Consider the following 111,319-nt stretch of genomic DNA (forward strand, 5'->3'; position numbering starts at 1 on the left):
GCGGCAGGAAGCTGTCGATCACGGCGAGCTCCTTGCGCTCCTGTTCGGCAAGCTCCGGCCGGTTACCGTCAACATACATGGTTATCGACTCGCGGCGCTGCTTGGCCATTTTCTGCAGCACGTCGACCGTGGTGGCGTCGTCGTCGGGCTGGGTCGAGGCGGTGCGCAGCTCGATGTCGCGGTCCTTCAGCTTGGCGAGGATCAGGCGCACCGCGGCGAGGCGTTCCTTGTCGCCGCCTTTCATCGCGTCGATCTGGGCCTGCTTGATGGTATCGCGGATCATTGGGATAAGCCTTTCGAATGTCGTCGGCGCGCCCTTAGCGCGGGTTGACGCTGCAAGGAACCGGGCCTAGCGGCTGGGACTTAGCGACATCGCCGGAAAACACCTGACTCGGAGGGCTCATGCCTGATCCTGCCACTACGCCTGCGCAACCCGAGGGAGCGACTGGCGTATTGGTGCTGGGCGACGGCACGGTGATCTGGGGCAAAGGCTTCGGCGCCGCGGGCGAGGCGGTGGGCGAGGTGTGCTTCAACACCGCGATGACCGGCTACCAGGAGGTGATGACCGATCCCTCCTATGCTGCGCAGATCGTCACCTTCACCTTCCCGCACATCGGCAACGTCGGCGCGAACGCCGAGGACATCGAGTCGATCGTCGAGGGCGCGGTGGGCTGCGTCGTGCGCCAGACGGTCACCCCGCACTCGAACTTCCGGGCCGAGCAGGAGTTCGGCGAGTGGCTCGCTGCCAAGGGCAAGATCGGCCTGTCGGGCGTCGACACCCGCGCGCTCACCCGTCGTATCCGCTTGGCCGGCGCGCCCAACGCGGTGATCGCTCATCATCCGAAGGGCAAGTTCGATCTCGCCAAGCTGGTGAAGCGCGCCCGCGAGTGGCCGGGGCTGGAGGGCATGGACCTCGCCCCGCGGGTCAGCCGCGAGAAGCAGGAGCAGTGGGGCGGGGGCTACTGGGAGCTCGGCAAGGGCTACGGCCGCGCGAGCTGGGACGGCAAGCCGCACGTGGTTGCGATCGACTATGGCAGCAAGGACAACATCTTCCGCAACTTGGCGCGCGCCGGGGCGCGAGTGACGGTGGTCCCGGCCAAGACCTCGCTTGCCGAGATCGAGGCATTGAAGCCCGACGGCGTGTTCCTCTCCAACGGCCCCGGCGATCCCGCCGCGACCGGCGAATACGCGGTGCCGACCATCCGCGCGCTGCTCGAGCGTGACGTGCCGATCTTCGGCATCTGCCTCGGCCACCAGATGCTCGGCCTCGCCGCCGGCGCCCGCACGAGCAAGATGCACCAGGGCCACCGCGGCGCGAACCACCCGGTCAAGCGGCTCGCCGACGGCGTGGTCGAGATCACCTCGATGAACCACGGCTTCGCGGTCGACAACACCGCGCTCCCCGAAGGCGTCGAGGAAACCCACGTCAGCCTGTTCGACGGCTCCAACTGCGGCATTTCGCTGAGGGGGAAACAGGCATTCGGCGTGCAGTATCACCCCGAGGCGAGCCCGGGACCGCAGGACAGCTTCTACCTGTTCGAGAAGTTCGTGGGGATGTTGGGGTGAGACTGAGTTTCCTCAAAATCAAAGACTTTGTACTCGCGGCAGCCTGCGAAGTTTTATATTTTGAATCACAGTATGAAGAGTTTTACGCGGGCCAAGTCCAGAAAAGGCTCGAGGGCGTATGTTCGGAAGGGCTCGTTCGGCGCGCTTTGAGAGCGCTATCAGAGGACGGACTGGTAACCATATCCCAGTTTGATGAAAGTTCGGACACAGCCTACTCCCTAACTGATCAAGGTCTAAAAGAGGCGGAGAAGTTTCCTTCCCTGGCCATGATGCTCAACGAACCACTTACCGACTTGGTGGAAGTTCCAGCCTCGGACCGCATTGTCACACGCAGCGATAATCTACCTGAGGTTCAGGCAATTGAGGAAGCGCTGGACGCGCTCTCAAATGAGATTGTCCAGAGTAACGAAGTCGGAGAGTCTCTGGGTGATGAGCGTGAAGTCATCAGAGAGGATATAGCTTTCGCTAGAGACGCTGTGCACCGCGAAAGGTTTAGACTCTCAAGTCTTTTAGGATGGCTCAAACCGATTTTGAAATTCTTATCGGAACGTTTTGCAGGCAAGTCAATCGATGAAATCGTAATTCGGCTAGCCCAAGCGCTGGACAAGTTAAGCTAATGCCCAAACGCACTGACATCTCCTCAATCCTCGTCATCGGTGCTGGGCCGATCGTCATCGGGCAGGCGTGCGAGTTCGACTATTCGGGCACGCAGGCGATCAAGGCGTTGAAGGAGGAGGGGTACCGGGTGATCCTGGTCAACTCCAACCCGGCGACGATCATGACCGATCCCGAGTTCGCCGACGCGACCTATGTCGAGCCGATCACGCCGGAGATCGTCGCCAGGATCATCGAGAAGGAGCGGCCCGACGCGCTGCTGCCGACGATGGGCGGCCAGACCGCGCTCAACACCGCGCTGGCGCTGTTCGAGGACGGCACGCTCGACAAGTTTGGCGTTACGATGATCGGCGCCGATGCTGACGCGATCGACAAGGCGGAGAACCGCCAGCGCTTCCGCGAGGCGATGGACAAGATCGGCCTGGAGAGCGCGCGCAGCGGCGTTGCAACCACGGTGCAGCAGGCTTTCAGTGTGCTTGAACGTACCGGTTTACCGTCGATCATCCGCCCCAGCTTCACCCTCGGCGGCACCGGTGGCGGCATCGCCTACAACAAGGCCGAGTTCGAGCGGATCGTCCGCGAAGGCCTCGACGCCAGCCCCACCACCGAGGTGCTGATCGAGGAATCGCTGCTCGGCTGGAAAGAGTACGAGATGGAAGTCGTCCGCGACCGGAACGACAACTGCATCATCATCTGCTCGATCGAGAACGTCGACCCGATGGGGGTCCACACCGGGGATTCGATCACCGTCGCCCCGGCGCTGACCCTGACCGACAAGGAATACCAGATCATGCGCTCGGCGAGCATCGCCGTGCTGCGCGAAATCGGTGTCGAAACAGGCGGTTCGAACGTGCAGTTTGCAGTCGATCCGAAGTCCGGCCGGTTGATCGTGATCGAGATGAACCCGCGCGTCTCGCGCTCCTCCGCGCTGGCCTCGAAGGCCACCGGCTTCCCGATCGCCCGCGTCGCGGCGAAGCTGGCAGTTGGTTACACGCTCGACGAGATCACCAACGAGATCACCGGCGCCACCCCCGCGGCGTTCGAGCCGACGATCGATTACGTCGTCACCAAGATCCCGCGCTTCGCGTTCGAGAAGTTCAAGGGATCGAAGAACGAGCTCTCGACCGCGATGAAGTCGGTCGGCGAGGTGATGGCCATCGGCCGCAACTTCCAGGAATCCCTCCAGAAAGCGCTGCGCGGGCTCGAGACCGGGCTCGACGGCTTCAACCGCGTGGTCGAGCTCGAAGGGGCAGGGCACGACGCGATTACCGCCGCCTTATCCAAGCGCACCCCGGACCGGCTGCTCTACGTCGGCCAGGCTTTCCGCGAAGGCTTCTCGGTCGAGGACATCAACCGCCTGACCGGCTACGACCCGTGGTTCCTGCGCCAGATCGAAGAGATCATCGCCTGCGAGCGGGTGGTGCAGGATCGCGGCCTTCCCGCCGATGCGGCGCAGCTCCGCCGCCTCAAGGCGATGGGCTTCTCTGACAAGCGCCTCGCCACGCTGGCGGTACGTTCGGTTGGCGTGGCCGGCGGCATGGGCGAAACCCAGGCCAAGCGCGCCGGCCTTCTCCATGACACCCTGCGCGCGATGGCCGGCGCCACCAGCGAGGCCGAAGTGCGCGCGCTGCGCCGCAAGCTCGGCGTGCTGCCGGTGTTCAAGCGCATCGACAGCTGCGCCGCCGAGTTCGAGGCGATCACGCCCTACATGTACTCGACCTACGAGGCGCCAACCTTCGGTGAGCCCGAGGACGAGGCCGCGCCCAGCGACCGGCGCAAGATCGTCATCCTCGGCGGCGGTCCCAACCGGATCGGGCAGGGCATCGAGTTCGACTATTGCTGCGTTCACGCCTGCTTCGCGCTGAGCGAAGCCGGGTTCGAGACCATCATGGTCAACTGCAACCCGGAGACGGTCAGCACCGACTACGACACCTCGGATCGCTTATATTTCGAGCCGCTAACCGCCGAGGATGTCCTGGAAATCCTCCGCGTCGAGCAACAGAATGGCGAACTGGTCGGCGTCATCGTCCAGTTCGGGGGCCAGACCCCGCTTAAGCTGGCGCAAGCGCTGGAGGACGAGGGCATCCCGATCCTCGGCACCTCGCCCGACGCGATCGACCTGGCCGAAGACCGCGAGCGGTTCGCCAAGCTGGTGAACGATCTCAAGCTCAAGCAGCCCGCCAACGGCCTCGCCCGCACCCGCGACGAGGCGGCGGCGATTGCCAACCGGGTCGGCTATCCGGTCCTGCTACGCCCCAGCTACGTGCTCGGCGGCCGGGCGATGGAGATCGTCGACAGCGAAGCGCAACTCGACAACTACATCGCGACAGCGGTCAACGTCTCCGGCGACAGCCCTGTGCTGGTCGACCAGTACCTGCGCGACGCGATCGAGTGCGACGTCGACGCGCTGTGCGACGGCACCGAGGTGCGGATCGCCGGTGTGATGCAGCACATCGAGGAGGCCGGCGTGCACTCGGGCGACAGCGCGTGCACCCTGCCGCCGTACTCGCTGCCGCCTGAGATTGTCGCAGAGATGGAACGCCAGGCCGAAGCGCTGGCGATGGCGCTCGGTGTGCGCGGGTTGATGAACGTACAGTTCGCGGTCAAGGACGGCGAAGTGTACCTCATCGAGGTCAACCCGCGCGCCAGCCGCACGGTGCCGTTCGTCGCCAAGGCAATCGGCCAGCCAGTCGCCAAGATCGCCGCGCGGGTGATGGCGGGCGAACCGCTGGCAAGCTTCCCGCCGTTCAAGCGCGATCTCGATTACATGGCGGTCAAGGAGGCGGTGTTCCCCTTCGCCCGGTTCCCCGGCGCCGACCCGGTGCTGACGCCGGAGATGAAATCGACCGGCGAAGTGATGGGGATCGACCGCGACTTCTCCACCGCGTTCCTCAAATCGCAGATGGGCGCCGGCGACACGCTGCCGGAGAAGGGCGTGCTGTTCGTCTCGGTCAAGGACGGCGACAAGGCGGCGATTGTGCCGGCGGTCCGCGCGCTGATCGAGCACGGCTTCACCGCGATCGCCACTGGTGGCACCCAGCGCTACCTTGCCGAGCAGGGCTTGCCGGTGGAACGGGTCAACAAGGTCGCCGAGGGGCAACCGCATATCGTCGACCGGATCATCGACGAAAACGTGGCGCTGATCTTCAACACCACCGAGGGCTGGCAGTCGCTGCAGGACAGCCAATCGATCCGCGCGAGCGCGCTTTCAGCCAAGGTTCCCTACTACACCACCGCCGCCGCCAGCCTCGCCGTTACGCGTGCGATAACGGAGGTTAAGGCGAGCCAGCTTGAAGTGCGGCCGCTGCAAGACTATCATAGCTGAAACACACGAGGCGTTTCCCCCCGACATCGCAACCGGAACGGGGCCGTCCCTAGGACGGCAGGCGACGGTTTTTGTCGGCGGACAGAGAGAAAGAAGAATACGGGATGGCTACGATAGAAAAGGTGCCGATGCTGGCCGAAGGTTACGAGCGGTTGACCGCCGACCTCAAGGTCCTGCGCGCCGAGCGCCCGAAGATCGTCGACGCGATCGAGGAAGCGCGCGCGCACGGCGACCTGTCGGAGAACGCCGAGTATCATGCCGCCAAGGAGCGTCAGGGTCAGGTCGAAGCCCAGATCGCGGACATCGAGGACCGCATAAGCCGTGCGCAGATCATCGACCCGGCGTCGCTCTCGGGCGACCGTATCGTGTTCGGCGCGACCGTCACGTTGAAAGACGACGACGACAAGCCGGTGAAGTACCAGATTGTCGGCCAGACCGAAGCGGACGCCAAGGTCGGCCGGATCAGCTACAACTCGCCGCTCGGCCGGGCGCTGATCACCAAGCAGGTGGGCGACGAGATCGAGGTCACCGTCCCCTCGGGCGACAAGTTCTACCTCGTCGAAAAGATCGAGTTCATCTAAACAGCTTCGCGCCCGGTTGGCGGGCGGGGAGTCGAATGATGGCCGTTCCAGCCCGCGCGATCGCAGAACGGCGAGTTGCCGAACACTTCCTGCGCGAAGACGCGGTCCGCCCGGATGGCGCGATCGATTATGCGCCCGAGCGGCTCGTGCGGGCGCGAGCGTTCGAGCGGCTCAAGGATTTGGGCGTGCTGCGTGAAGGGCAGGGCGGGCGCTACTATCTCGACGCGCCGGCGTGGATTGAACGGCGCGACGAGCGGCGCAAGCGGATCGCGGTGATCGCTGCGGTGGCGGTGGCCGTCGGAGCGGTCGCCTCGATCCTCTAGCGCGCGGTTACTTTCCCTCGGCGCCGGGGTCGAGCAGCCGGTGGAGGTGAACGATCACGTATTTCATTTCCGCGTCATCGACCGTGCGCTGCGCGGCACCGCGCCAAGCTTCCAGAGCGGTCGGGTAGTCGGGGAAGATCCCCACGACTTCGATCGCGTTGAGGTCCTGGAATTGCATCGTCTGCGGGTCGGTCACGCGTCCACCCATGACGAGGTGGAGCAACTGCTTCTTGTCGGTCATTGTCGGTCCTTGGGGAGGAGATGGCGCGCCCCATAAGCAAAGCGGCGCGGCAGGGAAACCCCGCCGCGCCGCTGCTTGTGTCTATCTGCGCGCTCAGTTGGCCATGCGCGAGCGCAGGTCGCGGAAGGTCTTTAGCGCGCGCTTGCCGGCATCGCGGCTCATCGACCCAGCGTCGTCTGCCGCATCGCCGGCGTTGCGGCGCAGGCTACGCGCACCGTCACCGAGCGCTTCACCGAGATCGCCGAGCTTGTCCTGACCGGTACGTGCGGCCTTGCCCGCGCCATCGAGCGCCTGGCTGCCGTAGGTGATCGCCAGATCGGCCAGCACGCCCGCCAGTACCGCGCCGCGCTTGGTCGCCTGCTTGCGCAGACGGCGGCCCGGACCAGGCACAATCGAGGCGATCAGGATGCCGAGCGCGGCGGCGCCCGCCAGCGTAGTGATCGGGTGTTCTTTGACGAACGAAGTGGCGCCGCTGCCGGCGTCGCGGGCATAGTCGCCGAAGCTGCGTTCTTCGCGCGTCTTGTTGCGCTTCTGCGCGGCGTCGACCTTGCTCTTGAGCTCGGTGCGCTTCGGGGACTTCTTCTCGGTGGCAGCCATCGCAGGCGACTCCTAGTGCGTGGGGTTTGATTGCCGCTCTAACGATTGTTAGCGGGTTCGCGTTCCGGCTTACTCGGTCCGCTCGGCGATGAAATCGAAGATCGGATGACGGGCAAACCACAGCACGATCGCGGCAAGCAACGTGACGATCACGCCCTTGTTGTCCTCGGCGACCGCGACCGCCTCTTCCAGCACGACGGCCGCGCCGTCCTCGAGCCGGTCCTTCACCCGATCGCCGATCCCGCGCGCCGCGTAGTTAGCCCTCAGATTGGCGATATCCGCATCGACCAGCGCGCGGGCGGCATCGCGCAGCATGCGGTCCTCGATCATGGCCTTTTCGATCGCGTCGGTCACTTGCGCCCCTCGTTGAAAGCCGACGACATCCCTGCGAAGCGCTTCTTCGCGGCGAGGCCGAGGACCAAGCCGGCTACGAGCAGCACGCCAACCACGAGTGCGGTGGCGCCCCACGCGGTGATCAACGGGGCCAGCGCGATGATCAGGCCGAACGCCAGCGCGACCAGCGCAAGGTGGACGAGCAGCAGTGCTGCCACTCCATATATGGCACCCGACCGGCCGCGATCGGCGATGAAAGCCGCGCGGCTCCTTTGGAATTGCAGTTCGGCTTCGACGTAAGTCTTGCCGTCCTCGATCAGCGCTTTGATGTCGTCTGACAGCGACAGGTCGGGAGGCGCAGAGGCACCTTCCGACACAGCCGCGTCGGGATCGTCAAAACCGGGGTCCTGCTCGCTCAAATGCCCCTCCTGGACAGGAGGGTTCAGTCGTTAGAGCCGCGGAACAGCCGTGCCAACAGGAACCCGCCGACCGCGGCGATGCCGACCGCAAGGCCGGGGCTCTTGCGGACAAACTCGCGCGCGTCCTCGCCGATTTCCTCGACCGTCTTGGCGTCGAGGCGGGTCGAGGCGTCCTGCAGCGATTGCGAGGCGGAGCGGGCATAGTCGCCATACCTGGCACCCAGCTTGTCATCGACGGTGGGGGCGGTGTCGAACACCGCTCGGCCGAGCGCCGCGATCGCTTCGGCAAGCTTGCCCTTGCCGTCGGCCGCAAGTTCTCCAGCCTTGCCGCGCGCCTGTTCGCCGTAGTTGCGCGCTTCGGCAACCCAGTCCTCGCTCTGCGCGCGGGCCTGGTTGCGGTACGCGGCGGCGCGGTCCGAAGCCTCGCTGCGCAGCGCGGCGGCACCGGCCTTGGCTTCCTGCAGCGCGGCGTTGAAACGGCCCTTCGCCTCGGCGCGGTTGTCGGTCGCGGCTGCGCCCGAAGCGGCGGCGCCGCTTTTGCGCGCGCCGCCCGTAGCGGTCCCGGATTTGGCGGCGGTCTTGCGCGGGGACTTCGGCTTGGGGGTCTGGGTCGGTTCGGCCATGGCTTCTTGTCCTTCTTGCCCTCGATAAAGATCACGCCCGGGCGTGCCGGGCAGTCTCGTCGTGAACGCAACTTGCGTCGCATAGTTCCGCCGCATAGGAGCGCGGCGACCTCGATATGGGACTGTCTTAGTCCATTACAACACTCAGCGTTATCCGGAGCCCAGCATGACCGCGATCATCGACATCCACGGCCGCGAAATTCTCGACAGCCGGGGCAACCCGACGGTCGAGGTCGACGTGCTGCTGGAGGACGGCAGCTTCGGCCGCGCGGCAGTCCCATCGGGTGCGTCGACCGGCGCGCACGAGGCGGTCGAACTGCGCGACGGTGATGCCGGACGCTATCTCGGCAAGGGCGTCGCCAAGGCGGTTGAGGCAGTGAACGGCGAACTGACCGAGCTGCTCGACGGGATCGACGCCGAAGACCAGCGCGAGATCGACCTCGCGATGATCGCCGCCGACGGGACCGACAATAAGAGCCGGCTCGGCGCGAATGCAATCCTTGGAGTGAGCCTCGCGGTCGCCAAGGCGGCGGCCAGCGCACGCGGGCTGCCGCTGTACAGCTATGTCGGCGGCGTTTCGGCGCACGTGCTACCGGTGCCGATGATGAACATCGTTAACGGTGGCGAACATGCCGACAACCCGATCGACATCCAGGAATTCATGATCATGCCGGTCGGGGCGCCGACGCTGGCGGAAGGTGTGCGCTGGGGTGCGGAGGTGTTTCACACGCTCAAGAAGGCGCTTCACGCCAAGGGGCTCTCGACCGCGGTCGGCGATGAAGGCGGTTTCGCACCGGACCTCGCGAGCACGCGCGCCGCGCTCGACTTCATCATGACTTCGATCGAACAGGCCGGGTTCAAGCCGGGCGAGGACATCGTTCTCGCGCTCGACTGCGCCGCCACCGAGTACTTCAAGGGTGGCAAGTACGAGATGACGGGGGAGGGCGTCTCGCTGTCGCCCGAGCAGAACGCCGTGTTCCTCGCCGACCTGTGCGACGCCTACCCGATCCGCTCGATCGAGGACGGCATGAGCGAGGACGATTTCGAAGGCTGGCACGCGCTGACCGAACGCCTCGGCGGCAGCGTGCAGCTCGTCGGTGACGATCTGTTCGTCACCAATCCCAAGCGGCTGCAGATGGGCATTGGCAAGGGCCTCGCGAACTCGCTGCTGGTCAAGGTCAACCAGATCGGCACCCTGACCGAGACGCTTGAGGCCGTCACCCTGGCGCAGCGCAACGGCTACACCGCGGTGATGAGCCACCGCTCAGGCGAGACCGAGGACGCGACTATCGCCGACCTCGCGGTCGCGACCAACTGCGGGCAGATCAAGACCGGCAGCCTCGCGCGGTCGGACCGGCTGGCGAAGTACAACCAGCTGATCCGGATCGAGGAAGAGCTGGGCGACAGCGCGCTCTATGCCGGCAAAGGCTGCTTCGGGCGCCTCGCCGGCTGAGCTTTTCGACGAACGGCGATCTAACGCAGATCAAGCCTGTTCCACTCACGCTTCGACGCTCCTAGACGGTTGCGCCTGTAACCGTTTTCCCGGGAGAGTCGTCGCATGAAAACCCGTCTCGTCGCAGCGCTGCTGCTCGGCGTCGCCACCGCCACCATGGGCCCGGTGGCCTGCAACATGACCGGTACCGACACCGCGGCTTCGACTCCCGGAACCGAGCTCGGCATCCGCAAGGACTGGATGGATACCTCGGTCAAGCCGGGCGACGACTGGTACCAGTATGCCAACGGCGGCTGGATGGCGAAGACCGAGATCCCGGCGGACCGGTCGAGCGTGGGCGGCTTCTGGATCGCCGACCAGCAGACCGAGAAGAACCTCGAGGCGCTGATCGCCGAGATCGTCAAGTCGAACCCCGACGAGGGCAGCGAGGCCGCCAAGGTCAAGGCGTTCTACACCAGCTACCTCGACAGCAAGGCGATCGACGCCGCGGGCATGCAGCCGGTGCAGGCCGATCTCGCCCGGTTCGATCATATTCAGGACAAGACCGCGCTCGCGACGGTCCTCGGCAGCCAGACGCGGGCCGACGTCGATCCGCTCAACTCGACCGACTTCGAGACCGAGAACCTGTTCGGCGTATTTGTCACCCAGGCGCTCAAGGGCGGTGAGGTGGTCCCGTACATCCTCCAGGGCGGCCTCGGCATGCCTGAGCGCGAGTACTACCTATCGTCCGACCCCAAGATGGCCGGCCTGCGCACCGCCTATCGCAAATACATCGCCGACCTGCTCAAGGCCGCGAACGTCGCCGATGCCGACGCCAAGGCGCAGCGCATCTTCGATCTCGAAATGAAGATCGCCAAGGCGCACGTCAGCCGCGAGGAAAGCGACGACTGGGCAACCGCGAGCAGCCTGTGGTCGCAGGCCGATTTCGCCTCCAAGGCGCCGGGCCTCGACTGGGCCGCGTTCTTCAAGGGCGCCAATCTGGCAGGATACAAGACCTTCGACGCCTACCATCCGGGCGCGATCACCGGCCTGTCGGCGCTTGTCGCCAGCGAGCCGCTCGATGCGTGGAAGGACTGGCTGGCGTTCCACCAGATCAACAGCCACGCCGATGTGCTGCCGAGCGCGATCGATAACCTGCACTTCGCCTTCTACGGCAAGCAGCTGTTCGGCCAGGAAGCGCAGCGTCCGCGCGAGAAGCGCGCGCTCGCGGCGCTGAACGACTACATGGGTGACGCGCTCGGCAAGCTCTACACCCAGAAGTACTTCCCCGCCTCGGCCAAGACCGAGATCCAGGGCATGGTCGACAACATCAAGGCCGCGTTCGGCAAGCGGATCGATGCGCTCGACTGGATGGCGCCCGCGACCAAGGCCGAAGCCAAGAAGAAGGTCGAGACGATGGCGGTCGGGGTAGGCTACCCTGACACCTGGGTCGATTATGGCAACCTGACGATCGATCCACAGAGCCCCTACGCCAGTGCAGTGGCGGCGGAGACGGCGCGCTACCAGCAACAGCTCGCCAAGATCGGCAAGCCGCTCGACAAGAACGAGTGGTGGATGAACGCGCAGCTGGTCAACGCGGTCAATCTGCCGGTGCAGAACGCATTGAACTTCCCGGCCGCTATTCTGCAGCCGCCGTTCTTCGATCCCAAGGCGGATCCGGCGTTCAACTACGGCGCGATCGGTGCCGTCATTGGGCACGAGATCAGCCACAGCTTCGACAACAATGGCGCGGCGTTCGATTCCTCGGGCGCGATGCGCAACTGGTGGACCGATGCCGACAAGGCGAAGTTCGAAGCAGCTGGCAAGGCGCTGGCGGCGCAGTTCGATACCTACGAGCCGTTCCCTGGCCTGCACGTGAAGGGCGAACTGACGCTGGGCGAGAACATCGCCGACATCGCGGGGCTGCAAGCGGCGTACGATGCCTATCACGCCTCGCTCGGCGGCAAGGAAGCGCCGGTGATCGACGGCTTCACCGGCGACCAGCGTTTCTTCATCGCGTTCGCGCAGACCTGGGCCACCAAGATGCGCGAGGAGGCGCTGCGCCAACGGATCGCCACTGACGGCCACGCGCCGGGCAACTACCGCGCGATGACCGTGCGCAACATGGACGAATGGTACAAGGCGTTCGACGTGAAGGAGGGCGACAAGCTCTACCTCGCGCCCGACAAGCGCGTGAAGGTCTGGTGATCGCAGGCGGGGAGGGGGCTAGGCCTTCTCCTCCGCCTCCACCTGCTGCTCGATCCTTTCCGCCACCGGCTCCAGCCGATCCATGACCTTGCGGTTCTTGGGGCTGAGCAGGTATTGCCACACGCCATAGGCGTTGATCAGCAGCAGCACGCCGTTCATCGCTGCGATCGGCAGCGCGTCGCTGGTCAGGCCCGATATCACCCATGTCAGCGCGACAGCGCAGAACAGCACGAAGCCAAACCCCGTGACACGCCGCCCCAGGTCGGCCGCCACCAGCCCAGCCGCGATCATCGTGCCGATCGCGGCGATCCATTCGAGCGGTCCGTTCACGCTGCCTCCCTGCTTGCAATTGTCATAAGCCGCGGCACCGCTTAGCGTTCCTCTGGGAGAAGGGAGAGGGCGTGAGCGGATTTCCGACGCATCCGGAGGCGGTTACCGCCGAATGGCTCACCGAGCGCCTGCGCGCGGCCGGTGAACTGGGCGAGGGCGAGGTCGCTTCGGTAAGCTGGCAGCCGATTGGCACCGGGCAGGTCGGCGACAGTGCGCGGTTCTCGCTGACCTATCGCGGGGAGGCTGGACCTTCAACCTTGGCCGGCAAGTTTCCTGCTGCGGACCCTACCAGCCGGGGCACCGCCGCCTCGTTCGGGCTCTACACAAAGGAAGTCAGCTTTTACCGCGAACTCGCGCCGCACCTGGATGTGCGCGTGCCTAGGACTTACGCCGCCAAGGTGGACGAGACGGGAGCGGAGTTCGTCCTGCTGTTCGAGGACATGGGTCCGTGCCGACAAGGCAACCAGCTCGCGAGTTGTTCGCTGGAGGACGCTCGCCAAGGCATTCGGCAGGCTGCGGCGATCCACGCGCCGAGCTGGAACGACGCTGCGCTGATCGATCGCGACTGGCTGCACACGCGGCCCGAAGCGCTGGCGCAGATCAAGGCGCTGTACCCGCAGGCGCAGGCGATCTTCGCCGAACGCTATGCCGACACGCTCGAGCCCGAGCTGATGCGGGTTTGTGCGGAGCTTAACGAGGCAAGCGAGCACTGGTTCGGGCGAGAGGGCGGGGACCGCTGCCTGATCCACGGCGACTTCCGGCTCGACAACATGCTGTTCGACATTCGTAGCGGTGCAGAACCGATTGCGGTGCTCGACTGGCAGACGGTCGCGGTGGGCAGCGGCTTGACCGACATCGGCTATTTCCTCGGCTGCGGGATCGGCAATGCGCTGCGGCGTGAGGCGGAGAGCGAGCTGATCGATCTCTACTGCGCCGAGATGACCGAACGCGGCGTGCCCCTCGAGCGCGAAGCGGTGTGGGACGACTATCGCCTCGGCGCGCTGCATGGGGTTTCGACCGCCGTCTTCAGCGCCGCATTCGTCGAACGGACCGAGCGCGGCGACGCCAACTTCCTGTCGATGGCGCGCGGCGCGTGCTCGCTGGCGCGCGAACACGATTCCATCGGCTTGCTGACCGGAAAGGCCTGACATGCTGTCCAAGGGTGACGACTATCCGCTGCACCAGACCGCCGAGCCGGTCGCCTACGCCGGCACCGACCGCAATTTCTACGACCGCTATTTCTTCAACGGCTACGCGCCCGACGGCAGCGGTTTTTTCGCGGTGGCGTTCGGGGTCTATCCGCACCTCGACGTGTGCGATGCGCACTTCAACGTGATTCGTGGCGGTACTCAACATTGCCTGCACGCGAGCCGGAAACTGGGCATGGAACGCCTCGATCTCACGTGCGGACCGGTCCGCATCGAGATCGTCGAGCCGCTGCACAAGCTGCGCGTGATCGTGGAGGGGGAGGGCATCGCCGCGGACATTACCTTCACCGGCCGCGCTTTTCCCATCGAGGAGCCGCGCTTCACCTGGCGCGTCGGCCCGCGCACGGTGATGGATTACACTCGGCTCACCCAAAACGGCCATTACGAGGGCTGGATCGAGGTCGACGGGAAGCGCGAGACGCTCGCGAGCGGCACAGCGGGAACGCGCGACCGGAGTTGGGGGGTGCGTCCGGTCGGCGCCTCCGATCCGCAAGCGGCGGGTGGAGGCATCCGCCAGTTCTTCTGGCAGTGGACCCCGGTCAATTTGTCGAGCCGCAGCCTGTTCTTCCACCTCAACGCGCACCAGGACGGCACGCCATGGAACACGCGCGCAGTGATCGCGCCGGACGGTAATGGGGCTGAAGCGTTCAGCGAGTTCGAGCACGCGAGCATGGACGCACCGCCCGCGGTCGGCACGCGCTGGCCTTCGCATGGATCACTGTCGATCGGCGACGAGGAGTTCGAGTTCGAGCCGCTCGGCCGGTTCCAGATGCGCGGGCTTGGCTACACCTCACCCAACTGGAATCACGGCCTCGACCACGGCACGCTGGAGGTCGAACGTGAGGACATCGACCTCGACAGTGTGGATCCGGTGCGGCCCGACAACCTGCACGTGCAACTGATCTGCCGCGTCACCGGACCCGATGGCGAGACGGGCGTCGGCGCGTTCGAGCAGCTCGCGATCGGACCCTACGATCCGCTCGGACTGCAGGGCCTCGCCGACCCGGCTTAGGCCGCGGCGGTCAGGCGGGCGACCTGATCGTCCGAAAGCTCGACCTTGGTGAATTCGAGCAGTTCGTGAAGCTGTTCGACCGTGCGCGCACTGGCGATCGGGGCGGGGATGCCGGGCTGTCGCACCAACCATGCCAGCGCGATTGCAGGCAGGCTCGCGCCAGTTTCGGCAGCGACCTCATCCATCGCCGCGAGCACCTGCGGCCCGTTTGCACCGGCGAGTTGCTTTGCGCGTCCGCCACGCTGTGATTTCGCGTAGTCGTCCTCGGTCCGGTACTTGCCGGTGAGGTAACCGGATGCGAGCCCGAAGAACGGCAGCATGGCGATGCCGTTGTCGGCAACGATCTGCTGCAAATCCGCACCATATGCGTCGCGGGCAACGAGGTTGTACTCGTTCTGCAACGCCTCGAACTGGGCAGCTCCGCTCGCCCTTGCCTCAGCCAGAGCGGCCGAAAGCCGCGCGGCATCGAAATTGGAGGCTCCCACGCTGCCGACCTTCCCGGACTTCACCGCGCCATCGAACGCCGCGACGATTTGCGCGATGTCGAGCTCAGGGTAGTCCTTGTGCGCGTAGTAGAGGTCGATGCGGTCGGTCCGGAGCCGCTCCAGCGAAGCGTCGAGCGACTGCAGCACCCGCGCGGGTTCGTATAGCTCCGCGCCGCCGAGCATCCCGGTCTTGGTGTGGATGCGCATCTCGCTGCGCACGCCGCTCTTCTCGAACCACTGGCCGAGCACGGTTTCCGATTCGCCGCCCTTGTGACCCGGGATCCACGCCGAATAAACGTCGGCGGTGTCGATCATCCTCCCGCCGGCTTCGTAGAAGGCGTCGAGGACCTCGAACGCCTCGTCGCCCTTTGACGACCAGCCGAACACATTGCCGCCGAGGACCAGCGGGATGCCGGCGATGAAACCGTGCTGGCTCATGCGTACTGCTCCTTGATCGTCAGCAGCGCCATCGCCGCCTTGGCCGCATCTCCGCCCTTGTCGCTTTGCTTGGGATCGGCGCGAACGATCGCCTGCGCTTCGTTCTCGACCGTCAAGATGCCGTTGCCGATCGGCACCCCGTCCATCGTCAGAGCCATGATCCCGCGCGCGCTTTCGCCGGCGACGATTTCGAAGTGATAAGTCTCGCCGCGGATCACCACCCCGATGGCGACAAAGCCATTGTAGTCGCCACCTTCCGACGCCATCGCGATCGCACCCGGAATCTCGAGCGCGCCCGGTACGACCATCACCTCATACTCATGCCCGTTCGCCTTCAGCCGCGCGCCCGCGCCAGCGACGAGCATGTCATTGAGATGGTCGTAGAAGCGCGCCTCGACGATCAGAAACTTGGCCATCAGTCCTCCGGAATACCTTGCTGGGCGAGAGCGCCGCATTGCCACTGCGCCAAATGCGTGACCTCGCGCAACACCCAAGAGGGTGGCAAAAGCAATGCCAAGGCGTCGGCGTCATCGGCCTCGCATTCGACGATTTCCAGACCGGCGAGCGCTCCTTCGAACAGGTCGAGGCTCCACCAACGGTCCTCATGTCTGAAATGCAGGCGCCGCTTCACTACCTCGTCCGCCGGCAAACCTAGGAGCAAGTCGTGTTCGCCCGCGGTCAGATAGAAGCTGGTGATCGGCCGGGCACTGGCATCATCAGCTTCGTACTTGCGCGTGAGTTTGAACTGGATTTCGCCGAGGTCGCGGCGTTCCATCCGCCGCAACCGCATTCGCGTGCCGCGGATGTAACGGTCTCTAATATTGGTGACGAAAGCACCGTTCAGCTGCGGTCGTGCGTGCCGATCGACCAGCCATCGCCGCTCGAACTCGTGGCGCGCATACTTCGGAATATCCGCGTCCATCGTGCCGCCAATGCAATTCACGAAAGTCTGGCGGACAGGGTGGGATTCGAACCCACGGTGAGCGTGAACCCACGGCGGTTTTCAAGACCGCTGCCTTAAACCACTCGGCCACCTGTCCTTGGGGCCAGTCGGCTAGCGCCGAACGGCGGTATTGTCACCTGCGGCGACGCCTCCGCGGCCTTTCGGCCGCTCCGGCTCCAAGACCGCTGCCTTAAACCACTCGGCCACCTGTCCGGCGAGTGGCTCGGCTAGCGCGACGAATTGCACCTGTCACGAACCGTTTGCGGTTTGCCCCGTTGATAGCGGTATGCGACAACGCCTCATGCGCCTGACACTGCTTGCTATTCTCGCCTCGCTTGCCGCCGCCTGCACTTCCGCCCCTTCGGTGGCGCAGGACATGTCGTTCAACTCCTATCTGCAAGTGCTGATCGCCCGTGCCCGCGCCGAGGGCGTGAGCGAGGCGACGATCCAGCGGATGACCTACGACCTGACCCCTAACCAGCGGGTCATCGAACTCGATCGTGCACAGCCCGGGACGCCATCGAGCAGCGGGAGCTTCTCACCGATCCAGCGCTATCTCGACCAGCACGTCGATGCCGCGCGGATCGGCGGTGGCAGGCGCAACTACCAGGCTTTGGGGTCACTCGCCGGCCAAATCGAGGCGCGTTACGGCGTTCCGGCGCCGATCGTGATCGCGATCTGGGGGCACGAGACCAATTACGGCAGCTACACCGGTGACTTCGATCTCGCGCGCAGCCTGGCGACGCTGGCGTGGGAAGGGCGCCGGCGCGAGCTGTTCGCAACCGAGTTCGTCGACCTGCTCAAGATCGCCGATCTTGGTGTCCAGCGTAGCACGTTGAAGGGAAGTTGGGCTGGTGCGTTCGGCTATCCGCAATTCCTGCCAAGCATCTACCTGCGTCTCGCCCAGGACGGCGACGGGGACGGTCACCGCGACATCTGGAACAGCCGCGCGGACACGCTCGCCTCGATCGCGAACTATTTCCGTGATGCCGGCTGGCGGCGTGGACAGCCTTGGGGCGTGCAGGCAACGGTCCCGCCCGGCTTCAACTGGAGCGCGCTCCGCTCCGAGATGAACGCGCCGGTCTGCCCCCGAGTGCATGAGCGGCATGGGCAATGGCGCACCGTCCGCGAGTGGCGCGCACTCGGTGTGCAGCCGCAGGTTTACCTTGCTGATGATACGATGACCGCCCTGTTCCAGCCCGACGGGGCGGGCACGCGGGCTTGGCTCTTAACCGCAAATTATAGGGTCATCCTCGAATATAACTGCTCGAACTACTATGCGATGAGCGTGGGGTTGCTTGCAGATGAGATTGCCCGCTGACGCCGAAAAACGGCTACTCGCACCGCTGATTGGCGTTGTCCTGACCGCCGGCCTTGCCGGGTGCGGGATGATCGGCGGTGGCGATCGCCTGGCAACCACCGAAGGCACACCCGTCGCGGCGGCACTCGGCCCGGCGGCGGATTATCCGATCGTGTTGGGCGACCCCTTTACGGCCGACGGCGAGCTGTTCACGCCCGCGGACACGCTGAACTACGATTCAGTCGGTTTTGCAGGCTTGGATGACGGCGCGGGTGTGACGATCGCCCATCGCACCTTGCCGCTCCCGAGCTATGCCGAGGTTACCTCTCTGGATACCGGCAAGACCGTCCTCGTGCGGGTTGAACGGCGCGGGCCGATGGCCGGCAAGAACCTTGTGTCGCTGTCGGCGGCTGCCGCCGCACAGTTGGGCGTCGGCGAGGGTGCTGCGATCCGGCTGCGGCGGGTCAATCCGACCGAGCCTGAGCGCGCTGAGCTGCGCGCGGGCCGCTCGGCGCCCGACCGGATCGAGACGCCGAAGTCGCTCGTTGAGGTCTTGCGGCGCAAACTACCTGCCAGCGGTGCCGCAAGCTTGCGCGCACCTGCGCCGGTGCAAGCCGCCGCGTCGGTTCGCGCGACACCCGCGCCTGCCGCTCCTGTAGTGCCTGCGATCGCTGCTTCGGGACCGCCGGCGGCGGTCTCCGCTTATCCGTTGCCGCTGCTCTCAGGCCCGGCTCCTGTGGCGCGTCCTGTCGTGGTTGCCCGCGCAGAGACTGCCGCGGTCACGCCGATCAACCCAATTAAGGCCGCTGCGCCTGGGGTTGCGGTCAAGCCCACGCCCAAACCGGCTCCGCACGTCGACGCACCCGCAGCAAAAGGCGATTTCGTCGTGCAGGCAGGGACGTTCGCGAGCCGCGCGAACGCACAAGCTCTCGCCAAGATACTCGGCGGTCACGTAAGCCGCGCTGGCGCGCTGTTCCGCGTCCGGACCGGTCCGTTCGCCACCCGGGGACAGGCCGAGGCCGCCCTCGCCAAGGTGCGAGCCGCCGGTTATAGCGACGCGCGAGTCTATACCGCAGGTTGAACCGCCGGGCGCTCCGCCAGGCGGCGGGAGCGCACTTGATCCATCGTACGAAGTTCTTGCTCGCGGCGCCGGCGCTGCTGGTGAGCACCCTCGCCGCCAGCGCCGACGCGCCGACCCCCTATCCCACGTTCGCGCCGCCTCCGCCCGAAGTTCCGATCGCGCTGCTGGTCGATCTGTCGAGCGGCCAGACGCTCTATTTGCGCGAGCCCGACCGGCGCTTCATGCCCGCCTCGATCACCAAGGTGATGACCGCGTTCACGGCGTTCGAGCTGATCGATGCGGGCAAGATCTCCCCCGACCAACTGGTCCTCAATGATCCCGAACTGTGGACCGACTGGCATGGGGTCGGCTCGACGATGTTCCTCGAGCTCAACCAGCGGGTTAGCGTGGACGCGCTGCTCCATGGTGTGACCACGGTGTCCGCCAACGATGGCGCCGCGGCGTTGGGCAAAGGGATCGCGGGTTCTCTGCCGAAGTGGACGGAGATGATGAACGCCAAGGCGCGTGAGATCGGCATGCGCGACAGTCATTTCGGGACGCCCAATGGCTGGATGGACGAAGGGCGCACGTTCGTTACCGCGCGCGATCTGGCGACGCTCGCCTCGGCGATGATCACCCGGCACCCGGACCTGTATGCGCGCTACTTCGGCAAGCGGCTGTTGAGCTTTAACGGGTTCCAGCAGCGCAACCATGATCCGGTGACCGGAGTCGTCGAGGGTGCGGACGGGATCAAGACCGGCTTCACGAACCAGGCGGGTTACGGCTTCCTCGGTAGTGCCTCGCGTAACGGGCGGCGCCTGGTGATGGTGATCGGTGGCGCACCCTCGTCGCGCATTCAGCACCAGGCAAGCCGGGAGTTCCTGGAATGGGGATTCCAGGCGTTTGCTGGCGCCCCGCTTTTCGCGCGCGATGCGCCGATCGGTGAAGCAGAAGTGCAGGGCGGGGCCAGCCGGACGGTCGCGCTCGCAGCGCCGATTGCGGTTGGCTACGACCTGCCGGTGGGGCAGACCGGCAAGGTGACGCTCTCGATCCACTACGAAGGTCCGCTGCGCGCCCCGATTGCCAAGGGCGAGCAAGTGGCGGAGCTTGAGATTTCCGTCGAAGGCATGCGGCCGTCGCGCGTGCCGCTGGCCGCGGCCGCCGACGTGCCGGTGGCGAACTGGTATCAGCGGCTGATCAACGGCGTCGCCGGGATTTTCTGATGGCGCGGGGTCGGTTCATCGCGTTCGAAGGCGGGGAGGGGAGCGGCAAGTCTACCCAGGCACGCCTCCTCGCCGACGCCCTTGCCGCGCGGGGATTTGCAATTGAACTCACCCGTGAGCCGGGTGGGACGCCGGGCGCCGAAGCGATCCGCGGCCTGCTACTCGATCCGCCGGGAGAGGGATGGGGCGCGCAAGCCGAGGCGCTGTTGTTCGCCGCCGCGCGCGCGGATCATGTCGCGAGACGGATCCGGCCCGCGCTCGATGCAGGGCGCTGGGTGGTGTGCGATCGCTTCGTTGATTCGAGCCGCGCGTATCAGGGAGGCGCCGGCGGGGTGGGGGACAACGCTGTGCGCGCGCTCCATGCCATCGGCAGCGGCGGACTGCGACCGGACCTAACGCTGCTGATCGCGATCGATCCTGGGCTCGCTGCCGAGCGGCTAGAGGTGCGTGATGGTGGAGCTGCCGATGCGATTGGGGGGCGAGGGCAGAGCTATCACGGCAAGGTCGCCGAGGCCTTCGCGCGCTTCGCCGAAGACGAGTCCGCGAGCATCGTCACTATCGATGGCAGCGGCTCGCCGGACGAGGTTCACACGCGGGTTCTTGAGGCGCTCGCGCCGCTGATCGGCAGCGTATGACGCTCCTCGGTCACAACGACGCATGGCGCGAATGGCGCGAGGCTATGGCTGGCGCACGGATGCACCATGCCTGGCTGCTCGCTGGCAAGAAAGGCCTCGGCAAGTCTGCCTTCGCGCTGGCGGCCGCGCGGGAACTGGTCGCTGAAGCCGGCGTGCCGCAACCCGATGGGCCGCATCCCGATGTGATCGTCCTCACGCACCTTCCCAAGGACGACAAGGAAGAGAAGAAGCGCGAGGCGGGCCAGGATTACGAACTCGCGCGGAACATCAAGGTCAGCCAGGTGCGCGAGATGCAGCGCCGGCTTGCGACCCGTCCGACGCTGGGAAGCCGCCGTGCGATCGTGATCGACCCGGCCGACGACCTCGAAACTTCGGCCTCCAACGCGCTGCTGAAGTCGCTCGAGGAGCCGCCGGCGGGGACGTTTTTCCTGCTGGTAGCGCATCGATCTGCGCGTCTGCTGCCGACGATCCGCTCACGGTGCCGGGTCTTGCGGTTCGCGCCGCTGCCAGACGAAGCGGTCGCATGTCTGATCGCCGAGCAAGCGCCCGAAGCGGACGGCGCGACCCGCCAGGCAGCCGTTACGGCGGCGGCGGGTTCACCAGGGGCAGCGCTCGATTTCGTGGCGCAGGGCCTCGGCCCGCTCGACACGCTGATGCGGCGGATCGTCGCCGAGGGGGATCCACAGTTCACCTTGCGCGGCAAGCTGGCGGAAGAGATCGGCGCCCGGCCGGACCGCGCGCGGATCGCCGCAACGCTCGATCTGGCGCGCGCAAACCTCGCACAAATGGTTCAACATGCCCCGAAGGACCGGCTTCCAGCGATCGTCGAGGCGCATGCCGATCTGGTGCGGCTGACTGCCCAGGCGCCGACCTACAACTTCGATCCCGCGCTGCTGGTAATGCAAATCGGCGGGTTGCTCGCTTCGGCCGCCGCCGCTAGCCAGCGCGCCGATGCCTGAGCCCTACTACCTCACCACCGCGATCAGCTATCCCAACGGCAAGCCGCACATCGGCCACGCCTATGAGGCGATCGCGGCAGACGTCATCGCCCGCTTCAAGAAGGCGCAGGGGTTTGACGTGCGGCTCGTCACCGGGACCGACGAGCACGGGCTGAAGATGGACAAGACCGCGCGCGAATCGGGGCGCGACACGCTCGAGTTCGCGAGCGAGATGTCGAGTTATTTCCGTGATATGTGCGCGACTCTTCACATCGATTACAGCGCCTTCCGGCGGACCACCGAGGCACAGCACCACGCCGCCAGTGTGGCGATCTGGGAGGCGATGGCGGCGGCTGGCGATCTTTATCTCGATCGATACGAAGGCTGGTATTCGATCCGCGACGAGGCGTTCTACGACGAGAGCGAACTGGTCGAGGGCGAGGGCGGGAAGAAGCTCTCTCCTCAGGGTACCGCGGTCGAATGGAATGTCGAGGAAAGCTGGTTCTTCCGGCTTTCGAAGTATCGCGACTATCTGATTGAATTGAACGAATCTCCCGGCTTCCTCGAACCCGAGAGCCGGCGGAATGAGGTGCTCGCGTTCCTCAAGGGACAAGAACTGCGCGACCTTTCAGTTTCGCGCACCAGCTTCGACTGGGGCGTGCCGGTGCCGGGCAGCCCGGGGCACGTCATGTACGTGTGGGTCGATGCATTGACGACCTACCTCACCGGTATCGGTTTTCCGGAGCGGGAAGGGGAGTTCGATCGCTTCTGGCCTGCCGACTTGCACTTGATCGGCAAGGACATCGTCCGCTTCCATACGGTGTATTGGCCGGCGTTCCTCAAAAGCGCGGGACTGCCCGCGCCCAAGTCGGTATTCGGGCACGGCTTCCTGCTCCACCGGGGCGAGAAGATGTCGAAGTCGCTCGGCAATGTGGTCGATCCGCTGGAACTGGCGGAGCGGTTCGGGGTCGATCAACTGCGTTATTTCCTGCTCGCCGAAGTGCCGTTCGGCAAGGACGGCGGCTTTTCGTCCGAGGCGATCGTGACGCGCTGCAACGCCGAGCTCGCCAACAGCTTCGGCAACCTGGCGCAGCGGGTGCTGTCGATGATCTTCAAGAACCTCGAAGGCGAGCTCACGCCATACGCGCGCGCGGATGTCGATGAAGCGCTTCATTCGGCGGTGAACAGCGCTGGAACAGGCGACCTGACAGCCGCGTTCGAGGCGCTCGATTTCTCGGTCGGGATCGAGGCGTGGATGCGCGCGGTGTTCGCGTGCAACCAGTATGTCGACGAGCAGGCGCCTTGGACCTTGCGCAAGACCGATTCCGAGCGGATGCGGGCGGTGCTGCTGACGTTGTTCGAGGCGGTGCGTAACCTGGCGATTGCGATCCGTCCGGTGGTGCCGACTTCGGCCGACCGCCTGCTCGACCAGATGGGCATCCCGGCGGACGAGCGGGACTATGCCGCTTTGGCGGATGCCGGGTGGTACGAGCGCCTGGTTGCCTCGGGCTTCCGCCTGTCGCAGCCGGTGGGCGTGTTCCCGCGGCTCGAGTTGCCGGACGAGGATGGCGCGTGAGGCTAATCGACAGCCACTGTCACCTCGAATACGAGCGCCTGGTCGAAGACCAGCCTGCCGTCCTCCAGCGCGCCCGCGATGCCGGGGTCACCGGCATGCTGAACATCTCGACCCGGCGGAGCGAGTGGGACCGGGTGATCGCCACAGCCGAACGCGAGCCCGACGTGTGGGCGAGCGTGGGCATCCATCCGCATGAGGCCGATGCCCACGCGGACCTTGGCCGCGAGGCGCTGTTTGTTGCGGCTGGACACCCCAAGGTAATCGGCATCGGCGAGACCGGGCTCGACTACTACTACGACAAGTCCGACCGCGCGGTGCAGCGTGACCTGTTCCGCGTGCACATCGGCGTGGCGCGCGAAACCGGGCTACCGATCATCATCCATACCCGCGATGCGGAGGACGATACCGCTGCGATCCTGGCCGATGAAATGGAGCAGGGGGCCTTCCCCGCGCTCATCCACTGCTTCACCGCCTCGGCCGATTTCGCGCGCAAGGTGCTGGATCTCGGCGTGACGATTTCGCTGTCGGGGATCGTCACTTTCAAGAACGCGACCGAACTACAGGCGGTGGCGAAGGACGTACCGTCCGATCGCCTGCTGGTCGAGACCGACAGCCCCTTCCTCGCCCCCGTGCCGCACCGCGGCAAGCCGTGCGAGCCGGCGTTCGTGCGCGACACCGCGGCGTTCGTCGCCAACCTGCGCGGTGTCGAGACTGAAGAGCTCGCGGAAACAACATCCGCCAACTTCTTCGCGTTGTTCGGAAAAGCTGCGTGAAGCTGATCATGCTCGGGTCGGGTACCTCGACCGGGGTGCCGCGGATCGGCGACGATTGGGGCGAGTGTGATCCGGCGGAACCGAGGAACCGCCGGACGCGCGTATCGATCATCGTCGAAAGCCGCGAAGGCAAGCGCCTGCTGGTCGATACCTCGCCGGATCTGCGCCAGCAGCTGCTCGCCAACCGCATCGGCAGCGTGGACGGCGTGTTCTGGACACACGATCACGCCGATCATTGCCACGGCATCGATGACCTTCGGGTGATGCGCTACGATCGCTCGGGTCCGTTGCCGGGGTTCGCCGGCGAAGAGACCGCGCGCCGGCTACGCGCGCGCTTCAGCTATGTGTTCGCGGGCGAGCACGGATATCCGACCATCTGCGAACTCAGCACGCTGGAGCGGCTGCGGATTTTCGCCGGGTTCGGCATCGGCCACTGCCTGATGCCGCATGGACCCGCGCGTTCGACGGGATTCCGATTCGATGCAGACGGAAAATCAATCGGTTACGCGACGGACTTCAGTGAAATCGTGCCGGCCATGGTCGAGCTGTTCAAAGGAGTCGACCTGTTAGTCTGCGATTGCCTTCGCCGCCGGCCACATCCGACACATGCGCATCTCGAGATGGCGCTCGATCTCGCCAAGCGCTGCGGCGTGCGGCGCATGGTGCTGACGCATCTCGACAAGAGCATGAATTACGCGACGCTCAGCGCGGAGCTGCCGGCGGGCGTCGAGGCCGGCTACGACGGCCTGGAGATCGTGCTGTGAATGAATTCACGGCGGTGCACATCGTAGCGTTGATCGGCTGCCTGATCCTGGCCGGCAGCGCATTTGCGTCATATCGATTGGGCTGGAAGGAAAACATCCGTCTCGCGCTGACGTGGGTCGGCATTTTCGTCGCGGTCTCGTTAGTGTTTTCGCTGGCGACGGGGTGAGTGGCTCCGCTACCGCGCTAGATACTACTTTACATAATATATATTATCATCCTGATATGTCCGGACAGCTAGACCGTCTCCTCGCCATCATGGCCACCCTGCGCGACCCCAAACGCGGTTGCGAATGGGATCGCGCGCAGCGGTTCGAGACGATCGTCCCGCACACGATCGAGGAAGCTTACGAAGTCGCGGACGCGGTGGCGCGCGGCGATATTGACGATATCCGCGACGAGCTTGGCGACTTGCTGTTCCAAGTCGTGTTCCAGGCGCGGATCGCCGAGGAAAGCGGCCAGTTCGATTTCGACGCCGTTGCCCGCTCGATCGCCGATAAGCTGGAGGCGCGGCACCCGCATATCTTCGCCGGCGAGACCCTTGAGCCCGGCGGCCGCGACGAGCGTTGGGAGGCGCTCAAGGCGGCGGAGCGCGCTTCCAAGGGCGCGCAAAGCGCCCTCGATGGTGTCGCCGCAGCGCTGCCGGCATTGATGCGCGCGGACAAGCTGCAGAAACGAGCGGCCCGGACGGGGTTCGATTGGCCCGACCGCGAAGGTCCGGCTGAGAAGCTCGCCGAGGAGATGCGCGAACTCGCCGAAGCGCCGACGGATGAGCAATTCGAGGAAGCGGGCGACCTACTGTTCGCCGCGGTCAATTTGGTGCGCGCCTATGGCGTCGCGCCGGAGGATGCACTGCGAGCCGCGAACGCCAAGTTCGAACGTCGCTTCCGGGCGATGGAATCATTGGTTGGCAAAGGCTTCGCCGACCTGTCGCTCGACCAGCAGGAAGCGCTCTGGCAACAGGTCAAGGCCAGCGAGCGCTCATAGCGTTTCGAACTGGCCGAGCTCCTTGGGATTGAGCCGCACCGCCAGCCGCCGCAGCGGGCCGTCGGGACCAGAGCCCGCCTCTTCCTCCTCGAGCACTTCGCCATGCGCGTGGAGCCATGCGATCCGCCGTCCGGCGCTCGCCGGCAGCACGAACTCATGGACACGCGCCTGCTGCGTCAGCAACTCGCCGAGGCGGTCGAGCAACTCAGGCACCCCTTCCCCCGTTACCGCGGATATCACGATCGTGCTGTCGTCCGCCGCCTGCATCAGTTCCGCGACCTGATCGGCCGGCAGCAGGTCGATCTTGTTCCACACTTCGACGATCGGGATCGAGGCGCCCTCCTCCCCCTCGGTCACGCCGAGGTCGCCGAGCACTTCAAGCACCTGCGATTTCTGCGCCGCGGTCGATGGATTGGCGATGTCGCGCACGTGAAGGATCAGGTCGGCGCCGGTCACTTCCTCCAGCGTCGCGCGGAAGGCGGCGACGAGTTGGGTCGGCAGGTCGGAAATGAAGCCAACCGTATCCGACAGGATCGCCTTCTCGACCCCTGGCAGGCCGATCGCGCGCATCGTCGGGTCGAGCGTAGCGAACAGCAGGTCTTCCGCCATCACTTCGGCGCCGGTCAGGCGATTGAACAGCGTGGACTTTCCGGCGTTGGTGTAGCCGACGAGCGCGACCACTGGCCACGGCGCCCTCCCCCGCCGTTCGCGGTGGAGCGCGCGGGTCTTGCGCACCCCTTCCAGTTCCTTGCGCAGGCGGCCCATGCGCTGGCGGATCATTCGCCGGTCGGCCTCGATCTGCGTCTCGCCCGGGCCGCCGAGGAAGCCGAAGCCACCGCGCTGGCGCTCGAGGTGAGTCCACGACCGCACCAGCCGGCTCTGCTGGTAATCGAGATGCGCCAGTTCGACTTGCAGCCGCCCTTCCGCGGTGGCGGCGCGCTCGCCGAAGATTTCGAGGATCAAGCCGGTGCGGTCGATCACCTTGCGCTTGAGCCGGTCTTCCAGATTGCGCTGCTGGATCGGACTGAGCGCGCCGTCGACCACCACCAGTTCGGCCTCGTTCTGCTCGCAGGCGGTGGCGATGTTATCGACCTGGCCCGATCCGAATAGCGTGCCCGGCCGAACCTCGCGCACCGGCACCACGAACGCGTCGGCGACGACGATCCCGATCGCCAGCGCCAGGCCGCACGCCTCCTCCAGCCGCGCCTCGGGCTCGAGGTCATGATGCCGCCCGCGAACGTCGGGACACACGACCACGGCCCGCGCGCCGCGCGAGACCTCACCCATCAGATCATCGTCGAAGCTCAGTCGTTATCGCCTTCGAATTCGTCGCTCAGGTCGACGTTGGTCGCCGGCTGGATGGTCGACACGGCGTGCTTGTAGGCGAGCTGGACGTAGCCCTCGCGCTCCAAGAGCATGCAGAACAGATCGTACGCGGCGATCTTGCCTTGCAGCATCACGCCGTTGACCAGAAACATGGTCACCTGAACCTCAGCGTCGCTCACCCGGCTGAGGAACACATCCTGCAGCAGGCGCTGCTTGGTGCTGGCGCGCTGGCTGGCGAACTGGGTCGCGTCCACCGGCTGGCTCGGCATGATGGTCGAGACCGCGTGCTTGTAGACCAGCTGCGACTGCCCGTCGCGCCGCAGCAGGATCGAAAAGTTGTCGAACCAGGTGACGATGCCCTGCAACTTGACACCCTTGACCAGGAACATGGTCACCGGCGTCTTGTTCTTGCGCAGCAGGTTGAGGAACGCGTCCTGCAGGCTCTGCTGCTTGCCGTTGGCGCCGGCGGACGCGTCGGTTTCCTTGGCGGGACGTTCCTTGGCGGGCACAGGACGCGCGGACAGCGTGCGGGATGTGGACACTTGAGTGGTCTCCGTTTCTTGGCGCCCGCTTTCCTGCGGTTACGCGATCTGGCGCACGATTGGGAAACCGTGCACCGGGTATCGCGACCGATTATGGGGCGTCCGCCTCAATTCGCAAATGCTTTTGCTGCATCTGCGTTCCGGCGCAGGTGAGAGACTATTCGTCGTCGCGGCGTTCGCCCATGCCGAGAAGCTTGAGCTTCCGATGCAAGGCGGAGCGTTCCATGCCGATGAAGCTGGCGGTCTTGGAAATATTGCCGGAGAAACGGCGAATCTGGATGGTCAGGTATTCGCGCTCGAAGCTTTCGCGCGCCTCACGCAGCGGCACCCCCATCATCGCGGAGATGCCCCCTCCCCCGCCCAGGCGTCCGCCGGTCACTTCGGTCGGCAGCATGTCGGCCTCGACCGTCACCAGCCGCTCGCGCGGGGTGAGGATGACCGTGCGCTCGACCACGTTGCGCAGTTGGCGCACGTTTCCCGGCCAGTCGTAGGCCTGCAGCGCAGCGATCGCCTCTTCGGAAAGCTCTGGCGCGGTGATGCCCTGTTCGGCGGCGTAGCGGGTGAAGAAGTGCTCAGCGAGCGCGGGAATGTCATCGCGCCGCTCGGCAAGCGAGGGGATCGTCACCGGCACCACGTTGAGGCGGTAGAACAGGTCCTCGCGGAAGTTCTTCTCCTCCATCTCGCCGGCGAGATCGCGCGAGGTCGAGGACACCACCCGGACATCCACCGCGATCTGCCGGTTACCGCCGACGCGCACGAAGCTCTGCTCGGTCAGCACGCGGAGGATGCGGGCCTGGGTCGACAGCGGCATGTCGGCCACTTCGTCGAGATAGAGCGTGCCGCCGTCCGCGAGCTCGAGCAGTCCTGGCCGCAGAAGCTTGCCGTCCGCTTCCTCGCCGAACAGCTCCTGCTCGAAGCGTTCCGGCGTGATGCGGGCGGAATTGACGATCACGAAGGCGTTGTCGGCGCGGTTGCTCCAGGCGTGGAGCAGGCGCGCGGCGACTTCCTTGCCCGATCCGCCCGGGCCGCTGATCATCACCCGGCTGCCGGTGCTGGCGACCCGCTTCAAGGTAGCGCGCACCGTGTTGATCGCGGCGGAGTTACCGGTGAACTCCTCGCCCCGCGCGAACCCTTCGCGCAGGCGGGTGTTCTCGCGCCGCAAGCGTTCGGTCTCCGTTGCGCGCTGCACCAGCAGCAGCAGCTTTTCGGCCTCGAACGGCTTTTCGATGAAGTCCATTGCACCGCGGCCGACCGCGGAGACCGCCGTGTCGATGTTGCCATGGCCGGAGAAGATGATCACCGGCAGCTCAGGCTCGCGCTTCTTGATCTCGTCGAGCACTTCCAACCCGTCCATCTGGCTGCCGTGGAGCCACACGTCGAGCAGGACCAGGCTCGGCCGCCGGGCATCGACCGCCGCGAGCGCGGAGGTGCTGTCGCCGGCGGTGCGGCATTCGTAGCCTTCGTCGCTGAGGACCCCCGCGACGAGCTCGCGGATGTCGCGCTCGTCGTCGACGATCAGAATATCGAGGGCCATCTAGGGTAAGTCCTTTCCAGAATTCATTCGGCCGCTACCGCGCCCGCGGCGAGCGGGTCGCGGGCAAAGCGCAGCACCACGCGGGTGCCGCCGTCGGGCGCCCCCGCAAACGTCATTTCGCCCCCATGCTCCTCGACGATCTTGTTGACGATCGCGAGGCCCAGCCCGGTCCCCTTTTCCCGGGTGGTCACGTACGGCTCGACGATCCGCTCGCGGTCCTGCGGCAGGCCGACGCCGTTGTCCTCGACGGTGACGGAGAGCATCTCGGCGGTGGTCTCGAGCGTGACGCGGATGCGGCCGCGATAGTCCACGTCGGCCCCCCGTCCGCGTGCATCGATCGCCTCGACCGCGTTCTTGAGCACGTTGGTCATTGCCTGGCCGAACTGATGCCGGTCGCATGCGATCACGATGCTGCTCTCGCTGTCCGAGATCAGGCGGAAATCGATCTCCGGATGCGCCACTTCCTGCAGGAACAGCGCCTGCTTGACGAGGTCGTGCGCGTCTTCCGGCCGGAACACCGGCTTGGGCAGGCGGGCGAAGCTGGAGAATTCGTCGACCATCTTGCGAAGGTCACCGACCTGGCGAACGATGGTGCTGGTCAGCTCGTCGAACAGCTCGCCGTCGCTGTCGATCTGCTTGCGATAGCGTCGTTTCAACCGCTCGGTGGCGAGCTGGATCGGCGTGAGCGGGTTCTTGATCTCGTGTGCGATGCGGCGCGCGACGTCGGACCACGCGGCCTGGCGCTGGTCGAGGATCTGGCGGGTGATGTCTTCGAACGTGATCACCCGGCCTTCGGGCGCAGCGCCGACCTTGACCGCGAGCGTCAAAAGCTCGCCCCCCTTGCTCCAGTTGACGATCCCGCCGGCGAGACTGGCGTCGGACATATCGGCGAACTGCGGGGCCAATTCCGCCAAGGTCGAGCCGGCGGGCACCGGTCCCTTCTCGCCCAGCAGCAGCTCCTGCGCGGAGCTATTCATCAGCAGCACGCGCCCGTCCGGATCCACGGTGACGATGCCGGCGGTAATCGATTCCACCACCGCTTCGATAAAGGCGCGCCGTTCCTCGAGCTGGCGGTTGGCTCCGACCAGCGCAGTGGTTTGCTGCTCAATCTGGCCAGCCATGCGGTTGAACGCGCGATTGAGCATACCGATCTCGTCGGGCCCGGTGCGCCCTTCGACGCGAACGGCGAAGTTCCCGGCGCCGACCTTGCGCGCGGCGGTGACCAGCTCGGTCAACGGCTTGACCTGGCGGTCGGCGAAGCGCAGCGCGAACCACACGGCGAGCCCCACCAGCGCCAGGCTGACGAAGAACAGTGCGAGGTTGAACCGCAACTGCAACGCCCTCGCTCGTTTGGCGAGCATGTCGTAAGACGCGACCACCGACTGCGCGCGCGACCACTGGCTGAAGCTCGTCGCCTCGGTATTGCGCGCGGCATAGAGGAATATCCCGGCTTTCAGGTCGATCGCCGCTACCGCTTCGATCCGCACTGAATTGCCGGTGACGTAGATGGGGTTGCCGGCCTTGAGTTCCGGCAAGGCGGCAGCCGCGACCTTGGTGACACGATCATCCGAGCTGATGTTGCTGAGGACGGCGACGCGGAACGAACCGTCAGGGACCTGTTGCAGGATCGCCGACTCATTCAGTTCGAGCTGCCTGACCTGCTGGATGTAGACATCGGTCACAGCCGGTTCGGTCAGCGGGTAACGCTGCAGGTAATACTGCATCACGTTGGCCATCGAGACGGTGTTGTCGGCGACCTGCACCTGGTTCTGCTCGTAGTAGCCGCGCGCCAGCGCGTTGGCGTTCTGCATCACCCCGCGTGAGCTGTCGGAGAACCAGAAGTCGACGCCCGACTGGAACAGGAAGGCGGCAAAGCCCACCACCAGCAGCGTCGGGATCGCGGCGATCAGCGAGAAGAAGAACACCAGGCGGACGTGCAGCCGGGCGGTGCCGCCCTCCGCCCGCCTGAGCGCCAGGCGGCGTCCCATCAGAACCAGCAGCGTCATCGCCGGCACCAACGTGCCCAGCAGCAGCAAGGCAACCTGTTGCGAGGACATCAGCTGCCCTTCGGCCGGCGGAGTGGCGAAGGTGTACCACGTCGTCCACACCATCGGCAGGAAGGTGAGCGTGGCGATGATTTCGAGGATCAGGTAGAAATTTGCCCGCCGGCTCGCGACCACGAACTTGCGCCACCAGCGCGGACTGCGCCGGGCGGGCCGGTCGGCCGCGGTTGCAAGCGGATGCGAAGCCATCGTTGCGCGGTTACAACTGGGCTGTTGCAGATTTGCAAGTGCTTTTCGGCGGCCCGCCGAAGCAATCAGTCACGCCGTGCGCACGCCTCGGGGTCGAGGCCGAGATCGGTCAGCCGTTTGCGCAGCGTGTTGCGGTTAATGCCGAGCAGGCGCGCGGCGCGCAGCTGGTTGCCGCCAGTCTCCGCCAGTGCGTGGGCGAACAGGGGGCGCTCGAGTTCTGCGATGGCGCTGTCGTAAAGCCGTCCCTCGGGCGGACGGGTCTCGCGCAGCCACAGGTCGAGCGCTTCGGCGAGACCGACCGGCGAGGCAGCGGTCGTTGCGTCGCGCGCGGCGCCGAGCACGGCCTCCACCGCATCGCCATCGATCGTATCTTCGCGGGCGAGCAGTGCGAGGCGGTACACCGCGTTGCGCAACTCGCGGACATTGCCGCGCCACGGGCGGCGCTCCAGAGCCGCCGCACCCTCGGCGTCGATCCGTCTGCGTGGCAACCCCTCACCCGCCGCCTGTGTCAGGAAGTGCCGCGCGAGCGCGGGAACGTCGCCGCTGCGCTCACGCAACGGCGGCAACTCAATCGGCACTACCGCGAGGCGATAATAGAGGTCTTCGCGGAAAGTGCCGGCCGCAATCATGGGGCCGAGGTCACGATTGGTCGCCGCAAGGATGCGCACGTTGACCGCGATTTCCTGCCGCCCCCCGACCCGGCGGATGCGCCCCGATTGCAGCGCGCGCAGCAGCCGGGTTTGCGCATCGGCGGGCATGTCGCCGATCTCGTCGAGGAACAGGGTGCCGCCGTTGGCTTGCTCGAACTTGCCGATCGCTTGGGAGGTCGCGCCGGTGAAGGCGCCCTTCTCGTGCCCGAACAGCTCGCTTTCGAGCAGGTCGCGCGGGATGGCGGCGGCGTTGACCGCGACGAAGGGACCCGTCCGGCGATGACCGAGCTGGTGGATCGCTTCGGCCACCAGCTCCTTGCCGGTACCCGATTCGCCCAGGATCAGCACCGTCAGGTCGTTGCGCAAGACGCGCGTGATCATCCGGTACACGCCCTGCATCGCCTGGCTGCGGCCAACCAGCGGCAGTGCGTCGCTTGCGTCTTCAACGCTTTGGGCAACCTCGCCGCGTTGGCCCGCGGCCTGCACCACTGCTCGCACGAGTTCTTCGAGGTCGAACGGCTTGGGGAAGTACTCGAACGCCGCGATCTCGGTCGCGCGCACCGCGGTATCGAGTGTATTCTGCGCCGACAGGACGATAACCGGCAAGTCGGGATGCCTGGCACGCGCCGCCGCAAGCGTGGCGATCCCGTCGCCATCCGGTAGTACGACGTCGGTCAGCATCACCGCATAGGTGTTGCCGGCCAGCAACTGATCGCGCTCGGCGATCGAGGCAGCGCGGTCGAGCGCGAACCCTTCATCCTTGAGCGCGGTGGAAATGACCGTCGCGATCGCCGCGTCGTCTTCCACCAGCAGTATTCTCGCCGTCACCGCCGTCCCTCCTGCTTCGCCACCGGCAGGTGGACGCGGAAATGGGTCAGGCCCGCACGCTCATCGCGTTCGTGGGCAATGCGGCCCTCCATGTCGCGGACCAGGCGGTGCACCAGCGCCAAGCCGAGGCCCTGCCCGCCTTGCTTATTGCTGACAAATGGCTCGAATACGTGATCGCGCAGCTTGGGGTCGATGCCCGCCCCGTTGTCGCTGACCGTCAACTCGATCGGCAGTCGCACCGAGCGGCCGGGCCGCATCGCATTGTAGATCAGACCGCTGACGTAGCGCGTGCGCACCGTGATCCGCGCGCCTTCGCGCCCTGCACTCGCATCGCGTGCATTGGCGAGCAAGTTGATCACCACCTGCTCCAGCGCCTCCGCGTTGCCCGCCACCGGCGGGAGCGACGGATCGAATTCCTCGACCAGCTCTACGTCCCCCAGCCCCGCTCCGCGCACGGTGGCGATGGCGCGGCGTACGGCCTCGTGGAGGTTGAGCGCTGTGTTCGGTTCCGCATTGCGCGCGCCGATCCGCTGCATCCGGTCGATCAGCGCGGCGATCCGGGTCACCTCGGTGGCGATCAAATCGGCGAGCGGGCGGTCGTCGTCGCTCAGCTTGCGCGCGATCAGTTGGCCGGCACCTCGGATGGCGGCGAGCGGGTTCTTGATCTCGTGGGCGAGTACCGAGGGTGCGCTGAGCGCGGCTTCGCCCCGGTCGCCATCGGGGGTGTCATCCTGGCCGGCGTCGGACAAGGTGACAACGCGCCAGCCCGGATGCGTCGGCAAGGGTGACATCGTGAGGTTGACCTTGCGCTCTTCCCCGCCCGCGCGGATGACTACCCCTCGAGCCACGAGCGGCGCGTCGTCGTCGCGCGAATGGACCGTGATCCGCGCGTCGTCGACCTGGACGACATCGAATAGCGGAGAGCCCACCAGCCGATGCGCGCTGCGGCCGAGCATGTCCTCGCTCGCCGGGTTGGCCTCGGCAATGACGAGATCGGGGTCGATCAGCAGGAGTGCGAAGACGAGGCCGGCGAGTTGCTCGCGCGGTCCTGGCGCCCCGCCCTCTCCGGTCACGCCGCCTTCCGGCGCAGCAGCGGCTCGTAGAAACGGTCGATCTCGCCCAGCACCTGGTCGGCCTTGTCGATGAAGTTGACCTTGTTGCGGAAGTCGGCCGAGCCGTGGAGGCCCTTGGTATACCAGCCGATGTGCTTGCGGGCCATCTTGACGCCGGTGTCTTCGCCGTAGTGATTCAGCATCGCGCGGTAGTGCTCGACGATCACCGCGTGCTGTTCGTCGATATCGGGATCGGCCAGCCTCTCGCCCGTCCTCCACCAGTGCATGACCTGGCCGAGCAACCACGGGCGGCCATAGGCGCCGCGGCCGATCATGACGCCGTCGGCGCCCGATTGCGCCAGCGCCTGCGCCGCGTCGTCGATCGAGCAGATGTCGCCGTTGACGATCACCGGGATCGACACCGCGTCCTTGACCTTGCGCACGAACGCCCAGTCGGCGCTGCCCTTGTACATCTGGTTGCGGGTGCGGCCGTGGATCGCGACCATCTTGACGCCGAGATCCTCGGCCATGCGGGCGAGTTCTGGTGCGTTGAGGCTGTCGTGATCCCAGCCCATCCGCATCTTGACGGTAACCGGCACGTCGACCGCGTTGACCACGGCCTCCATCAGCCGGACCGCCAGCGGCACTTCGCGCATCAGCGCGGAGCCGGCGTACTGGCCGACCACCTTGCGCACCGGGCAGCCGAAGTTGATGTCGATGATTGCCGCGCCTCGATCGGCGCTGAGCTTGGCCGCTTCGGCCATCGAGACCGGATCGCAGCCGACGAGTTGCATCGAGACCGGATCCTCGATGGGGGCCCACGCCGCCTTCTGGATCGACTGGCGCGTCTCGCGGATGGCCGCCTCGCTCGCCACCATCTCGGTCACATTGAGGCCCGAGCCGTAGCGGCGCACGAGCGCGCGGAACGGCATGTCGGTGACTCCCGTCATCGGCGCGAGGACCACCGGCGTGGCGACCGTCACCGGGCCGACCTGGATCGGCTGGGGGGCAGAAGGATGGGGGGCTTGGGACATGGTGCCTAAAATTTGGGCAGCGCATAGTGGATTGAAGGGGTGCGCGCAAGGCGGTAGCGGCGCGCAGGCCCATGAGCACCCTCCCCGCCTTTGCCGCCATCGTCGTCGCCGCGGGTCAAGGGCTGCGCGCGGGCCAGCCGGTGCCGAAGCAGTTCGCCTTCTGGCGCGGGAAGCCGGTAGTGCGGCACTCGGTTGAGACGCTGCTGACGGTCGGAGCAGCGCCAGTGGTGGTGGCGATTCCTGCTGGTGCTGAAGAGGTTGCGGGAGTAGCGCTGGCGGGGCTCGACGTTACCTTCGTGACAGGCGGGGCCACGCGGCAGGAGTCGGTGGCGCGGGCGCTGGAGGCGGTGGCGGGGAGCGAGCGGGTGCTGATCCACGATGCCGCCCGGCCGAACATCCCGCACCTGTCAATCAAGCGCTTGATCGAGGCGCTGAACACCTGTTCGGGGGCGATTCCGGTGCTGCCGATCACCGACAGCCTCGCGATCGCCGAGAATGGCCTGATGGCCGGCTCGGCCGACCGCGACGCCTTGCGCCGGGTACAGACGCCGCAAGCCTTTCGCACCGCCGACATCGTTGCCGCCCATCGGGCGTCGACCGGAGATCCAACCGCAGGTGACGACGCGCAAGTGTTGCGGGCCGCCGGGGGTGAAGTGGCGCTGGTCGAGGGCGACGAAACGCTCGCCAAGCTGACTTTTGCGCATGACTTTGAGGAGGCGTCGATGACATTGCGGGTCGGCACGGGTTTCGATGTCCATCGTCTCGCGCCCGGCGAAGAGCTGTGGCTGTGCGGGGTGCGGGTCGAGCATGACCTTGGTCTGGCCGGTCACAGCGACGCCGATGTCGGGCTACATGCCGTCGTCGACGCGTTGCTCGGCGCGGTCGGCGCGGGGGACATCGGCCAGCACTTTCCGCCCACCGACCCGCAATGGAAGGGCGCGCCGTCCTCGCGGTTCGTCCAGCATGCGGTGTCACTGGTCGCACAGGCCGGGTACCGGGTCGGCAACATCGACCTCACGCTCATTTGCGAGGCGCCCAAGATTGGAACGCACCGAGAAGTCATGCAGGCGAAACTCGCCGAGCTTGCGGGCGTGGATTTAGGCGCTGTAAATGTGAAGGCCACTACCACCGAGCGGCTCGGCTTCACGGGACGCGGCGAAGGGATTGCCGCGCAGGCCGTGGCCACAGTGGTTCGTATCTAGAGGGGATTTTCGAATGAAAAAGCTTGCCGCCATCGCCGCCGCCGCGGCGCTGTTTCTGCCCGCCACCGCGCAGGCGGAAGAAATGTCGCCTGCCGCGGTGCAGGCCGCGGTACGTTACTCGCTGCCGCACCTCCTTTCGGGCGTGCGGGCGAGCTGCGGTCCCAAGCTCTCCGCGAACGGGTATCTGGCGACGCAGGGTGATGCGCTGCTCGCCCGGTTCTCGCAAGGGTCCGAGGCCGCCTGGCCGGCCGCCAAGACCGCGCTGATGCAGCTCGGTGCGAAGGAAGAAAAGGGCATGGGCGCGATGCTCGGCCAGATGCCGGACTCCGCGCTCAAGCCGTTCGTCGACGCGACGATCTCGACCATGGTCGCGACCAAGCTCAAGCCGGAGAATTGCGGCGATGTCGAGCGCGGGCTGGAGCTGCTGGCGCCGCTGCCGCCGGAGAACATCGCGGGCCTGGTCGGGTTCGTGATCGAGATGGCCGAGCGCGACGACAAGAAGAAGGACGCCAAGGGTGGCTGACAGCCTCCTGCCTGACGACATCGTCGCGCTCGCGCGGCGGGTCGTCGAGGAGAACGCGGCGGCGGGGCGCAAGGTGGCGGTGGCGGAAAGCTGCACCGGCGGCCTTGTCGCCGCGGCGCTGACCGAGATCGCCGGCTCGTCCGCGGTGCTCGACTCAGGCTTCGTGACCTATTCGAACGAGGCCAAGCAGCAGATGCTCGGCGTTTCGGGCGACATCATCGAGACGTTCGGCGCGGTGTCGATCGCGTGCGTGTGGGCGATGGCCAAAGGCGCGATCGACCGCAGCGAGGCCGATGTCGCGGTCTCGATCAGCGGGATCGCCGGGCCTGGTGGTGGCAGCGAACAGAAGCCGGTCGGCACGGTCGTGTTCGCCCGCTCGCGGCGCGACGAGAATGGCGAACCCGAGGGCGAGATGCGCCATTTCGGCGATCTGGGGCGGAGCGAGATCCGCCGTCAGGCGGCGCTGGTCGCGCTGGAACTGCTGCTGCCGTAGAGGTCGTTCGCCCGGTCCTCGAACGCCGCCATCATCTTGCGGAACGCGCGGTCGAAGTACTGGCCCGCGAGCGCTTCGAACACGCTGCTTCGGAAGGTGAAATCGACGCAGAAGTCGATCTCGCACCCGCCGTCATCGGTGGGCGTGAACAGCCAGCGATTGTCGAGATCCTTCATCGGCCCATCGAGATAGAACACTTCGATCCGCCGCGGGCGGTCCTTCTCGACCCGCGAAGTGAACTTCTCGCGCAAGTGCTTGAAGCCGACCAGCATGTCGGCGACCAGTTCGGTCTCGCTGTCCGAACGCACCCGCGTCGCCACAACCCACGGCAGGAATTCGCCGTAGCGGCCTACATCGGCGACCAGGTCGAACATCTGCTCGGCGCTGTAGGGCAGCCGGCGGACTTCGTGGATGCCGGGCATCAGGCGCCTTGGCGGGCGAGTTTCGCTTCGCGCGCGGCGCGCATCTGGGCGAAATCGTCGCCGGCGTGATAGCTTGAGCGGGTCAGCGGGCTCGCCGCGACCTGTAGGAAGCCCTTGGCCCGGGCGATCGCACCGTAGGCGGCGAATGCTTTGGGGGTGACGAACTCCTCGACCTTCGCATGGCGCGGGGTCGGCTGGAGGTATTGGCCCATGGTGATGAAATCGACATCCGCGCTGCGCATGTCGTCCATCACCTGGTGCACTTCGAGCCGCTGCTCGCCGAGCCCGAGCATCACGCCGGACTTGGTGAAGATCAGCGGGTTGTGCGCCTTCACTTCCTCGAGCAACCGCAGAGAGGCGTAGTACCGCGCACCCGGCCGGATCGTCGGATAGAGCCGCGGAACCGTCTCGAGGTTGTGGTTGTACACGTCCGGCCCCGCCGCGACGATCGCTTCGACCGCGGGCCGCATCTTGTTGCGGAAATCAGGCGTGAGAATCTCGATCGTGGTGTTCGGCGTCTCCCGCCGCAGTGCCTCGATCACCTTGACGAACTGCCCCGCCCCGCCGTCGGCGAGGTCGTCGCGGTCAACCGAGGTCACCACGATGTGCTCCAGCCCCAGCTTGGCGGCGGCGGTCGCGACGTGCTCCGGCTCGAGCGGATCGACCATCCGCGGCATGCCGGTCTTGACGTTGCAGAACGCGCAGGCGCGGGTGCAGACGTCGCCCAGGATCATCACCGTCGCATGCTTCTTGGTCCAGCACTCGCCGATGTTGGGGCACGCCGCTTCCTCGCATACGGTGTTGAGCGAGAGATCGCGCATCAGCTGGCGCGTTTCGTGGTAGCCCTTGCTGACGGGGGCCTTGACGCGGATCCAGTCGGGCTTGCGCTGGCGGGGAGCGATGGGCGCGGACGCGAGGTCGTTCATGCCGCGCACTTAGTGCCGGGGGTTGTCAGGCGCAATGCCGTGCGGCAACGGCGCGACATGGCTATTCAACCCTCGCTCGAACTCGCCGGCCTGATCGAAGGCTACCGCCGCTTCCGCGAAACCGGCTGGGAGCCGCGCCGCGAACGCTGGGCGGCTCTGCGTGAGGGGCAGGAGCCAAAGGTCATGGTGATCGCCTGCGCCGATAGCCGCACCGATCCCGCGCTGGTGTTCGACACCGATCCGGGCGAGATTTTCACCGTCCGCAACATCGCCGCGATGGTGCCGCCGTTCGAGACCACTCCCGGCCATCACGGTGTCTCCGCCGCGCTCGAGTTCGCGGTCCAATTCCTCAAGGTGCGCGAGATCGTGGTCATGGGCCACGGCATGTGCGGCGGCTGCAAGGCCGCGCTGACCCAGAGCGTCCACGGCACTGAGCCCGGCAACGGCGGCTTCATCGCCGACTGGATCGACCTGCTGGACGAGGCGCGCACGGAAGTCGTCGCCAAGCACGGTACCGAGGGCCGCGAGGCCGAGCGGGCGATGGAGGAGGCCGGAGTCAAGGTCAGCCTCGCCAACCTGCGAACCTTCCCGTGCGTCAATGAGCTGGAAAGCCAGGGCCGCCTCAAGCTGCGCGGCGCCTTTTTTGCGATCTCCGACGGCGTCCTGCACCTGCTCGATGAGGAAACCGGCGAGTTCGCCCCGGTTGCCTAAGTCTGCCGCGCGGCCCATCTAGCCGCGCATGGAAAACAACGAAAACCTCAAGAACATCGCGTTGCTGATCGACGCGGACAATATCACTCCGACCGCCATCGACCCGGTGCTGACGGTCATGGCCGAACTGGGCCAGGTCAACATCCGCCGCGCGTACGGCAACTTCGCCAAGCAGGGTCTGGCGAAGTGGGACACGATCACCAATCGCTACGGCATCCGCCCGCAACAGCAGTTCGACGTGTCCAAAGGCAAGAACGCCACCGACATGGCGATGACGATCGACGCGATCGACCTGCTCTACCAGGGCAAGGTGGATGGCTTCGGGATCATGAGCAGCGACAGCGATTTCACCCCCTTGGTCACCCGGCTGCGGCAGGACGGGATCGTCGTGTACGGCTTCGGCAGCGCCAAGACCCCGCAGGCCTTCAAGTCGGTCTGCACCCGCTTCATCGACGTCGACCAGCTGATCAAGACCAGCCAGGCGCAGGAAGCCGCGCCCACTGCTACGTCGCAAAACGACGCCGCGCAGAACCTGGCGGCGGATACCGAGCTGATGGAGCTGATCGGCGCCGCCTACAAGGAAGCCAAGCGGGACGAGGAAGGCTGGGCTCGGGTCCAGCAGGTCGGCCAGATCGCCGGCAACCGCTCGAGCTTCGACGTGCGCAACTACGGCTTCAGCAGCCTGTCGTCGATGTTCCGCTCCCTGCCCAACTTCAAGGTCGAGCGCCGCGAGGGCGCCGAGTTATGGGTCAAGCGACTGCGCTGAAAAAAAGGGGCGCGAACCCAGCTGGATCCGCGCCCCGTTTTGTAGTCGGATTCGATGCTTACTGCGTCGGCGCCTTGCCGCCCTGCGCGGCGTAGAGCGCCCACAACTGCGCGATCGGCTGGCGCGGGCCTTGCACCTTGGCGAACGTCGCCTGCGCCTCGGCATACTTGCCCTGATCAGCCTGCGCGATGCCGAGGCGGGTCAGCACTCGTCCGGTATCGACGCCCGGCTTGGCGAGCGCGAGCGTGTAGAATTGCTCCGCATCGACCGGCTTCTGGTAGCTGAGGAACGCGTCACCCGCCGCCATCAGCGTCGCCGCGGTCGCGCTCGCCGCCTTGGCATCGGCCGCCAGCTTGGGCAGGTCCGCGGTATCGGCTGCCACCCGGCCCGCCGAAATCTTGTCCGCTTCGGACACGAACACGTCGCTCTTCTGCAGCTTGCCGGCGTCGATCCCCGCCTTGATGATCCGCTGGGTCTCACCCGGCAGGCGGCGCGCATCGACCGCCGAGATGTAGTCGACATAGTCGCGTTCGGTCTGCAGCGTGCCGGTACGGTCTGCCAGGCGGAGCACGTCGAGCAGTTCCTGACCGTCGAAGCCGCCGATGTTGCGCTGCACCGAAATTGCGTTGGTCCAGCTCGCACGGGTCGGATAGAGCTGCGCGTAGAGCAAGGCGAACTTGCCGGCCTGAGCGTCGAGATTGGCGTTGTAGGCCTTGCTGAAGCCGTACTTCAGCCAGTCTTCCGGGACGGTCTGGCCCGCGGCAACCTTCTTGGCGATCGCCTTGTCCAGCACGTCGATGCCGCCCGGGACCTGGTTGTCGTTGAAGAACGCATTGGCGAGCAGCCAGTCGGTGTCACCGGTGAAGCCCGCCGCGATCGCCTGCTGGGTGAAGGTGCGCGCGGCGGCGTAGTCCTTCGAATTATAGGCGAGCTCGGCCGAGGCGTAGAGCAAAGTGCCCTTGTCGTTGATCAGCACGCTGTTGCTGGCGATCATCTGGGCGACGCCCTCGCGCTGCATCGCAAGGTCCTTCGACGCGAGACCGATGTTGTACATCGTCTGGCCGGCGGTGAACTTGTCGTCGGCGGTCTGCGCGGCGGCCTGCAGCGCGGGCAGATTCGCCTTCATCGTGGTGATGTCGCCCTTCGCCTTGATGACGTCGTAGAACGGCTTGTAGGCGGCCTGGAACGGCTTGGAGAATTCGGTCTTCGGACCGGCCGGCTGCTCCTGCTTCTTGGCGGCCTGGGCGGGCGCGGCGAGCGTCAGCGCGGCGCCGGTCGACAGCGCGATCGCGAGGGCGAAGCGCGACACGGCGCCAGGCTTGCGGAAAAAGGTCATCGAGTGGTCTCCCATGAGTGGATGGACGGCCAGGTCATTACGGCCCTTTGCCGGACAAGCGCGCCAATACGCCTCGCGCCGGACAATGCAATTGTCTCTAGAGATCGGGCCGTGAACGCGCTTTGAACGGGGCTGTCAGCCGCCGCTCAGCGGTTGCTTTGAGCCACCCGCATTCTTATGTGGAAAAGACCGTCCGGATCGCCGGCTTGGTACCCTCCAAACTGGCAGTTCCGGCCCCCTTCCCCTAGGCTTTTTGCCGTCCGCAGCGCGATGTTCCGCGCGCCACATAGAAAACGAAAACATTGGCTGACGATACCGAAACCCTGACCCCGCCGAACCCGGCTGAATACGCTCGCATCGACATCGTCGACGAGATGAAGACGAGTTACCTCGATTACGCGATGAGCGTAATCGTGGCGCGCGCGCTGCCCGACGTGCGCGACGGTTTGAAGCCGGTCCACCGGCGCATCCTGTTCGCCAGCAACGAAGGCGGCTTCGTCGCCGGCCGGCCCTATCGTAAGAGCGCCAAGATCGTCGGCGACGTGATGGGCAACTACCACCCGCACGGCGACAGCGCGATCTACGACGCGCTCGCCCGCATGGTGCAGCCGTGGTCACTGCGCGTGCCGCTGATCGACGGCCAGGGCAACTTCGGGTCGATGGACCCCGATCCCCCGGCGAGCATGCGCTATACCGAAGCGCGGCTGGCGCGGGTGGCGAACAGCCTGCTCGACGATCTCGACAAGGACACCGTCGATTTCACCGACAACTACGACGGTTCGCGCAAAGAGCCGACAGTGCTGCCGGCGCGCTTCCCCAACCTGCTGGTCAACGGCGCGGGCGGCATCGCGGTCGGCATGGCGACCAACATCCCGCCGCATAACCTCGGTGAAGTGATCGACGGCTGCCTCGCGCTGATCGACAATCCCTTGATGGCGCCGGATGAGCTGATGGAGATCATCCCGGGGCCGGACTTCCCGACGGCGCCGTTGATCCTCGGCAAATCGGGCGCGCGCAACGCTTACATGACCGGGCGTGGATCGATCCTCATGCGCGCCCGGCATGAGATCGAGCGCGGCAGGGGTGATCGCGAGTCGATCGTGTTCACCTCGATCCCCTATCAGGTCGGCAAGGCGGGCCTGGTCGAGAAGATCGCCGAGGCTGCGAAGGACAAGCGGATCGAGGGCATCTCCGACATCCGCGATGAATCGAACCGCCAGGGCGTGCGCGTGGTCATCGACCTCAAGCGCGATGCCACGGCGGAAGTCGTGCTCAACCAGATCTGGCGGCACACCCCGGCGCAGGCGAGCTTCCCGGCCAACATGCTGGCGATCCGCGGCGGGCGGCCGGAAACGCTGGGCCTCAAGGACATCTTGCAGGCGTTCATCACCTTCCGCGAGGAGGTGATCACCCGCCGCACCAAGTTCGAGCTCAACAAGGCGCGCGAGCGGGCGCACATCTTGCTCGGCCTGGTGATCGCGGTCAGCAACATGGACGAAGTGGTCGCGATGATCCGCGGCTCGCGCAATCCAGCCGAGGCGCGCGCCGCGCTGCTCGCCAAGGAATGGCCGATCGGCGACATCGCGCAGTACATCGCATTGGTCGAGGCGATCGAGCCGAGCGCTGAAGAGCACGGCGGCACCTACCGCCTGTCCGAGCGCCAGGTGCGTGCGATCCTCGAGCTGCGCCTCCACCGCCTCACTGCGCTCGGCCGCGACGAGATCGGCGACGAGCTCAAGGCACTGGCCGAAGCGATCGAGGGTTATCTCGCCATCCTCGGCGACCGCGCGAAGCTGTACGACGTGATGCGCGGCGAGCTCATCGAGATCCGCGATCTCTACGCCACTCCGCGCCTCAGCGAGATCGCGCCCGCGTGGGACGGTCTCGAAGACGAAGACCTAATCGAGCGCGATGAGATGGTCGTGACCGTCACCCTCGACGGGTACATCAAGCGCACGCCGCTCTCGACTTTCCGCGCGCAGAACCGCGGCGGCAAGGGCCGCGCCGGGATGGCGACAAAGCAGGAAGACGCGGTGTCGAACATGTTCGTCACCAGCACGCACAATCCGGTGCTGTTCTTCTCGACCGCGGGCAAGGTCTATCGCTTGAAGGTCTGGCGTCTGCCCGAGGGCGGGCCCGCCACACGCGGCCGGCCGATCGTCAACCTGCTGCCCGCGCTCGACGACGGCGAGACGATCGCCGCAGTGTTGCCGCTGCCCGAGGATGAAAGCACCTGGGGCGCGCTCACCGTGGTGTTCGCGACCGCCAAGGGTAATGTCCGGCGCAACAGCATGGATGCGTTCGCCAACATCCCGTCGAACGGCAAGTATGCGATGCGGTTTGAGGACGGCAGCGCGGACCGTCTGATCGGGGTCGCGCTGCTGGAAGCGGGCGACGATGTGCTGCTCGCGACCAAGTGCGGCAAGGCGATCCGCTTCGATGGCGAGGACGTGCGCGAATTCGTCAGCCGCACCAGCACCGGCGTGCGCGGGATGCGGCTGCTGGGCGAGGACGAGGTCGTCTCGCTGTCGATCCTGCACAAGGTCGGCACCGCGGCCGAGGAGCGCGAGCAGTACCTGCGGTTCGCGCCGTGGAAGGCGGAGAAGGAAGGTGACCCTGATCTGTCGTCCGAGCGCTTCGCCGAACTAGCCGAGAAGGAGCAGTTCATCCTCACCGTCTGCGCCAACGGCTACGGCAAGCTGTCCTCGGCCTACGAGTACCGGCGTACCGGCCGCGGCGGCCAGGGCATCACCAACATCGACAACATCGACCGCAACGGTCCGGTGGTCGCGAGCTTCACCGCGACGCAGGCCGACCAGCTCATGCTGGTGACCGACCAGGCTAAGCTCATCCGCATCGGCCTCGATTCGCTGCGAGTGATCGGCCGTGCGAGCGCGGGCGTGCGGCTGTTCAACGTCGCGGACAACGAACACGTGGTCAGCGCGGTGCGCCTCGACGAGGAAGCCGAGCCTGAGAACGAAGCCGAAGAGGCGATCGTCGAGGAGATGCTCGCGCGCGATGCCGAGGAGACCCGGCCCGAGACGACGCCGCAAAGCGACGCCGACATGACCGGCGAGCCCGACGAGGAATGATGCGGGTCGAGCCCTCCGGCGAGGCATGCGGCGCGGTGGTCACCGGCGTCGACATCGCCGAGGAGCTCACCGCTGACCTCGTTGCCCAAATCCGCGCCGCATGGCTCGAGCACCGCGTGCTCGCCTTCCGCGACCAGGCGATGGACGACGACGCGCTCGAGCGCTTCACCATCGCCATGGGCGGGTTCGGCGAGGACCCGTTCTTCGCCCCGATCGAGGGCCACAGTCACATCGCCGCCATTCGCCGCGAGGCCGACGAGACCAGCCCGCTCTTCGCGGAGAACTGGCACAGCGACTGGAGCTTTCTCGCCCAACCGCCCGCCGGCACCTGCCTGCTGGCGGTCGATATCCCGCCGGTGGGCGGTGACACGCTATTCGCCGATCAGCACTCCGCGTGGGAAGCCCTCCCTGCCGAGCGCCGACGCCAGCTCGAAGGCCTGACCGCGATCCACAGCGCGCGGTATGCCTACGCGCCCAAGGGCACCTATGGCGAGGGCGACAAGGGGCGTTCGATGGACATCCGCCCCAGCGAAACCGCGATGGCGATGCAGAGCCATCCGCTGATCGCCACGCACCCCGAGACCGGCCGCCGCGGGTTCTTCAGCGCGCTCGGCTATATCATCGGCATTGAGGGCATGCCCGAGGACGACGCGATGCCGCTACTTCGCGAGCTCTACGCGTGGCAGACGCGCGACGAGTTCGTCCATCGCCGCACCTGGGAGCCGGGCATGCTGGTCATCTGGGACAACCGCGCCGTCCTCCACCGGGCCACCGGCGGCTACGAAGGCCACCGCCGGGAATTGCACCGCACGACGATCGCGGCGCAAGCCTAGGCGCGGTGATCCCGCCGCACAGTGCGTATGACGCCCGTGCAGATGAGAAGCTGGCCCGCGTAATACAGCGGCCAGACCAGCCAGCCGGTCACGCTTTCATCGAGCACGCCGCCGAGGCGGGCGAAAATCAGCAGGTCGCTCACCACGAACATCAGCGCGCCGATGCCGACGTTGTAGCGGCTGAACCGGCTGAGCCACGCGGTCGCCGCCATCCCGCCGAGCGCGGTGGCGTAGATCACCGCCATCGGATCTCGCGCGAGCAGCCACGCAGAGAGCGGCACGCCGACGAATAGCGCCGCCGCTGCGGCCTTTTGCGTCGACGAGGTCTGCGGCCGCCGGTTGCTGAGGTAAAGCGCGATGGCGATCAGGTGGGACAGCAGGAAAAACGCGCCGCCCGCGACCGTGCTCAGCTCCAGTGCCACGTCGCCGGTCGCTCCAGCGGCCATCACCGCGGCGATCATCCGCGCATCGCGCGCGTTGCTGCGCGACAGCGCGTAGCCCGCGAGCGCCGCCACCGACGCACCCTTGAGCACGATTTTGAAAGTGCCGCCCGGTGCGCCATCGGCGACCAGCCAGAAGGCGATGGCGAGCGCGATGCCCGCCACCAGCCACGGCCGGCTCTCGATCAATGCACGTTTCGGCATGGCTTCCCCTTCCCCGGTGCGCGCAACTGCCCTTGAACAGCACGGGGTGCAAGTTCTAGGCGGCGCGGAATGGCGCATGACATCCACATCATCGGCGGCGGCCTCGCGGGCAGCGAAGCGGCTTGGCAGCTCGGCCGACGCGGTTTTCGCGTGCGGCTGTCGGAAATGCGCGGCGGCGGCGACACGACGCCGGCGCATCAGGGCGCCGGGCTGGCGGAACTGGTGTGCTCGAACTCGTTCCGCTCAGACGACAGCGAGAAGAACGCGGTCGGCCTGTTGCACTACGAAATGCGCGCGCTCGACAGCCTGATCATGCGCGCGGGCGAGGTGGCCCGCGTGCCGGCCGGATCGGCGATGGCGGTCGACCGCGATGTGCTGTCGGCCGAAGTCGAACGCGAACTGGCGGCGTTGCCGAACGTGGAGATCGTGCGCGAGCGGATCGATGCCCTCCCCGACGCTGGCATGACGATCGTAGCCACGGGTCCGCTCACCGCCGCCTCGCTCGCGCAGAGCATCGCCGGAGCCACCGCGCAGGACAGCCTCGCGTTCTTCGATGCGATCGCGCCGATCGTGCATCGCGACAGTATCGACATGGACGTCTGCTGGATGGCCGCGCGCTGGGACAAGGGCGGCAAGGACTACGTCAACTGTCCGCTGAACCGCGAGCAGTACGACGCATTCGTCCAGGGCTTGCTCGACGGCGAGAAGACCGAATTTCGCGAATGGGAAGCCAGCACCCCCTACTTCGAAGGCTGCATGCCGATCGAGGTCATGGCGGCGCGTGGTCCGGAAACGCTGCGCTTCGGGCCAATGAAGCCGGTCGGCCTTGACAACCCCCACTGGGCGACGGCCGAGCATCCGAACGGGCGCTGGCCCTACGCCGTTGTGCAACTGCGGCAGGACAACAAGCTCGGCACCTTGTGGAACATGGTCGGCTTCCAGACCAAGCTGAAGCACGCCGAGCAGGTGCGGCTGTTCCGCACCATTCCGGGGCTGGAGAATGCCGAGTTCGCGCGGCTCGGCGGGCTGCATCGCAATACCTTCCTCAATTCGCCGACCGTGCTCGACCGCCAGTTGCGGCTGAAGGGCGCGGAGCACGTTCGCTTCGCCGGGCAGATCACCGGCTGCGAGGGTTACGTCGAAAGTGCCGCGGTCGGTCTGATGGCGGGAATGATGGCTGCGTCCGAGCTGGCGGGAGACGAATGGCGCTCGCCCCCGCGCACCACCGCGCTGGGCGCGCTCCTCGCCCACATTACCGGCGATGCCGAGGCGGAGACCTTCCAGCCAATGAACGTGAACTTCGGCCTGTTTCCCCCGCTGCCCGACGTCCGCAAGAAGGCGCGCAAGGAGGCGTACACCGAGCGCGCGAAGGCCGACCTGGCCGAATGGATCGGTGAGCGCGTGGCCGAACTCGCCTAACAGCTACAGCCGGGCTTGCGTTTCGCGGGTTTGGGCGCGGTCGTGGCAAATTCGGCCAGGTCAAGCTCGCGATTGCGGTTTCTGTCGGCCTGATCGAAGCGCTGCGCGGTCGCGACCGCCCACTCCTCGAAATCGAGCAGGTTGTTGCCGTCCTTGTCGAGCTTGCGGAACGCGTCGCTGCGGGTGGACAGCATCTCGTTTCGCGTAATTCGCCGGTCACGATTGCGGTCGTAGCGGAAGAAGCGCTGCTCTTCCTTGCTGAGCTCCGTCGCTTGCGGCGGCGCAGGACCGCGCAGATTCTGTGCGGCGCCGGTCGGCAAGTCGTCCGGTGAAGGCTTGGCCGGCTGCGCCATCGGCGGCGGCGCGCCTTGCTCGACCTCGGCCCGGCCCTGCCACCAGAACAGGCCGATCCCGACCAGGACGAGCGTAATGAATCCGCCCAGAATCAACCGGTTCATGCGCTGCGACCTCGCCCCATGCGCCCGTCATAAGCTAACCGCCGAACAAGCCAAGCCGCATCGCGGTCAGCGCGGCGCCGCGCCCCTCCAGCAACGGCTCCCCGCGATCGAGGGCAAGGCGCGACAGCCCGCCGAGGACCGCGAGCCCGCGCAGACTTCGTGGTCGGATCGGCGCGAGCGGCTCCTGGCGGCCGAGTGACCGGGCGAGTTCGCGCTCCTGCGCGTCCGAACTGCGCGAAGCCCGATCCGCGAACGCCCAGCACCGTCCGGCCGCCAACACGGCGAAGGAATGCGCGTCAGCTCCGACCAACTCCGCAAACGCGGCAAGCGCCCTGCCCCGCCCGTCGGCGAACCCGCTCAGCGCCGGTTCTCCCAGGGGCGCCTCACCGAGAAGCCCCTCCCAGCCATCGATCAGCGGCGTCAGTTTCGCGGCGCCGCTCCCCCACCGCGAAGCCAAGTCGGTCAACAAAGGTTCGCCCGCGGTGCCGAGTGAGGTGTCCTCGCCCAGCCGTTCGCGCCACCAGGCCAGCCGGACTTGCGCGAGCATCGGCTCGCGAGCGCGCGCCACCACGCCAGCCATCCGGCGGTCGAATTCGAACAGCGAAGCCAGCGCCGCCCGCGTCGCGCGGGGCTGCCAGGCGAGCGCGATCGCATGAGCAGGGTCGGTTTGCTGCGGGTCACTCACGGCACTCGGATGTCCGATTGCGGCACCCTTCGCAAGCGTCAGCCGGTCGGGCGCGAAGGAGGCAAGGTTCTATTAACCATGAAGTTTGGCGAAGCGCTTACCCTGCCTTCGCTATGGCGTGCCCGGACCGGCCATTTTTCTTCGCGAGGACAGCCTGATGCGGGCGATCTCCCAGTTCTTCAAGCGCTTGCGGCGCAACGAAAGCGGCAACGCGCTCATGATCGTCGCCGCCGGGGTTCCGGCGCTTATCGGCGGAGCGGGCTTTGCGGTCGACATGTCGCAGTGGTACATGTGGAAGTCGGAGCTGCAGTACGCGGTCGACCAGGCGGCGATTGCCGGCGCCTATGCGCGCACCAGCAGCGAAACCGAGGCGGACTACGCCACCCGCGCGCAGCAGGAATACACGGCCAACCTGTCGCAGACCTCCACCTTCGCGTCCGCCCCTAGCGTGACGCTCGCCAACTGGGCCACCGGTACATCGAACAGCGTCGTGGTCACTGCTTCGGCGACCAAGTCGCTGCCGTTCTCGAGCTTCCTGACCGGATCGGCGACAACCGTTCGCGTCCGTTCGCAGGCGGCTTTCGAGAAGGGCGTGACTTACACGAGCTGCCTGATCGCGGTCGATGAGGACGCCTCGGGGGCAGTGACTATCGGCGGCAGTGCGCAGTTCATTGCCGGCTGCGGCATCGCCGCGCTGTCGGACGCCGCGGAGGCGATCTCGGTCGACGGCAATCCCACGATCGATGCCGGTTGGTTGATCGCCGCGGGCGGGATCGACGAATGGTTCAAGAATAACACCGACGACAAGGTGCTGGAGAACCAAACCGGCCTGGTCGACCCGTTCAAGGATCTGGTGCCGCCGACCAACAACACGCCGCGCAGTGCGACTTGCCCCAAGGGCAAGACAACGACGACTCCGTCGACCACGACCTATGTCGCGGACAAGATCACCACGCGGACGCAGATTACGTACGTTTACTACAAGAAGAGCGGCAACAGCTACTCGACGATTACCTACAACGGATCGTTCAAGAAGACGAACGTCGATACCACCGCGACCCAGACGAACGTCACGCTGGCGTCCCTGCCGACTTCCAACACCGTCGTCACCGGACCGACCAAGTCGGACTACGACTGGATCGACGGCTCGGGCAACAGCAAGGTCTACCAACAGTCGACCACGACGACGACGGTCACCTACACCAACCCCCACGCCGTGACCACGGAGGGGACCACCACGACCGACCCCGCCCCGGCCGGCGCGCTGGTGCTGCTGCCCGGCACCTACAGCGACATGACCTTCAAGTGCGACGTCGTGTACACGAGCGGCATTTACGTGATCGACGGTGGTACGCTCACCGTCCACGCCCAATACAACCAGACCGGTTCGGGCGTGATGTTCGTGCTCAAGAACGGTGCGGGGCTCGTGATCAACGGCGGTGCGAACGTGAACCTAACCGCCATGAGCGTGTCGCAGCTCGAAGCAGCCGGCGTGACCCACGACCAGGCGGTCAAGCTCGCCGGAATGCTGATCTTCGAAGATCCCAACTCGCAAGGGAACACCGGCAACAAGTTCAACGGCAACGCCGAGACGATCCTCAACGGCACCGTCTACCTGCCCAAGAGCTCGCTCGACATCAAAGGCACCGCGGGGGTCACCGCGCAGTGTCTGATGCTGGTGGCGTCCACCATCACCATCAGCGGCAACGCCGCCATGGAGAGCTTCTGCCCGCCCAATACGGAAGCATCCGAAGACGACGCGGTGTTGAAGCTGAGGGACCGGGTGCGGCTCGTTTCGTGACGCGCATTCAAGCCTTTCTCCAGCGCCTCCGCGCGCGCGAAGACGGCACGGCCCTGATCGAGACCGCGATCGTGGCGCCGGTGCTTATCGTCCTCGCGGTCGGTGGGTTCGAAACCAGCGCGATGGTCGCCCGCCAGAGCGAGCTGCAGTCTGCCGCCGAGCAGGCGACCGAGATCGCGCTCGCGACGGTGCCGGACACGGACGCGGAGAAGACTCTGGTTCAGGAAAAGGTGGCGGCCAGCGCGGGCCTTCCGCTCCAGCACGTGGACCTCAGCTGGAAGTATCGCTGCGGCTCAGGTGCGCTCGTCGACGGCCCGACCGCGCCGTCGTGCAGCGAGGATTCGCTCAACACCTACATCGCAATCCACCTGAGCGACGAATATCAGCCGGTGTGGACCGAATGGGGCTTCGGCACGAGTTTCGAGTACCACGTGCGCCGCACGGTGCAGATTTCGTGATGCGCGGGCGCAGCCTCTTAAAGGATCGGACTGGCTCGGCGGCGATCGAGTTCGGCCTGATCGCGCCTGTCTTCCTGACCATGCTGCTCGGCGTGTTCCAGGTGGGCGTATGGATGCAATCGTATAACGCGATGCGCAATGCGATTACCGAGACTGCCCGCAGCGTGGCTGTCGAGTATCAGACCGATAACAAGCTGACAGACGTGCAGATCGAAAACACGGGCCTCGCCGTGGCGACCACCAGCCCATACCTGCTCGACCGGGACAGCATCGATATCGCTGTCGACAGCCCCACTGCGCAGTCCTTTCCCGGCGCGCGCGAATTGACGCTGACGATGACCTATCAGTTGCCGACGTTCCTCGATTTTGCCGGCATCTCGGGCCCGGAAATCTCGTATTCACGCTCCCTTTTCGTGGTCAACGAATAGCGCCCCACCCACCCGCCATTCTTAGCAGGTTAACCACTCCGCTAAGGGAAACCCACACGCCGCCCCGGCTATCCGGACAGCGTGACGGATTGCGCCCGCCCTCCCCGTACCAAGCCCCGCGGTTTTTTCGCGCGGCTGGCGCGCGACCGCGCGGGCAACACGCTGGCGATGATCGCGGCGGCGATCGCGCCGATCATGGCGATGGTCGGCGGCGGGGTCGACATGGGCCGCTCCTACCTCGCCCAGGCGCGGCTGCAGCAAGCCTGCGACGCGGGCGTGCTGGCGGCGCGCAAACGGCTTGGCTCGGAAGCGGCGGTGACCGGCACGATTCCTGAATCCACCGGCGAGATCGGCCAGCGGTTCTTCAACATCAACTTCCGCGACGGCGCCTACGGATCGACCGACCGGCGGTTCAGCATGACGCTGGACGAAGACTACTCTATTGCCGGGACCGCCAGCGTCACCGTCCCGACCACGATCATGCGCATCTTCGGCTTCAACGAAGTGCCGATCGCGGTCGATTGCCAGGCGCAAATCAACTTCAGCAACACCGACGTGATGATGGTGCTCGATGTCACCGGGTCGATGGCGCAGACCAACCCCGGAGACAGCCTGAGCAAGATCAATACGCTCAAGCAGACCGTGAAGAGCTTCTATCTCCAGCTGCAGGCGGCGAAGCAGGCCGGGACGCGGATCCGTTATGGCTTCGTGCCTTATTCGACCAACGTGAACGTCGGCGGTTTGCTGGAGGACGACTGGGTCGTCAGCACCTGGGGTTATCAATCGCGCAAGCTCTCGCCCTCCGACGTGAGCGCCAAGTGGCAGTACAAGCGGTATTCGTACGACGTGTCCAACTGGCGCGCCGACAGCAACGGCTGCATGGAAGAACGCGATACGTATGAGATCACCGACTACGACAACGTCAGTTTGACGAAGGCGCTCGATCTAGACATCGATCTGGTGCCGACAGCCGGCAAGCCGAGCACCCAGTGGCGGCCGATGTACCCGCGGCTGATCTACGCCCGGGCGCTGGAATGGAGCGGGAGCGGCAGTCTGACGAGCAACGTCGTCAACTCCGACAAGGATTTCGTTTCGGTCAGCGCGCTCGGCACTGCCGCATGCCCACCGCCGGCGATGAAGCTCACCGAGCTCGACGAAGGCGACATCGACCATTACCTTGCGACCCTCAAAGCCAGCGGAAGCACTTACCACGATATCGGCATGATCTGGGGCGGCCGGCTGATCTCGCCCACCGGGCTGTTCTCTGAGGAGAACGCTGATGTCAGCGCGAACTCGCCGACCAACCGCAACCTCATCTTCCTGACCGACGGCGAAACAGCGCCCAACGACCTCAGCTACTCGAGTTACGGTTTCGAGCCGATCGACAAGCGCCGATGGTCGAGCAATTCCTCGCTAAGCCTTACCCAACACGTCGAGCGCCGGTTCGCTTTCGTCTGCGACGAGGTGAAAAAGCGCAACGTCACCGTGTGGGTGATCGGCTTCGGTACCTCGCTCAATCCGATCATGAAAGACTGCGCGGGGCCAGGTCACTACTTCGAAGCCGCCGACGCCGTGGAGCTCAACGCAAGCTTCGCCACCATCGCCAAGAACATGAGCCGGTTGAGGATCGAGCGGTGAGCGCGCACCTCACCCGGGACGAGCGCGGCACGACGCTCGTCGAGTTCGCGCTGATCGCGCCGGTGCTGCTGATGCTGCTGCTCGGCATGTTCGAGATGGGCTACAACTATTACATGCAGTCGCAGCTGCAGGGCGCGGTGCAGAAGGCGGCGCGCGATTCCACCGTGCAGGCGGTCGCCGGCAACACCGCCGCGATCGACGCCAAAGTGAGCGCGGCGGTGCACGCGATCGTCCCTGATGCCCGTCTGACGTTCTCGCGCCGCGCATACTCCAGCTTCAGCGACGTGCACCGGGCTGAGGATTATACCGACATCGACAAGAACGGCGCGTGCAACGACGGCGAGCCGTTCGAAGACGCCAACGGTAACGGCCAGTGGGATGAGGATCGCGGCTCAGCAGGCGGCGGGGGCGCGCGCGACGCGATCCTCTACGTGGTCCAGGTCAGCTACCACCGCGCCTTCGCGGCCGCGGAGATTGTTGGGCTATCGGACACCTACACCACCGAAGCGGTGACGGTGCTGCGGAACCAGCCGTGGGACGCGCAGGAAGTGCACAGCGCGGTGGGCAATTGCCCATGACCGGGTTTCTCCGCTCCTTCCGGCGCCTGCTATGTCACCGCTCCGGCGTGGCGATGACCGAGTTTGCGCTCTCCGCGCCGCTACTGATGACGGCGGGCCTGTGGGGCGTGGAAACCGCCAACCAGGCGATCGTGCAGATGCGGATCAACCAGATCGCGGTGCTGATCGCCGACAATGCCTCGCGCGTCGGTGAGAACTCGCTGCTTGGCAAGGCGGAGATCTACGAGAGCGATATCAACGACGTGCTCTACGGCGCGCACGTCCAGGGTGGCGACGCGTTCGAGTTCTACGATCACGGCCGGGTGATCCTGTCGAGCCTCGAGGTCGTGCCCGACACCGAGAATCAACAGTACATCCACTGGCAGCGCTGCATGGGCCAACTGCACCAGTTGTCGACCTATGGCCATGCCGGCGACGGCCTCGACGGCAGCCTCGCCGGCATGGGCCCGCCGGGCGAGGAGATCGTGGCGTTCGACGACGAGGCGGTGATGTTCGTCGAGGTCGCCTATGTCTACCAGCCGCTCATCTCGAGCGCCTTCACCAGCGCCGGCACGCTAAAGGCGACCGCCGCCTTCAACGTGCGCGAGAACCGCGACCTGACAGACATTCACCAGCGCGACCCGGCCGATCCCGACCCGATCGCGAGCTGCGACAAGTACGAAGGCGTCGCCGACTACTACCAGTAGGCGTCAGCCGCGGTAGCAGACCTTCTTCGCGGCGGCGACGATCCGGTCGCTGTCGATCAACGCCAGCGCCTCGAGGTTAGCAGCATAGGGCAACGGCACGTCCTCGTCGGTCACTCGCAAGACGGGCGCGTCGAGGTGGTCGAAGCCCTCCTCCATCGCGATGGCGATGATTTCGGACGAGATCGAGCAGGTCGGCCAGCCTTCTTCCGCCACGATCATGCGGTTGGTCTTGGCCAGGCTCTCGAGCACAGTCGCCTTATCGAGCGGGCGCAGGGTTCTGAGGTCGATGACTTCGGCATCGATGCCCTCGACGACGAGCTTCTCCGCCGCTTCGAGCGAGAGACCGACGCCGATCGAGTAGCTGACGATGGTCACGTCCTTGCCGGGCTTCACGACCCGCGCCTTGCCGATCGGCAGGACGTGGTCGTCGAGGTCGGGGATGTCGAACGTGCGGCCATAGACCAGCTCGTTCTCGAGGAAGACCACCGGGTCTTCGCTACGGATCGCGGCCTTGAGCAGGCCCTTGGCGTCGGCCGCGTCGTACGGCGCGATGACGATCAGGCCGGGGACGCTGGCGTACCACGGACCGTAGTTCTGGCTGTGCTGCGCGCCGACCCGGCTCGCCGCTCCGTTGGGGCCGCGGAACACGATCGGGCAGCGCATCTGGCCGCCCGACATGTAGTTGGTCTTGCCGGCCGAGTTCACGATGTGGTCGATCGCCTGCATCGCGAAGTTGAAGGTCATGAACTCGACAATCGGGCGCAGGCCGCCCATCGCGGCGCCGCTGCCGATGCCGGCGAAGCCGTACTCGGTGATCGGGGTGTCGATCACCCGCTTGGGGCCGAATTCGTCGAGCAGGCCTTGGGTGACCTTGTAGGCGCCCTGATACTGCGCGACTTCCTCGCCCATCACGAACACGCGCTCGTCGCGGCGCATTTCCTCGGCCATCGCGTCGCGCAGGGCTTCGCGGACGGTGACGGTTTTCATCGCCGTGCCTTCGGGCACCTCCGGATCGCGCGCCGGGCCCTTGTTGTGGAACTGGTGCTCGATCTCGGCGCGGTGCGCGGTGGCGGTGGGCGAAGGTTCAGGCGCTTCGGACTCCGCGGCCTTTTGCTCGACGGCAGGCTGCGCCGGGGCTTCGTGAGCGGGAGCGGGAGCGGGTGCTTCCCCGCCCTCACCTGCCATCGTTGCGATGACTTCACCGACCTTTACGTTCTCGGTGCCCTCGGGAACGAGGATCTTGCCGATCGTGCCTTCGTCGACCGCCTCGAATTCCATCGTTGCCTTGTCGGTCTCGATCTCGGCGATCACGTCGCCCGAGTGGACCTCGTCGCCTTCCTTGACCAACCACTTGGCGAGCGTGCCCTCTTCCATCGTCGGCGAGAGCGCGGGCATCTTGAGTTCGAGCGCCATCAGTAGCTCTCCACCAGCACGTCGGTGTAGAGTTCGGCCGGCGCCGGCTCGGTCGAGCTTTCTGAGAAGTCGGCCGCTTCCGACACCTGGGCGCGGATGCGCTTGTCGATGTCCTTCAACTCGTCCTCGCTGCGGCCGCGGTCCATCAGTTCCTTCTTCGCCCGCTCGATCGGGTCGTTGTGTTCGCGCTGGTCCTGCACCTCCTCGCGGGTGCGATACTTCGCCGGGTCGGACATCGAGTGGCCGCGGTAGCGATAGGTGTTGAGCTCCATCAGCACCGGGCCGTTACCCTCGCGCACGTGCTTGAAGGCGACTTCGGCCGCCTGACGCACCTCGAGTACGTCCATCCCGTTCACGTCCATGCCGGGGATGCGGAACGCGGTGCCGCGGCGATAGAACTCGGTCTCCGCGCTCGAACGCGCTGTGCTGGTGCCCATCGCGTACTGGTTGTTCTCGATCGCGAAGACGATCGGCAGCTTCCACAGCGATGCCATGTTGAAGGTCTCGTAGACCTGGCCCTGGTTCGCTGCGCCGTCGCCGAAGTAGGCGAGGCACAGCCCACCATCGTTCCGATACTGGTGCGCCAGCGCCAGCCCGCCGCCGAGCGCGACCTGCGCGCCGACGATGCCGTGGCCGCCGTAGAACTTATGCTCGGTCGAGAACATGTGCATCGACCCGCCCTTGCCCTTGCTGATCCCGGCCTCGCGCCCGGTCAGCTCGGCCATGATGACCTTGGGGTCGATGCCGTAGGCGAGCATGTGGCCGTGATCGCGGTAGCCGGTGATCACGCTGTCCTTGTCCGCGTCGAGCGCGCTCTGCAGCCCGATCGCGACCGCTTCCTGTCCAATGTAGAGGTGGCAGAAGCCGCCGATCAGGCCGAGGCCATAGAGCTGGCCGGCGCGTTCCTCGAACCGGCGGATCAGCAGCATCTGCTCGTAGAATTTCAGCAGTTCGTCGTCGCTCGCCTGATAGCGCGGCGCCTTCGCGTGCGTCTGCTGGAGCGAATGGAGCACGAAATCGGCGTTGCCCGAAACGTCGGCGGTCGGCGTGGCGGCTGACGGCGCGCTGGCTTTGCCCTTGCTGGCTGGTTTGGCCAAGGTTGATCCTCGTTGTCTTCTCGCCGGGGAGGTGGCGTGCGGGCTTGCCTATGGCGCATGCCCCCAGCCCGCGCAATCCGCGTGGAGATGAAATTGCCGTAGCGGAATTTGGTGCCCGAAGGCGGCGATCAGCCGCCGGGCTTGAGGATCAGCACGACCTCGTCCGGGTGCAGGACGTTGAGGTTCTTGCGGATCAGTTCGCTGCTGAGATCCGGGTCGGCGTGGTTCGGATCGAGCAGGTTGACCTGCTGCTTGAGCTCGTTGCGCTGGTGGGTCAGCTTGGCGATCTCGGCCCGGCGCTGGTCGAGCAGGCGCAGATTCTCGCCCCAGGCGAGGAAACCGCTCGGCCCGGCGATGGCCAGACCGCCCAAAAGCAGCAGCGCCGACAGGGCGATCCCCTGCGTGAGCCGTTCCTTGGGAGAGGTGATCGTGTGGCCTTCGCGTGTCACGAAGCGACAGAATCACAGTTAACCGCGCGATTCAAGTGTATTGTGCCCGCGAATTGCGAAATCGGTTGAAGACTCGCCAATTGTGCTGTCCGCACGGCGCTGAGCGGTTAGAAATGGGGTCATGAAGTCACGCCGGATAGTTCGCTGGGTCGTATCGGCACTGGGTGTCGTCGTAGCGGTCCTACTGATTCGCCAGTTCGGAGGCAGCGAAACTGTCGAGCATGATGGCCTGACGTTCGCTGCGCCGGAGCTTGCCGAAGCTTTGGAGCTAGGAGCGGAAAGCAACGATCTGAGAGTATTGGCGAAGTTTGCCAACACCGACGGCGCACCATGCCGCGCGTTCCTGGCAGCGGACATCTCAGGCATCGCCTGCAAGGAGCGCGGCGGTTGGCACATGCGGGTCACCCGCGGCGGCGTGTCGCTCGACGATCCGGCCGCCGTTGCCGCAACCGAGGAGGCGCTTCGCCAAAGGGCTGCGGAAATCGCCGCTCAATAGCTCCGCGGCAATCCGAGCACGTGCTCGGCTAGATAGGACAGGATCAGGTTCGTGCTGATCGGCGCCACGGTGTAGAGCCGGGCCTCGCGGAACTTGCGCTCGACATCGTACTCCTCGGCGAAGCCGAAGCCGCCGAAGGTCTGGACGCACATGTCGGCCGCTTCCCAGCTCGCTTCGCTCGCCAGCAGCTTTGCCATGTTGGCTTCGGCGCCGGGATTGCCACCCGCGTCGTACACCTGTGCGGCGTGGTGGACCATCAGCTCAGCCGCTCGCATCCGCGCATAACACCGCGCGATAGGGAACTGAATTCCCTGGTTTTGTCCGATCGGCCGGCCGAATACCTGGCGGTCGCTGGCATAGCCGGTCGCCTTCTCGATGAACCACTTGGCATCGCCGACGCACTCGGCCGCGATCAGGATGCGCTCGGCGTTCATGCCTGACAGGATGTAGCGGAAGCCCTTCCCCTCCTCGCCGACCAAGGCGCTCGCCGGAATGCGCAGGTCGTCGAAGAACACCTCGGTGGTCGAATGATTCATGAGCGTGCGAATTGGCTTGATCGTCAGACCGTTACCGATCGCTTCTCGCATGTCGACGAGGAAGATTGATAGCCCTTCGGTGCGCTTCTCGACCTCCTCGCGCGGGGTCGTTCGCGCGAGAAGCAGCAAGAGGTCGGAATGCTCGGCGCGGCTGGTCCAGATCTTCTGGCCGTTGACGACATAGTGATCGCCGTCCCGCACCGCGCGCGTCTTGAGCGATAGCGTATCGGTACCGCTCGTCGGCTCCGACACACCGAAGGCCTGCAGCCGCAGTTCGCCGCTAGCGATGCCCGGCAGGTACCGGGCCTTCTGCTCGGCGCTGCCGTACCGCAGCAGTGTGTTCATGATGTACATTTGCGCGTGTGCGCTGGCGCCGTTGCAGCCGGCGGCCTGGATTTCCTCCATGATCACCGCCGCCGCATCGAGCATGAGCCCGCTGCCCCCGAATTCCTCCGGGATCAGCGCGGCGAGGAAGCCCGCGCGCGTGAGGGCGTCGACGAACTCACCCGGGTACGCGCGCTCGCGATCCTTCGCGCGCCAATATTCGCCGGGAAACTCTTCGCATAGCGCCCGCACGGCACGCCGGATTTCATCGAGGTCATCACGCTGTTCCATGACCTTTGCCTAGCGGCCACCGAGAGAAGCACAATCCTGTCGTTGTCACCCTTGGCCCCAACGACTAAGCCGCCCTCCGGGGCGCCCGTAGCTCAGCAGGATAGAGCACCAGATTCCTAATCTGGGGGCCACAGGTTCGAATCCTGTCGGGCGCACCACCTATTCGGCCGGGTAAACCAATGCCCTGCCCTCCGGTTTCGCCGCCACCGTCATCTTCGCGGGCTCAACGCGGTCAGCCCCCATGAGGTGCAGTACCTCGCGCCCCTCGGCGAGCAGGTAATCGGCGACAAACCGCCGATGACAGCGCCACCAGACCGCCTCGGAGCACATCACCGCGCAGCGCCGATCGCGGCTGAGGTCACGCAGTTGCGCGAGACCGGCGTGGAACTCGTCCGACAGCGCGTAGTCGGCGTAGTTGTGGAAGCTCTGATTGGTCCAGAACGCGTTGATCTCGGGCGGCACCGCCTTCGATTTGGGCCGCCGGCCGCCGAGTTCGGCTATCCGCACATGGCCGATTTGATAGGCGGCGAGTGTCTCCGGCAGGGTGTCGAGGTTGTACTGCGGATTCGTGCGCGAGCGCGGTGTGCTGCGGATATCGACCAGCAACTCGACTGGTCCGCAGCGCAGGAGGTCGACGAACTCTTCGATCGTGCGCGTGGAATGGCCGACGGTGAACACCGGGAGCGTCACGCGAGCGCCTCGCGCACCGCCTTGCGCAGGACGGGGAACACCTCGTCGACGAACCAGGGGTTTTGCGCAATCCAATGCCGCGACCGCCACGACGGGTGCGGCAGCGGGATGACGCTCGGCAGGTGCTCGCGGAAGTTTCGCACCCGCTCGCCCATCTTGCCGGGACCGAGCTCCGCGATTTGCGCGTATGATCCGATGAGCAGGGTCAGCCGCAGGTCGCTCAACTGGTTCAGCAAACGGCCGCGCCAGAGCGGCGCGCATTCGGACCGTGGCGGTGCGTCTCCGCTCGCGCCGCGTCCCGGATAGCACAGCCCCATCGGGACGATCGCGAACTTGGCCGGATCATAGAACTCTTGCCGCGAGACGCCGAGCCATTCACGCAAGTGATCGCCCGAGGCATCGTCGAATGGCACGCCGCTGTGGTGCACCTTGGTCCCGGGCGCCTGGCTGGCGATCAGGATGCGGGCGCTGGGTGAAATCTGCAGAACCGGCCGCGGCCCGAGCGGCAGCGCCTCGCTGCACACGCGGCAGGCACGGATCTCATCCAGCAGGCTGTCGAGCGACTCCACGTTGCGTCACTGGATTTCATCCGGCGGTGCGACCGGAAATGGGAGCGGCGATACCGCGATGCCTTCATCCGCCAGCGCAGCCGCTTCGTCGCGGGTGGCCTGACCATGGATAGTCGAGTGCGGTCGTTCGCCATAATGCATGGCTCCGCTTTCCTCGGCGAACCGCGTCCCGACCCAAGTGCTGTCCTGCAGCGCCTTGGCCTGCGCGGTAGCAAGCGCTTCCATCGCCCGAACGACTTCCGGCGGGAGCTTGCCGGTCACTGCGTTCGCCGCCGGCGCCATCTCCGCCCGCGTGTTGCCCTTGGCGGGGACGGCGGGGGCCATCGGCGCCTTCGCGATCTCCGCCGAACTGCAGTGCGGACAGGCGACGAGCCCCCGTGCCTGCTGGTCGGCAAACGCGCCCGACGAGGCGAACCAGCCTTCGAAGCGGTGTCCTTCAGCGCAAACGAGGTCGAATACGATCATCAGCCGTCAGGTGGCGATGGCGCGGCGGTTGGCAAGGCTGGGGAGCTGGGCTCGCACCTCCGCAATGCGCGCGGGGTCGATCTCGGCAAAGCCGACGCCGGGCGCCTCGCCGCCCATGTCGAGCAGCACTTCGCCCCACGGGTCGATGACCAGGCTGTGCCCGTATGTGCGCCGGCCATCCTGGTGCTCGCCCACCTGGGCAGCGGCAACGACATAGGCGCTTGCTTCGACTGCTCGAGCTCGCTGGAGCAAGTGCCAGTGCGCCTTGCCGGTGGGCACCGTGAAGGCAGCTGGGATCGCGATGACGTCGCACCTGCGCTGCCCAAGTGCTTCGAACAGCGCGGGAAAGCGGATGTCGTAGCAGACGGTGAGGCCGAGCGTGCCCACCGGGGTTTCGGCGCTGACGACCTCGGCGCCCGGTTCGTAAGCGTTCGATTCGCGCCAGCTTTCGCCGCTCGCGAGATCGACATCGAACATGTGCATCTTGTCGTAGCGGGCCGTAACCTGACCTTGGTCGTCAATGAGTAGCGACCTGTTAGCCCAACGTCCGTTGTCGTTGACCACGGCGAGTGAACCGAGCGCGATCCACATGCTGTGCCGAGCAGCGGCCTCGCGAGCGGCGGCGAGCACCGGGTTGTCGGCCTCGGGCACGATATGCGTGGCCGCCCGTGCCCGATCCCGATCGAGCAGACCGCTCATCTCGGGCGTGAACAGCATGGCCGCCCCACCCGCTGCGGCCTCAGCAGCAGCGTCGACGATCGTGCGCGCATTCGCCGCCGGGTCGATCCCCGCGGTCATCTGCAGCACCGCGAGACGGGTCATCCGCCGGCCAGCAGCGGATCGAGCTTGCCCGCGGCGTCGAGCGCGTGGAGATCATCCGAGCCACCGACGTACGTCTCGCCGATGAAGATCTGCGGCACCGTGCGCGCCATCGGTGCGCGAGCGAGCATCTCGTCGCGCTTGGGGCCGCCCATGGTGATGTCGTGCTCGGTGTACTCAACGCCCTTGTGGTCTAGCAGGCGCTTGGCGCGAAAGCAGAAACCGCAGCCGAACTTGGTGTAGATCACGACTTCCGGGCTGGCCATTTCTCGTCCTTCAATTCGCGCCGCGCGGACCCCTTGAACCGTCCGACCGGGCGACTAGATTTCCTGTGCCGATCCGTGCCGCAGAGCGGGCGGAAAGGCAATTGCGACGGGCGCCAAGCGGGCTCGCCGCCTTTGGTTCAAATTGCTCATTGGAGGATTTGTTTCATGTCACGTCTCGATTTCACCCCCTATCGCCGGACCACCGTCGGCTTCGACAAGCTGTTCGATCTGTTGGAGAACCAGGTGCGCAACAACGCCGGCGACAACTACCCCCCGTTCAACATCGAACGCCGCGGCGATGACGAATATCGCATCACGCTGGCGGTCGCGGGCTTCCGCGCCGGAGACCTCGACATCACCGCGCAGCAGAACCTGCTGGTCGTCGTGGGCAAGAAGCGCCCGGAAGCGACGCAGGGCGAGATGCTGCACGTCGGTATCGCCAACCGCGGTTTCGAGCGCCGATTCGAACTGGCCGATTACGTGCGGGTCGATAACGCCGATCTCGCCGATGGCCTGCTGACGATCGATCTGGTGCGCGAAGTGCCGGAAGCGATGAAGCCCAAGAAGATCCACGTGGGCGGCCAGCCCTCGCTCGAGGTGGTCAAGGATGCTTCGAAGGACGAAGGGCAGTCGGACGCGGCCTGATCGCCGCGCTAGCTAGACCCTGAAACGATAGGAGGCGGACCTTTCGGCCCGCCTCCGCGACGTTGACGCCGCCTCGGGCGAAACTGACCGTCCGGGTCGCAGAAGACGATCAAGTCCGCACCAAGCTGTCCGCGATTTGCCAAACCGGCCGCGGACCGCACGAATCGGCTGTCGCGCCCCGGAAACTTAGCAAAAAGCAATCTTTTGCGTGAGCGCCGCTCCCCTAACGGCTGCCCTGCGATTGGCAACATATATTCCGATTTGCGCCGCCGCGCTTGTAAAAAATTGCTCCCTAACTTTCGAGAGGTTTCTCTAAACGAGACGCGCCTGCTGCAACGCGGCGCCGATGAAACCTGCGAAAAGCGGGTGCGGATCGAACGGCTTGCTCTTGAGCTCGGGGTGGAACTGCACGCCGATAAACCATGGGTGGTCGGGCCGCTCGACAATTTCCGGCAACAGGCCATCGGGCGACATGCCCGAGAACACCATGCCGTCCTTCTCCAGCGCGCCGCGATAGGCCGAGTTGACCTCGTAGCGATGACGGTGGCGCTCGCTGATCGTGGTCACGCCGCCGTAGATCGCGCTGACGTGGCTGTTGCCCGACAACTGCGCTTCGTAGGCGCCGAGCCGCATGGTGCCGCCCAGATCACCCTCGGCGCTGCGCTGCTGCAGGCCTTCCTTGCTCATCCATTCGGTGATGATGCCGACGACGGGCTCGTCGGTCGGGCCGAATTCGGTCGAGCTGGCGTTGGGCTGCCCCGCGGCGCGCACGCCCTCGATGCAGGCCATCTGCATGCCCAGGCAGATGCCGAGGAACGGCACCTTGCGCTCCTTGGCGAAGCGCACCGAGGAGATCTTGCCCTCGCTGCCGCGCTCGCCGAAGCCGCCCGGCACCAGGATGCCGTGCATCGGTTCGAGCTGGGCGGCGATGTCCTCATCGTCCTTCTCGAACAGCTCGGCGTCGATCCAGCGGATGTGGACCTTGACGCGGTTGGCCATCCCGCCGTGGACCAGCGCTTCGTTGAGCGACTTGTAGGCGTCCGGTAGCCCGACATACTTGCCGACCACGCCGATCGTCACCTCGCCTTCGGGATGCTCGTAGCGGTCAAGGATGTCGTCCCACCGCGACAGGTCCGGGTCCGGCGCGGTCATGCCGAAGTGGCGCAGGACCTCGCTGTCGAGGCCTTCGCGGTGATACTGCAACGGCACTGCATAAATGCTGCTCGCGTCGAGCGCGGGAATGACCGCTTCCTTGCGTACGTTGCAGAACAGCGCGATCTTCGCGCGCTCGCTGTCCGGCAGCGGCTTTTCGCAGCGGCACAGCAGGATGTCGGGCTGGATGCCCAGCCCGGTCATCTCGCGCACCGAGTGTTGCGTCGGCTTCGTCTTCAGCTCGCCCGCAGCCGCGATGTAGGGCACCAGCGTGACGTGGACCGAGCAGGTGTTTTCGCGCCCGAGCTCGTTCCTTAGCTGCCGCAGCGCTTCGATGAACGGCAGGCTCTCGATATCGCCGACCGTGCCGCCGATTTCGCACAGCACGAAATCGAGGTCGCTGGTATCGTCCTGCGCGAACTGCTTGATCGCATCCGTGACGTGAGGGATTACCTGCACGGTGGCGCCGAGGTAGTCGCCGCGCCGCTCCTTGGCGATGATGTCGCGGTAGATGCGCCCCGAGGTGATGTTGTCGCCCTGGTGCGCGGAGACGCCGGTAAAGCGTTCGTAGTGACCGAGGTCGAGGTCGGTCTCGGCCCCGTCGTCGGTCACGTAGACCTCGCCGTGCTGGTAGGGGCTCATCGTCCCCGGATCGACGTTCAGGTAGGGATCGAACTTGCGGATGCGCACGCGGAATCCGCGCGCTTGCAGGAGAGCCGCGAGGCTCGCCGCCATGAGACCTTTGCCGAGCGAGGAGACCACGCCGCCGGTGATAAATATATACCGCGCCATGGGAGTCGGGCCTTAAGCGTCAATCGGGATTCGGCGCAAGCGGGTTGGTGCGGCGACGCGCCGCAATCCACAACCGCCTGATCGTGAGTGTGCTAGCCGGCGACCCCGGCGAGCGGGTCTTCGCCGGTCGCGGGCGCCGACGGCGTGGTCTGCGCGGGAGCGGCCGGCGCTTCCGGAACCGGTGCCGCCCGGTCGAGCGTCGATTCGACCGTCGTGGAACCGCCCGCGCTTTTTGCGGCGATTGCCGCCAGGATGATCGACAGGAGGATGAACACGATCGCCAGCCAGCGGGTTGCGCGGGTCAGGAAATCCGCTGCGCCGCGTGCGCTCATCATTCCGCTCGGGCCGCCGCCAATGCCCAGGCCGCCGCCTTCGGAGCGTTGGATGAGGATGACCCCAACCAGCGCGGCGGCGACGATCGCTTGGAGGACGAGGAGGAAAATGAACAGCGACATGGGATCAGACGGGTCCGGTGTGATTGCCCGCGCGACTTAGGCGCGACGGACGGTTACGGCAAGGGCAGCGCGTTGAGGCTCAGGCGTCCTGCAGGTCGACGCTGGCCATGACGATGCCGAGGAAGCTCTCGGCGGTCAGGCTCGCGCCGCCCACCAGTGCCCCGCCCACCTCGTCGGCGCCGAGCAGCTCGCGCGCGTTCTCCGGCTTGACCGAGCCGCCGTAGAGGATGCGGACCGCGCTGCCCTGTTCCTCGCCATAGCGCTCGACCAGCAACTTGCGGATCGCGCGGTGCATCGTGCCGATGTCCGCGACCGTCGGCGTGCGGCCGGTGCCGATCGCCCAGATCGGTTCGTAGGCGACCGAAAGGCGCTCGTCAGCGGCGTCGATTGCTGCGGGCAGCGAGGCGGCAAGCTGGCCGGTCACAAACCGCTCCGCCTCACCGGCGTCGCGGGTCGCTTCGGTCTCGCCGCAGCAAACGATCAGCTTGAGACCAGCGGCGAGCGCAGCGTCCGCCTTGGCAAGTACCAGCGCATCGCTCTCGCCGTGGCCCTGGCGCCGCTCGCTGTGGCCCAGGATCACGAACTTGGCGCCCGAATCGGCGACCATCGCAGCGGAGATATCGCCGGTGTACGCGCCGTCGGGGGAAGGTGAGCAATCCTGCGCGCCGACACCGATCTGCTCGGCCTCGCGGTGGACCGCGTGAATCAGGGTAAACGGCGGCGCCAGCGCGACTTCGACTTTCATCAGCCGCTGCGCCGAGCGGTCGATCGCCCGCGCCTCCGCCAGCATCGCCCGCGTGCCGTTCATTTTCCAGTTGCCGACGACGTAGGGCCGCAGGGCCATGTGCATTCCTCAAGATGATCAGGGTAAGGTGTCGGGCCGCGCTATAAGGGCGGACGCCACCTGCCCGCTAGCGTGCAAAAGCGCCTGCGTCAAAACGGCGCAGCACCTGTTGCGGCAAGGTCGCAGGCCCCCTAAAGGTCGCGCCGTTCCGCGCCCCGTGCGCGCCCATATCCGGCAGGCGTTAACCCACCCATGCTCCAGTTCTTCCGCAACATCTTCAAGTCCAAGGTCGGCCTCGCCATCACGATCGCCTTTGTCGGTATCATCGGTCTGGCGTTCGCCATCGGCGACGTCGCAGGGACCGGTGGCATCGGTGGCAGCCTTTCGGGCGGCGAGAACGTGGCCGTGGTGGGCAAGGACAAGATCAGCGCCAACGACCTGAGCGAAGCGGCGAGCAACGCCGTCGACCAGGCGCGCCAGGATAATCCGACGATTTCGATGGCCGCGTTCATCCAGCAGGGCGGCTTGACCCAGGTGCTCGACTCCTTGCTCGACCGGCGCGCGATCAGCCGCTGGGCGGCCGACAACGGGCTGCGTGCCGGCGACAACCTGGTGAACAGCGAGATCCGTCGCATCCCGGCTTTCGCGGGCCCGGACGGCAAGTTCAGTGACTCGGTCTACCAGCAGACCCTCGCCGCGCGGAAGCTGACCGATGCGATCGTTCGCCGCGATATCGCCGACGGCCAGCTCGCGACGCAGGTGCTGGTACCGGCCGCCTTCGGTGCGCGAATGCCGAACAAGATTGCGCTGCGCTATGCTGCGCTGACCAAGGAACGACGCCAGGGCGGCGTCGCGGTGATCCCGAGCAGCGCATTCGCGCCCAAAGGCGATCCGACCGCTGCGCAGCTGACCACTTACTATAACAGCCACAAGGCCGACTTCATCCGTCCCGAGCGGCGCGTGCTGCGCTACGTCGTGTTCAACGACAAGTCGCTCGGCAGCGTCGAACCCACCGCGGCGGAGGTCGAGGCTCGCTATGCCCGCGACCGCGCGTCGCTCTATGCCGCGCGCGAGCAACGCACGCTGACTCAGCTGATCGTCCCCACCCGCTCCGCGGCGCAGGCGATTGCGCAGAAGGGCCCCGCCGCGCTGCCAGCGGCCGCGCGCGAAGCTGGGCTCGAAACGCGTACTGTTACCGGCGTCGACAAGCAGGCCTATGCCGCCCAGAGCTCGCAAGCGGTCGCCAACGCGGTGTTCGGCGCGGCCAAGGGCACCATCGCTGCCCCGGCCAAGGGCGGCCTTGGCTGGTACGTGGTGCGGGTCGACGGCGTGACCGCGACGCCTGCCCGGTCGCTCGACCAGGTGCGCGACGAGATTGTGACTGCACTGCGAACCGAGAAGCGCACCCGCGCACTCGCCGAACTGGCGAGCGAGGTCGAGCAGCAGGTCGACGAGGGCAACGCGCTGAGCGACATCGCCAGGTCGCTGAAGGTCGAGATCCAGACCACTCCGCCCGTGGTTGCCGATGGACGCGTCTACGGCTCGGCGAGCGAACGAGTCCCCGCGGTGCTCGCCCCCGCGCTTTCGAGCGCGTTCGAGATGGAAGAGGGCCAGCCACAAATCGCCGCGCTTGCCGGTGGCCAGAGCTATCTGGTGTACGAGACGGGCCGCATCACCCCTTCTGCCGCCGCGCCGCTGGCCGAGATCCGCAACGACGTCGTCGGCGCCTGGCGCCGCTCGGTCGGTTCGCAGGCCGCCAAGGCCGCCGCCGACCGCGTCGTCGCGCGCATCGCCAAGGGACAGACGCTGAGCCAGGCGCTGGCCGCCGAGCAGGCGAGCCTGCCGCCTGCCGATGCGGTCAACATGACGCGCGAGGAGATCGCCGCGCAGGGCCAGCGCGTGCCGCCGCCGCTCGCGCTGTTGTTCTCGATGGCGAAGAACAGCGTCAAGAAGCTCGAGGCGCCAAACAATGCAGGTTGGTTTGTGGTGACGGTCAACTCGATCGAGCCCGGCAAGATCGCGCCCAACGACCCGATCATGGCGCAGGCTTCGCAAAGCCTCGGCCAATTGATGGGCCGCGAATACGGCGACGCGATGCGGGTGGCGATCCGCAAGGATGTCGGTGTCGAACGCAATGCGACCGCGATTGCGGCAGTGCGCAAGCGTCTCGCCGGCGAAAACAGCGAGAACTGAGGCGTCCCCTGAGCGGAGCCGCGCCCGATAACGCCGACGCGGCTCGCGCGGCGCTGGCCGACGGGCGCCCCGCGCTCGTCTGGCGGCGCGTGGTCGCGGATACCGAGACGCCGGTGGGTGCCGCGCTCAAGCTGATCGAGCCGGGGCGCGGGGATTTCCTGCTCGAGTCGGTCGAGGGCGGCGAAGTGCGCGGGCGCTACAGTTTGGTCGGCCTCGAACCGGACCTGGTGTTTCGGGCCGAGGGCGCGCGTGCCGAGGTGAACGCGCAGTGGCAGCGAGATCGGACCGCGTTTGCATCCTGTGGCGGCGACGCACTCGCCGAATTGCGGGCGCTGGTCGAAGCGTGCCGTATCGATGTGCCCGCAGGCCTGCCACCGATCGCCTGTCTGGTCGGCTATTTCGGCTATGAGACCATCGGCCTGGTCGAGCGCCTACCGCGCGCTGAGGGAACCGGCATCGGCCTGCCCGACATGCTGTTCGTGCGGCCGACATTGATATTGGTGTTCGATCGCCTCGGTGACGAGCTGTTCTGCATTGCTCCGCTATGGCCGAGCGATCGCGCCCCGGATGTCGGCGTTAGCGCGGCGGGCGAGAGGATCGACGAAGCGCTGCGCAAGTTGTCGCAAGCCGCACCCAAGGCAGAGCGGTCGGATGCCCTCTCGGAGCTCGCTCTCGCGCCCGTGCTGGCAGCCGAGGACTATCGCGCGATGGTTCTCAAGGCGAAAGATTACATCGAGGCGGGTGACGTGTTCCAGGTGGTGCTAGCCCAGCGATTCACCTGCCCCTTTCCGCTGCCGCCACTGGCGCTCTACCGCGCCCTGCGCCGAGTGAACCCGAGCCCGTTTCTCTATTTCCTCGACTTGCCTGGCTTTGCCGTGGTGGGATCGAGCCCCGAGATCCTCGTCCGCGTGCGCGACGGCGAGGTGACCGTACGCCCGATCGCCGGTACCCGCCCGCGCGGCGCGACCGCGGAGCTCGACCGCGAGGCCGAGGCGAGCCTGCTCGCCGACGCCAAGGAACGCGCCGAGCACCTCATGCTGCTCGATCTCGGGCGCAACGATGTCGGCCGGGTCGCAGCACGCGGCTCGGTCGAGGTCACCGACAGCTTCACCATCGAACGCTACAGCCACGTGATGCACATTGTCAGCAACGTCGTGGGGCGGCTCGACCCGGCAAAGGACGCGCTCGACGCGCTGTTCGCGGGCTTCCCGGCAGGCACGGTCAGCGGCGCGCCAAAGGTCCGCGCGTGCGAGATCATCGCCGAGCTCGAGCCCGAAGCGCGCGGCGCCTATGCCGGCGGGGTCGGCTATTTCGCGCCAGATGGCACGCTCGATTCGTGCATCGTCCTGCGCACCGGCGTGGTGAAAGACGGCACCCTGCACGTGCAGGCCGGCGCTGGGATCGTCGCCGACAGCGATCCCGAATACGAACTCAACGAATGCTACGCGAAGGCTGGCGCACTCATCGCCGCCGCGCGCGAAGCGGCGCGGATCGCGCAGGAACCGGGGTTCGGGCAATGAAGCGTCTCGCCCTTCCCCTTCTCGCGCTGCTCGCGGCTTGCAACCAGGAAGCCGGAGGCGAGCCGGTCACGCGGATCAACCTCGAGAACCCCGGTCTCTCCGAGCCTCCGGCGCCTACCCCAACGCCGACCGTCGCCTCGGCGTGCCAGACCGTGACGTTCGAGGACGCTCAGCTCACCGATTGCATCGCAGACCCGGCGAAGCACCGCATCACCACGATGCTCGGCAACCCCCCGTACCGCAGCTTCAAGGCCTACGCCGCCGCACGCCCGGCCAACGCGCCCAAGCTCGCCTTCGTGATGAACGCCGGCATGTTCGACGACACCGGCAAGCCGATCGGCTACTACGTCCGCGGCGGCGAGCGCGGGCACGAGCTCAACCGCAACGACGGGGCCGGCAACTTCCACATGAAGCCCAACGGCGTGTTCTTCGGATCGGGCGGTAAGTGGCGGGTGATGACCGCCGACGCGTTCTACAGCCAGGTCGGCGACCGCCCCGATTTCGGTACACAGAGCGGCCCGATGCTGGTGGTGGACGGTAAACTCCACCCCGAGATAACCGACGACGGACCCAGCAAGGCGATCCGCAACGGCGTCGGCGTCGACGGCGCGGGCCGCGCGCATTTCGTGATCAGCGAAGGCCCGGTCAGCTTCGGCAAGCTGGCGCGCTATTTCCGCGACGTGGTGAAGGCACCCAACGCGCTCTATCTCGATGGCTCGGTCTCGGCCTTGTGGGATCCGGCGGCCGATCGCATGGATGCGCGCGCGCCGATCGGGCCCATGCTGGTGGTCGAGGAGAAAACACAGTGAGTGAACGCCGCACCCTCTATCCGCCGATCGAGCCATATGACACCGGCATGCTCGACGTCGGCGACGGGCACCAGATCTACTGGGAGCGCGTCGGCACTCCCGGCGCCAAGCCCGCGGTCATGCTGCACGGCGGCCCCGGCGCCGGGTGCAACGAGAAGCACCGCCGCCAGTGGGACCCCGCGCGCTACGACGTGCTATTGTTCGACCAGCGCGGCTGCGGCCGCTCGACCCCGTTCGCCAGCCTCGAGCACAACACCACCTGGGATCTCGTCGCCGACATCGAGCGGCTGCGCGAGATGTGCGGTCACGAAAAGTGGCAGGTGTTCGGCGGCAGCTGGGGCTCGACCCTGTCGCTCGCTTACTCCGAGACGCATCCGGAGCGCGTGACCGAGATCATCATGCGCGGCATCTTCCTGTGCGAACAGAGCGAGCTCGACTGGCTCTACAAGTACGGGGCCAGCGAGCTCTATCCCGAGGAGTGGGAGCGCTTCGTCGCCCACGCCGCCGCGCATGGCGACGACCTCCTGCAGACCTACATCCGCCTGCTCGACGATCCCGATTCCGCAGTGCGCAAGGCCGCCGCGAGCGCGTGGAACCGGTGGGAAGGCGTCACCGTCACCCTGCTGCCCGAAGAGGACACCATCGACCACATGGCCGATGGCGACAACGCGGTCGCCACGGCGCGGATCGAGACGCACTACTTCCAGCACAAGTGCTGGCTCGAGAGCGGGCAGCTGCTGAAGGGCGCGGAGAAGCTGCGCGGCATCCCCGGCGTGATCGTCCAGGGCCGCCACGACTGCTGCACCCCGCCCGCCGCCGCGTGGGCGCTCAAGAAGGCCTGGCCCGAGGTCGACCTGCAGATCGTCCCCGATGCCAGCCATCTGTTCACCGAGCCCGGCATCACCGACGGCCTGGTCCGCGCGACCGATCGTTTTGCGGACGCGCCCCCGCGATGATCCTGGTCATCGACAACTACGACAGCTTCACTTTCAACCTGGTCCATTACCTGATGGAACTGGGTGCCGAAGTGAAGGTGGAGCGCAACGATGCGCTGACCGCGGCCGACGCGCTGGCGACGGGGGCGGCCGGCTTCCTGATCTCGCCTGGGCCCTGCACCCCGAACGAAGCGGGGATCAGTCTCGACCTCGTGGCGGCGTGTGCGGATGCCGCCAAGCCGCTGCTCGGCGTGTGCCTGGGCCATCAAGCGATCGGTCAGCATTTCGGCGGGCGCGTGGTGCGCGGCGGGCTCATGCACGGGAAGACTTCGCCGGTCAGTCATGACGGCAGCGGGGTGTTCGCGGGCCTGCCCTCGCCCTTCACCGCGACCCGCTATCACTCGCTGGTGGTCGAGAACATTCCCGCCGAACTGCCGGTCAACGCGACCTCGGACGACACTCACGTGATGGGCTTCCGACACGCCGATCTGCCCATTCACGGAGTGCAGTTCCACCCCGAGAGCATCGCTACCGAACATGGCCATTCTTTGCTGGCCAACTTCCTGCGGGTGTGCGGGATCGAGCCGGAGGCACGCCCGTGAGGACGCTTCCGCAGGCCGAGCCGCATCTCAATGAGGCGCAGGCCGAGGAAGTCTTCGGAGCGGTCCTCGATGGCGAAGCGAGCGAGGCGGAGATCGCCCGCTTTCTCACGGACCTGTCCGATCGCGGCGAGACGGCGGACGAGATTGCCGGCGCCGCGCGCGCGCTGCGGGCGCGCATGATCCCGGTCGATGCACCGGCCGATGCGATCGACGTCTGCGGCACCGGCGGCGACGGGCACCACACGCTCAATGTCTCGACCGCGGTCAGCCTGGTGGTCGCCGCGGTGGGAGTGCCGGTTGCCAAGCACGGCAACCGCGCGGCCAGCAGCAAGGCGGGCGGTGCGGATACGCTGGAAGCGCTCGGCCTGGACATGGAAGCGGCAGGAAGAACTGCTGAGAAGTCGTTGGCAGACCTTGGAATTTGTTTCCTGTTTGCTGCGAACCATCATCCGGCGATGCGCCGGATTCAGCCAATCCGCCAGCGGCTTGGGCGGCGCACGATCTTCAACCTGATGGGCCCGCTCGCCAATCCGGCAGGCGTCCGCCGCCAGCTGATCGGCATCGCCCGGCCGGCCTACGTGCCGATCTACGCGGAAGCCAAGGCTCGGCTCGGCAGCGAACGCACGCTGATCGTCTCGGGCGACGAGGGGCTCGACGAATTGAGCCTCGCCGGGGGCAATGAAGTGGCCGACGTGCAGGGTCATGAGTGGGAAATGCGCCGCGCGCGTGCATCCGACGCCGGTCTGCCCACCGCGCCGATCGAAGCCATCCGCGGCGGCGATGCGGCTCACAACGCCAAGGCATTGAAAGCATTGCTGATGGGCGCGCCGGGACCCTACCGCGACGCGGTGCTGTTCAACGCCGGCGCGGCCTTGATGATCGCCGGGCGCGCGGCCGGCTACGCGGAAGGTGCAACACAGGCTGCTGAGGCACTCGACTCGGGCCGGGCTGAGGCACTCCTGGCCCGCTGGATCGACCTCGCCCAATGAACAAGCTCGACGAAATCTGCGCGACGAAGCGCTTCGAGGTGGCCGAACGGCGCGGCTTTGCGACTGTGAACGACCTCGACCGGCTTGCGCGCGAGCAGAGCGCGCCGCGTGGCTTCCGTGCCGCTCTCGAGACGAAGGCGCGCGATGGGTTCGCCTTGATCGCAGAGATCAAGAAAGCTTCCCCGTCCAAGGGATTGATCCGCCCCGACTTTCGACCCGCAGAACATGCCGTGGCGTATCAGCGCGGTGGGGCGGCTTGTCTCTCCGTGCTGACCGATGCGCGCTACTTCCAGGGGCACGAGGACTATCTCGCCGGTGCGCGCCGCGCCTGCGACCTGCCGGTGCTGCGCAAGGACTTCATGATCGACCCCTGGCAGGTCGCCGAATCACGCGCGATCGGAGCGGACGCGATCCTGATAATCGTTGCCGCGCTGGAAGACGGTATGATGGCCGAAATTGAGGCTGCGGCAACTGAGCGCGGGATGGATGTGCTGGTCGAGGTCCACGACGAAGCCGAGCTGGAGCGCGGAAGCCGCCTCAAGTCGCGGTTGATCGGCATAAACAATCGCGATCTGAAGACCTTCCGCACCGATCTTGGGACGACTGAGCGGTTGGCTCCACTCGCACCCGCAGATTCCTGGCTCGTCGGAGAGAGTGGCATCAACTCACACGCCGATTGCGAACGCCTCGCCGAGTCGGGGGTCAGGACGTTCCTCGTCGGGGAAAGCCTAATGCGGCAGGACAATGTCGAGGCGGCCACCCGCCGCCTGCTCAAAGGATGAGCCGGAGCGTCGGCACTGTCCTACATGCTGCGATCTTGGCATACATCGGCTGATGCACCGTTTCGTCCCTTTCACCGCCGTCGATGGAATTGGTCCCGCGGCGGTGGAGTTTTTCCCAGAACAGTGTGACAAGTGTGACAAGTCCAACAGGCGGGCCGCTTGTCTAAGTTGACGCATCTCGACGATTCGGGCGCCGCGCGGATGGTCGACGTCGGCGCGAAGCCGGCGACTGCACGCTCAGCCACCGCCGCTGGTACGATCCGTATGAATCGCCAAGCGCTCGATGCCATGCGCGAGGGTAGCGGCCCCAAGGGCGATGTTCTCGCCGCGGCGCGGATCGCCGGCATCATGGGGGCCAAGAAGACCGCGGAGTTGATCCCGCTGTGCCACCCGATGGGGCTCGAATGGGTGACGGTCGATTTCGCTTTCTTCGCCGACGGTATCGCGGTCACCGCGACCGCCGGGCTCACCGGTCGGACCGGCGTTGAAATGGAAGCAATGACAGCATGTTGCGTGTCGCTACTGACAATCTACGACATGGCCAAGGCGCTCGATAAAGCGATGGTCATTGGCGATGTGCGGCTGCTCGAAAAGGTGGGCGGAAAGAGCGGGACATGGCGCCGCGACGGAGATTTATCGGCCTGACTTGACGGCTGTTCATAAGTTGCCTAATTGTTCCGCGTTCGTTCCCGAATTGGAACGGTTGGCAAAGGACCGGCCATGCTCACCGCCAAGCAACGCGAACTCCTCCAGTTCATCACCGTCCGTCTCGAGGACAGCGGGATCTCGCCCTCGTTCGAGGAAATGAAGGAAGCGCTCGATCTCAAGAGCAAATCCGGCGTTCACCGCCTGATCTCTGCGTTGGAAGAGCGCGGCTTCATCCGACGCCTGCCTAATCGCGCCCGAGCGCTCGAGGTCATCCGGCAGCCGGAAGATTCGGTCGCGGCGCCGCGTGTTCGCGCGAACGATAACGTCGTGCCGCTCCGCCGGCCTGAGCCGGCTCGCCAGCCGGCGAACGATATCATCGAACTGCCGCTCCATGGCCGGATCGCCGCGGGTGTGCCGATCGAAGCGCTGGAAAGCCACAGCACGCTGCCCGTTCCGGCCGCGTTGCTCGGCCCCGGTGAGCACTACGCGCTCGAGGTATCGGGGGATTCGATGATCGAGGCGGGTATCTTCGACGGCGACTTCGCGCTCGTCCGCAAGACCGATGTCGCCCGCGATGGCGAGATCGTCGTCGCGCTGGTCCGCGACGAGGAAGCGACGCTCAAGTACCTCCGCCGCGAGAACGGCATGGTCCGTCTCGATCCCGCGAACGGGGCGTACGAACCCCAGATATACCGCCCGGGCGAGGTCAAGGTACAGGGCAAGCTAGCGGGGCTGCTGCGCCGGTATCACTGAGCGAAACGGACGCGGCTCGGGACGGCTGGCGATCCACCATGGATGCGCGCCCTGGCTGTCGGCTACGGCGGTGACGCGCTCGTCTGCGAGATAGAGTGCTAGCCCTCCGCGTTCCTCCAGGAACGAGCGGTCGGCCTTGAGCCAGCGCGGGCGGCAGCTGGCAGGCAGCCAACGGTCGGAGATCACGACATCCGCCCTCTCGCATGCCGCAGCAAGGGCCCGCTCCTCGATGCGCGACCGGTTGCGGCTCATGAGCAGATGCCAATCCCGCCCACCGCGCTGGAGCGTCAAGTTGCAGAAATCCGCGCTGCACTGCGCGCCGGGCCAGTCCTCGATCACCACCGGCTCTCCGCCTATCCCCGCGAGTTCCATCAAGTTGTCGCGCGCAAAATCGCTGCGTCCCTCCCGCAGCATCAAGAGCCGATCACCCTCCCCTGCCACGCCCACATTGCGCCCATCTCCCGACACCAACACGTCTGGCGCAGGTGTGCTCACCAGCATTACCACCGCGCATACAATCGGTAACAGGCCGTACAGTCGCTGCCTGCCGTGCCACAGCGCAAGCCATAGTTCGCGGATCACGAACAGGGCGAAAGTCAGGGCGCTCATCTGCGGCATCAGCTTCACCGCGCCCGGCTGAGCGGCAGTAAAGTGCGCGATGTCGAGCATCAGATCGAGTGAAGCGCCGACTGCCGTCCACACCGGTTCGCCAACGCCGAGCACATCAAGCAGCAGGGCGAGACCTATGAGCGGCATGGTAACGAACGTCACCAACGGGATCGCGACGACGTTGGCGATCGCGCCATAGAACCCGGCGCGGTGAAAATGGAACAACACGATGGGCATCAGCGCCAGTTCGATGGCCACGCCGGTCAGCAAGAGCATCACCCCGCGACGGCCGATGCGGATGGCGAAGCTCTCCTCCCGCGGCGCGAGGAATGCTCGCACCGGTGCCGCCTCATGCAACGCGACGATCGCGATCACCGCGGCGAAGCTCATTTGGAAGCCGGGGCTGACGACGGCCTCGGGCCAGACGAGCATGACCAAAAACGCTGCCGCCGCGACCATGCGCAGCGACAGCGGCTCCCGTCCCAAAGCGAGTGCTCCGAGTACGAGCAGCGATCCGACGCAGCTGCGGACCGTCGGCACTTCGGCGCCGGTGAGAAGCGTATAGGCGATACCCGCGCCCGCCCCGCACGCCGCCGCGATCAACGGCAACCGCACCCGCAGGGTGAGCCATGGCCACAGTGCGAGCAAACGAAGGGCAAGGAAGTACACGCACGCGATCACCGCGCTGACGTGCAGGCCGCTGATCGACAACAGGTGCGTCAATCCCGCGTCGCGCATCGCGTCCTCATCCGCAGACGAAATTCCGCCCCGGTCTCCGCTCGCGAAGGCTGCGGCGATCGCGCCTGCTGAGCCACCAAGCTGTGCGCGAACATGCGCCGACAGCGCACGCTGGATGGCGGCAAGGCTGCCATCGGCCGCACCTGGTTCGATCACGGTCACCGGCCCGATTGCACCCCCGGTCGCCGACAGGCCCTGGAACCAGGCCGTGCGCGCAAAGTCGTAGGCACCGGGCACCATCGGCGGACCGGGCGGCATCAACCGTGCGCGCACCCTGACCAGCGAATCCTCGACCGCCTCTGCCGGCGCATTCTTCAACGGCACGTTTACCCGCACTTTGCGCGCAAACCCGGCTTCTGCATCGCGGTAAGCTATCGTCAATCGCACCCGGGCCTCGGCAGGTTGGTTCTCCCGCTCGAGCAACCGGCCTTCGATCCATGTCACCGCCGGGCGCTCGATTGGATCGGCGCCGACGATGGCCGAGCGCAGCCACACCCACGCGAGTCCGACTGCGATCAGCAGCGCCAGGGCGATGATCGCTCGGCGGAGGTGCAAGTGCTCGTCGCGCCGCGCTCCCAGCCCCGCGCCGGCCAGCGCCAGCAGCAAGCAGGCGCCGATCGCCCCCAGCCACGCGATCGGCCCCGGCAGAGCGAACCATGCGACGACCCCGCCCGCCAAGGCGATCGCCAGCCACGGCGCGCGATCGAATCCCGCGCGGTCGAGCCACTCTTCGGCGGCATCCCAAAGGCTGGACAAGCGCCGCGCCTTGGGCCAAGGCGGCTGCTGCACTGCAGCATCGTCCGGATCGCCTCCGAATGGCACGATCGGCGCTACGCTGCTGGCCATGCAACCATTGGATAAGGAAGCGAAATCGGATGGCAAGCGCTAGCGCAGAGGTGGTCACCCGCTTTGCGCCCTCGCCGACTGGATTTCTGCATATCGGCGGCGCGCGCACCGCGCTGTTCAATTGGCTTTATGCGCGGCATCATGGCGGCAAGGCCCTGCTGCGGATCGAGGATACCGACCGCAAGCGCAGCACCACCGAGGCGATCGGCGCAATCATCGACGGCCTGTCGTGGCTCGGGCTAGACTACGACGCGCCCCCGATTTTCCAGTCCGAACGCGCCCCGCGGCACGAGGAAGTGGCGTTTCAGCTGCTCGCTTCGGGCAACGCCTACAAGTGCTTCGCCACGCCCGAGGAGCTCGAAGCAATGCGCGAGGCGCAGCGCGCGGCCAAGCAGCCGCTGCGCTACGACGGCCGCTGGCGCGACCGCGATCCCTCCGAAGCCGCGCCGGGGGCACCGTTCGTCATCCGCCTGAAAACGCCCAACGAGGGCGAGACGGTCATCGAGGACAAGGTCCAGGGCCGCGTCACCGTTCGCAATGCCGAACTCGACGACTATGTCCTGCTGCGGGCCGACGGCACGCCGACTTACATGCTGGCGGTGGTGGTCGACGACCACGACATGGGCGTCACCCACGTGATCCGCGGCGACGACCACCTCAACAACGCCTTCCGTCAGCTCCCGATCTATCGCGCAATGGGCTGGCCGGAGCCGGTTTACGCGCACATCCCGCTGATCCACGGTGCCGATGGGGCGAAGCTGTCGAAGCGTCACGGCGCACTCGGCGCGGAGACCTACCGCGACGAGTTCGGCATCCTGCCCGAAGCGCTGTTCAACTACCTGCTGCGCTTGGGCTGGGGCCACGGCGACCGCGAGGAGATTACGCGAGACGAGGCGATCGAATTGTTCGAGCTGTCCGGCGTCGGCAAGAGCCCGAGCCGGTTCGACCTCAAGAAGCTGCACAATCTCAACGGCCACTACATTCGCGAAGCGGACGACGCGCGGCTTGCCGAACTGGTCGCGCCGAGGATTGGTCCCGATGCTGACCGCGCGCTCCTGACCGAGGCGATGCCGCAGTTGAAGCTTCGCGCGAAAGACCTCGATGAGCTTGCCGCGGGAGCGGCCTTCCTCTTCAAGCAGCGGCCGCTTTCGCTCGATGAGAAGGCGGCCGCGCTGCTCACGCCCGAGGCGCGAGACCTGCTCGCAAAAATTTCTGCCCGTTTGCAAACCCAAAGCGACTGGACCGTCCCCGCGCTCGAGGCCACGCTCAAGCCCTTCGCGGAGGAGCTCGGCCTGGGGCTCGGCAAGCTTGCGCAGCCGATGCGCGCGGCCTTGACCGGGACGACCACCTCGCCGGGCATATTCGATGTTCTAGCCCTCCTTGGCCGGGAGGAATCGCTCGCGCGGATCGATTGCGCAAGCGGCTCCGGCCGAGGCGGACAGCCAAGTTTAAGGAGACCGATCATGGCGGACAAACAGGCGACGCTGACCTATAACGACAAGACGATCGACCTTCCGGTCCTGGAAGGCAGCGTCGGTCCCGAAGTGATCGATATCCGCAAGCTCTACGGCCAGACCGGCGCGTTCACCTACGATCCGGGCTACAAGTCGACCGGCAGCTGTGAAAGCGCGTTGACCTATATCGACGGCGACGAGGGCGTGCTGCTCCATCGCGGCTATCCGATCGGCCAGCTCGCCGAGCAGTCGAGCTTTATGGAAGTGAGCTACTTGCTGCTCAATGGCGAACTGCCGACGCAGAAGGAGCTCGACGAGTTCACCCACACGATCACCCGCCACACGATGCTGCACGAGCAGCTCGCGACATTCTACCGCGGATTCCGCCGCGACGCGCACCCGATGGCGATCATGTGCGGCGTGGTCGGCGCCCTGTCGGCGTTCTACCACGATAGCGCCGACATCTCGGACCCCGAGCAGCGCAAGATCGCGAGCCACCGGCTGATCGCCAAGATGCCGACGATCGCGGCGATGGCGTACAAGTATTCGGTTGGGCAGCCGTTCCTCTATCCCGACAATTCGCTGTCCTACACCGGCAACTTCCTGCGCATGACGTTCGGCGTGCCGGCTGAGCCTTACGAGGTGCTGCCGGCGGTCGAGAAGGCGATGGACCGGATCTTCATCCTCCATGCCGACCACGAGCAGAACGCATCGACGTCGACCGTGCGCCTGGCCGGTTCGTCGGGCGCCAATCCGTTCGCGTGCATCGCAGCGGGCATCGCCTGCCTGTGGGGCCCGGCGCACGGCGGCGCGAACGAAGCGGCGCTCAACATGCTCCGCGAGATCGGCACGCCCGACAAGATCCCGCACTACATCGACCGCGCGAAGGACAAGAACGATCCGTTCCGCCTGATGGGCTTCGGCCACCGGGTGTACAAGAACTACGACCCGCGTGCGACGGTGATGCAGCAAACCGTGCGCGAGGTGTTCGACGCGCTGAAGGTCAACGACCCGCTGTTCGAGACCGCGCTGCGGCTAGAGGAACTGGCGCTGAAGGACGAGTACTTCATCGAGAAGAAGCTGTTCCCCAACGTCGATTTCTACTCGGGCGTGATCCTGTCGGCGATCGGCTTCCCGACCACCATGTTCACCGCGCTGTTCGCGCTTGCCCGTACGGTCGGTTGGGTGGCGCAGTGGAACGAGATGATCTCCGACCCCGCGCAGGTGATCGGCCGTCCGCGCCAGCTCTACACTGGGCCGACGCAGCGCGATTACGTGCCGGTCGACAAGCGCTGAGACGCGCGTCGTGCGGTTGACCGCCAAGATCCTCGGCGCCGTGCTCGCATTCGCCGGGGTGTTCTTCGCCCTGCAGGGAGCGGGCGTCATCATGTGGCCGGCGGACAGCTTCATGCTCGCCGCGTCGGCATGGATCACTTACGGGCTGATTATCGCGGCGGTCGGCGTGCTGCTGTTCTGGTGGGGTAGCCGCCGGCCGCGCATCTAGGCCGCGGGAAGCTCCAGGATAAAGCGCGCGCCTTCCCCAGGCGCGCTCTCCACGCTGAGTTCGCCGCCCATGGCGCGGGCCAGCTTGCGCGAGATGTAGAGGCCCAAGCCAGAGCCGCCGTCACCACTGCGGCCGAGACGCTCGAACTTCTCGAACACGCGCGCGGCTTGTTCGGGCGCCAAGCCTGGTCCTTGATCGACAACCGCAACGCTCACTCGCTGACTACCGGTTCCGAGTTCGAGCAAGACCTGCGATCCTGCCGGTGAGTAGGCGATCGCATTGCCGACGAGGTTGAGCAGCACTTGGAGCACGCGGCGGAATTCGCCGATTGCGGGCACGCTTTCGTCCGCCCCGGGTGCCAGCAGAGTAATGTCTTTGGCCCGAGCGCGCACGCCAAGGATACCAACGGCCCGCCGCGCCACGTCGGCTAGGTCGATCCGGTCAGGCGCGGTGGCGAAATCGCCCGCTTCGACGACTTCCAGGTCCGACAAGTCCTCGATCAGCGACAGCAAGTGCTGCCCGGCCGCCGCGATGTCCGCCGCGTAGTTGCTGTATTCTTCAGCGAGCGGACCGGCGAGGCGTGACCGGATGGTTTCGGCATTCGCAATGATACGCGCAATCGGCTGCCGGAGAACCGGCGTCAGGTCGCGGCCAAAGGCAGTGGGTGAAGGTTGTTCTGCGGGCGGGCCGGGTACAATCTCAGCCAGCGGTGCGTCAGCGACTAATAGCAACTCGAACCCCGCACTCCCCGGTTCCGGACGGCCGAGCGGAACCAGCGTGACGGTCCACGTGCGCTCCGAGCCCGGCACCTCGCAGCGGGCGCCGTCGAGCAGGCGCCAGTGCAACGGCTGGCGGTGCGTCAGATCCGGAAACGAAACGAAATCGCTCCACAGGCTGCCCTGCCCTTCGCGCATTGCCGTCACGACTTGCTCGAGATCGGCCGCGTGGCCCTCGACCGCGATTAAGCGTTGCGCGGGGTCGAGCCTGGCGGTGAGCTCGGCAAGTTCCCGGTCAATCGCCGTGCGAAGGGCCGCCGCGTCCTCGTCCGACAGCGGAATGTTTGGCACGCTGGACCAGGCGCCGACCGCGATCGAACATCCGCCTTCGCCTTCGGCGTTGTCCGGCGCAACCTCGACCCAGGCGCGCACGGTCTCGTCGCCATCGAGCGCGGTGATCGTGCGTGCGAGCTTGAGGCCCAGCGTGCGCGCCTTGCGGACCACTTCGAGCAGTTGCGGGACAGCGACGGTGCCGGGAAGGTCGCCTCCACAGCGCCGCTGCAGTCCGGCCAGCGGCTCATCCGCCTCGATCAGCCGATCGGCGGCGTCGGTTCGAGCGCGCGCCAGCACGGCATCGTGCGCGGCCATGTTCACGCAGCCGACTTCCGCACCGACGACGCAAGCAATTCCATCGCGCGGTCGGCGCGCAGTGCATCGAACCCCTCCGGCAGCGACACGTCGGGGTGAATGTAGAGGAATTGCTCCTCGATATCCTTCGGCTTGAGGCCCGCTGCACGCAGTGCCAGCGCCAGGCGGGCAAGCTGGCGGTCGTTGGTAGCGATCACCGCCAGTTCGCGCTCCTGCTGCGAGGCGGCCGCGAGTGCGCTGAGGAAGATGGCCGCGCCGGCATGGCTGATCGACAGCGCGGCGAGCACGCCAGCGCCCATGCCGTGTACCAGCCTGCCGAGTAGCCCCAGCCGGCCGACACTCTCGTCATAGTCCTCGCGCAGCCTGGCCGCCGCGGTCATGGCGGACTTGGCATCCTCTGCCGAGACTTGCTCGAGCCACGCGGTCAGTGCCTGCTGGAAGTGTTCGGCGGGGAGCTCCCCCAAGGGCAACTCCATCCGCCGCTGGCGCTGGGCGAAGCGAGCCTGCGCGGCAAGAGCCGCCATCGCGGTAGCCGCAGTCGGCGCATCGTCCGACGCGACCAATGCCTGCAACAACGGCGAGAGCACGGGATCGATTGCGTTGCGGGCCTCCAGCCGCGTGGTGAGCTGCCATTCGAGCGCCAATGCGTGGCAATGTGCCACCAGGCGCGCATTGGTGAGCAAGGCCTGGGTCAATCGTCCCTGCCAACGCTCGGCATATCCACGAGGATCGAACTCTTCGGCCGCTTCCGCCTGCGCGGTGAGCATTTGCCGCGCGATGTCGCCGATCATGCCCCGCACGCGGCTGACGATCTCGTCGCTGAACAGCGAATGGTCGTGGTTCGCGAGCAGATGTCCGAGCACCGGCCCTATCGTGCCAAGCACGACATCGCCGTGCGCGAGTTCGTCGCGCAGGATCGCCTCGACCGGCGCCTCGCTCGATTGGGTCATGACCGTATCGTCCATCGCCTTCGGCCTTAGCAGCGCGTGGTTAAACCCGCGTTAGCTGCGATGCACGCGGCCAGAACAGGCGTAAGGCGAGGCCGAGCAGTCCCAATCCGGCCATGGTCAAGCCGAATGCGCCACTTGCTGAGGCAATGGTGAGCACAGCGAAGACCAGCGTGCGATCCGAAAACGGATGCAGCGGACGAGGCGCTTCTGCCTCAGAGCCAAGATGGATGACCGCGATCAACACCAAGGCGGCAAAGGCGACGGACCAGCCCTCGAACTCGCTCGGACTGGCGGCGATGGCGACGAGCGTCAGGTCGAGCAGTGCATGACGCGCCTCACCCAGCCACGAGCGCTCCTTTTCACCCGAGCCCGCGCGAGCGAGTTGAGCAAGCGCGGAACCGACCGCCATCAACGCGGCGGCTACGGTTAGGCCCGCCACTCCGGCGACTGTATGACCGAGATACCCGGCAACGGCACTGCCAACCGCTATTAGGGACCCGCCTGCAACGAAGCCTAATGCGCTGCTTGCGGCATTGCGCATCCGGTCGACCACGCCCCGCGCTATTCGGTGTGCGAGAGCCGATGCAGGCCGATCGAGCGCCGGCGCCGGGACATGCCGCAGATACCATGCCGCTTGGTACTGCTCTGCCTTCGGTTGGCTCCTCACTAGCGCCCAGCGGCCGTCGTCGAGCCACTTGTCAGGCACATTGACCGCGCCCGCCCCTCGCTGCAGCGCCACGCGGAGAAGGCCCCCGATGGGATCGGCATCCGGCGGCAGCACCGTGAGCGCCTCGACCGCATCGCCGCGCGTCGAGAGAACCCCCGCCCACGCGCGTTCGCGGTCGATCCGTTCGAACCCTTGCTCGACCGCGCCTTCCGCCGGTAGCACGGCCACCCCTGCCCGCGCACCGAAAGCCTGCGAAAGCCACTCGCGATCCGGCAGCACGCCCGGCGCGAATGCCACCAGCGTGTCGCCTGCGTTGACCAGACCCGACAGCGCGCGGTGATGGGTTACCGCATGAAACGCCAGCCCGCGCCGCTCGGCATCGCGCTGCAGTGCCGCTAAGTCGGGCCCCGGCGCCTCGGCCAGGCAGATGATCCGCTCGCACGCGAGCGCGATAGCCGCCTGCAACTGGTGCCAGGCAAGCGGATGCCCGGCGAGACGCACCTCGCCCGCGCCGTCGTTCATCATCGAGATCAGCGCGATGCGCACGCTTCGCGGGCCCTCCCGGTCACGGGCGGTACCTAGGGAACCGGAAGTAGCTTGGCTAGGGCGGCGCGCTCAGCCGGCGATGAAGCGGTCGCGGTACCGTTCGATCCGACGCACGACGGTCGGTTCGCCCGGCGCGGCGCCGATCGCCTCGTCCGCCAGGTCGATCAGTTCGCTGGCGTGGAAGCTGGCAGCGAGGCCCTTCAGTCGCTGCGCAGCGATCGCCCAATTGCCGTCGCAGCGTGCGCGCTTGAGCAGGTCGAGATGGCGCTCCAGACTTTCGCAGAATGCCGCGCGCAACTCCGCGAACAGCTCAGGATCCTGACCCGCAGCGGCCGTAAGCGTCGCATCGAATGCACCCTGTTCGTATGCCATCGCCGCTTCCTCTAGCAGTGTGATGATTAAGACACTGTTTAACCATGTTCCGATGGTGTAATTCCCAAGGCCATGAGCGGGGGTTCACACATCCGGGCAATCGGCCCCGGCAGCGGCGCACAAGCGCCTGACGATGGCGCGCAGCAGGGCGACGAGCCGCTGACGCTGGACGAAAGCTGGGCCGAGGAGCCGGTTTACGAGGAGGCGTGGGAAGAGCCTGCCCCCCGCCGCTGGCGTGCGCTGATGGCTCCGGTCGTCGCCATGCTGGCGGTGGCCGGGTGGACCGCCTTCTTTGCCTGGGCCCACGTGGCCGAACTGCGTGGCGGCATTTCGCCCCAGGCTGGATCGCAACTGCTGATCGACTGGTCGGTACCGACATTGCTGGTAATCGGGATCTGGCTGCTCGTCATGCGGACGAGCCGTCGTGAGGCTTCCCGGTTCAGCGATGCCGCGTCGTCGCTTCGAGGCGAAAGCGCAGCGCTCGAGACTCGCCTGTCGGTCGTCAACCGCGAGCTGAGCCTGGCGCGCGAGTTCCTCGCCTCGCAGACCCGCGAACTGGAAACTCTGGGCCGAGTGGCGACGCAGCGCCTGTCCGAGCATGCCGACCGCCTGCAAGCTCTGGTGCAGAACAATGGGGCCGAGGTCGAAGCGATCGCGGGCGTCAGCCGCATCGCGATGGAGAACATGGACCGGCTGCGGGACGATCTCCCGGTCATCGCCAACGCCGCGCGCGATGTGTCGAACCAGATCGGCGGCGCGGGCAACACCGCACACTCGCATCTCGCCGAGCTCATCGCGGGCTTCAATCGGCTTAACGAGTTCGGCCAGGCGAGCGAGCGACAGGTCGGCGCGCTGCGTGCCAAAGTCGATGCCGCGATCGCCGGGTTCGAAGCGCAGGCCGCGCAACTCGACGAGATCACCGGCGCCCGCTTCACCGCCTTGCGCGAGAAGAGCGATGCGTTCCGCGCCGAGCTCGACGGGCGCGAGGTGGATGCCCTGGCCGCCATGCGCCACCGCGCGGATCGTTTGCGGGAGGAGATCACGTCCGCTGCGGCAACGCTCGAAGCCCACGAAGAGGAGCTGCTCAAGTCGCTCCAGGCGCGCATTGCTGCGGTGCGCGACGGCGCGGTCACAGTCGGGGACGGCCTCGCCGGGACCGAGCGCGAAGCGATGGCTGCGTGGAGCAAGCGGCTCGAAGTGATGAAGGCCGATCTCGAAGCCGCCATCCGGCAGGTCGAAGCGATCGACGCCGCCGCGAAGAGCGGGGCGGAAGAGCGGCTGCGCATCATCCGTGAAGAAGCTACCGCAGTCGACGGCAAACTCACGCAATCGCATGCGATGTTCGTCGGCGAGGTCGAGAAGCGCCGCGCTGAAGCAGCCGCGCTCGCCATGGCGCATGCCGAGCAAATCGACGCGCAGTTGGCGGCGCTCGATAGCTCTATAGCCGATCGCCGGGCAGCGCATGCAGCGCAATCGGTCGTGTTGGCTGAGCACGGCGAAACCGTCGCCGCGCTGCTTGTGTCATTGGGCGCCGAGATGGAACGCGCCGCTGGTCAGGGACGCGATGCCGAGACCGCGCTGGCCGCAGCCATCGACGCGCTCGCTACGCGGCTGTCGGCAAGCCGCGAGGCATTGAGCGATACCGATCGCGCGGTGGCCGAGCTGACTGACGCCAGCGTTCGCCTACTCGAACTGATCCGGGCCAGCGCCGAGCACACCCGCGCCGACCTGCCTGCTGCGCTGGGCAACGCCGAGGAACGCTTGTCCGAACTGGCCGAGCGCGGTGAGAAGCTGAGCCTCATGATCGGCGCCGCCGGGGACCGCAGCCGCGAGCTGTCCGACTACGTTATCGCGGCCAGCCGCGACAGTGCATCCGCGATGGGCGAGCTCAAATCCTTCCAGGGCCAGATCGCCGCCGCGCACGATGCGAACGGCGCGCGCGTGAGCGAGCTGCGCGCGCAACTCGATGCCTTGGTGAACGACAGCCGCACTGCGGCCGAAACCGCGCAAGGTCCGCTTCGGGAGGCGATCGCCCTGCTCGAGACTTCCGCGCGTGACGCGATCGCTTCGCTTCAGACCGACAGCGCGAGCCAGATCGCGGCGATCGCCGGACAGATCGGGAGCGAGGCTGCGGGTGCGATCGACCGGGCGCTACAAGTCCACGTCGGCGCCGCGATCGCAGAACTCGACCAGACCGCCGCGCAGGCCGCTGGTGCGGGCCGCGAGGCCGCCATGCAGCTCCGCGATCAGCTCGCGCGGGTGAACGAGCTCGCGGCAAATCTCGAGAGCCGCGTGGCGCATGCGCGCGAGCGCGCGGAAGAACAGATCGACACCGACTTCTCCCGCCGGGTCGCGCTGATCACCGAGAGCCTCAATTCGAACGCGATCGATATCGCCAAGGCGCTCTCAAGCGACGTCACCGATACTGCGTGGGCCAGCTACCTTCGCGGCGATCGGGGCATCTTCACCCGCCGCGCCGTCCGCCTGATCGACAACACCGAAGCGCGCGACATCGCCGAGCTGTTCGACAGCGACAGCGAGTTCCGCGAGCACGTCAGCCGCTACATCCACGATTTCGAGGCGATGCTGCGGACGATGCTGTCGACGCGTGACGGTCACACCATCGGCGTGACCCTGCTGAGCAGCGACATGGGCAAGCTCTACGTCGCGCTGGCACAGGCGATCGAGCGCCTGCGCGACTGACGTCAGGCCAGGTCCATCAGCATATCCGGCGTGAGCCAACCGTAGACGTAGTTCGCGACATAGAGGCCGGTCAGTGCCAGCGACAGCACGGTCGCGCGCAACATCAGCTTTCCGGGCTGGAAATTACCGGGTGCGCTGTCCGCTTGCCCCGGCACCTTCTCGAGCCCTAACTCCTCGTGCGTCTTGATCCCAAACGGGAGCAGCACAAACGCGCTGGCGACCCAGAACAGGAAGTAGATCGCGAGGATCGAAGTCCACCTCATCGCGCGGCTTCCTTCGGCAGCATCACCCGCACCTGCGGCCGCTTGCCGGACCACCGCGTGGCGGCGCGGCGGGCGGCAAGGCGGGCGGCCTCGATTACGCTTTCGCGATCGCGGGCCGCGGCGCCTTTGAGCTTGCCGATCGCGTCGGCGATGTCGCCTTGTGCTTCGGTGCAGAACGCCTCGTAATCCTCGTCTAGCGGGAGGCCGATGCCCTCGACTTGCGCCCTACCCTGCGGACCGAGCGCGACGATCACCAGCCCTTCGCGCGATATCCGCCGGCGCATGACCATCGCCTCGCCGTCGGCGGGTGAGATGATGTCGCCATCGAGCAGCAGCCGTCCGGCGCGCACTTCGGCGATCTTGCCCGGCTTGCCCGGGGCGATGCGGACCATGTCGCCGTTCTTCTGTACCACCGCGTGCGGAATGCCGCACTCGAGGCCGAGCCGCGCCTGCTCGGTCATGTGACGCATCTCACCGTGGACCGGCACGAGGATCTGCGGTCGGAGCCAGGTATAGAGCGCCTCGAGCTCCGGCCGGCCCGGATGGCCCGACACGTGGATCGCGCTCTGGCGGTCGGTCACCATCACGATGCCGCGTTCGGCCAGCAGGTTCTGCACGCGCCCGACCGCGATCTCGTTGCCGGGGATCTGCCGGCTGGAGAACAGCACGACATCGCCCGCGCTCAGTTCGATAGGGTGCTGCTTTTCGGCAATTCGCGCCAGCGCCGCGCGCGGTTCGCCTTGCCCGCCGGTGGCGACGATTAGCACTTCGCCTCGCGGCAGGCTCATGGCGGTATCGAAATCGACGACTTCCGGAAATTCGGCGAGGTAGCCGTTGTCCTGGCTGACCTCGATCATGCGATCGAGCGAGCGCCCTGCGACGCACAATCGCCGCCCAGTCGCCTGCGCCACTGCGCCCAGCGTGTGCAGCCGCGCGACGTTACTGGCGAAGGTTGTGACCAGCACGCGCCGGCCCTCCCAGCGCGCTACCTCGTCGTGGAGCGCGCGGTACACTGCGCCTTCGGAACCGCTCTCGGCGGGATTGAACACGTTGGTCGAATCGCAGACCATGGCGAGTACGCCCTCGTCCCCGATCTCGCACAGCTCTTCCTCGGTGGTCGGGTCGCCGATGATCGGCTCCTCGTCGAGCTTCCAGTCGCCGGTGTGGAACACGCGTCCGTACGGCGTGTCGATCAGCAGCGCGTGCCCCTCGGCGATCGAGTGCGCGAGCGGAACATACGATATGTCGAACGGCCCGAGCGCGAAGCTGTCGCTGCCTTCGATCACGTTGAGCTCGATCTGGTCGACCAGGCCGGCCTCGGCGAGCTTGCGGCGCACCAGGTCAGCCGTGAACGGCGTCGCATAGAGCGGCACGCCGAGGTCCTGCGCGAAGTATGGCACCGCGCCGATATGGTCCTCGTGCGCATGAGTCAGCACCACGCCGACGAGGTAACTGGTGCGCTCCTCGATGAATTCGAGATCGGCGAACACGAGGTCGACGCCCGGATATTCGTTGCTGCCGAAGGTCATCCCCAGGTCGACCATTAGCCACTTGCCCTGGCAGCCGTAGAGATTGACGTTCATGCCGATCTCGCCCGACCCGCCAAGGGCGAGGAACAGCAGTTCGTCCTCAGGGGTGAAATCTTTCTTCACGCCGCGGCGCGCTCCGCCAGGATAGCGAGCCCATCGAGAGTTAGGTCGGCATCGACCGCGTCGAAGATCGTGGTGTGCTGATCGAACAGGATCGAAAGGCCACCGGTCGCGACGACCTTCGCCGGCCGGCCGATTTCGGCGCGCATGCGGGCGATCAGGCCTTCCATCATCGCGACATAGCCCCAGTAGACGCCGATCAGCATCTGATCCTCGGTGTTGGTGCCGATCACGCTGTTGGTCCGTGGCGCCTCGATGGCGATGCGCGGCAGCTTGGCGGTGTTCCCCACCAATGCGTCGAGCGAGAGGTTGATCCCCGGCGCGATGATCCCGCCCTTGTAGGCGCCGGAAAAGTCGATCGCATCGAAGGTGGTCGCGGTGCCGAAGTCGACCACGATCAGGTCGCACTCGTACTTCTCGTGCGCCGCGATCGCGTTGAGCGCACGGTCTGCGCCGAGCGAGCGCGGCTGATCGACGTCGGCGCGGAATGGGTATTCCGCAGCGCCCTCGCCCGCGATCAGCGGGGTGAGCTTGAAGTACTTTTCCGCCAGCACGGTGATGTTGTGCACCGCGCGCGGGACCACCGAGCCGACGATGATCTGGGTGATGTCCTCGCGCCCATAGCCCTCGATCTCGAGCAGCTGTAGCAGCCACACCGCGTACTCGTCGCCGGTGCGGCGCGGATCGGTCGCGATGCGCCAGCGCGCCTTGATCGCGCGGCCTTCGAATAGGGCGAAGACCACGTTGGTATTGCCGACATCGGCGGCGAGCAGCATGGGCGGTTCCTTCAACCGAGCATCACGTCGCCGGCGTGGATAGGCCGGACCGAGCCGTCTTCCAAGCGCAGCAGCAGCGAACCGTCGGGATCGAGGCCGGCGAAGGTGCCGGAGATCTTGCCGCCAGCGGGTTCGTGAACTGATAGCGGCGTGCCGACGGGGTGCGCAGCCGCGAGCCAGCGGCGCAGCAGCGGCTCCGTGCCGACGGTACGCCAGCGTTCGAGTTCGCGGTCGAACGATTGCGCGAGGGCGTGGGCGAACGCATCGCGCGATGGCGCCGGGCCAAGGGCGGAAAGCGCTACTGTCTCGCGCCCATCGACCGGCGGCGCGGCGGCGAGGTTGACGCCGATGCCGACGATAACCGCCTCGCCTTCACGCTCCAGCAGTATGCCGGCGAACTTGGCCCGGCCCAGCAGCAGGTCGTTGGGCCACTTGAGCGACAGCGCGGCGGGCTCGGCGATCAGCGGCGCGACCGCTTCGTAGAGCGCGAGGCCCGTCATCAGCGCCAGCGTGGGCGCCGGCGGATCGTGCGGGCCCGGGCGCACCACCGTCGAGCCCATGAAGTTTCCGGTGCTGTCGAACCACTGCCGACCCTGCCGCCCGCGCCCGGCGGTCTGGCGGTCGGCGATCAGCCACGCGCCCTCACTCAGCCGCTCGCCGCCGCGCAGGGCAGCGGCGAGGTCCGCGTTGGTCGAGCCGGTTTCGGGAACGAAAGTGAGCAGGTCAGGCAGCGAGGAACAGCGCCGCGCTCGCCTTGCCGGCGAGGTTGTCGAACCAGCCGGTCAGCAGGTAGCCGAGCGGCGAGTTGAACAGCGTCGCGATCAGCAGCAGCGCCCAGTGCGCCCAGTCGCTGGCGCCCTTCACCTGGTCGGCCGGCTCGTCGAAGAACATCGTCTTGCAGACCATCAGGTAGTAGTAGGCGCTGATCACGCTACCCACGATCGCCAGCGTCGCGAGCGCGATCATGTCGGCGTCGACTGCGGCGCGGAACACCACCAGCTTGCCCCAGAAGCCGAACAGCGGCGGGATGCCGGCGAGGCTCAGCATCATCACCAGCAGGCACCAGCCGAGCAGCGGCCGTGTGCGCGAGAGGCCAGCCATGCTGGCGATGCTCTCGATCTGGTTGCTCTCTGCATCGCGCAGCATGAGCACTGCAACGAAGCTGCCGATCGACATCATCACGTAGATCGCGAGGTACACCAGCATCGCGCTCGCGCCCGCCTGCGTCGCGGTGGCGAGGCCGACGAGGATGAAGCCGACGTTGTTGATCGACGAATAGGCGAGCAGCCGCTTGATGTTGCTCTGCCCGATCGCACCCAGCGCGCCGACCACGATCGAGGCGAGCGCGGCGAACACCACCACCTGGCGCCAGGCATCGGCCTGGTTGCCGAACGCTTCCAGCGCGACGCGCATGGTCAGCGCGATCGCGGCGACCTTGGGCGCGGTGGAGAAGAACATCGTCACCGGCGTCGGCGCGCCTTCGTAGACGTCGGGCGTCCACATGTGGAACGGTACCGCTGAGATCTTGAACGCGAGCCCCGCGAGAACGAGGATCACCCCGAACAGCGCGCCGGTCGAGAGTTGGCCGGTGAGCGCGGCGTGGATGCCCGCGAAGCTGGTCGTGCCGGTGAAGCCGTAGGTCAGGCTCATGCCGTAGAGCAGGATGCCGCTCGCGAGCGCACCGAGGACGAAGTACTTGAGGCCCGCTTCCGCCGAGCGGTTATCCACCCGCAGGAACGAGGCGAGCACATAGGCCGCAAGGCTGTTCATCTCGAGCCCGATGTAGAGCGTCATCAGGTCGCCGGCGGAGACCATGATGCCGGTGCCGAGCACCGCGAAGACCAGCAGCACCGGATACTCGGCGCGCATCGCGCGGAACTGCTCGAAGAAGCGCGGCGCGATCATCAGCGCGGCAGCGCCCGAGACGTAGATCAGCAGCTTGGCGTAGGCCGCGAAGGCATCGGCGCGGAACTGGCCAAGGAACGCTTGCGTGTCGGGCCCCATGGCCCCGCCGGACAGCGTGGGCACCGTAACAGCGGCCGCAGCCACCAGCAGTGCGACCGAGGCGATCGAAATCGCGCGGCTCGCCTTGTCGCCCAACCACGCGGCAGCGAGCAGCAGGACCAGCCCGCCGATGCTGAGGATTTCCTCGGGCAGGATCAGGCGCAGGGATTGGGCGAATTCCATTAGTGGCCCTCCCCTTCACCGGCAGTTTCATGATGCGGCATCGCGTTGGCAGCGTGCGTGCGCACCTGCTCCTTGCGGGCGGGCGCGAGCTTGCTGTCACCGGCGGGTTTGGCCGCCGAGAGGCGCGCGTCGAGGGCGGCGATGTCCTTCCGCATGGGGGCGAGGAAGCTTTCGGGATAGACGCCCATCCACAGCACGGCCGCGGCGATCGGGCCGAGCATCAGCCACTCGCGGGCGTTGAGATCGGGCATCGCGGCCGCATCGGCGTTCTTCTGCACGCCGAACGCCACGCGCCAATAGAGATAGAGCATGTAAGCCGCGCCCAGGATGATGCCGGTGGTGCAGACGAGGGTTACCCAGGTCGAAACCTGATAGATTCCCGCCAGCGCCAAAAATTCGCCGACGAAGTTGCTGGTGCCCGGCAGGCCGACGCTCGCCATGGTGAACAGCAGGAACAGCGTCGCATAGCGCGGCATGTTGATGCTGAGCCCGCCGTAGCGGTCGATCTCGCGGGTATGCAGCCGGTCGTAGATCACGCCCACACACAGGAACAGCGCGCCCGAGACGAGGCCGTGGCCGAGCATGACCATCATGCCGCCCTCAATCCCCTGCACGTTGAAGGCAAACAGTCCGATGGTGACGATCGCCATGTGCGCGACCGAGGAATAGGCGATCAGCTTCTTCATGTCGTGCTGCACCAGCGCGATCAGCGAGGTGACGACCACCGCGATCATGCTCAGCGCGAAGATCAGCCACGCAAGCTGCGCGCTTGCTTCGGGAAACATTGGCAGGCTGAAACGGATGAAGCCGTAGCCGCCCATCTTGAGCAGCACCCCCGCCAGGATCACCGAGCCCGCGGTCGGCGCCTGCACGTGCGCGTCGGGCAGCCAGGTGTGCACCGGCCACATCGGCATCTTCACCGCGAAGCTCGCGAAAAAGGCCAGGAACAGCCACGTCTGCGCCTGCACCGGGAAATCGTACTGCATCAGCGTCGGGATGTCGGTCGTGCCCGCCTCGCGGATCATCCACAGCATCGCGACCAGCATCACCACCGAGCCGAGCAGGGTGTAGAGGAAGAACTTGTAGCTGGCGTAGATGCGGTCCGCCCCGCCCCAGATGCCGATGATCAGGTACATCGGTATGAGGCCGGCCTCGAAGAAGATGTAGAACAGCAGCAGGTCCTGCGCGGCGAACACGCCGATCATCAGCAGTTCCATGAACAGGAACGCCGCCATGTATTCGCCGACGCGCTTCTCGATGCTCTCCCAGCTCGCGAGGATGCAGATCGGCATCAGGAACACGCTGAGCACGATCAGCAGCAGCGCGATCCCGTCGATGCCGAGCGCATACTGGAAGCCCGCGAACAGCGCGGCGCGCTCGGTGAACTGCCACTGCGCGCCGCCGATGTCGTAGTTCGCCCACAGCACGATGCCGAGCGCGAGGTCGATCAACGTAGCGACCAGCGCGACCATGCGCGCCGCCTTCGCCTCGAGGAAAAAGCAGGCCAGCCCGCCGACCAGCGGGACGAGCAGCATCAGCGAAAGAATGGGCACGCCCCCCATCAGAACAGCACCCAGGTAATCGCGCCGACGACGCCGACCAGCATCCACAGCGCGTAAGTGGTGAGATAGCCCGACTGCACGCGGGTGTTGCCGACGCTGCCCAGCGCCACGACGCGCGCGGCACCATCAGGGCCGAAGCGATCGATGATGCCTTGGTCGCCGACCTTCCAGAACTTACGGCCGAGCCAGAACGCCGGCCGCACGAACAGGAAGTGGTAGAGCTCGTCGAAATACCACTTGTTGAACAGGAACGAATAGACCGGGCCGAGCTGCCTGGCCGCACGTTCGGGCATGCCGGTGTCGCGGATGTAGCCGAGCCAGGCAATGCCGAAGCCGATCAGCATGACCACGGTCGCGGTGAGCTTCACCCACAGCGGCACCGCGTGCATCGCGTGCATCAGGTTTTCGTTGAAGAAGATCGCGCCCTTCCAGAACCCTTCGGAATTCAGGAACTGCGGGTTGAACAAATAACCCGCGAACACCGCGCCCAGGCTCAGCACGCCGAGCGGGATGAGCATGGTCAGCGGGCTCTCGTGCGGGTGATAGCCCGCGGTGCCATCGCCGTGATCGGAATGCGGCACATGGTGCGCGACATCGTGGCCGGCGTCTTCCTGCGCGGGCGGGTTGTCATGCTCGCTATCGGCATGGCCGTGCGCGTCGTGCACCGCATGCTGAATGTGCTCGCTCTCGGCCCAGCGCGGCTTGCCGAAGAAGGTCAGGAAGATGAGCCGCCAGCTATAGAAGCTGGTCAGCAGCGCCGCGAACGCGCCGAGCCAGAAAGCGAAGTGGGAGATTTCGGTCCCGCGCGCCCACGATACTTCGAGGATCGCATCCTTCGAGTGATAGCCGGCGAACCCGCCGACCTCGTAGATGCCGACACCGGTGATCGCCAGCGTGCCCGCCATCATCGCCCAGAAGGTGAGCGGGATTCTCTTACGCAGTCCGCCGTAGTACCGCATGTCCTGCTCGTGGTGCATCGCGTGGATCACGCTGCCCGCGCCCAGGAACAGCAGCGCCTTGAAGAAGGCGTGCGTGAACAGGTGGAACATCGCCGCGTTGTACGCGCCGACGCCCGCGGCGAAGAACATGTAGCCAAGCTGCGAGCAGGTCGAATAGGCGATCACCCGCTTGATGTCCCACTGGGTCGTGCCCACGGTCGCCGCGAACAGGCAGGTTGCCGCGCCGATGAAGGTCACGAACATCAGCGCGATCGGGGCGGTCTCGAACATCGGCGACAGGCGGCAAACCATGAACACACCGGCGGTCACCATCGTCGCGGCGTGGATCAGCGCCGAGACCGGGGTCGGGCCTTCCATCGCGTCGGGCAGCCAGGTGTGGAGTCCGAGCTGGGCCGACTTGCCCATCGCGCCGATGAACAGGAGGATGCAGAGTACATCCATCGTGTCGACGCGGTAGCCGAGGAAGCCGATCGTGCTCCCTGCCATCCCCGGCGCGGCGGCGAGGATCTCGGGGATCGATACGGTGCCGAACACCAAGTAGGTGCCGAAGATGCCGAGCATGAAGCCGAGGTCGCCTACCCGGTTGACCACGAAGGCCTTGATCGCCGCCTTGTTGGCGCTCGGCTTGCGGAACCAGAACCCGATCAGCAGGTAGCTGGCGAGGCCGACGCCTTCCCAGCCGAAGAACATCTGCACCAGGTTGTCCGCCGTCACCAGCATCAGCATCGCGAAGGTGAACAGGCTGAGATAGGCGAAGAACCGCGGCTGATCCGGGTCCTCGTCCATGTAGCCCCAGCTGTAGAGGTGCACGAGAGCGGAGACAGTCGTGATTACCACCAGCATCACCGCGGTCAGCGTGTCGACCCGCAGCGCCCAGTCGAAGCTCAGGCTACCGGACTGCACCCACTGCAGCACCGGCACGACGGTTGGGGTGTAGCTCTCCCCCAAGAACCCGAGGAAGATCGGCCAGCTCAGCGCGCACGACAGGAACAGCGCGCCGGTGGTGATCGATTTCACCACGGTGCTGCCGAGCGCCTTGTTTCCCAGCCCGCCGATGATGGCGGCGGCCAGCGGCGCGAAAACGATGATGAGGATCGGATGCAAGGGTGCTTATCCCTTCAGCCGGTCGACGCTGTCGACCGCGATGGTGCCGCGGCCGCGGAAGTAGATGACGAGAATGGCGAGCCCGATCGCCGCTTCGCCGGCGGCGACGGTCAGCACGAACATCGCGAAGATCTGCCCAGTCAGGTCGTGCAGGAAGCTGCTGAACGCGACCAGGTTGATGTTAACCGCCAACAGGATCAGTTCGATCGCCATCAGGATGACGATCACGTTCTTCCGGTTAAGGAAGATGCCCAGCACGCCGAGTACGAACAGGACCGTGCCGACGACGATATAGTGTTCCAGGCCGATCACAGCTGCACCCCTTCGCCGATCTCCGGCCGCATGTTGACGGTCGCGTCCTGCGGCCGGCGGCGGTTCTGCTTGCTAATGTTCTGCGGTCGGGTGTCCTTGCGGTCGCGGTGCGTCAGCACGATTGCGCCGACCATTGCCACCAGCAGGATGATTCCGGCGCTTTCGAACAGGAACAGGTATTTGCCGTAGAGGACCTGCCCTATCGCCGCGATGTTGCTCGCTGCCATCGGGGCTGCTTCGGTTGCGCCGGCGGGGGCGAGGTCGATCGAGCCGGCGCGCCAAGCGCCGATGCCGAATACCAGCTCCGCCAGCAGGACCAGGGCGATCAACATGCCGAGTGGGAAGTTGCGCACAAATCCGGCGCGCAGCTCGGCGAAGTCGATATCGAGCATCATCACCACGAACAGGAACAGCACCGCGACCGCGCCGACGTAGACGATCACCAGCAGCATCGCGATGAACTCGGCGCCCGCGAGCACCATCAGCCCCGCCGCGTTGAAGAACGCCAGGATCAGCCACAGCACCGAATGCACCGGGTTGCGCGACATGATCACCAGCACCGCCGAAAGGATCGCGAGCGTGGCGAACAGATAGAAGGCGAGGACCTGGATCATCGTTGCGCGCGGCCCCTAACGGTAGGGCGCATCGGCTTCAAGGTTCGCGGCCAGCGCCCGCTCCCACTTGTCCCCGTTGGCCAGCAGTTTAGCCTTGTCGTAGAGCAGCTCTTCGCGCGTTTCGGTCGCGTATTCGAAGTTCGGCCCCTCGACGATCGCATCGACCGGGCAGGCTTCCTGGCAGAAGCCGCAGAAGATGCACTTGGTCATGTCGATGTCATAGCGCGTGGTGCGGCGGCTGCCGTCCTCGCGCGGTTCGCTCTCGATGGTGATCGCCTGCGCCGGGCACACCGCCTCGCACAGCTTGCACGCGATGCAACGCTCCTCGCCGTTGGGATAGCGGCGCAGCGCATGCTCGCCGCGGAAGCGCGGGCTCAGCGGGTTCTTCTCGAACGGGTAGTTGATCGTCGCCTTGGGCTTGAAGAAGTACTTCAGCGTGAGGGCGTGCGCCTTCACGAACTCCCACAGGGTGAACGACTTGATGAGGTGAGCGATGCTCATCCGTACCTCGTGAACATCAGCCAGCCCGAAACGAGCACCACGAACAGGAGCGACAGCGGCAGGAACACCTTCCAGCCGAGCCGCATCAGCTGGTCGTAGCGGTACCGCGGCACGGTCGCCTTCACCCAGCTGAAGATGAAGAAGAAGAATAGAATCTTGAGGCAGAGCCAGACGAAGCCTGGAATCCAGTAGAGGAACTCGATCTCGAGCGGCGGCAGCCACCCGCCCCAGAACAGCGTCGCATTGAGCGCGCACATCAGGAGGACGTTGGCGTACTCGCCGAGCCAGTAGAGCGCGAAGCTCATGCTCGAATATTCGGTCTGGTAGCCGGCAACGAGCTCGCTTTCCGCCTCGGTCAGGTCGAACGGCGCGCGCGCGGTTTCGGCCATGCTGCTGATCAGGAACATGACCCACATCGGGAACAGCAGCAGGTTGAACCAGAACCCGTTGACAATGCCGAGGCCTGCACCCCGCTGCGCCTCGACGATCGCGTTGAGATTGAAGCTGCCCGCCCACAGCACGACGCAGATCAGGATGAAGCCGATCGAGACTTCGTAGCTGATCATCTGCGCCGCGGCGCGCATCGCGGAGAAGAACGGGTACTTCGAGTTACTCGCCCAGCCCGCGATCACCACTCCGTAAACGCCGAGCGAGCTGATCGCGAGGACGTAGAGCAGGCCGACGTTGATGTCCGCCAGCACCGCGCCCGAATTGAACGGGATCACCGCCCACGCCATCAGCGCGACGGTGAAGGTGATGATCGGCGCGATCAGGAACAGGCCCTTGTTCGCGGCCGAGGGGATGATGGTCTCCTGCAGGAACACCTTCAGCCCATCGGCGAAGCTCTGCAGCAGGCCGAACGGCCCGACCACGTTGGGCCCGCGCCGCAGCGCCATCGCCGCCCAGATCTTGCGGTCGGCATAGATGATCATCGCGACGGCCAGCATCAGCGGCAGCGCGATGAGCAGGATGCCCGCGATGGTCGCGACGAACCACGCCCAGTCGTAGGTCATGCCCCAGTTAACGAAGGTCTGCGTCATTCCGCCGCCTCCGCGAGGTCTTCGCCGTGGAGCAGTTCGGCCGAGCAGCGCTGCATCACCACGCTGGCGCGGGCGATCGGATTGGTGAGATAGAAGTCCTGGATCGGGTAGCGGATCGCGCCCTTGGCTTTGGTCTTTCCGGCCTTGGGCAGTTTGCCATAGCTCGCCAGCCCCTCGACCCCCAGCGCCGGGACTTCCGAGATCATCTTCGCCTGCAGTTCGGCGAGGCTGTCGAACCCGACTCTCACCCCGAATGCATCGGCCAGAGCGCGCAGGATCGTCCAGTCCTCGCGCGCATCGCCGGGGGCGAACACGGCCTTTTCGGCGAACTGCACCCGGCCCTCGGTGTTGACGTAGGTGCCGTCCTTCTCGCTGTAGGCGGCCGCCGGCAGGATGATGTCGGCCGCATGCGCGCCCTTGTCGCCGTGGTGGCCGATATAAACCTTGAGGCTGCCGGCGAACTGCGACCAGTCGACCTCATCCGCGCCGAGCGCGAGCACGACCTTGGGCTCGGCGCGCGCGATGTCGGCGATGCCGCCCTTTTGCGCAAAGCCGAGCATCAGCCCGCCCATCCGGCTCGCTGCCATGTGGAGCACGTTGAACCCGTTCCACCCGTCGCGCTGAACGTCGAGCGCGAGAGCTGCGTCGAGCACACCGGCCGCCAGCCCTGCCCCGCCCACGATCACCGCCGGCCGTTCGGCTTTGGCGAGCGCTTCGGTCACATGGCCCGGCAGCTCGTGCACCACCGCGGCATCGTCGCCGAGGAACTCGGCCGGGAAAGTCGTCTCCCAGTGCGGCCCGACCACGAACACCTTGGCGCCGCGCTTGACCGCCTTGCGCAGCCGCACGTTGACCAGCGGCGCTTCCCAGCGAACGTGACTACCGACGATCAGGATCGCATCGGCGGTCTCGATCCCCGCGAGGGTCGAGTTGAAATTCACCGCCGCGAGGTTGCCGGTCGGGTAGCTCATCCCGGTCTGCCGGCCTTCGAGCAGGGTCGAGCCCATCGCGCCCAGCAGCGTCTTGGCCGCGAACATCGTCTCGCAATCGACCACATCGCCCGCGATCGCGGCGATGCTGGCCCCGGGCTTGGCGCGCTTGATCGCGGCGAAGGCGTCGAGCCAAGTCGCCGCCTGCAGCTTGCCTCCCTTCCTGATCCACACCTTGTCGAGCCGCCGGCGGGTCAGCCCGTCGACCATGTAGCGGCCCTTGTCGCTCAGCCACTCCTCGTTCACGTCGTCGTTGATCCGCGGAAGCGCGCGCAGTACTTCGCGCCCGCGGCTGTCGAGGCGGATATTGGCCCCGACGGCGTCGGAAACGTCGATCGACAGTGTCTTCTTGAGTTCCCACGGCCGCGCCTCGAACGCGTAGGGCCGCGAGGTCAGCGCGCCGACCGGGCACAGGTCGATCACGTTCGCCGACAGCTCGTGCGCAGCGGCCTTTTCCAGATAGGTCGTGATCTGCATCGACTCGCCGCGATAGAGCGCGCCGATCTCGTCCACCCCGGCGATCTCTTCCGAGAATCGCACGCAGCGGGTGCAGTGGATGCAGCGGGTCATGACCGTCTTGATCAGCGGTCCCATGTACTTCTCGGTCACCGCGCGCTTGTTCTCGTAATAGCGCGTGCCGCCGCGGCCGTAGGCGACCGACTGGTCCTGCAGGTCGCACTCGCCGCCCTGATCGCAGATCGGGCAGTCGAGCGGGTGATTGATGAGGAGGAACTCCATCACCCCCTCGCGCGCCAGCTTGACCATCTGGCTGTCGGTGCGGATTTCCTGCCCCTCGGCGGCCGGCAGCGCGCAGCTCGCCTGCGGCTTGGGCGGTCCGGGCTTCACCTCGACCAGGCACATCCGGCAGTTGCCAGCAATGCTCAGCCGCTCGTGGTAACAGAAGCGCGGGATCTCCTTGCCGGCAAGCTCGCACGCTTGCAGCACGGTCGCCCCATCCGGGACCTCGATCTGCTCGCCGTCAATGGTAACTTTGGGCATCAGGAAGTGGTCCCTGCAGAACGGATCGAGCGGAAGGCGGCAGTGGCGAGCATCGCACGCAGGCCAGCAGGGCTGACCGAAAGCGGCTTGTTAGCCTGCGCTGCCTGCGCGCATAGACCCATCGGCGTAGCGAGTGCGTCGATCGCGGCGGCTTCCTCGGCGCTGTCTCGCTTGGTTTCGAACAAAGTGGCGACGTCGCCCGGGACCGACCTTACGACGCAAATCGCCACCTTGTCGGTGAACGAGAACCCCTTGGTCGCCGGGCTAGCGGCGGCGCGCGCCAGGGCGGTGCCGATGGGGATGCCGTCGCTCTCGAGCAGCGCTTCGGCCATCTCGCCGGCGAACAGCAATCCGCCGGCGCGCAACGTGCCGCGGAAGCCGATGCATGCTCGGACTTCTTCAGAGAGCATCTTGAGCGCGCGGTCGTAGGTGGGCGAGGTAAAGTCCATTTTCAAAACACGGGTCGCCTCGCCCACGTTCTTGCGCGCGAGGCAGCCGGCCCAATCCTCGAGAGCGACCCGCGAAAGCTTGTCGGTCCGCGCGGCCCCGCGATCGCGCTCCGCACGCTCGAGCATCTTGTCGAGCTTCGCATCTTCTTCCGCCGGATGCGCCTTGGGATCCGGCTCTTCCTGCGCCGCGAGAGGCCCAGCGGCCAGGGTCGCCGCCGCGAGAGCTGCGAGCCACCTCATTCCGCCGCCTCCGCCAGGTTGCCGGCCTCGGCGATGCGCCGTTCGAGTTCGGGCCGGAAGTGCTTGATCAGGCCCTGGATGGGCCAGGCCGCCGCATCGCCGAGCGCGCAGATGGTGTGCCCTTCGACCTGCTTGGTGACCTGCTGCAGCATGTCGATCTCATCGATGTGCGCGTCGCCGGTGCGCAGGCGCTCCATCACGCGCCACATCCACCCGGTGCCTTCGCGGCAGGGGGTGCACTGGCCGCAGCTCTCGTGCTTGTAGAAATAGCTGATGCGGCTGATCGCGCGGACCACGTCGGTCGACTTGTCCATCACGATCACGCCCGCGGTGCCGAGGCCGGAGCCGAGCTCCTTGAGCCCGTCGAAATCCATCGGGCAGTCCCAGATCTGCTCCGCCGGGACCAGGGGGACCGAGGAGCCACCGGGAATCACCGCCAGCAGGTTGTCCTTGCCGCCGCGGATGCCGCCGCAGTGCTTCTCGATCAGCTCGCTGAACGGGATGCTCATCGCCTCTTCGACGACGCACGGCCGGTTCACGTGTCCGCTGATCTGGAACAGCTTGGTGCCCTTGTTGTTCTCGCGCCCGAAGCTCGCGAACCACGAAGCGCCGCGCCGCAGGATCGTCGGCACGACCGCGATGCTCTCAACGTTGTTGACCGTGGTCGGGCAGCCGTAGAGCCCCGCGCCGGCGGGGAACGGCGGCTTGAGGCGCGGTTGGCCCTTCTTGCCTTCGAGGCTCTCGATCATCGCGGTCTCTTCGCCGCAGATGTACGCGCCCGCGCCGCGGTGGACGAAGACGTCGAAGTCGTAGCCTGAGCCGGCCGCGTTCTTGCCCAGCAGGCCCGCGTCATAGGCCTCGGCGACCGCCTTGAAGAGCGTCTCAGCCTCGCGGATGAATTCGCCGCGGATGTAGATGTAGGCCGCCCGCGCGCGCATCGCGAAGCCGGCGACCAGTGCGCCTTCGACCAGCTTGTGCGGATCGTGGCGGATGATCTCGCGGTCCTTGCAGGAACCGGGTTCGGATTCGTCGGCGTTGATGACCAGGAAGCTCGGCCGGCCGTCCTTCGATTCCTTGGGCATGAAGGACCACTTCATGCCGGTGGGGAAGCCCGCCCCGCCGCGCCCGCGCAGGCCGGAGTCCTTAATCTCCTGGATGATCGAGTCCTGCCCGCGAGCGATGAGCGCCTTGGTATCGTCCCAGTCGCCGCGCTCCTGCGCTGCCTTCAGGCCCCAGTCCTGGAAGCCGTAGACGTTGGTGAAGATGCGATCCTTATCGGCCAGCATCAGCCCATGCCCCCCTGGGTCAGGAAATAGATCGCCGCGACCAGGATCAGCGCGATCAGGCCGAACTTGATCACGCCCTTCACCACCTTGAAGGCGATGAACATCAGGACGAGCGCAATGACGATAGTGAGGACGCTCATTGCCCCCGCTCCTGCCCGGCGTCATCGGCTTTTTTCGCGGCAGCCGACAGGGCGGCGAACGTCGCGACCTGCGACATTGCGATCGCGAACATCGCCGCGGCGAGCGCGATGTTGCCGCTCACGAAGAAGTAAACGGCCATCGCCAGCAGCAGCACGGCGAGCGGGACGAGAAGCTTGCGCACGTCCATCACCATTCGCCCCGGTAGTCGTGGTTCTCGGTCATCATCGCGGCGAGGTTGGTCGGTTCGCCGACCGGCTCGACGGTGTGCCGCGCCGGGTCCTGCGTGCCTTCCTTGGGGAAGCGGCCCGCGGCCAGCTCGTCGAGCACGTGGTCGAGCCGCTCCGGCGTCAGGTCCTCGTAGTTCGCGTCGTTGATCTGGACCATCGGCGCGCTGGCGCAGTTGCCCATGCATTCCACCTCGGTCAGCGTCCACAGGCCGTCGTCGGTGGTGTGGCCCTTGGCCATGCCGCGCTTCTTGCACGCCGCGAGGAGATCGTCGGAGCCGCGCAGCATGCACGGCGTGGTGCCGCACACCTGCACGTGGAAACGGCCTACCGGAGCGATATTGTACATCGTGTAGAACGTCGCGACCTCGAGCACGCGGATCACCGGCATGTCGAGCTCGCGCGCGACGAACTCGATCACCGGGATCGGCAGCCAGCCTTGCGTATTGGTCTCCGCGCCGACCTGGTACTGCGCCAGGAACAGGAGCGGCATCACCGCCGAACGCTGCCGCCCTTCCGGATATCGCGCGACGATCTTCTTCGCCTCCTCGGCATTGGCGGGAGTCCACGCGAAGCTGCCCCAGCGCTCGCGCAGTTCGAGGGTGTCGGGATGAGGGGCGCGGTCAGCCATTATCGGTCGCACTCCCCGAACACCACGTCGATCGCACCGAGGATGGCGGTCGCGTCGGGCAGCATGTGGCCCTTGGACATGAAGTCCATCGCCTGCAGGTGACTGAACGCGGTCGGGCGGATCTTGCAGCGGTAAGGCTTGTTGCTGCCGTCCGACACCAGGTACACGCCGAACTCGCCCTTGGGGCTTTCGGTGGCGACGTAGACCTCGCCCGCGGGCACGTGGAAGCCCTCCGTGTAGAGCTTGAAGTGGTGGATAAGCGCTTCCATCGACTGCTTCATCTCGCCGCGCTTCGGCGGGACGACCTTGCGGTCGGTGCTCGAGACCGGGCCTTCGGGCATTTCGGCGAGGCACTGCTTCATGATGCGCGCGGACTGGCGCACTTCCTCGACCCGGACCATGAACCGGTCGTAGCAGTCGCTCGCGGTGCCGACGGGGATTTCGAAGTCCATCCGGTCGTACACGTCGTAGGGTTGGCTCTTGCGCAGGTCCCACGGGATTCCGGCGGCCCGGATCATCGGGCCGGAGAAGCCCCACGCGATCGCGTCCGCCTTGCTCACCACCGCGATATCGACGTTGCGCTGCTTGAAGATGCGGTTGTCGATGACGAGGCTCATCGCGTCCTCGAACAGTCGCGGCAGGCGGGTGTCGAGCCAATCCGCGATGTCGGTCAGCAGCTTGAGCGGCACGTCCTGGTGCACGCCGCCGGGGCGGTACCACGCCGCGTGCATGCGCGCGCCGCTCGCCCGTTCGAAGAAGTTGAGGCAATCCTCGCGGATCTCGAACAGCCACAGGTTCGGCGTCATCGCGCCGACGTCCATCACGTGGCTGCCGAGGTTGAGCATGTGGTTGCAGATGCGGGTCAGCTCGGCGAACAGCACCCGCAGGTATTGCGCGCGCACCGGCACCTCGAGATTGAGCAGCTTCTCGATCGCGAGGACATAGCTGTGCTCCATGCACAGCGGGCTGCAGTAGTCGAGCCGGTCGAAATACGGCAGCGCCTGCAGGTAGGTCTTGTGCTCGATCAGCTTCTCGGTGCCGCGGTGGAGCAGGCCGACGTGCGGATCGATCCGCTCGATAATCTCGCCGTCGAGCTCCATCACCATGCGCAGCACGCCGTGCGCCGCGGGGTGCTGGGGCCCAAAGTTGATCGTGTAGTTGGTGATGACCTCGTCGCCGGTGGTGGGCGACTGTTCCAGCTGCATGCTCATGCCGCGCAGCTCCAGGTTCCGGGGGTGAAGATCGTGTCGCCTTGCGGGCCCGAGACCTTGAGGCCGGCCACGCCGCGCTCATTGCCCGCCGCGCGTGAGACGCTGACGGTGTAGCCCGCGCCGGCGAGCGTGACGCCGCCGTCGGCTGCTTCCGAGCCCGGAAGGATGATCTGCTGCCCCTCGATGACGAGCAGCCCCTCGATATCGCCGCCCGCCTTCACCGGCGGCCGGACGACCAGGATCTGGCGGCCCTGATAGGCGAACGTGCACCCGCCCTTGTACTGGCCGAGCGCCTTGGGCGCCTCTGCAGTCAGTGCGGCGAGCTTGGCGCTGCCGGTGGGGGCAACGATCGGCTGCGCGTTCACCTCGGCCACAGCGGGCGATGCGGTCGCGAAGCCGGCGCGCTGGGCGTAGTCGGCGGCGCTATCGCCCTCGGACTCCTTGGAGCCCGAGCACGCCGCCAGCAGCGACATCGCGAGGATGGGAAGCAGCGCCCTCATGCCTCACCCTTCGGCTTGCGCACGCGCTTTGGCTTGGGCTCGGTGGCGCCCTTGGTGTCCTTGGCGGTCGTCTTGCGCGGCTTCCTCGCCGGACGGCTTTCGGCCGGCTCGGGTGCGCCGGGCTCGGCCTTGGCGGTGGTGACGGGAGCGGGATCGCCCTGCCCTTGTCCCGAGACGGTGCCACCAGTCGAGGCAGGCGCGACCTTGTCGTCGGCCTTGCTGTCGGTCGGTTCGCCCGCGCCACTCTGGCCCTTCTTCTCGGTGGTCTTCGGCTCGGCGACGGGCGGCGGAGGCGGCGCGGCGGCCGCTTTCTCATCGCCCGGCAGCACGTAATCGGCGCCTTCCCACGGGCTCATGAAATCGAACTGGCGCAGATCCTGCGGCAGCTCGACGGGCTCATACACCACGCGCTTCTCGTCTTCGGAATAGCGCAGCTCGGTATAGCCGGTGAGAGGGAAGTCCTTGCGCTGCGGGTGACCCTCGAATCCGTAGTCGGTGAGGATACGGCGCAAGTCCGTGTTGCCGGCGAACAGCACGCCGTACATGTCGAACACCTCGCGCTCGAGCCACCCGGCGTTGGGCCACAGCCTGGTCGCGGTCGGCACCGGCGTGTTTTCGGCCGCGGTGCATTTGACGAGGATGCGGTGGTTCTTCGTCAGGCTGAGCAGCATGTAGACGACTTCGAACCGCTCGGGCCGGCTCGGGTAGTCGACCCCGGCCATTTCCATCAGCTGCTGGTAGTCGTGCTCGTCACGCAGCAGGCGAAGCGCGTCCTCGATGCTGTCGCGCGCGACGGTGAGCACGATCTCACCGTGCTCCTCCTTGGCGGACAGCAGCATCGAGCCGAGCGCGCTCGACAGCGCGTCCTGCACGCCCTCGTTCGAGGCGATCCTCGGCGCGGGATGGAAAACGGTGGCCATGCTCTAGCGCTCGACCGTGCCCGAACGGCGGATCTTCCGCTGGAGCTGCATCACGCCGTAGAGCAGCGCCTCGGCGGTCGGCGGGCAGCCCGGCACGTAGATATCGACCGGCACGATCCGGTCGCACCCGCGCACGACGCTGTAGCTGTAGTGGTAGTAACCGCCGCCGTTGGCGCACGATCCCATGGAGATGACGTACTTCGGGTCCGACATCTGGTCGTAGACCTTGCGCAGCGCCGGGGCCATCTTGTTGCACAGCGTGCCGGCGACGATCATCACGTCCGACTGGCGCGGGGATGCCCGCGGCGCGACGCCGAAGCGCTCCATGTCGTAGCGCGGCATGTTCACGTGGATCATCTCGACCGCACAGCACGCGAGGCCAAAGGTCATCCACCACAGCGAACCGGTGCGCGCCCACTGGAACAGCTCCTCGGTCGAAGTGACGAGGAAGCCCTTGTTGTCGAGCTCGGTCGAAAGGCCGTTGAAGAAGCTCTGGTCTGGGGCCTTGCCCTCGGGATGCAGCACCCAGTTCTCGCCCGGCCCGCTGACGGTCGAGGCGGCGGGATTGGCAAGCTCGTGGCTCAGAGAAGGCTGGCGGTTCACTCCCATTCCAGCGCTCCCTTCTTCCACGCGTAGGCAAGGCCGATGGCAAGTTCGCCCAGGAACACCATCATGGTGATCCAGCCCGGCCAGCCGGTCATGTCGAGGCTGACCGCCCACGGAAACAGGAACGCCGCTTCCAGATCGAAGATGATGAACAGGATCGCGACGAGGTAGAAACGCACGTCGAACTGGCTGCGCGGATCCTCAAACGCGGGGAACCCGCATTCGTATTCGCTGAGCTTTTCCGCATCGGGGTTGTGCGTGCCGGTCAGGCGCGAAACGCCCATCGGCAGGAACACGAACAGCGACGACAGCGCGAGCGCGATGCCGAGGAAGATCAGGATCGGCAGATATTGCGACAGGTCGACCAAGAGGGCTGACTCGATTGATTACGGGTTCGTGCGCGCCTCTAGGCCGGGGCCTAGCCGGGTGCAAGGGCGCGTCAGTTGCAAACTTCAGAACCGGCGTTGCGATGGGCGGATTGAGGTCGAAATCAACAGCTTCGTCACCCCGGACTTGATCCGGGGTGGTGCTGCCATTCAGGGGCGCGCTTCAAGACAAGCACTGGCCCGGATCAAGTCCGGGCCGACGGGGACGAGGAGCGCAAGGCTGGTCTTTAGCGCCGCGCCTACTTCATCATGCCCTTGATCGCCTTCGCGGTCGCGGCGCCGTAGGGCGGCTTGAACCCGCCGAGCTTGGCGATATCGATTTTCGGCTGGGTATAGACGCTGCGCGCGTGGCTGAATTCGCGGAAGCCCTCGATCCCGTGGTAGCTGCCCATCCCCGACGGCCCGACGCCGCCGAACGGCAGGTCTTCCATCGAGACGTGGAACACCACGTCGTTGACCGTCACGCCGCCTGAGATGGTCTTGGTCAGCACCTTCTCGCGCTCGCCGGAGTCCTCGCCGAAGTAGTAGAGGCCGAGCGGGCGGTCGTGCGCGTTCACGTATTCGATCGCCTCGTCGATTGCCTTGTAGGTCTTCACCGGCAGCACCGGCCCGAAAATCTCCTCCTGCATCGCCGCCATGTCGTCGGTCACGTTGCGCAGGATGGTGAGCGGCATCTTGCGCGCGTTGGAGGAGCCGAAATCCTCCTCGCCCGGATTCACCTCGATCACCTCGGCGCCCTTCTCGCGCGCGTCGCTGACCAGGCCCTTGAGCCGGTCGAAGTGCCGGTCGGACACGACGCTGGCGTAGTCCTCGTTGTCGAGCAGCTTGGGGTACATCTCGTGCACCCCGAGCTGGACAGCGGCGACCGCACCTTCTTCGTCCTCTTCCGGCACGTAAAGGTAATCGGGCGCGAGGCAGATCTGGCCGGCGTTCATCATCTTGCCCAGCGCGATACGCTCTCCCGCCTTTTTGAGATCGGCGTTCTTGCCGAGGAACACCGGCGACTTGCCGCCGAGCTCGAGCGTCACCGGGACGAGGTTCTTGGCCGCCGCCTCCATCACCTTGCGGCCCGTTGCGGTCGATCCGGTGAAGACCAGATGATCGAACGGCAGCTCACTGAACGCGTGCGCGACCTCAGGCCCGCCGTTGACCACCGCGCATTCCGCTTCGTCGAAGCGTTTGGCGACCAGTTCGGCCATCAGCTCGCTGGTGCGCTCGGTGAACTCGCTCGGCTTGATCATCGCCCGGTTGCCGGCCGCGAACACCTGCATCAGCGGGCCGAAGCTGAGGTTCACCGGGAAGTTCCACGGCGCGAGGATGCCGATCACGCCCTTGGGCTCGTAGCGCAGCTCCGCCTTCGCGCCGAGCAAGCCGAGCGGGAACTGGACCTTGCGCTTCTCTGACTTCGACCACTGGCCGAGGTGCTTGAGGCAGTAGCGCCCGAACCCGACCGTGCCGGCGATGTCGGTGATCATCGACTGATGCGGGCTGCGGTTGCCGAAGTCGGCGCTCATCGCGCGGCACAGTTCCTCGCCGTGCTCCTTGAGTAGCGCCATCGCGCGCTCGATCCGGTCGCGGCGCACGTCGAGCGGTTCGGGCCGCGCGGCGGTGAACGCGGCGCGTTGCTTTTCGAGCAGCGCGGTCAGCTCGGCTTTGCGGTTGTCGGCCATCAGGTCTCTCCGTCTCGATTTGCCACCGATGTTCGGCGATAGCTGCGCGCTTGGCAAGTGAGCGCTGTCCTACAGGCATCCGAATGTGCCATGCCGCGTTGCGATGTACGAAAGCCCAAGCCATTTCAGCGCCTTGCAAGGCGACATTGTGACCGCGCAAGGCGACGCCGTCCGTGCGCAAAGCGACGTGCGTGAGCCACAAGGCGACGCGAATCCGCCTAAGGCGACAAACTTTCGCCAGGACAGTGTGACAAGTGTGACAAGCCCGGGATGACGCGCCAGCAGTCGAACTTGCAGGGCGTGCGATTGCCAATGCCGCAGTGCAGCATTAAGTCGCCGGAAAGCTCATACGAAAGGCCGCAGCCATGACCACCTTCTCCGCCGCCGACCCCGTCGTCATCCTCTCCTACGCGCGCACCCCGATGGGCGGGATGCAGGGCGTGCTCTCGGATGTTTCGGCGACCGATCTGGGCGCCACCGCGGTGAAGGCGGCGGTCGAGCGCGCGGGCGTTGCGGGTGAGGATATCGAGCGGATCTACATGGGCTGCGTGCTTCCGGCCGGGCTCGGCCAGGCCCCTGCCCGCCAGGCGGCGCTCAAGGCCGGGCTCCCCAAGTCAGTGCAGGCGACCACCGTCAACAAGGTCTGCGGCAGCGGCATGCAGACGGTGATCATGGCGAGCGAGGCGATCGCCGCGGGCTCGATGGATGTCGCCATCGCCGGCGGCATGGAGAGCATGACCAACGCGCCGTACCTCCTCAAGAAGCACCGTTCGGGCGCGCGGATCGGGCATGACACCGCTTACGATCACATGTTCCTCGACGGGCTAGAGGACGCGTACGAAGCGGGCCGCGCAATGGGCACTTTCGCGCAGGATACCGCCGACGAGTACCAGCTCACCCGCGAGGCGCAGGACGATTACTCGGTCGAGTCGCTGCGCCGCGCGAACGAGGCGATCACCGGCGGCGCCTTCGCCGACGAGGTCGTCCCGGTGACGATCTCGGGCCGCAAGGGCGACGTGACCGTCGACACCGACGAGCAGCCGCCCAAGGGCAACCCCGACAAGATCCGCAGCCTGCGCGCCGCGTTCGCCAAGGAAGGCACCATCACCGCTGCCTCGTCGAGCTCGATCAGTGATGGCGCCGCCGCGGTGGTTCTGGCGCGCGAGAGCGTGGCGAAGGACAAGGGCCTCGCCCCGGTCGCCCGCATCGTCGCGATGGCCGCGCACGCGCATGAGCCGAAGGACTTCACCACCGCTCCCGTCGGCGCGATCGAGAAAGTGCTGGCCAAGGCCGGCTGGAGCAAGGCCGACGTCGACCTGTTCGAGATCAACGAGGCGTTCGCCTGCGTCGCGATGTTCGCGATTCAGGACCTCGGGCTCGATCACGCCAAGGTCAACGTCAACGGCGGCGCGACCGCGCTCGGCCACCCGATCGGCGCCAGCGGCACGCGGATCATCGTAACGCTGCTCAATGCGCTCAAGCAGAAGGGTCTGAAGCGCGGTGTCGCCTCGCTGTGCATTGGCGGCGGAGAAGCCACGGCGGTCGCGGTGGAGCTGGTCTGATCGCTTTCGTTTCGCCACGGCTTCCGGTATCACGCGCGCGGGTCGCCCTTTGAGGGGGAGACCTGACATGCGCACATTGATTTTCGCCGCCGCCGCGACCCTGGCGCTTTCGGCGTGCAACCAGAAGACCGACGAAGCACCCGCCGCTACCGACACGCCGATGGCCGATGCCACGCCGATGGCCGCCGACACCGGCACGGCGCCAGGCACCTACACCGTCAAGGACGCCAGCGGCAAAGAGATGGGCACGACCACGATCAACGCCGACGGCACCTATGTCGACACCGACAAGGACGGCAAGCAGATGAAGGGGACCTTCGCCCGCAAGGACGGCAAGGACTGCTTCACGCCCGAGGGCGGCAAGCCCGAAGAGTGCTGGACGACCACCGCTCCCGGCGCGGATGGGTCGTTCACGGCCACCTCCGCCGACGGCAAGCAGGTGCTCACGATCACTCCGGCGACAGCGGCGCCCGCGCCGGCTGCAACCTGATCGATGATGGGGAGCGGGCGGCGCGTCCGCTCCCTACAACTCCGCCGAGCCCCACAGCCGCTCGGCACGCATATACCCTCGGCGGCCGCCGACATCGAAGTCGCACCAACCAGCTTCGCAGTCGTCGATCCGCCCGACCACGCCCGGCTCTGCATTCCATCGGAGCTTGGAGTTGTCCGACGGCTTCTCCCGGATCGCGGCGAGACCCTGCCCGATCACGATCCCGCCGCGCTCCTTGCTCAGCAGGTTCGCAGTTACCCAGCCCTCGTCGCCCGCCGGATCGCGGACGAGCCGCCAGCCCTCGTGCACCCGAACGACCTTCAACGGCAGTCCGGCACGATGATAGACCCAGCGTACCGGATAGTCCCGGCCCGGCCCCGCTCGCAAATTGAGAACCTCCGCCTTGATCGAGGCCCAGTACGGCACCTCGCGTTCCTGCGCGGCAAGCGGCGCGGCGACGAGGACAAGGGCGGCAAGAACGATACGGCGCATGCGAGTTGCGATAGCCCGAGCACCGGGTCCGCTTCAAGCGAGCGCTTGACCATCGCGGCCCCAAACCACTAGCCCCTGTCCACCGATGACTGATCGCCCCGCCCCGCGCCGGACCACCAAGCCCAAGGTCATGGTGACCCGGCACCTACTGCCGTCGATCGAGTGGCGGCTCGGAGAGCTGTTCGACGCGAGCTTCAACACCGAGGACATCCCGCTGACCCGCGACCAACTGGCCGCCGGGATGCACGAAGCCGATGTGCTGGTGCCCACGGTCACCGATCGCATAGATGCAGCGCTGATCGAGCAAGCCGGCCCGCAGCTCGGCTTGATCGCCAGCTTCGGCGCGGGCGTCGATCACATCGACCTCGCGGCCGCCCGCGCTCGCAAGATCATCGTCACCAACACTCCGGGCGTCTTCACCGAAGACACCGCCGACCTCACGATGGCGCTCATCATCGGCGTGCCCCGCCGCCTGCGCGAAGGGACCTCGCTCATCCGCCGCAACGAGTGGACCGGCTGGGCGCCGCTCAGCCTGCTCGGGCGCAAGCTCGGCGGCAAGGTGCTCGGCATCGTCGGCATGGGCCGGATCGGGCAGGCGGTAGCCTGGCGCGCCCGGGCGTTCGGGCTGACGATCCGCTATCACAATCGTCATCGCCTCCCGTCGTCGGTCGAGAGCATGTTCGGCGCCGAGTATGTCGACGATCTCGATACACTGCTGAGCGCATCCGACATCGTGACCCTGCACTGTCCATCGAGCGAGACGACCCGCGGCATGCTGAATGCCGCACGGATCGCCGCGATGAAGCCGGGCGCGACGATCGTGAACACCGCCCGCGCCGATCTGATCGACTACAACGCGATGATCGACGCGCTCGAGAACGGCCACCTCGGCGGCGCCGGCCTGGATGTCTACCCCGGCGAACCCGAGGTCGATCCACGGCTGGTCGCGCTTCCCAACGTCATCGCGCAACCGCACATCGGCAGCGCCACCATCGAAGGCCGCGAGGCAGCGGGTGAGAAGGTGATCGCCAACATCCGCTTCTGGGCCGACGGCCACCGGCCACCCGACATGGTGCTGG

The 111,319-nt window shown here is 66.3% G+C and carries 114 protein-coding genes, 2 tRNA genes and 1 pseudogene (2 of these 117 running past the window's edge); 52 read left to right on the forward strand and 65 right to left on the reverse strand.

Features of this window, described 5'->3' with window-relative positions; genetic code table 11:
* Positions 1 to 283 carry the 5' portion of a GatB/YqeY domain-containing protein gene (locus ELY12_RS00970; protein ID WP_126174837.1) on the reverse strand. The gene continues 170 nt to the left of window position 1, outside the view, so only the first 283 of its 453 coding nucleotides appear in the window; its start codon is at positions 281 to 283; its stop codon lies off the left edge, out of view.
* 119 nt (positions 284 to 402) lie between these two features.
* On the opposite strand from ELY12_RS00970, the gene carA reads away from it, so the two are divergent.
* From carA to ELY12_RS00995, 5 genes are all read left to right on the forward strand, one after another.
* Positions 403 to 1,566 (forward strand): glutamine-hydrolyzing carbamoyl-phosphate synthase small subunit, encoded by a 1,164-nt coding sequence (gene carA, locus ELY12_RS00975; RefSeq protein ID WP_126174838.1) that lies wholly within the window; start codon positions 403 to 405, stop codon positions 1,564 to 1,566.
* A complete protein-coding gene (locus tag ELY12_RS00980) occupies positions 1,563 to 2,183 on the forward strand; it encodes a hypothetical protein (RefSeq protein ID WP_126174839.1) in 621 nt (206 codons plus the stop codon). The genes carA and ELY12_RS00980 overlap by 4 nt, the downstream gene beginning before the upstream one ends.
* On the forward strand, positions 2,183 to 5,506 hold the full coding sequence (gene carB / locus ELY12_RS00985) for a carbamoyl-phosphate synthase large subunit (protein WP_126174840.1): 3,324 nt from the start codon (positions 2,183 to 2,185) through the stop codon (positions 5,504 to 5,506). The genes ELY12_RS00980 and carB overlap by 1 nt, the downstream gene beginning before the upstream one ends.
* Positions 5,507 to 5,610: 104 nt before the next feature.
* Positions 5,611 to 6,087 (forward strand): transcription elongation factor GreA, encoded by a 477-nt coding sequence (gene greA, locus ELY12_RS00990; RefSeq protein WP_126174841.1) that lies wholly within the window; start codon positions 5,611 to 5,613, stop codon positions 6,085 to 6,087.
* Positions 6,088 to 6,125: 38 nt separating this feature from the next.
* Positions 6,126 to 6,410, forward strand: coding sequence for a hypothetical protein (locus ELY12_RS00995; protein ID WP_126174842.1), 285 nt, complete (start codon positions 6,126 to 6,128; stop codon positions 6,408 to 6,410).
* Between the two features lie 7 nt (positions 6,411 to 6,417).
* Here the strand turns inward: ELY12_RS00995 and ELY12_RS01000 are convergent, their stop codons facing one another.
* From ELY12_RS01000 to ELY12_RS01020, 5 genes are all read right to left on the reverse strand, one after another.
* Positions 6,418 to 6,651, reverse strand: a complete 234-nt coding sequence (locus ELY12_RS01000; RefSeq protein ID WP_126174843.1) for a DUF4170 domain-containing protein — start codon at positions 6,649 to 6,651, stop codon at positions 6,418 to 6,420.
* A gap of 93 nt (positions 6,652 to 6,744) precedes the next feature.
* Entirely contained in the window at positions 6,745 to 7,248 is a 504-nt protein-coding gene (locus tag ELY12_RS01005) for a hypothetical protein (protein WP_126174844.1), read from the reverse strand.
* A gap of 69 nt (positions 7,249 to 7,317) precedes the next feature.
* Positions 7,318 to 7,602: a hypothetical protein gene (locus ELY12_RS01010; protein WP_126174845.1), complete on the reverse strand. Its 285-nt coding sequence runs from the start codon at positions 7,600 to 7,602 to the stop codon at positions 7,318 to 7,320.
* On the reverse strand, positions 7,599 to 8,000 hold the full coding sequence (locus ELY12_RS01015; RefSeq protein ID WP_164549366.1) for a phage holin family protein: 402 nt from the start codon (positions 7,998 to 8,000) through the stop codon (positions 7,599 to 7,601). The genes ELY12_RS01010 and ELY12_RS01015 overlap by 4 nt, the downstream gene beginning before the upstream one ends.
* Positions 8,001 to 8,023: 23 nt before the next feature.
* Entirely contained in the window at positions 8,024 to 8,623 is a 600-nt protein-coding gene (locus ELY12_RS01020) for a hypothetical protein (RefSeq protein WP_126174847.1), read from the reverse strand.
* A gap of 166 nt (positions 8,624 to 8,789) precedes the next feature.
* Between ELY12_RS01020 and eno the strand changes: the two genes are divergently transcribed.
* Complete coding sequence (gene eno, locus ELY12_RS01025; RefSeq protein WP_126174848.1) at positions 8,790 to 10,076, forward strand: phosphopyruvate hydratase; 1,287 nt, start codon at positions 8,790 to 8,792, stop codon at positions 10,074 to 10,076.
* A 105-nt stretch (positions 10,077 to 10,181) separates the two neighbouring features.
* Complete coding sequence (locus ELY12_RS01030; protein WP_126174849.1) at positions 10,182 to 12,263, forward strand: M13 family metallopeptidase; 2,082 nt, start codon at positions 10,182 to 10,184, stop codon at positions 12,261 to 12,263.
* An 18-nt stretch (positions 12,264 to 12,281) separates the two neighbouring features.
* Here ELY12_RS01030 and ELY12_RS01035 read toward each other — a convergent pair whose 3' ends face one another.
* Positions 12,282 to 12,593, reverse strand: coding sequence for a hypothetical protein (locus tag ELY12_RS01035; RefSeq protein ID WP_126174850.1), 312 nt, complete (start codon positions 12,591 to 12,593; stop codon positions 12,282 to 12,284).
* A gap of 71 nt (positions 12,594 to 12,664) precedes the next feature.
* Here ELY12_RS01035 and ELY12_RS01040 point away from each other — a divergent pair, with 71 nt between their 5' ends.
* Positions 12,665 to 13,741, forward strand: a complete 1,077-nt coding sequence (locus ELY12_RS01040; RefSeq protein ID WP_126174851.1) for a phosphotransferase family protein — start codon at positions 12,665 to 12,667, stop codon at positions 13,739 to 13,741.
* A 1-nt stretch (position 13,742) separates the two neighbouring features.
* Positions 13,743 to 14,813 (forward strand): Rv3169 family protein, encoded by a 1,071-nt coding sequence (locus tag ELY12_RS01045; protein WP_126174852.1) that lies wholly within the window; start codon positions 13,743 to 13,745, stop codon positions 14,811 to 14,813.
* On the opposite strand, the gene ELY12_RS01050 is transcribed toward ELY12_RS01045, so the two are convergent.
* The 4 genes from ELY12_RS01050 to ELY12_RS01065 form a co-directional block, all read right to left on the reverse strand.
* Complete coding sequence (locus tag ELY12_RS01050; protein WP_126174853.1) at positions 14,810 to 15,736, reverse strand: aldo/keto reductase; 927 nt, start codon at positions 15,734 to 15,736, stop codon at positions 14,810 to 14,812. The genes ELY12_RS01045 and ELY12_RS01050 overlap by 4 nt on opposite strands.
* The gene (gene ribH / locus ELY12_RS01055) at positions 15,733 to 16,152 is read right to left on the reverse strand and encodes a 6,7-dimethyl-8-ribityllumazine synthase (RefSeq protein WP_126174854.1); all 420 of its coding nucleotides are present in this window, start codon (positions 16,150 to 16,152) and stop codon (positions 15,733 to 15,735) included. Before ribH ends, ELY12_RS01050 begins: the two co-directional genes overlap by 4 nt.
* Complete coding sequence (locus ELY12_RS01060; RefSeq protein ID WP_126174855.1) at positions 16,152 to 16,658, reverse strand: CYTH domain-containing protein; 507 nt, start codon at positions 16,656 to 16,658, stop codon at positions 16,152 to 16,154. The genes ribH and ELY12_RS01060 overlap by 1 nt, the downstream gene beginning before the upstream one ends.
* Positions 16,659 to 16,686: 28 nt before the next feature.
* Positions 16,687 to 16,776, reverse strand: a tRNA-Ser gene (locus ELY12_RS01065).
* Positions 16,777 to 16,980: 204 nt separating this feature from the next.
* Here ELY12_RS01065 and ELY12_RS01070 point away from each other — a divergent pair.
* The 10 genes from ELY12_RS01070 to mazG are packed head-to-tail and all read left to right on the forward strand — an operon-like array spanning position 16,981 to position 25,933.
* Positions 16,981 to 18,000, forward strand: a complete 1,020-nt coding sequence (locus tag ELY12_RS01070) for a lytic murein transglycosylase (RefSeq protein WP_241229669.1) — start codon at positions 16,981 to 16,983, stop codon at positions 17,998 to 18,000.
* Positions 17,984 to 19,060 (forward strand): SPOR domain-containing protein, encoded by a 1,077-nt coding sequence (locus ELY12_RS01075; protein WP_126174857.1) that lies wholly within the window; start codon positions 17,984 to 17,986, stop codon positions 19,058 to 19,060. The genes ELY12_RS01070 and ELY12_RS01075 overlap by 17 nt, the downstream gene beginning before the upstream one ends.
* Before the next feature lie 35 nt (positions 19,061 to 19,095).
* The gene (locus ELY12_RS01080; protein WP_126174858.1) at positions 19,096 to 20,262 is read left to right on the forward strand and encodes a D-alanyl-D-alanine carboxypeptidase family protein; all 1,167 of its coding nucleotides are present in this window, start codon (positions 19,096 to 19,098) and stop codon (positions 20,260 to 20,262) included.
* A complete protein-coding gene (gene tmk, locus ELY12_RS01085) occupies positions 20,262 to 20,897 on the forward strand; it encodes a dTMP kinase (protein WP_126174859.1) in 636 nt (211 codons plus the stop codon). The genes ELY12_RS01080 and tmk overlap by 1 nt, the downstream gene beginning before the upstream one ends.
* Complete coding sequence (locus ELY12_RS01090; protein WP_126174860.1) at positions 20,894 to 21,856, forward strand: AAA family ATPase; 963 nt, start codon at positions 20,894 to 20,896, stop codon at positions 21,854 to 21,856. The genes tmk and ELY12_RS01090 overlap by 4 nt, the downstream gene beginning before the upstream one ends.
* Positions 21,849 to 23,411 (forward strand): methionine--tRNA ligase, encoded by a 1,563-nt coding sequence (gene metG / locus ELY12_RS01095; protein WP_126174861.1) that lies wholly within the window; start codon positions 21,849 to 21,851, stop codon positions 23,409 to 23,411. Before ELY12_RS01090 ends, metG begins: the two co-directional genes overlap by 8 nt.
* Positions 23,408 to 24,184: a TatD family hydrolase gene (locus ELY12_RS01100; RefSeq protein WP_126174862.1), complete on the forward strand. Its 777-nt coding sequence runs from the start codon at positions 23,408 to 23,410 to the stop codon at positions 24,182 to 24,184. Before metG ends, ELY12_RS01100 begins: the two co-directional genes overlap by 4 nt.
* Positions 24,181 to 24,948: an MBL fold metallo-hydrolase gene (locus ELY12_RS01105; RefSeq protein WP_126174863.1), complete on the forward strand. Its 768-nt coding sequence runs from the start codon at positions 24,181 to 24,183 to the stop codon at positions 24,946 to 24,948. The genes ELY12_RS01100 and ELY12_RS01105 overlap by 4 nt, the downstream gene beginning before the upstream one ends.
* Positions 24,945 to 25,115: a hypothetical protein gene (locus tag ELY12_RS14195; protein ID WP_164549367.1), complete on the forward strand. Its 171-nt coding sequence runs from the start codon at positions 24,945 to 24,947 to the stop codon at positions 25,113 to 25,115. The genes ELY12_RS01105 and ELY12_RS14195 overlap by 4 nt, the downstream gene beginning before the upstream one ends.
* 56 nt (positions 25,116 to 25,171) lie before the next feature.
* Positions 25,172 to 25,933, forward strand: a complete 762-nt coding sequence (gene mazG / locus ELY12_RS01110; RefSeq protein WP_126174864.1) for a nucleoside triphosphate pyrophosphohydrolase — start codon at positions 25,172 to 25,174, stop codon at positions 25,931 to 25,933.
* On the opposite strand, the gene hflX is transcribed toward mazG, so the two are convergent.
* The 7 genes from hflX to dusB form a co-directional block, all read right to left on the reverse strand.
* Positions 25,928 to 27,220 carry a GTPase HflX gene (hflX, locus tag ELY12_RS01115; RefSeq protein ID WP_126174865.1) on the reverse strand — a complete coding sequence of 431 codons (1,293 nt, stop codon included), beginning with the start codon at positions 27,218 to 27,220 and terminating at the stop codon, positions 25,928 to 25,930. The two genes, mazG and hflX, sit on opposite strands and share 6 nt — an antisense overlap.
* Positions 27,221 to 27,237: 17 nt before the next feature.
* On the reverse strand, positions 27,238 to 27,801 hold the full coding sequence (hfq, locus tag ELY12_RS01120; RefSeq protein WP_126174866.1) for an RNA chaperone Hfq: 564 nt from the start codon (positions 27,799 to 27,801) through the stop codon (positions 27,238 to 27,240).
* 157 nt (positions 27,802 to 27,958) lie between these two features.
* Positions 27,959 to 29,335, reverse strand: coding sequence for a nitrogen assimilation response regulator NtrX (ntrX, locus tag ELY12_RS01125; protein WP_126174867.1), 1,377 nt, complete (start codon positions 29,333 to 29,335; stop codon positions 27,959 to 27,961).
* Positions 29,336 to 29,358: 23 nt separating this feature from the next.
* A complete protein-coding gene (locus ELY12_RS01130) occupies positions 29,359 to 31,587 on the reverse strand; it encodes a sensor histidine kinase (protein ID WP_126174868.1) in 2,229 nt (742 codons plus the stop codon).
* Positions 31,588 to 31,652: 65 nt separating this feature from the next.
* Positions 31,653 to 33,065, reverse strand: a complete 1,413-nt coding sequence (locus ELY12_RS01135) for a sigma-54-dependent transcriptional regulator (RefSeq protein ID WP_126174869.1) — start codon at positions 33,063 to 33,065, stop codon at positions 31,653 to 31,655.
* On the reverse strand, positions 33,062 to 34,138 hold the full coding sequence (locus tag ELY12_RS01140) for a two-component system sensor histidine kinase NtrB (RefSeq protein WP_126174870.1): 1,077 nt from the start codon (positions 34,136 to 34,138) through the stop codon (positions 33,062 to 33,064). Before ELY12_RS01140 ends, ELY12_RS01135 begins: the two co-directional genes overlap by 4 nt.
* On the reverse strand, positions 34,135 to 35,151 hold the full coding sequence (gene dusB / locus ELY12_RS01145; protein WP_126174871.1) for a tRNA dihydrouridine synthase DusB: 1,017 nt from the start codon (positions 35,149 to 35,151) through the stop codon (positions 34,135 to 34,137). Before dusB ends, ELY12_RS01140 begins: the two co-directional genes overlap by 4 nt.
* Before the next feature lie 71 nt (positions 35,152 to 35,222).
* On the opposite strand from dusB, the gene ELY12_RS01150 reads away from it, so the two are divergent.
* Genes ELY12_RS01150 through ELY12_RS01160 form a run of 3 tightly spaced genes read left to right on the forward strand, consistent with a single transcriptional unit; the run spans position 35,223 to position 37,369 of the window.
* Entirely contained in the window at positions 35,223 to 36,353 is a 1,131-nt protein-coding gene (locus tag ELY12_RS01150; RefSeq protein WP_126174872.1) for a bifunctional 2-C-methyl-D-erythritol 4-phosphate cytidylyltransferase/2-C-methyl-D-erythritol 2,4-cyclodiphosphate synthase, read from the forward strand.
* 13 nt (positions 36,354 to 36,366) lie between these two features.
* Positions 36,367 to 36,876: a hypothetical protein gene (locus tag ELY12_RS01155; protein WP_126174873.1), complete on the forward strand. Its 510-nt coding sequence runs from the start codon at positions 36,367 to 36,369 to the stop codon at positions 36,874 to 36,876.
* Positions 36,869 to 37,369, forward strand: a complete 501-nt coding sequence (locus tag ELY12_RS01160; RefSeq protein ID WP_126174874.1) for a CinA family protein — start codon at positions 36,869 to 36,871, stop codon at positions 37,367 to 37,369. The genes ELY12_RS01155 and ELY12_RS01160 overlap by 8 nt, the downstream gene beginning before the upstream one ends.
* Here the strand turns inward: ELY12_RS01160 and ELY12_RS01165 are convergent.
* Together ELY12_RS01165 and lipA are read right to left on the reverse strand one after the other, a co-directional pair.
* Positions 37,330 to 37,791, reverse strand: a complete 462-nt coding sequence (locus tag ELY12_RS01165) for a type II toxin-antitoxin system RatA family toxin (RefSeq protein WP_126174875.1) — start codon at positions 37,789 to 37,791, stop codon at positions 37,330 to 37,332. The two genes, ELY12_RS01160 and ELY12_RS01165, sit on opposite strands and share 40 nt — an antisense overlap.
* The gene (gene lipA, locus ELY12_RS01170) at positions 37,791 to 38,717 is read right to left on the reverse strand and encodes a lipoyl synthase (protein WP_126174876.1); all 927 of its coding nucleotides are present in this window, start codon (positions 38,715 to 38,717) and stop codon (positions 37,791 to 37,793) included. The genes ELY12_RS01165 and lipA overlap by 1 nt, the downstream gene beginning before the upstream one ends.
* A gap of 57 nt (positions 38,718 to 38,774) precedes the next feature.
* Between lipA and ELY12_RS01175 the strand changes: the two genes are divergently transcribed.
* Both ELY12_RS01175 and ELY12_RS01180 read left to right on the forward strand, forming a co-directional pair.
* The gene (locus tag ELY12_RS01175; protein WP_126174877.1) at positions 38,775 to 39,428 is read left to right on the forward strand and encodes a carbonic anhydrase; all 654 of its coding nucleotides are present in this window, start codon (positions 38,775 to 38,777) and stop codon (positions 39,426 to 39,428) included.
* Positions 39,429 to 39,456: 28 nt separating this feature from the next.
* Positions 39,457 to 40,194, forward strand: a complete 738-nt coding sequence (locus ELY12_RS01180; RefSeq protein ID WP_126174878.1) for an NYN domain-containing protein — start codon at positions 39,457 to 39,459, stop codon at positions 40,192 to 40,194.
* Positions 40,195 to 40,252: 58 nt separating this feature from the next.
* On the opposite strand, the gene ELY12_RS01185 is transcribed toward ELY12_RS01180, so the two are convergent.
* Complete coding sequence (locus tag ELY12_RS01185; RefSeq protein ID WP_126174879.1) at positions 40,253 to 41,530, reverse strand: hypothetical protein; 1,278 nt, start codon at positions 41,528 to 41,530, stop codon at positions 40,253 to 40,255.
* Positions 41,531 to 41,832: 302 nt separating this feature from the next.
* On the opposite strand from ELY12_RS01185, the gene gyrA reads away from it, so the two are divergent.
* Positions 41,833 to 44,622 (forward strand): DNA gyrase subunit A, encoded by a 2,790-nt coding sequence (gene gyrA, locus ELY12_RS01190; protein ID WP_126174880.1) that lies wholly within the window; start codon positions 41,833 to 41,835, stop codon positions 44,620 to 44,622.
* Positions 44,622 to 45,455 (forward strand): TauD/TfdA dioxygenase family protein, encoded by an 834-nt coding sequence (locus tag ELY12_RS01195; RefSeq protein WP_241229671.1) that lies wholly within the window; start codon positions 44,622 to 44,624, stop codon positions 45,453 to 45,455. The genes gyrA and ELY12_RS01195 overlap by 1 nt, the downstream gene beginning before the upstream one ends.
* Here the strand turns inward: ELY12_RS01195 and ELY12_RS01200 are convergent.
* Positions 45,452 to 46,099 carry a lysoplasmalogenase family protein gene (locus ELY12_RS01200; RefSeq protein ID WP_126174882.1) on the reverse strand — a complete coding sequence of 216 codons (648 nt, stop codon included), beginning with the start codon at positions 46,097 to 46,099 and terminating at the stop codon, positions 45,452 to 45,454. The two genes, ELY12_RS01195 and ELY12_RS01200, sit on opposite strands and share 4 nt — an antisense overlap.
* A 69-nt stretch (positions 46,100 to 46,168) precedes the next feature.
* Here ELY12_RS01200 and trmFO point away from each other — a divergent pair, with 69 nt between their 5' ends.
* Complete coding sequence (gene trmFO / locus ELY12_RS01205; protein ID WP_126174883.1) at positions 46,169 to 47,518, forward strand: methylenetetrahydrofolate--tRNA-(uracil(54)-C(5))-methyltransferase (FADH(2)-oxidizing) TrmFO; 1,350 nt, start codon at positions 46,169 to 46,171, stop codon at positions 47,516 to 47,518.
* Here the strand turns inward: trmFO and ELY12_RS01210 are convergent.
* On the reverse strand, positions 47,515 to 47,976 hold the full coding sequence (locus tag ELY12_RS01210) for an EF-hand domain-containing protein (protein ID WP_126174884.1): 462 nt from the start codon (positions 47,974 to 47,976) through the stop codon (positions 47,515 to 47,517). The genes trmFO and ELY12_RS01210 overlap by 4 nt on opposite strands.
* Positions 47,977 to 48,010: 34 nt before the next feature.
* On the reverse strand, positions 48,011 to 48,661 hold the full coding sequence (locus tag ELY12_RS01215) for a hypothetical protein (protein WP_126174885.1): 651 nt from the start codon (positions 48,659 to 48,661) through the stop codon (positions 48,011 to 48,013).
* 157 nt (positions 48,662 to 48,818) lie between these two features.
* Here ELY12_RS01215 and ELY12_RS01220 point away from each other — a divergent pair, with 157 nt between their 5' ends.
* The 6 genes from ELY12_RS01220 to ELY12_RS01245 all read left to right on the forward strand — a co-directional run bounded on the left by ELY12_RS01220 (position 48,819) and on the right by ELY12_RS01245 (position 54,250).
* A complete protein-coding gene (locus ELY12_RS01220) occupies positions 48,819 to 50,462 on the forward strand; it encodes a TadE/TadG family type IV pilus assembly protein (protein WP_126174886.1) in 1,644 nt (547 codons plus the stop codon).
* Positions 50,459 to 50,920, forward strand: coding sequence for a TadE/TadG family type IV pilus assembly protein (locus tag ELY12_RS14200; RefSeq protein WP_164549368.1), 462 nt, complete (start codon positions 50,459 to 50,461; stop codon positions 50,918 to 50,920). Before ELY12_RS01220 ends, ELY12_RS14200 begins: the two co-directional genes overlap by 4 nt.
* Positions 50,920 to 51,348 carry a TadE/TadG family type IV pilus assembly protein gene (locus ELY12_RS01230; RefSeq protein WP_206435745.1) on the forward strand — a complete coding sequence of 143 codons (429 nt, stop codon included), beginning with the start codon at positions 50,920 to 50,922 and terminating at the stop codon, positions 51,346 to 51,348. The genes ELY12_RS14200 and ELY12_RS01230 overlap by 1 nt, the downstream gene beginning before the upstream one ends.
* 81 nt (positions 51,349 to 51,429) lie before the next feature.
* Entirely contained in the window at positions 51,430 to 52,986 is a 1,557-nt protein-coding gene (locus ELY12_RS01235; protein ID WP_126174888.1) for a TadE/TadG family type IV pilus assembly protein, read from the forward strand.
* On the forward strand, positions 52,983 to 53,564 hold the full coding sequence (locus ELY12_RS01240; RefSeq protein ID WP_164549370.1) for a TadE/TadG family type IV pilus assembly protein: 582 nt from the start codon (positions 52,983 to 52,985) through the stop codon (positions 53,562 to 53,564). The genes ELY12_RS01235 and ELY12_RS01240 overlap by 4 nt, the downstream gene beginning before the upstream one ends.
* Positions 53,561 to 54,250, forward strand: a complete 690-nt coding sequence (locus ELY12_RS01245) for a TadE/TadG family type IV pilus assembly protein (RefSeq protein WP_126174890.1) — start codon at positions 53,561 to 53,563, stop codon at positions 54,248 to 54,250. Before ELY12_RS01240 ends, ELY12_RS01245 begins: the two co-directional genes overlap by 4 nt.
* A gap of 3 nt (positions 54,251 to 54,253) precedes the next feature.
* Here ELY12_RS01245 and ELY12_RS01250 read toward each other — a convergent pair whose 3' ends face one another.
* From ELY12_RS01250 to ELY12_RS01260, 3 genes are all read right to left on the reverse strand, one after another.
* Entirely contained in the window at positions 54,254 to 55,663 is a 1,410-nt protein-coding gene (locus ELY12_RS01250) for a pyruvate dehydrogenase complex E1 component subunit beta (RefSeq protein WP_126174891.1), read from the reverse strand.
* Positions 55,663 to 56,760: a pyruvate dehydrogenase (acetyl-transferring) E1 component subunit alpha gene (pdhA, locus tag ELY12_RS01255; protein WP_126174892.1), complete on the reverse strand. Its 1,098-nt coding sequence runs from the start codon at positions 56,758 to 56,760 to the stop codon at positions 55,663 to 55,665. The genes ELY12_RS01250 and pdhA overlap by 1 nt, the downstream gene beginning before the upstream one ends.
* A 128-nt stretch (positions 56,761 to 56,888) precedes the next feature.
* Positions 56,889 to 57,209, reverse strand: coding sequence for an FtsB family cell division protein (locus tag ELY12_RS01260; protein WP_126174893.1), 321 nt, complete (start codon positions 57,207 to 57,209; stop codon positions 56,889 to 56,891).
* Positions 57,210 to 57,330: 121 nt separating this feature from the next.
* Here ELY12_RS01260 and ELY12_RS01265 point away from each other — a divergent pair, with 121 nt between their 5' ends.
* Positions 57,331 to 57,705 carry a hypothetical protein gene (locus ELY12_RS01265; RefSeq protein ID WP_126174894.1) on the forward strand — a complete coding sequence of 125 codons (375 nt, stop codon included), beginning with the start codon at positions 57,331 to 57,333 and terminating at the stop codon, positions 57,703 to 57,705.
* Here the strand turns inward: ELY12_RS01265 and ELY12_RS01270 are convergent.
* Positions 57,699 to 58,856 (reverse strand): acyl-CoA dehydrogenase family protein, encoded by a 1,158-nt coding sequence (locus ELY12_RS01270; protein ID WP_126174895.1) that lies wholly within the window; start codon positions 58,854 to 58,856, stop codon positions 57,699 to 57,701. The two genes, ELY12_RS01265 and ELY12_RS01270, sit on opposite strands and share 7 nt — an antisense overlap.
* An 81-nt stretch (positions 58,857 to 58,937) precedes the next feature.
* Here ELY12_RS01270 and ELY12_RS01275 point away from each other — a divergent pair.
* Positions 58,938 to 59,014 (forward strand) — tRNA-Arg (locus ELY12_RS01275).
* A gap of 1 nt (position 59,015) precedes the next feature.
* On the opposite strand, the gene ELY12_RS01280 is transcribed toward ELY12_RS01275, so the two are convergent.
* Genes ELY12_RS01280 through grxC form a run of 5 tightly spaced genes read right to left on the reverse strand, consistent with a single transcriptional unit; the run spans position 59,016 to position 61,665 of the window.
* A complete protein-coding gene (locus tag ELY12_RS01280; protein WP_126174896.1) occupies positions 59,016 to 59,546 on the reverse strand; it encodes a DUF488 domain-containing protein in 531 nt (176 codons plus the stop codon).
* A complete protein-coding gene (locus tag ELY12_RS01285; protein ID WP_126174897.1) occupies positions 59,543 to 60,115 on the reverse strand; it encodes a uracil-DNA glycosylase family protein in 573 nt (190 codons plus the stop codon). The genes ELY12_RS01280 and ELY12_RS01285 overlap by 4 nt, the downstream gene beginning before the upstream one ends.
* A 6-nt stretch (positions 60,116 to 60,121) precedes the next feature.
* Positions 60,122 to 60,580 (reverse strand): DUF1178 family protein, encoded by a 459-nt coding sequence (locus tag ELY12_RS01290; protein ID WP_126174898.1) that lies wholly within the window; start codon positions 60,578 to 60,580, stop codon positions 60,122 to 60,124.
* A 6-nt stretch (positions 60,581 to 60,586) separates the two neighbouring features.
* A complete protein-coding gene (locus ELY12_RS01295; RefSeq protein WP_126174899.1) occupies positions 60,587 to 61,402 on the reverse strand; it encodes a carbon-nitrogen hydrolase family protein in 816 nt (271 codons plus the stop codon).
* Positions 61,399 to 61,665 carry a glutaredoxin 3 gene (gene grxC, locus ELY12_RS01300; protein WP_126174900.1) on the reverse strand — a complete coding sequence of 89 codons (267 nt, stop codon included), beginning with the start codon at positions 61,663 to 61,665 and terminating at the stop codon, positions 61,399 to 61,401. Before grxC ends, ELY12_RS01295 begins: the two co-directional genes overlap by 4 nt.
* Positions 61,666 to 61,830: 165 nt before the next feature.
* Here grxC and ELY12_RS01305 point away from each other — a divergent pair, with 165 nt between their 5' ends.
* A complete protein-coding gene (locus tag ELY12_RS01305; protein ID WP_126174901.1) occupies positions 61,831 to 62,310 on the forward strand; it encodes an Hsp20 family protein in 480 nt (159 codons plus the stop codon).
* 312 nt (positions 62,311 to 62,622) lie between these two features.
* Here ELY12_RS01305 and ELY12_RS01310 read toward each other — a convergent pair whose 3' ends face one another.
* The 3 genes from ELY12_RS01310 to tpiA all read right to left on the reverse strand — a co-directional run bounded on the left by ELY12_RS01310 (position 62,623) and on the right by tpiA (position 65,553).
* Positions 62,623 to 64,254: a CTP synthase gene (locus ELY12_RS01310; protein WP_126174902.1), complete on the reverse strand. Its 1,632-nt coding sequence runs from the start codon at positions 64,252 to 64,254 to the stop codon at positions 62,623 to 62,625.
* 92 nt (positions 64,255 to 64,346) lie between these two features.
* Positions 64,347 to 64,703 (reverse strand): preprotein translocase subunit SecG, encoded by a 357-nt coding sequence (secG, locus tag ELY12_RS01315; RefSeq protein ID WP_126175237.1) that lies wholly within the window; start codon positions 64,701 to 64,703, stop codon positions 64,347 to 64,349.
* Positions 64,704 to 64,788: 85 nt separating this feature from the next.
* Positions 64,789 to 65,553, reverse strand: coding sequence for a triose-phosphate isomerase (gene tpiA / locus ELY12_RS01320; RefSeq protein WP_126174903.1), 765 nt, complete (start codon positions 65,551 to 65,553; stop codon positions 64,789 to 64,791).
* Positions 65,554 to 65,745: 192 nt separating this feature from the next.
* Here tpiA and ELY12_RS01325 point away from each other — a divergent pair, with 192 nt between their 5' ends.
* The 9 genes from ELY12_RS01325 (at position 65,746) to lexA (ending at position 74,724) form a co-directional block, all read left to right on the forward strand.
* On the forward strand, positions 65,746 to 67,686 hold the full coding sequence (locus ELY12_RS01325; protein WP_126174904.1) for a peptidylprolyl isomerase: 1,941 nt from the start codon (positions 65,746 to 65,748) through the stop codon (positions 67,684 to 67,686).
* 8 nt (positions 67,687 to 67,694) lie between these two features.
* Positions 67,695 to 69,206: an anthranilate synthase component I family protein gene (locus ELY12_RS01330; RefSeq protein ID WP_126175238.1), complete on the forward strand. Its 1,512-nt coding sequence runs from the start codon at positions 67,695 to 67,697 to the stop codon at positions 69,204 to 69,206.
* Complete coding sequence (locus tag ELY12_RS01335; protein ID WP_126174905.1) at positions 69,203 to 70,015, forward strand: phosphodiester glycosidase family protein; 813 nt, start codon at positions 69,203 to 69,205, stop codon at positions 70,013 to 70,015. The genes ELY12_RS01330 and ELY12_RS01335 overlap by 4 nt, the downstream gene beginning before the upstream one ends.
* Positions 70,012 to 70,971 (forward strand): prolyl aminopeptidase, encoded by a 960-nt coding sequence (pip, locus tag ELY12_RS01340; RefSeq protein WP_126174906.1) that lies wholly within the window; start codon positions 70,012 to 70,014, stop codon positions 70,969 to 70,971. Before ELY12_RS01335 ends, pip begins: the two co-directional genes overlap by 4 nt.
* Positions 70,968 to 71,552, forward strand: a complete 585-nt coding sequence (locus ELY12_RS01345) for an anthranilate synthase component II (protein WP_126174907.1) — start codon at positions 70,968 to 70,970, stop codon at positions 71,550 to 71,552. The genes pip and ELY12_RS01345 overlap by 4 nt, the downstream gene beginning before the upstream one ends.
* Positions 71,549 to 72,541, forward strand: a complete 993-nt coding sequence (gene trpD / locus ELY12_RS01350) for an anthranilate phosphoribosyltransferase (protein ID WP_126174908.1) — start codon at positions 71,549 to 71,551, stop codon at positions 72,539 to 72,541. Before ELY12_RS01345 ends, trpD begins: the two co-directional genes overlap by 4 nt.
* Positions 72,538 to 73,323 (forward strand): indole-3-glycerol phosphate synthase TrpC, encoded by a 786-nt coding sequence (gene trpC, locus ELY12_RS01355; RefSeq protein ID WP_126174909.1) that lies wholly within the window; start codon positions 72,538 to 72,540, stop codon positions 73,321 to 73,323. Before trpD ends, trpC begins: the two co-directional genes overlap by 4 nt.
* A gap of 159 nt (positions 73,324 to 73,482) precedes the next feature.
* The gene (gene moaC, locus ELY12_RS01360; protein WP_126174910.1) at positions 73,483 to 73,968 is read left to right on the forward strand and encodes a cyclic pyranopterin monophosphate synthase MoaC; all 486 of its coding nucleotides are present in this window, start codon (positions 73,483 to 73,485) and stop codon (positions 73,966 to 73,968) included.
* A gap of 75 nt (positions 73,969 to 74,043) precedes the next feature.
* Entirely contained in the window at positions 74,044 to 74,724 is a 681-nt protein-coding gene (lexA, locus tag ELY12_RS01365) for a transcriptional repressor LexA (RefSeq protein WP_126174911.1), read from the forward strand.
* On the opposite strand, the gene ELY12_RS01370 is transcribed toward lexA, so the two are convergent.
* A complete protein-coding gene (locus ELY12_RS01370; protein ID WP_126174912.1) occupies positions 74,695 to 76,917 on the reverse strand; it encodes a ComEC/Rec2 family competence protein in 2,223 nt (740 codons plus the stop codon). The two genes, lexA and ELY12_RS01370, sit on opposite strands and share 30 nt — an antisense overlap.
* 29 nt (positions 76,918 to 76,946) lie before the next feature.
* Between ELY12_RS01370 and gltX the strand changes: the two are divergent.
* From gltX to ELY12_RS01385, 3 genes and pseudogenes are all read left to right on the forward strand, one after another.
* Positions 76,947 to 78,335 (forward strand): annotated as a pseudogene (gene gltX, locus ELY12_RS01375) (glutamate--tRNA ligase); the annotation flags it as partial.
* A 45-nt stretch (positions 78,336 to 78,380) separates the two neighbouring features.
* Positions 78,381 to 79,667, forward strand: a complete 1,287-nt coding sequence (locus ELY12_RS01380) for a citrate synthase (protein ID WP_126175239.1) — start codon at positions 78,381 to 78,383, stop codon at positions 79,665 to 79,667.
* A 10-nt stretch (positions 79,668 to 79,677) separates the two neighbouring features.
* Complete coding sequence (locus tag ELY12_RS01385) at positions 79,678 to 79,875, forward strand: hypothetical protein (RefSeq protein ID WP_126174913.1); 198 nt, start codon at positions 79,678 to 79,680, stop codon at positions 79,873 to 79,875.
* On the opposite strand, the gene ELY12_RS01390 is transcribed toward ELY12_RS01385, so the two are convergent.
* The 4 genes from ELY12_RS01390 to ELY12_RS01405 form a co-directional block, all read right to left on the reverse strand.
* A complete protein-coding gene (locus ELY12_RS01390) occupies positions 79,872 to 81,239 on the reverse strand; it encodes a sensor histidine kinase (RefSeq protein WP_126174914.1) in 1,368 nt (455 codons plus the stop codon). The two genes, ELY12_RS01385 and ELY12_RS01390, sit on opposite strands and share 4 nt — an antisense overlap.
* Before the next feature lie 2 nt (positions 81,240 to 81,241).
* Positions 81,242 to 82,204 (reverse strand): hypothetical protein, encoded by a 963-nt coding sequence (locus tag ELY12_RS01395; RefSeq protein WP_126174915.1) that lies wholly within the window; start codon positions 82,202 to 82,204, stop codon positions 81,242 to 81,244.
* 25 nt (positions 82,205 to 82,229) lie between these two features.
* Positions 82,230 to 83,402 (reverse strand): hypothetical protein, encoded by a 1,173-nt coding sequence (locus tag ELY12_RS01400; RefSeq protein WP_126174916.1) that lies wholly within the window; start codon positions 83,400 to 83,402, stop codon positions 82,230 to 82,232.
* Positions 83,403 to 83,471: 69 nt separating this feature from the next.
* Positions 83,472 to 83,774, reverse strand: a complete 303-nt coding sequence (locus ELY12_RS01405; RefSeq protein WP_126174917.1) for an Hpt domain-containing protein — start codon at positions 83,772 to 83,774, stop codon at positions 83,472 to 83,474.
* Positions 83,775 to 83,846: 72 nt separating this feature from the next.
* On the opposite strand from ELY12_RS01405, the gene ELY12_RS01410 reads away from it, so the two are divergent.
* Positions 83,847 to 86,477 (forward strand): coiled-coil domain-containing protein, encoded by a 2,631-nt coding sequence (locus tag ELY12_RS01410; RefSeq protein ID WP_126174918.1) that lies wholly within the window; start codon positions 83,847 to 83,849, stop codon positions 86,475 to 86,477.
* Between the two features lie 2 nt (positions 86,478 to 86,479).
* On the opposite strand, the gene ELY12_RS01415 is transcribed toward ELY12_RS01410, so the two are convergent.
* The 23 genes from ELY12_RS01415 to ELY12_RS01520 form a co-directional block, all read right to left on the reverse strand.
* Positions 86,480 to 86,740 carry a DUF1467 family protein gene (locus ELY12_RS01415; protein ID WP_126174919.1) on the reverse strand — a complete coding sequence of 87 codons (261 nt, stop codon included), beginning with the start codon at positions 86,738 to 86,740 and terminating at the stop codon, positions 86,480 to 86,482.
* Positions 86,737 to 88,392: a ribonuclease J gene (locus ELY12_RS01420; protein ID WP_241229674.1), complete on the reverse strand. Its 1,656-nt coding sequence runs from the start codon at positions 88,390 to 88,392 to the stop codon at positions 86,737 to 86,739. The genes ELY12_RS01415 and ELY12_RS01420 overlap by 4 nt, the downstream gene beginning before the upstream one ends.
* Positions 88,389 to 89,165 (reverse strand): type III pantothenate kinase, encoded by a 777-nt coding sequence (locus ELY12_RS01425; protein ID WP_126174920.1) that lies wholly within the window; start codon positions 89,163 to 89,165, stop codon positions 88,389 to 88,391. The genes ELY12_RS01420 and ELY12_RS01425 overlap by 4 nt, the downstream gene beginning before the upstream one ends.
* 11 nt (positions 89,166 to 89,176) lie before the next feature.
* Positions 89,177 to 89,887, reverse strand: coding sequence for a biotin--[acetyl-CoA-carboxylase] ligase (locus tag ELY12_RS01430; RefSeq protein ID WP_126174921.1), 711 nt, complete (start codon positions 89,885 to 89,887; stop codon positions 89,177 to 89,179).
* 1 nt (position 89,888) lies between these two features.
* Complete coding sequence (nuoN, locus tag ELY12_RS01435) at positions 89,889 to 91,352, reverse strand: NADH-quinone oxidoreductase subunit NuoN (RefSeq protein ID WP_126174922.1); 1,464 nt, start codon at positions 91,350 to 91,352, stop codon at positions 89,889 to 89,891.
* On the reverse strand, positions 91,352 to 92,914 hold the full coding sequence (locus ELY12_RS01440) for an NADH-quinone oxidoreductase subunit M (RefSeq protein ID WP_126174923.1): 1,563 nt from the start codon (positions 92,912 to 92,914) through the stop codon (positions 91,352 to 91,354). Before ELY12_RS01440 ends, nuoN begins: the two co-directional genes overlap by 1 nt.
* Complete coding sequence (gene nuoL, locus ELY12_RS01445) at positions 92,914 to 94,977, reverse strand: NADH-quinone oxidoreductase subunit L (protein WP_126174924.1); 2,064 nt, start codon at positions 94,975 to 94,977, stop codon at positions 92,914 to 92,916. The genes ELY12_RS01440 and nuoL overlap by 1 nt, the downstream gene beginning before the upstream one ends.
* 6 nt (positions 94,978 to 94,983) lie before the next feature.
* Positions 94,984 to 95,289, reverse strand: a complete 306-nt coding sequence (gene nuoK / locus ELY12_RS01450) for an NADH-quinone oxidoreductase subunit NuoK (RefSeq protein ID WP_126174925.1) — start codon at positions 95,287 to 95,289, stop codon at positions 94,984 to 94,986.
* Positions 95,286 to 95,903: an NADH-quinone oxidoreductase subunit J gene (locus tag ELY12_RS01455; RefSeq protein ID WP_126174926.1), complete on the reverse strand. Its 618-nt coding sequence runs from the start codon at positions 95,901 to 95,903 to the stop codon at positions 95,286 to 95,288. Before ELY12_RS01455 ends, nuoK begins: the two co-directional genes overlap by 4 nt.
* Positions 95,904 to 95,918: 15 nt before the next feature.
* Positions 95,919 to 96,404 carry an NADH-quinone oxidoreductase subunit NuoI gene (gene nuoI / locus ELY12_RS01460; RefSeq protein ID WP_126174927.1) on the reverse strand — a complete coding sequence of 162 codons (486 nt, stop codon included), beginning with the start codon at positions 96,402 to 96,404 and terminating at the stop codon, positions 95,919 to 95,921.
* On the reverse strand, positions 96,401 to 97,444 hold the full coding sequence (gene nuoH, locus ELY12_RS01465; protein WP_126174928.1) for an NADH-quinone oxidoreductase subunit NuoH: 1,044 nt from the start codon (positions 97,442 to 97,444) through the stop codon (positions 96,401 to 96,403). Before nuoH ends, nuoI begins: the two co-directional genes overlap by 4 nt.
* Entirely contained in the window at positions 97,441 to 99,432 is a 1,992-nt protein-coding gene (nuoG, locus tag ELY12_RS01470; protein ID WP_126174929.1) for an NADH-quinone oxidoreductase subunit NuoG, read from the reverse strand. The genes nuoH and nuoG overlap by 4 nt, the downstream gene beginning before the upstream one ends.
* Complete coding sequence (locus ELY12_RS01475; RefSeq protein ID WP_126174930.1) at positions 99,432 to 100,121, reverse strand: hypothetical protein; 690 nt, start codon at positions 100,119 to 100,121, stop codon at positions 99,432 to 99,434. The genes nuoG and ELY12_RS01475 overlap by 1 nt, the downstream gene beginning before the upstream one ends.
* Complete coding sequence (gene nuoF, locus ELY12_RS01480; RefSeq protein ID WP_126174931.1) at positions 100,118 to 101,407, reverse strand: NADH-quinone oxidoreductase subunit NuoF; 1,290 nt, start codon at positions 101,405 to 101,407, stop codon at positions 100,118 to 100,120. The genes ELY12_RS01475 and nuoF overlap by 4 nt, the downstream gene beginning before the upstream one ends.
* Entirely contained in the window at positions 101,407 to 101,547 is a 141-nt protein-coding gene (locus tag ELY12_RS14205) for a hypothetical protein (RefSeq protein WP_164549371.1), read from the reverse strand. The genes nuoF and ELY12_RS14205 overlap by 1 nt, the downstream gene beginning before the upstream one ends.
* Complete coding sequence (locus tag ELY12_RS01485) at positions 101,544 to 101,735, reverse strand: hypothetical protein (protein ID WP_126174932.1); 192 nt, start codon at positions 101,733 to 101,735, stop codon at positions 101,544 to 101,546. Before ELY12_RS01485 ends, ELY12_RS14205 begins: the two co-directional genes overlap by 4 nt.
* A complete protein-coding gene (nuoE, locus tag ELY12_RS01490; RefSeq protein ID WP_126174933.1) occupies positions 101,735 to 102,403 on the reverse strand; it encodes an NADH-quinone oxidoreductase subunit NuoE in 669 nt (222 codons plus the stop codon). Before nuoE ends, ELY12_RS01485 begins: the two co-directional genes overlap by 1 nt.
* Entirely contained in the window at positions 102,403 to 103,614 is a 1,212-nt protein-coding gene (locus ELY12_RS01495; protein WP_126174934.1) for an NADH-quinone oxidoreductase subunit D, read from the reverse strand. The genes nuoE and ELY12_RS01495 overlap by 1 nt, the downstream gene beginning before the upstream one ends.
* Entirely contained in the window at positions 103,611 to 104,114 is a 504-nt protein-coding gene (locus tag ELY12_RS01500) for a hypothetical protein (RefSeq protein ID WP_126174935.1), read from the reverse strand. Before ELY12_RS01500 ends, ELY12_RS01495 begins: the two co-directional genes overlap by 4 nt.
* Positions 104,111 to 105,034, reverse strand: a complete 924-nt coding sequence (locus tag ELY12_RS01505) for an NADH-quinone oxidoreductase subunit C (RefSeq protein ID WP_126174936.1) — start codon at positions 105,032 to 105,034, stop codon at positions 104,111 to 104,113. Before ELY12_RS01505 ends, ELY12_RS01500 begins: the two co-directional genes overlap by 4 nt.
* Positions 105,035 to 105,037: 3 nt before the next feature.
* Entirely contained in the window at positions 105,038 to 105,619 is a 582-nt protein-coding gene (locus ELY12_RS01510) for a NuoB/complex I 20 kDa subunit family protein (protein WP_420907042.1), read from the reverse strand.
* Between the two features lie 14 nt (positions 105,620 to 105,633).
* Entirely contained in the window at positions 105,634 to 106,008 is a 375-nt protein-coding gene (locus ELY12_RS01515; protein WP_126174937.1) for an NADH-quinone oxidoreductase subunit A, read from the reverse strand.
* 257 nt (positions 106,009 to 106,265) lie between these two features.
* Positions 106,266 to 107,696: a coniferyl aldehyde dehydrogenase gene (locus ELY12_RS01520; protein ID WP_126174938.1), complete on the reverse strand. Its 1,431-nt coding sequence runs from the start codon at positions 107,694 to 107,696 to the stop codon at positions 106,266 to 106,268.
* 365 nt (positions 107,697 to 108,061) lie between these two features.
* Here ELY12_RS01520 and ELY12_RS01525 point away from each other — a divergent pair, with 365 nt between their 5' ends.
* Entirely contained in the window at positions 108,062 to 109,258 is a 1,197-nt protein-coding gene (locus tag ELY12_RS01525; protein ID WP_126174939.1) for an acetyl-CoA C-acyltransferase, read from the forward strand.
* A gap of 67 nt (positions 109,259 to 109,325) precedes the next feature.
* A complete protein-coding gene (locus ELY12_RS01530; RefSeq protein WP_126174940.1) occupies positions 109,326 to 109,748 on the forward strand; it encodes a hypothetical protein in 423 nt (140 codons plus the stop codon).
* Between the two features lie 33 nt (positions 109,749 to 109,781).
* On the opposite strand, the gene ELY12_RS01535 is transcribed toward ELY12_RS01530, so the two are convergent.
* Positions 109,782 to 110,240 carry an SH3 domain-containing protein gene (locus ELY12_RS01535; RefSeq protein ID WP_126174941.1) on the reverse strand — a complete coding sequence of 153 codons (459 nt, stop codon included), beginning with the start codon at positions 110,238 to 110,240 and terminating at the stop codon, positions 109,782 to 109,784.
* Positions 110,241 to 110,325: 85 nt separating this feature from the next.
* Here ELY12_RS01535 and ELY12_RS01540 point away from each other — a divergent pair, with 85 nt between their 5' ends.
* On the forward strand, positions 110,326 to 111,319 hold the 5' portion of the coding sequence (locus ELY12_RS01540; RefSeq protein WP_126174942.1) for a 2-hydroxyacid dehydrogenase. 14 nt of this gene lie beyond the right edge of the window; 994 of the gene's 1,008 nt are visible here — the first part of the coding sequence; its start codon is at positions 110,326 to 110,328; the stop codon falls past the right edge of the window.

It is taken from the genome of Tsuneonella rigui (assembly GCF_003958625.1).
GTDB classification, from domain to species: Bacteria; Pseudomonadota; Alphaproteobacteria; order Sphingomonadales; family Sphingomonadaceae; genus Tsuneonella; species Tsuneonella rigui.

Excerpts from the sequence above, each read along its gene's own strand:
- carA (WP_126174838.1), top strand. The coding sequence starts at position 403 with ATGCCTGATCCTGCCACTACGCCTGCGCAACCCGAGGGAGCGACTGGC.
- carB (WP_126174840.1), top strand. The coding sequence starts at position 2,183 with ATGCCCAAACGCACTGACATCTCCTCAATCCTCGTCATCGGTGCTGGG.
- greA (WP_126174841.1), top strand. The coding sequence starts at position 5,611 with ATGGCTACGATAGAAAAGGTGCCGATGCTGGCCGAAGGTTACGAGCGG.
- ELY12_RS00995 (WP_126174842.1), top strand. The coding sequence starts at position 6,126 with ATGGCCGTTCCAGCCCGCGCGATCGCAGAACGGCGAGTTGCCGAACAC.
- ELY12_RS01000 (WP_126174843.1), bottom strand. The coding sequence starts at position 6,651 with ATGACCGACAAGAAGCAGTTGCTCCACCTCGTCATGGGTGGACGCGTG.
- ELY12_RS01005 (WP_126174844.1), bottom strand. The coding sequence starts at position 7,248 with ATGGCTGCCACCGAGAAGAAGTCCCCGAAGCGCACCGAGCTCAAGAGC.
- ELY12_RS01020 (WP_126174847.1), bottom strand. The coding sequence starts at position 8,623 with ATGGCCGAACCGACCCAGACCCCCAAGCCGAAGTCCCCGCGCAAGACC.
- eno (WP_126174848.1), top strand. The coding sequence starts at position 8,790 with ATGACCGCGATCATCGACATCCACGGCCGCGAAATTCTCGACAGCCGG.
- ELY12_RS01030 (WP_126174849.1), top strand. The coding sequence starts at position 10,182 with ATGAAAACCCGTCTCGTCGCAGCGCTGCTGCTCGGCGTCGCCACCGCC.
- ELY12_RS01045 (WP_126174852.1), top strand. The coding sequence starts at position 13,743 with ATGCTGTCCAAGGGTGACGACTATCCGCTGCACCAGACCGCCGAGCCG.
- ELY12_RS01050 (WP_126174853.1), bottom strand. The coding sequence starts at position 15,736 with ATGAGCCAGCACGGTTTCATCGCCGGCATCCCGCTGGTCCTCGGCGGC.
- ribH (WP_126174854.1), bottom strand. The coding sequence starts at position 16,152 with ATGGCCAAGTTTCTGATCGTCGAGGCGCGCTTCTACGACCATCTCAAT.
- ELY12_RS01060 (WP_126174855.1), bottom strand. The coding sequence starts at position 16,658 with ATGGACGCGGATATTCCGAAGTATGCGCGCCACGAGTTCGAGCGGCGA.
- ELY12_RS01070 (WP_241229669.1), top strand. The coding sequence starts at position 16,981 with ATGCGCCTGACACTGCTTGCTATTCTCGCCTCGCTTGCCGCCGCCTGC.
- ELY12_RS01075 (WP_126174857.1), top strand. The coding sequence starts at position 17,984 with ATGAGATTGCCCGCTGACGCCGAAAAACGGCTACTCGCACCGCTGATT.
- tmk (WP_126174859.1), top strand. The coding sequence starts at position 20,262 with ATGGCGCGGGGTCGGTTCATCGCGTTCGAAGGCGGGGAGGGGAGCGGC.
- ELY12_RS01090 (WP_126174860.1), top strand. The coding sequence starts at position 20,894 with ATGACGCTCCTCGGTCACAACGACGCATGGCGCGAATGGCGCGAGGCT.
- metG (WP_126174861.1), top strand. The coding sequence starts at position 21,849 with ATGCCTGAGCCCTACTACCTCACCACCGCGATCAGCTATCCCAACGGC.
- mazG (WP_126174864.1), top strand. The coding sequence starts at position 25,172 with ATGTCCGGACAGCTAGACCGTCTCCTCGCCATCATGGCCACCCTGCGC.
- hflX (WP_126174865.1), bottom strand. The coding sequence starts at position 27,220 with ATGGGTGAGGTCTCGCGCGGCGCGCGGGCCGTGGTCGTGTGTCCCGAC.
- ntrX (WP_126174867.1), bottom strand. The coding sequence starts at position 29,335 with ATGGCCCTCGATATTCTGATCGTCGACGACGAGCGCGACATCCGCGAG.
- ELY12_RS01130 (WP_126174868.1), bottom strand. The coding sequence starts at position 31,587 with ATGGCTTCGCATCCGCTTGCAACCGCGGCCGACCGGCCCGCCCGGCGC.
- dusB (WP_126174871.1), bottom strand. The coding sequence starts at position 35,151 with ATGTCCCAAGCCCCCCATCCTTCTGCCCCCCAGCCGATCCAGGTCGGC.
- ELY12_RS01150 (WP_126174872.1), top strand. The coding sequence starts at position 35,223 with ATGAGCACCCTCCCCGCCTTTGCCGCCATCGTCGTCGCCGCGGGTCAA.
- ELY12_RS01155 (WP_126174873.1), top strand. The coding sequence starts at position 36,367 with ATGAAAAAGCTTGCCGCCATCGCCGCCGCCGCGGCGCTGTTTCTGCCC.
- ELY12_RS01165 (WP_126174875.1), bottom strand. The coding sequence starts at position 37,791 with ATGCCCGGCATCCACGAAGTCCGCCGGCTGCCCTACAGCGCCGAGCAG.
- lipA (WP_126174876.1), bottom strand. The coding sequence starts at position 38,717 with ATGAACGACCTCGCGTCCGCGCCCATCGCTCCCCGCCAGCGCAAGCCC.
- ELY12_RS01175 (WP_126174877.1), top strand. The coding sequence starts at position 38,775 with ATGGCTATTCAACCCTCGCTCGAACTCGCCGGCCTGATCGAAGGCTAC.
- ELY12_RS01180 (WP_126174878.1), top strand. The coding sequence starts at position 39,457 with ATGGAAAACAACGAAAACCTCAAGAACATCGCGTTGCTGATCGACGCG.
- ELY12_RS01185 (WP_126174879.1), bottom strand. The coding sequence starts at position 41,530 with ATGACCTTTTTCCGCAAGCCTGGCGCCGTGTCGCGCTTCGCCCTCGCG.
- ELY12_RS01195 (WP_241229671.1), top strand. The coding sequence starts at position 44,622 with ATGCGGGTCGAGCCCTCCGGCGAGGCATGCGGCGCGGTGGTCACCGGC.
- ELY12_RS01200 (WP_126174882.1), bottom strand. The coding sequence starts at position 46,099 with ATGCCGAAACGTGCATTGATCGAGAGCCGGCCGTGGCTGGTGGCGGGC.
- trmFO (WP_126174883.1), top strand. The coding sequence starts at position 46,169 with ATGGCGCATGACATCCACATCATCGGCGGCGGCCTCGCGGGCAGCGAA.
- ELY12_RS01210 (WP_126174884.1), bottom strand. The coding sequence starts at position 47,976 with ATGAACCGGTTGATTCTGGGCGGATTCATTACGCTCGTCCTGGTCGGG.
- ELY12_RS01220 (WP_126174886.1), top strand. The coding sequence starts at position 48,819 with ATGCGGGCGATCTCCCAGTTCTTCAAGCGCTTGCGGCGCAACGAAAGC.
- ELY12_RS01230 (WP_206435745.1), top strand. The coding sequence starts at position 50,920 with ATGCGCGGGCGCAGCCTCTTAAAGGATCGGACTGGCTCGGCGGCGATC.
- ELY12_RS01245 (WP_126174890.1), top strand. The coding sequence starts at position 53,561 with ATGACCGGGTTTCTCCGCTCCTTCCGGCGCCTGCTATGTCACCGCTCC.
- ELY12_RS01250 (WP_126174891.1), bottom strand. The coding sequence starts at position 55,663 with ATGGCGCTCGAACTCAAGATGCCCGCGCTCTCGCCGACGATGGAAGAG.
- ELY12_RS01265 (WP_126174894.1), top strand. The coding sequence starts at position 57,331 with ATGAAGTCACGCCGGATAGTTCGCTGGGTCGTATCGGCACTGGGTGTC.
- ELY12_RS01270 (WP_126174895.1), bottom strand. The coding sequence starts at position 58,856 with ATGGAACAGCGTGATGACCTCGATGAAATCCGGCGTGCCGTGCGGGCG.
- ELY12_RS01290 (WP_126174898.1), bottom strand. The coding sequence starts at position 60,580 with ATGATCGTATTCGACCTCGTTTGCGCTGAAGGACACCGCTTCGAAGGC.
- ELY12_RS01295 (WP_126174899.1), bottom strand. The coding sequence starts at position 61,402 with ATGACCCGTCTCGCGGTGCTGCAGATGACCGCGGGGATCGACCCGGCG.
- grxC (WP_126174900.1), bottom strand. The coding sequence starts at position 61,665 with ATGGCCAGCCCGGAAGTCGTGATCTACACCAAGTTCGGCTGCGGTTTC.
- ELY12_RS01305 (WP_126174901.1), top strand. The coding sequence starts at position 61,831 with ATGTCACGTCTCGATTTCACCCCCTATCGCCGGACCACCGTCGGCTTC.
- ELY12_RS01310 (WP_126174902.1), bottom strand. The coding sequence starts at position 64,254 with ATGGCGCGGTATATATTTATCACCGGCGGCGTGGTCTCCTCGCTCGGC.
- tpiA (WP_126174903.1), bottom strand. The coding sequence starts at position 65,553 with ATGGCCCTGCGGCCCTACGTCGTCGGCAACTGGAAAATGAACGGCACG.
- ELY12_RS01325 (WP_126174904.1), top strand. The coding sequence starts at position 65,746 with ATGCTCCAGTTCTTCCGCAACATCTTCAAGTCCAAGGTCGGCCTCGCC.
- ELY12_RS01335 (WP_126174905.1), top strand. The coding sequence starts at position 69,203 with ATGAAGCGTCTCGCCCTTCCCCTTCTCGCGCTGCTCGCGGCTTGCAAC.
- ELY12_RS01345 (WP_126174907.1), top strand. The coding sequence starts at position 70,968 with ATGATCCTGGTCATCGACAACTACGACAGCTTCACTTTCAACCTGGTC.
- trpC (WP_126174909.1), top strand. The coding sequence starts at position 72,538 with ATGAACAAGCTCGACGAAATCTGCGCGACGAAGCGCTTCGAGGTGGCC.
- lexA (WP_126174911.1), top strand. The coding sequence starts at position 74,044 with ATGCTCACCGCCAAGCAACGCGAACTCCTCCAGTTCATCACCGTCCGT.
- ELY12_RS01370 (WP_126174912.1), bottom strand. The coding sequence starts at position 76,917 with ATGGCCAGCAGCGTAGCGCCGATCGTGCCATTCGGAGGCGATCCGGAC.
- ELY12_RS01380 (WP_126175239.1), top strand. The coding sequence starts at position 78,381 with ATGGCGGACAAACAGGCGACGCTGACCTATAACGACAAGACGATCGAC.
- ELY12_RS01390 (WP_126174914.1), bottom strand. The coding sequence starts at position 81,239 with ATGGCCGCGCACGATGCCGTGCTGGCGCGCGCTCGAACCGACGCCGCC.
- ELY12_RS01395 (WP_126174915.1), bottom strand. The coding sequence starts at position 82,204 with ATGGACGATACGGTCATGACCCAATCGAGCGAGGCGCCGGTCGAGGCG.
- ELY12_RS01405 (WP_126174917.1), bottom strand. The coding sequence starts at position 83,774 with ATGGCATACGAACAGGGTGCATTCGATGCGACGCTTACGGCCGCTGCG.
- ELY12_RS01410 (WP_126174918.1), top strand. The coding sequence starts at position 83,847 with ATGAGCGGGGGTTCACACATCCGGGCAATCGGCCCCGGCAGCGGCGCA.
- ELY12_RS01415 (WP_126174919.1), bottom strand. The coding sequence starts at position 86,740 with ATGAGGTGGACTTCGATCCTCGCGATCTACTTCCTGTTCTGGGTCGCC.
- ELY12_RS01425 (WP_126174920.1), bottom strand. The coding sequence starts at position 89,165 with ATGCTGCTCGCCGCCGATGTCGGCAATACCAACGTGGTCTTCGCCCTA.
- nuoN (WP_126174922.1), bottom strand. The coding sequence starts at position 91,352 with ATGGAATTCGCCCAATCCCTGCGCCTGATCCTGCCCGAGGAAATCCTC.
- ELY12_RS01440 (WP_126174923.1), bottom strand. The coding sequence starts at position 92,914 with ATGGGGGGCGTGCCCATTCTTTCGCTGATGCTGCTCGTCCCGCTGGTC.
- ELY12_RS01455 (WP_126174926.1), bottom strand. The coding sequence starts at position 95,903 with ATGATCCAGGTCCTCGCCTTCTATCTGTTCGCCACGCTCGCGATCCTT.
- nuoI (WP_126174927.1), bottom strand. The coding sequence starts at position 96,404 with ATGAGCATCGCTCACCTCATCAAGTCGTTCACCCTGTGGGAGTTCGTG.
- nuoH (WP_126174928.1), bottom strand. The coding sequence starts at position 97,444 with ATGACGCAGACCTTCGTTAACTGGGGCATGACCTACGACTGGGCGTGG.
- nuoG (WP_126174929.1), bottom strand. The coding sequence starts at position 99,432 with ATGCCCAAAGTTACCATTGACGGCGAGCAGATCGAGGTCCCGGATGGG.
- ELY12_RS01475 (WP_126174930.1), bottom strand. The coding sequence starts at position 100,121 with ATGAGGTGGCTCGCAGCTCTCGCGGCGGCGACCCTGGCCGCTGGGCCT.
- nuoF (WP_126174931.1), bottom strand. The coding sequence starts at position 101,407 with ATGCTGGCCGATAAGGATCGCATCTTCACCAACGTCTACGGCTTCCAG.
- ELY12_RS14205 (WP_164549371.1), bottom strand. The coding sequence starts at position 101,547 with ATGAGCGTCCTCACTATCGTCATTGCGCTCGTCCTGATGTTCATCGCC.
- ELY12_RS01485 (WP_126174932.1), bottom strand. The coding sequence starts at position 101,735 with ATGGACGTGCGCAAGCTTCTCGTCCCGCTCGCCGTGCTGCTGCTGGCG.
- nuoE (WP_126174933.1), bottom strand. The coding sequence starts at position 102,403 with ATGGCTGACCGCGCCCCTCATCCCGACACCCTCGAACTGCGCGAGCGC.
- ELY12_RS01495 (WP_126174934.1), bottom strand. The coding sequence starts at position 103,614 with ATGAGCATGCAGCTGGAACAGTCGCCCACCACCGGCGACGAGGTCATC.
- ELY12_RS01500 (WP_126174935.1), bottom strand. The coding sequence starts at position 104,114 with ATGAGGGCGCTGCTTCCCATCCTCGCGATGTCGCTGCTGGCGGCGTGC.
- ELY12_RS01505 (WP_126174936.1), bottom strand. The coding sequence starts at position 105,034 with ATGGCCACCGTTTTCCATCCCGCGCCGAGGATCGCCTCGAACGAGGGC.
- ELY12_RS01520 (WP_126174938.1), bottom strand. The coding sequence starts at position 107,696 with ATGGCCGACAACCGCAAAGCCGAGCTGACCGCGCTGCTCGAAAAGCAA.
- ELY12_RS01525 (WP_126174939.1), top strand. The coding sequence starts at position 108,062 with ATGACCACCTTCTCCGCCGCCGACCCCGTCGTCATCCTCTCCTACGCG.
- ELY12_RS01530 (WP_126174940.1), top strand. The coding sequence starts at position 109,326 with ATGCGCACATTGATTTTCGCCGCCGCCGCGACCCTGGCGCTTTCGGCG.
- ELY12_RS01535 (WP_126174941.1), bottom strand. The coding sequence starts at position 110,240 with ATGCGCCGTATCGTTCTTGCCGCCCTTGTCCTCGTCGCCGCGCCGCTT.